The sequence below is a fragment of the Pseudomonas izuensis genome, assembly GCF_002356535.2.
Classification (GTDB): domain Bacteria; phylum Pseudomonadota; class Gammaproteobacteria; order Pseudomonadales; family Pseudomonadaceae; genus Aquipseudomonas; species Aquipseudomonas izuensis.
Genome location: NZ_AP017423.2, coordinates 2,232,768 through 2,345,864 on the forward strand (window position 1 = coordinate 2,232,768; position 113,097 = coordinate 2,345,864).

The 113,097-nt window shown below is 60.1% G+C and carries 106 protein-coding genes and 2 pseudogenes (1 of these 108 cut by a window edge); 56 read left to right on the forward strand and 52 right to left on the reverse strand.

What is annotated here, in order from left to right:
* Positions 1-211: 211 nt before the first annotated feature.
* Positions 212-1,285, forward strand: coding sequence for a diguanylate cyclase (locus LAB08_RS10070; protein ID WP_096512357.1), 1,074 nt, complete (start codon positions 212-214; stop codon positions 1,283-1,285).
* A gap of 934 nt (positions 1,286-2,219) precedes the next feature.
* Positions 2,220-2,522 (forward strand): hypothetical protein, encoded by a 303-nt coding sequence (locus tag LAB08_RS10075; RefSeq protein WP_096512355.1) that lies wholly within the window; start codon positions 2,220-2,222, stop codon positions 2,520-2,522.
* A gap of 123 nt (positions 2,523-2,645) precedes the next feature.
* Here the strand turns inward: LAB08_RS10075 and LAB08_RS10080 are convergent, their stop codons facing one another.
* From LAB08_RS10080 to LAB08_RS10095, 4 genes are all read right to left on the reverse strand, one after another.
* Positions 2,646-3,515, reverse strand: a complete 870-nt coding sequence (locus tag LAB08_RS10080) for an isocitrate lyase/PEP mutase family protein (protein WP_096512354.1) — start codon at positions 3,513-3,515, stop codon at positions 2,646-2,648.
* A gap of 127 nt (positions 3,516-3,642) precedes the next feature.
* A complete protein-coding gene (gene astA / locus LAB08_RS10085; RefSeq protein ID WP_096512353.1) occupies positions 3,643-4,677 on the reverse strand; it encodes an arginine N-succinyltransferase in 1,035 nt (344 codons plus the stop codon).
* Positions 4,678-4,738: 61 nt separating this feature from the next.
* Positions 4,739-5,755: an arginine N-succinyltransferase gene (locus tag LAB08_RS10090; protein WP_096512352.1), complete on the reverse strand. Its 1,017-nt coding sequence runs from the start codon at positions 5,753-5,755 to the stop codon at positions 4,739-4,741.
* A gap of 111 nt (positions 5,756-5,866) precedes the next feature.
* The gene (locus LAB08_RS10095) at positions 5,867-6,010 is read right to left on the reverse strand and encodes a hypothetical protein (RefSeq protein WP_157755726.1); all 144 of its coding nucleotides are present in this window, start codon (positions 6,008-6,010) and stop codon (positions 5,867-5,869) included.
* A 330-nt stretch (positions 6,011-6,340) separates the two neighbouring features.
* On the opposite strand from LAB08_RS10095, the gene LAB08_RS10100 reads away from it, so the two are divergent.
* A complete protein-coding gene (locus tag LAB08_RS10100) occupies positions 6,341-6,913 on the forward strand; it encodes a histidine phosphatase family protein (RefSeq protein WP_096512351.1) in 573 nt (190 codons plus the stop codon).
* The gene (gene cobF, locus LAB08_RS10105) at positions 6,913-7,668 is read left to right on the forward strand and encodes a precorrin-6A synthase (deacetylating) (protein ID WP_096512350.1); all 756 of its coding nucleotides are present in this window, start codon (positions 6,913-6,915) and stop codon (positions 7,666-7,668) included. The genes LAB08_RS10100 and cobF overlap by 1 nt, the downstream gene beginning before the upstream one ends.
* Before the next feature lie 108 nt (positions 7,669-7,776).
* On the opposite strand, the gene ftrA is transcribed toward cobF, so the two are convergent.
* A complete protein-coding gene (ftrA, locus tag LAB08_RS10110; RefSeq protein ID WP_096512349.1) occupies positions 7,777-8,751 on the reverse strand; it encodes a transcriptional regulator FtrA in 975 nt (324 codons plus the stop codon).
* A 101-nt stretch (positions 8,752-8,852) separates the two neighbouring features.
* On the opposite strand from ftrA, the gene LAB08_RS10115 reads away from it, so the two are divergent.
* Positions 8,853-9,287, forward strand: a complete 435-nt coding sequence (locus LAB08_RS10115) for a rhodanese-like domain-containing protein (protein WP_096512348.1) — start codon at positions 8,853-8,855, stop codon at positions 9,285-9,287.
* Between the two features lie 99 nt (positions 9,288-9,386).
* On the opposite strand, the gene LAB08_RS10120 is transcribed toward LAB08_RS10115, so the two are convergent.
* Positions 9,387-10,019, reverse strand: coding sequence for a type 1 glutamine amidotransferase (locus LAB08_RS10120; protein ID WP_096512347.1), 633 nt, complete (start codon positions 10,017-10,019; stop codon positions 9,387-9,389).
* A gap of 227 nt (positions 10,020-10,246) precedes the next feature.
* Here LAB08_RS10120 and LAB08_RS10125 point away from each other — a divergent pair, with 227 nt between their 5' ends.
* The 3 genes from LAB08_RS10125 (at position 10,247) to LAB08_RS10135 (ending at position 13,205) form a co-directional block, all read left to right on the forward strand.
* Positions 10,247-11,026: an ABC transporter substrate-binding protein gene (locus tag LAB08_RS10125; protein WP_096512346.1), complete on the forward strand. Its 780-nt coding sequence runs from the start codon at positions 10,247-10,249 to the stop codon at positions 11,024-11,026.
* 202 nt (positions 11,027-11,228) lie between these two features.
* Positions 11,229-12,341 carry a succinylglutamate desuccinylase/aspartoacylase family protein gene (locus LAB08_RS10130; protein ID WP_096512345.1) on the forward strand — a complete coding sequence of 371 codons (1,113 nt, stop codon included), beginning with the start codon at positions 11,229-11,231 and terminating at the stop codon, positions 12,339-12,341.
* 147 nt (positions 12,342-12,488) lie between these two features.
* Positions 12,489-13,205, forward strand: a complete 717-nt coding sequence (locus tag LAB08_RS10135; RefSeq protein ID WP_096512344.1) for an alpha/beta hydrolase — start codon at positions 12,489-12,491, stop codon at positions 13,203-13,205.
* Between the two features lie 3 nt (positions 13,206-13,208).
* Here the strand turns inward: LAB08_RS10135 and LAB08_RS10140 are convergent, their stop codons facing one another.
* The 5 genes from LAB08_RS10140 to LAB08_RS10160 form a co-directional block, all read right to left on the reverse strand.
* Complete coding sequence (locus tag LAB08_RS10140; protein ID WP_096512343.1) at positions 13,209-13,787, reverse strand: DcrB/PsbP domain-containing protein; 579 nt, start codon at positions 13,785-13,787, stop codon at positions 13,209-13,211.
* A gap of 119 nt (positions 13,788-13,906) precedes the next feature.
* The gene (locus LAB08_RS10145; RefSeq protein ID WP_096512342.1) at positions 13,907-14,233 is read right to left on the reverse strand and encodes a putative quinol monooxygenase; all 327 of its coding nucleotides are present in this window, start codon (positions 14,231-14,233) and stop codon (positions 13,907-13,909) included.
* Positions 14,234-14,261: 28 nt separating this feature from the next.
* A complete protein-coding gene (locus tag LAB08_RS10150) occupies positions 14,262-14,936 on the reverse strand; it encodes a glutathione S-transferase family protein (protein WP_096512341.1) in 675 nt (224 codons plus the stop codon).
* Between the two features lie 83 nt (positions 14,937-15,019).
* Positions 15,020-15,937, reverse strand: coding sequence for an aromatic amino acid exporter YddG (gene yddG, locus LAB08_RS10155; RefSeq protein ID WP_096512340.1), 918 nt, complete (start codon positions 15,935-15,937; stop codon positions 15,020-15,022).
* 57 nt (positions 15,938-15,994) lie between these two features.
* Entirely contained in the window at positions 15,995-16,792 is a 798-nt protein-coding gene (locus LAB08_RS10160) for a hypothetical protein (protein ID WP_096512339.1), read from the reverse strand.
* Between the two features lie 266 nt (positions 16,793-17,058).
* Between LAB08_RS10160 and LAB08_RS10165 the strand changes: the two genes are divergently transcribed.
* Positions 17,059-18,378 carry an Nramp family divalent metal transporter gene (locus tag LAB08_RS10165; protein WP_096512338.1) on the forward strand — a complete coding sequence of 440 codons (1,320 nt, stop codon included), beginning with the start codon at positions 17,059-17,061 and terminating at the stop codon, positions 18,376-18,378.
* A 203-nt stretch (positions 18,379-18,581) separates the two neighbouring features.
* On the opposite strand, the gene LAB08_RS10170 is transcribed toward LAB08_RS10165, so the two are convergent.
* Genes LAB08_RS10170 through LAB08_RS10180 form a run of 3 tightly spaced genes read right to left on the reverse strand, consistent with a single transcriptional unit; the run spans position 18,582 to position 21,175 of the window.
* The gene (locus LAB08_RS10170; RefSeq protein WP_096512337.1) at positions 18,582-19,763 is read right to left on the reverse strand and encodes an acetyl-CoA C-acetyltransferase; all 1,182 of its coding nucleotides are present in this window, start codon (positions 19,761-19,763) and stop codon (positions 18,582-18,584) included.
* Between the two features lie 11 nt (positions 19,764-19,774).
* On the reverse strand, positions 19,775-20,440 hold the full coding sequence (locus tag LAB08_RS10175; protein WP_096512336.1) for a CoA transferase subunit B: 666 nt from the start codon (positions 20,438-20,440) through the stop codon (positions 19,775-19,777).
* Positions 20,441-20,476: 36 nt separating this feature from the next.
* Entirely contained in the window at positions 20,477-21,175 is a 699-nt protein-coding gene (locus LAB08_RS10180; protein ID WP_007975747.1) for a CoA transferase subunit A, read from the reverse strand.
* A gap of 175 nt (positions 21,176-21,350) precedes the next feature.
* Between LAB08_RS10180 and LAB08_RS10185 the strand changes: the two genes are divergently transcribed.
* Entirely contained in the window at positions 21,351-22,253 is a 903-nt protein-coding gene (locus LAB08_RS10185; protein WP_096512335.1) for a LysR family transcriptional regulator, read from the forward strand.
* A 105-nt stretch (positions 22,254-22,358) separates the two neighbouring features.
* Here LAB08_RS10185 and LAB08_RS10190 read toward each other — a convergent pair whose 3' ends face one another.
* A complete protein-coding gene (locus LAB08_RS10190) occupies positions 22,359-23,210 on the reverse strand; it encodes an NAD-dependent protein deacetylase (RefSeq protein WP_096512334.1) in 852 nt (283 codons plus the stop codon).
* A 124-nt stretch (positions 23,211-23,334) separates the two neighbouring features.
* The gene (locus LAB08_RS10195; protein WP_096512333.1) at positions 23,335-24,381 is read right to left on the reverse strand and encodes a class I SAM-dependent methyltransferase; all 1,047 of its coding nucleotides are present in this window, start codon (positions 24,379-24,381) and stop codon (positions 23,335-23,337) included.
* 410 nt (positions 24,382-24,791) lie between these two features.
* On the opposite strand from LAB08_RS10195, the gene LAB08_RS10200 reads away from it, so the two are divergent.
* The 3 genes from LAB08_RS10200 (at position 24,792) to LAB08_RS10210 (ending at position 27,861) form a co-directional block, all read left to right on the forward strand.
* Entirely contained in the window at positions 24,792-26,126 is a 1,335-nt protein-coding gene (locus tag LAB08_RS10200; RefSeq protein WP_096512332.1) for an acetamidase/formamidase family protein, read from the forward strand.
* Positions 26,127-26,270: 144 nt separating this feature from the next.
* Positions 26,271-27,125 (forward strand): HvfB family MNIO-type RiPP peptide maturase, encoded by an 855-nt coding sequence (locus LAB08_RS10205; protein ID WP_096512331.1) that lies wholly within the window; start codon positions 26,271-26,273, stop codon positions 27,123-27,125.
* Entirely contained in the window at positions 27,103-27,861 is a 759-nt protein-coding gene (locus LAB08_RS10210; RefSeq protein ID WP_096512330.1) for an HvfC family RiPP maturation protein, read from the forward strand. Before LAB08_RS10205 ends, LAB08_RS10210 begins: the two co-directional genes overlap by 23 nt.
* Before the next feature lie 121 nt (positions 27,862-27,982).
* On the opposite strand, the gene LAB08_RS10215 is transcribed toward LAB08_RS10210, so the two are convergent.
* From LAB08_RS10215 to LAB08_RS10225, 3 genes are read right to left on the reverse strand one after another with little or no spacing between them, the layout of a single operon-like run.
* Positions 27,983-28,927 (reverse strand): phosphatidate cytidylyltransferase, encoded by a 945-nt coding sequence (locus tag LAB08_RS10215; RefSeq protein WP_096512329.1) that lies wholly within the window; start codon positions 28,925-28,927, stop codon positions 27,983-27,985.
* Positions 28,924-29,523, reverse strand: a complete 600-nt coding sequence (locus LAB08_RS10220) for a lysophospholipid acyltransferase family protein (protein WP_096512328.1) — start codon at positions 29,521-29,523, stop codon at positions 28,924-28,926. Before LAB08_RS10220 ends, LAB08_RS10215 begins: the two co-directional genes overlap by 4 nt.
* Positions 29,510-30,142 (reverse strand): CDP-alcohol phosphatidyltransferase family protein, encoded by a 633-nt coding sequence (locus LAB08_RS10225; RefSeq protein WP_096512327.1) that lies wholly within the window; start codon positions 30,140-30,142, stop codon positions 29,510-29,512. The genes LAB08_RS10220 and LAB08_RS10225 overlap by 14 nt, the downstream gene beginning before the upstream one ends.
* Positions 30,143-30,521: 379 nt before the next feature.
* Between LAB08_RS10225 and LAB08_RS10230 the strand changes: the two genes are divergently transcribed.
* Positions 30,522-32,147 (forward strand): methyl-accepting chemotaxis protein, encoded by a 1,626-nt coding sequence (locus tag LAB08_RS10230; protein WP_096512326.1) that lies wholly within the window; start codon positions 30,522-30,524, stop codon positions 32,145-32,147.
* Between the two features lie 127 nt (positions 32,148-32,274).
* On the opposite strand, the gene LAB08_RS10235 is transcribed toward LAB08_RS10230, so the two are convergent.
* Both LAB08_RS10235 and LAB08_RS10240 read right to left on the reverse strand, forming a co-directional pair.
* A complete protein-coding gene (locus LAB08_RS10235; RefSeq protein WP_096512325.1) occupies positions 32,275-33,585 on the reverse strand; it encodes an ATP-binding protein in 1,311 nt (436 codons plus the stop codon).
* Positions 33,582-34,322, reverse strand: coding sequence for a response regulator (locus tag LAB08_RS10240; protein ID WP_096512324.1), 741 nt, complete (start codon positions 34,320-34,322; stop codon positions 33,582-33,584). The genes LAB08_RS10235 and LAB08_RS10240 overlap by 4 nt, the downstream gene beginning before the upstream one ends.
* Positions 34,323-34,617: 295 nt before the next feature.
* Between LAB08_RS10240 and LAB08_RS10245 the strand changes: the two genes are divergently transcribed.
* From LAB08_RS10245 to LAB08_RS10255, 3 genes are all read left to right on the forward strand, one after another.
* Positions 34,618-34,881 (forward strand): DUF2790 domain-containing protein, encoded by a 264-nt coding sequence (locus LAB08_RS10245; protein WP_096512323.1) that lies wholly within the window; start codon positions 34,618-34,620, stop codon positions 34,879-34,881.
* 49 nt (positions 34,882-34,930) lie between these two features.
* The gene (locus LAB08_RS10250) at positions 34,931-35,143 is read left to right on the forward strand and encodes a hypothetical protein (protein ID WP_096512322.1); all 213 of its coding nucleotides are present in this window, start codon (positions 34,931-34,933) and stop codon (positions 35,141-35,143) included.
* A gap of 170 nt (positions 35,144-35,313) precedes the next feature.
* Positions 35,314-36,528, forward strand: coding sequence for a cytochrome c biogenesis protein DipZ (locus LAB08_RS10255; protein WP_096512321.1), 1,215 nt, complete (start codon positions 35,314-35,316; stop codon positions 36,526-36,528).
* 123 nt (positions 36,529-36,651) lie between these two features.
* Here the strand turns inward: LAB08_RS10255 and LAB08_RS10260 are convergent, their stop codons facing one another.
* A complete protein-coding gene (locus LAB08_RS10260) occupies positions 36,652-37,617 on the reverse strand; it encodes an AraC family transcriptional regulator (protein ID WP_096512320.1) in 966 nt (321 codons plus the stop codon).
* Between the two features lie 190 nt (positions 37,618-37,807).
* On the opposite strand from LAB08_RS10260, the gene LAB08_RS10265 reads away from it, so the two are divergent.
* Both LAB08_RS10265 and LAB08_RS10270 read left to right on the forward strand, forming a co-directional pair.
* Entirely contained in the window at positions 37,808-38,077 is a 270-nt protein-coding gene (locus tag LAB08_RS10265; protein ID WP_096512319.1) for a DUF4242 domain-containing protein, read from the forward strand.
* Between the two features lie 37 nt (positions 38,078-38,114).
* Positions 38,115-38,927 carry a class I SAM-dependent methyltransferase gene (locus LAB08_RS10270; protein ID WP_096512318.1) on the forward strand — a complete coding sequence of 271 codons (813 nt, stop codon included), beginning with the start codon at positions 38,115-38,117 and terminating at the stop codon, positions 38,925-38,927.
* Positions 38,928-39,061: 134 nt separating this feature from the next.
* Here the strand turns inward: LAB08_RS10270 and LAB08_RS10275 are convergent, their stop codons facing one another.
* The 3 genes from LAB08_RS10275 to pcsA form a co-directional block, all read right to left on the reverse strand.
* The gene (locus LAB08_RS10275) at positions 39,062-39,988 is read right to left on the reverse strand and encodes a universal stress protein (RefSeq protein WP_096512317.1); all 927 of its coding nucleotides are present in this window, start codon (positions 39,986-39,988) and stop codon (positions 39,062-39,064) included.
* A gap of 232 nt (positions 39,989-40,220) precedes the next feature.
* Positions 40,221-40,607, reverse strand: a complete 387-nt coding sequence (locus tag LAB08_RS10280; protein WP_096512315.1) for a DUF488 domain-containing protein — start codon at positions 40,605-40,607, stop codon at positions 40,221-40,223.
* Between the two features lie 4 nt (positions 40,608-40,611).
* Positions 40,612-41,334: a phosphatidylcholine synthase gene (pcsA, locus tag LAB08_RS10285; protein ID WP_096512314.1), complete on the reverse strand. Its 723-nt coding sequence runs from the start codon at positions 41,332-41,334 to the stop codon at positions 40,612-40,614.
* Positions 41,335-41,598: 264 nt separating this feature from the next.
* Between pcsA and LAB08_RS10290 the strand changes: the two genes are divergently transcribed.
* Positions 41,599-42,342, forward strand: a complete 744-nt coding sequence (locus LAB08_RS10290; RefSeq protein WP_096512313.1) for a tellurite resistance TerB family protein — start codon at positions 41,599-41,601, stop codon at positions 42,340-42,342.
* 110 nt (positions 42,343-42,452) lie between these two features.
* Here the strand turns inward: LAB08_RS10290 and LAB08_RS10295 are convergent, their stop codons facing one another.
* A complete protein-coding gene (locus LAB08_RS10295; protein ID WP_096512312.1) occupies positions 42,453-42,893 on the reverse strand; it encodes a cupin domain-containing protein in 441 nt (146 codons plus the stop codon).
* 184 nt (positions 42,894-43,077) lie between these two features.
* Here LAB08_RS10295 and ligD point away from each other — a divergent pair, with 184 nt between their 5' ends.
* Positions 43,078-45,717: a DNA ligase D gene (gene ligD, locus LAB08_RS10300; protein ID WP_096512311.1), complete on the forward strand. Its 2,640-nt coding sequence runs from the start codon at positions 43,078-43,080 to the stop codon at positions 45,715-45,717.
* Between the two features lie 146 nt (positions 45,718-45,863).
* Here the strand turns inward: ligD and LAB08_RS10305 are convergent, their stop codons facing one another.
* From LAB08_RS10305 to potE, 6 genes are all read right to left on the reverse strand, one after another.
* Positions 45,864-46,538, reverse strand: a complete 675-nt coding sequence (locus LAB08_RS10305; protein ID WP_096512310.1) for a DUF3313 domain-containing protein — start codon at positions 46,536-46,538, stop codon at positions 45,864-45,866.
* A 46-nt stretch (positions 46,539-46,584) separates the two neighbouring features.
* On the reverse strand, positions 46,585-47,853 hold the full coding sequence (locus tag LAB08_RS10310; protein ID WP_096512309.1) for an OmpP1/FadL family transporter: 1,269 nt from the start codon (positions 47,851-47,853) through the stop codon (positions 46,585-46,587).
* A gap of 314 nt (positions 47,854-48,167) precedes the next feature.
* Positions 48,168-48,446, reverse strand: coding sequence for a DUF3303 domain-containing protein (locus tag LAB08_RS10315; RefSeq protein ID WP_096512308.1), 279 nt, complete (start codon positions 48,444-48,446; stop codon positions 48,168-48,170).
* 186 nt (positions 48,447-48,632) lie between these two features.
* Positions 48,633-49,034 carry a hypothetical protein gene (locus tag LAB08_RS10320; RefSeq protein WP_096512307.1) on the reverse strand — a complete coding sequence of 134 codons (402 nt, stop codon included), beginning with the start codon at positions 49,032-49,034 and terminating at the stop codon, positions 48,633-48,635.
* Positions 49,035-49,245: 211 nt separating this feature from the next.
* Entirely contained in the window at positions 49,246-51,531 is a 2,286-nt protein-coding gene (locus LAB08_RS10325; RefSeq protein WP_096512306.1) for an Orn/Lys/Arg family decarboxylase, read from the reverse strand.
* Positions 51,532-51,554: 23 nt separating this feature from the next.
* Positions 51,555-52,937, reverse strand: coding sequence for a putrescine-ornithine antiporter (potE, locus tag LAB08_RS10330; protein ID WP_096512305.1), 1,383 nt, complete (start codon positions 52,935-52,937; stop codon positions 51,555-51,557).
* A gap of 185 nt (positions 52,938-53,122) precedes the next feature.
* Between potE and LAB08_RS10335 the strand changes: the two genes are divergently transcribed.
* From LAB08_RS10335 to LAB08_RS10345, 3 genes are all read left to right on the forward strand, one after another.
* Complete coding sequence (locus LAB08_RS10335; RefSeq protein ID WP_096512304.1) at positions 53,123-53,452, forward strand: hypothetical protein; 330 nt, start codon at positions 53,123-53,125, stop codon at positions 53,450-53,452.
* A gap of 257 nt (positions 53,453-53,709) precedes the next feature.
* Positions 53,710-54,126, forward strand: a complete 417-nt coding sequence (locus tag LAB08_RS10340; protein ID WP_096515480.1) for an organic hydroperoxide resistance protein — start codon at positions 53,710-53,712, stop codon at positions 54,124-54,126.
* Positions 54,127-54,857: 731 nt separating this feature from the next.
* Positions 54,858-55,505, forward strand: coding sequence for a hypothetical protein (locus tag LAB08_RS10345; protein ID WP_096512302.1), 648 nt, complete (start codon positions 54,858-54,860; stop codon positions 55,503-55,505).
* Positions 55,506-55,638: 133 nt separating this feature from the next.
* Here LAB08_RS10345 and LAB08_RS10350 read toward each other — a convergent pair whose 3' ends face one another.
* Entirely contained in the window at positions 55,639-56,547 is a 909-nt protein-coding gene (locus LAB08_RS10350; protein WP_096512301.1) for a LysR family transcriptional regulator, read from the reverse strand.
* Between the two features lie 138 nt (positions 56,548-56,685).
* Between LAB08_RS10350 and LAB08_RS10355 the strand changes: the two genes are divergently transcribed.
* From LAB08_RS10355 to LAB08_RS10405, 12 genes and pseudogenes are all read left to right on the forward strand, one after another.
* Positions 56,686-57,741: a tartrate dehydrogenase gene (locus LAB08_RS10355; RefSeq protein WP_096512300.1), complete on the forward strand. Its 1,056-nt coding sequence runs from the start codon at positions 56,686-56,688 to the stop codon at positions 57,739-57,741.
* Between the two features lie 106 nt (positions 57,742-57,847).
* Positions 57,848-59,176: a dicarboxylate/amino acid:cation symporter gene (locus LAB08_RS10360; protein ID WP_096512299.1), complete on the forward strand. Its 1,329-nt coding sequence runs from the start codon at positions 57,848-57,850 to the stop codon at positions 59,174-59,176.
* A gap of 811 nt (positions 59,177-59,987) precedes the next feature.
* Positions 59,988-60,893 carry a LysR substrate-binding domain-containing protein gene (locus LAB08_RS10365; protein WP_096512297.1) on the forward strand — a complete coding sequence of 302 codons (906 nt, stop codon included), beginning with the start codon at positions 59,988-59,990 and terminating at the stop codon, positions 60,891-60,893.
* A gap of 257 nt (positions 60,894-61,150) precedes the next feature.
* A complete protein-coding gene (locus tag LAB08_RS10370; protein WP_172901619.1) occupies positions 61,151-62,338 on the forward strand; it encodes an aromatic ring-hydroxylating oxygenase subunit alpha in 1,188 nt (395 codons plus the stop codon).
* Between the two features lie 11 nt (positions 62,339-62,349).
* Entirely contained in the window at positions 62,350-63,795 is a 1,446-nt protein-coding gene (locus tag LAB08_RS10375; protein ID WP_096512296.1) for an aldehyde dehydrogenase family protein, read from the forward strand.
* A gap of 5 nt (positions 63,796-63,800) precedes the next feature.
* Positions 63,801-63,965 (forward strand): annotated as a pseudogene (locus LAB08_RS30300) (rubredoxin); the annotation flags it as partial.
* Entirely contained in the window at positions 63,954-65,192 is a 1,239-nt protein-coding gene (locus LAB08_RS10380) for an FAD-dependent oxidoreductase (protein WP_254007540.1), read from the forward strand. The pseudogene LAB08_RS30300 and the gene LAB08_RS10380, both read left to right, overlap by 12 nt.
* A 10-nt stretch (positions 65,193-65,202) precedes the next feature.
* Entirely contained in the window at positions 65,203-66,531 is a 1,329-nt protein-coding gene (locus tag LAB08_RS10385; protein ID WP_096512295.1) for an NAD(P)/FAD-dependent oxidoreductase, read from the forward strand.
* Complete coding sequence (locus tag LAB08_RS10390; RefSeq protein WP_096512294.1) at positions 66,528-66,893, forward strand: ethanolamine utilization protein EutQ; 366 nt, start codon at positions 66,528-66,530, stop codon at positions 66,891-66,893. Before LAB08_RS10385 ends, LAB08_RS10390 begins: the two co-directional genes overlap by 4 nt.
* A 60-nt stretch (positions 66,894-66,953) precedes the next feature.
* Entirely contained in the window at positions 66,954-68,180 is a 1,227-nt protein-coding gene (locus LAB08_RS10395) for an MFS transporter (protein ID WP_172901618.1), read from the forward strand.
* A 285-nt stretch (positions 68,181-68,465) separates the two neighbouring features.
* Entirely contained in the window at positions 68,466-70,148 is a 1,683-nt protein-coding gene (locus LAB08_RS10400) for a BCCT family transporter (RefSeq protein ID WP_254007513.1), read from the forward strand.
* Positions 70,149-70,435: 287 nt separating this feature from the next.
* Positions 70,436-70,708 (forward strand): DUF2790 domain-containing protein, encoded by a 273-nt coding sequence (locus LAB08_RS10405; RefSeq protein WP_172901617.1) that lies wholly within the window; start codon positions 70,436-70,438, stop codon positions 70,706-70,708.
* 44 nt (positions 70,709-70,752) lie between these two features.
* Here the strand turns inward: LAB08_RS10405 and LAB08_RS10410 are convergent, their stop codons facing one another.
* The 5 genes from LAB08_RS10410 to LAB08_RS10430 form a co-directional block, all read right to left on the reverse strand.
* Positions 70,753-71,682, reverse strand: a complete 930-nt coding sequence (locus LAB08_RS10410) for a LysR family transcriptional regulator (protein ID WP_096512293.1) — start codon at positions 71,680-71,682, stop codon at positions 70,753-70,755.
* A gap of 109 nt (positions 71,683-71,791) precedes the next feature.
* Positions 71,792-72,742 (reverse strand): aldo/keto reductase, encoded by a 951-nt coding sequence (locus tag LAB08_RS10415; protein WP_096512292.1) that lies wholly within the window; start codon positions 72,740-72,742, stop codon positions 71,792-71,794.
* A 128-nt stretch (positions 72,743-72,870) separates the two neighbouring features.
* A complete protein-coding gene (locus LAB08_RS10420; RefSeq protein ID WP_096512291.1) occupies positions 72,871-74,337 on the reverse strand; it encodes an efflux transporter outer membrane subunit in 1,467 nt (488 codons plus the stop codon).
* A gap of 18 nt (positions 74,338-74,355) precedes the next feature.
* Entirely contained in the window at positions 74,356-75,834 is a 1,479-nt protein-coding gene (locus tag LAB08_RS10425; RefSeq protein ID WP_096512290.1) for a DHA2 family efflux MFS transporter permease subunit, read from the reverse strand.
* A 2-nt stretch (positions 75,835-75,836) separates the two neighbouring features.
* Positions 75,837-76,952: an HlyD family secretion protein gene (locus LAB08_RS10430; RefSeq protein WP_096512289.1), complete on the reverse strand. Its 1,116-nt coding sequence runs from the start codon at positions 76,950-76,952 to the stop codon at positions 75,837-75,839.
* Positions 76,953-77,164: 212 nt separating this feature from the next.
* Here LAB08_RS10430 and LAB08_RS10435 point away from each other — a divergent pair, with 212 nt between their 5' ends.
* Both LAB08_RS10435 and mug read left to right on the forward strand, forming a co-directional pair.
* Positions 77,165-77,791 carry a TetR/AcrR family transcriptional regulator gene (locus LAB08_RS10435; RefSeq protein WP_096512288.1) on the forward strand — a complete coding sequence of 209 codons (627 nt, stop codon included), beginning with the start codon at positions 77,165-77,167 and terminating at the stop codon, positions 77,789-77,791.
* Between the two features lie 7 nt (positions 77,792-77,798).
* Complete coding sequence (gene mug / locus LAB08_RS10440; protein WP_096512287.1) at positions 77,799-78,308, forward strand: G/U mismatch-specific DNA glycosylase; 510 nt, start codon at positions 77,799-77,801, stop codon at positions 78,306-78,308.
* On the opposite strand, the gene LAB08_RS10445 is transcribed toward mug, so the two are convergent.
* From LAB08_RS10445 to LAB08_RS10470, 6 genes are all read right to left on the reverse strand, one after another.
* A complete protein-coding gene (locus LAB08_RS10445) occupies positions 78,302-78,823 on the reverse strand; it encodes a cytochrome C (protein WP_096512286.1) in 522 nt (173 codons plus the stop codon). The two genes, mug and LAB08_RS10445, sit on opposite strands and share 7 nt — an antisense overlap.
* Before the next feature lie 169 nt (positions 78,824-78,992).
* Positions 78,993-79,514, reverse strand: a complete 522-nt coding sequence (locus LAB08_RS10450; RefSeq protein WP_096512285.1) for a methylamine dehydrogenase light chain — start codon at positions 79,512-79,514, stop codon at positions 78,993-78,995.
* An 18-nt stretch (positions 79,515-79,532) separates the two neighbouring features.
* Positions 79,533-80,168, reverse strand: a complete 636-nt coding sequence (gene mauD, locus LAB08_RS10455) for a methylamine dehydrogenase accessory protein MauD (RefSeq protein ID WP_096512284.1) — start codon at positions 80,166-80,168, stop codon at positions 79,533-79,535.
* Between the two features lie 5 nt (positions 80,169-80,173).
* The gene (locus tag LAB08_RS10460; protein ID WP_096512283.1) at positions 80,174-80,713 is read right to left on the reverse strand and encodes a MauE/DoxX family redox-associated membrane protein; all 540 of its coding nucleotides are present in this window, start codon (positions 80,711-80,713) and stop codon (positions 80,174-80,176) included.
* A gap of 13 nt (positions 80,714-80,726) precedes the next feature.
* Complete coding sequence (locus LAB08_RS10465) at positions 80,727-81,875, reverse strand: amine dehydrogenase large subunit (protein ID WP_096512282.1); 1,149 nt, start codon at positions 81,873-81,875, stop codon at positions 80,727-80,729.
* 271 nt (positions 81,876-82,146) lie between these two features.
* Entirely contained in the window at positions 82,147-83,619 is a 1,473-nt protein-coding gene (locus LAB08_RS10470; protein ID WP_096512281.1) for a sensor histidine kinase, read from the reverse strand.
* A gap of 358 nt (positions 83,620-83,977) precedes the next feature.
* Between LAB08_RS10470 and LAB08_RS10475 the strand changes: the two genes are divergently transcribed.
* From LAB08_RS10475 to feaR, 9 genes are all read left to right on the forward strand, one after another.
* Positions 83,978-85,141: an acyl-CoA dehydrogenase family protein gene (locus tag LAB08_RS10475; protein ID WP_096512279.1), complete on the forward strand. Its 1,164-nt coding sequence runs from the start codon at positions 83,978-83,980 to the stop codon at positions 85,139-85,141.
* A 31-nt stretch (positions 85,142-85,172) separates the two neighbouring features.
* The gene (locus LAB08_RS10480) at positions 85,173-85,544 is read left to right on the forward strand and encodes a hypothetical protein (protein ID WP_096512278.1); all 372 of its coding nucleotides are present in this window, start codon (positions 85,173-85,175) and stop codon (positions 85,542-85,544) included.
* Between the two features lie 3 nt (positions 85,545-85,547).
* Positions 85,548-86,033, forward strand: a complete 486-nt coding sequence (locus tag LAB08_RS10485; protein ID WP_096512277.1) for a nuclear transport factor 2 family protein — start codon at positions 85,548-85,550, stop codon at positions 86,031-86,033.
* A complete protein-coding gene (locus LAB08_RS10490; RefSeq protein ID WP_096512276.1) occupies positions 86,030-87,151 on the forward strand; it encodes an amidase in 1,122 nt (373 codons plus the stop codon). The genes LAB08_RS10485 and LAB08_RS10490 overlap by 4 nt, the downstream gene beginning before the upstream one ends.
* Positions 87,152-87,201: 50 nt before the next feature.
* Positions 87,202-88,485, forward strand: a complete 1,284-nt coding sequence (locus LAB08_RS10495; RefSeq protein WP_096512275.1) for an aromatic ring-hydroxylating oxygenase subunit alpha — start codon at positions 87,202-87,204, stop codon at positions 88,483-88,485.
* Positions 88,482-88,982: an aromatic-ring-hydroxylating dioxygenase subunit beta gene (locus LAB08_RS10500; protein WP_096512274.1), complete on the forward strand. Its 501-nt coding sequence runs from the start codon at positions 88,482-88,484 to the stop codon at positions 88,980-88,982. Before LAB08_RS10495 ends, LAB08_RS10500 begins: the two co-directional genes overlap by 4 nt.
* A 10-nt stretch (positions 88,983-88,992) precedes the next feature.
* Positions 88,993-89,733: an SDR family NAD(P)-dependent oxidoreductase gene (locus LAB08_RS10505; RefSeq protein ID WP_096512273.1), complete on the forward strand. Its 741-nt coding sequence runs from the start codon at positions 88,993-88,995 to the stop codon at positions 89,731-89,733.
* Positions 89,734-89,872: 139 nt separating this feature from the next.
* Positions 89,873-90,823: a PDR/VanB family oxidoreductase gene (locus tag LAB08_RS10510; RefSeq protein ID WP_096512272.1), complete on the forward strand. Its 951-nt coding sequence runs from the start codon at positions 89,873-89,875 to the stop codon at positions 90,821-90,823.
* 155 nt (positions 90,824-90,978) lie between these two features.
* Positions 90,979-91,899, forward strand: coding sequence for a transcriptional regulator FeaR (gene feaR, locus LAB08_RS10515; protein WP_096512271.1), 921 nt, complete (start codon positions 90,979-90,981; stop codon positions 91,897-91,899).
* A 147-nt stretch (positions 91,900-92,046) separates the two neighbouring features.
* On the opposite strand, the gene LAB08_RS10520 is transcribed toward feaR, so the two are convergent.
* Positions 92,047-92,676: a response regulator transcription factor gene (locus tag LAB08_RS10520; RefSeq protein WP_096512270.1), complete on the reverse strand. Its 630-nt coding sequence runs from the start codon at positions 92,674-92,676 to the stop codon at positions 92,047-92,049.
* 259 nt (positions 92,677-92,935) lie between these two features.
* Between LAB08_RS10520 and hpaC the strand changes: the two genes are divergently transcribed.
* Positions 92,936-93,448 (forward strand): 4-hydroxyphenylacetate 3-monooxygenase, reductase component, encoded by a 513-nt coding sequence (gene hpaC / locus LAB08_RS10525; protein ID WP_096512269.1) that lies wholly within the window; start codon positions 92,936-92,938, stop codon positions 93,446-93,448.
* Between the two features lie 182 nt (positions 93,449-93,630).
* Here hpaC and LAB08_RS10530 read toward each other — a convergent pair whose 3' ends face one another.
* The 6 genes and pseudogenes from LAB08_RS10530 to LAB08_RS10550 form a co-directional block, all read right to left on the reverse strand.
* Positions 93,631-94,644 (reverse strand): phosphotransferase enzyme family protein, encoded by a 1,014-nt coding sequence (locus LAB08_RS10530; RefSeq protein WP_096512268.1) that lies wholly within the window; start codon positions 94,642-94,644, stop codon positions 93,631-93,633.
* Between the two features lie 9 nt (positions 94,645-94,653).
* Positions 94,654-95,931, reverse strand: coding sequence for an aspartate aminotransferase family protein (locus tag LAB08_RS10535; RefSeq protein ID WP_096512267.1), 1,278 nt, complete (start codon positions 95,929-95,931; stop codon positions 94,654-94,656).
* Positions 95,924-97,237 carry an amino acid permease gene (locus LAB08_RS10540; protein ID WP_096512266.1) on the reverse strand — a complete coding sequence of 438 codons (1,314 nt, stop codon included), beginning with the start codon at positions 97,235-97,237 and terminating at the stop codon, positions 95,924-95,926. The genes LAB08_RS10535 and LAB08_RS10540 overlap by 8 nt, the downstream gene beginning before the upstream one ends.
* Positions 97,238-97,605: 368 nt before the next feature.
* Positions 97,606-98,445, reverse strand: coding sequence for a methyl-accepting chemotaxis protein (locus LAB08_RS30740; RefSeq protein ID WP_436799356.1), 840 nt, complete (start codon positions 98,443-98,445; stop codon positions 97,606-97,608).
* A gap of 15 nt (positions 98,446-98,460) precedes the next feature.
* A pseudogene (locus tag LAB08_RS30745) lies at positions 98,461-99,732 on the reverse strand (methyl-accepting chemotaxis protein); the annotation flags it as partial.
* Between the two features lie 152 nt (positions 99,733-99,884).
* Positions 99,885-101,207, reverse strand: a complete 1,323-nt coding sequence (locus tag LAB08_RS10550; protein ID WP_096512264.1) for an alginate export family protein — start codon at positions 101,205-101,207, stop codon at positions 99,885-99,887.
* Positions 101,208-102,208: 1,001 nt separating this feature from the next.
* Between LAB08_RS10550 and LAB08_RS10555 the strand changes: the two genes are divergently transcribed.
* The 7 genes from LAB08_RS10555 (at position 102,209) to LAB08_RS10585 (ending at position 108,795) form a co-directional block, all read left to right on the forward strand.
* Positions 102,209-103,120, forward strand: a complete 912-nt coding sequence (locus LAB08_RS10555) for an McbB family protein (RefSeq protein WP_157755725.1) — start codon at positions 102,209-102,211, stop codon at positions 103,118-103,120.
* A complete protein-coding gene (locus LAB08_RS10560; protein WP_096512262.1) occupies positions 103,117-103,920 on the forward strand; it encodes a nitroreductase family protein in 804 nt (267 codons plus the stop codon). The genes LAB08_RS10555 and LAB08_RS10560 overlap by 4 nt, the downstream gene beginning before the upstream one ends.
* Positions 103,907-105,106 carry a YcaO-like family protein gene (locus LAB08_RS10565; RefSeq protein ID WP_096512261.1) on the forward strand — a complete coding sequence of 400 codons (1,200 nt, stop codon included), beginning with the start codon at positions 103,907-103,909 and terminating at the stop codon, positions 105,104-105,106. The genes LAB08_RS10560 and LAB08_RS10565 overlap by 14 nt, the downstream gene beginning before the upstream one ends.
* Positions 105,107-105,132: 26 nt before the next feature.
* Positions 105,133-105,861, forward strand: a complete 729-nt coding sequence (locus LAB08_RS10570; protein ID WP_254007514.1) for an ABC transporter permease — start codon at positions 105,133-105,135, stop codon at positions 105,859-105,861.
* A complete protein-coding gene (locus LAB08_RS10575; RefSeq protein ID WP_096512259.1) occupies positions 105,861-106,589 on the forward strand; it encodes an AAA family ATPase in 729 nt (242 codons plus the stop codon). Before LAB08_RS10570 ends, LAB08_RS10575 begins: the two co-directional genes overlap by 1 nt.
* A gap of 176 nt (positions 106,590-106,765) precedes the next feature.
* Positions 106,766-107,155 carry a c-type cytochrome gene (locus LAB08_RS10580; RefSeq protein ID WP_096512258.1) on the forward strand — a complete coding sequence of 130 codons (390 nt, stop codon included), beginning with the start codon at positions 106,766-106,768 and terminating at the stop codon, positions 107,153-107,155.
* A gap of 149 nt (positions 107,156-107,304) precedes the next feature.
* Positions 107,305-108,795 (forward strand): aldehyde dehydrogenase family protein, encoded by a 1,491-nt coding sequence (locus tag LAB08_RS10585; RefSeq protein WP_096512257.1) that lies wholly within the window; start codon positions 107,305-107,307, stop codon positions 108,793-108,795.
* A gap of 789 nt (positions 108,796-109,584) precedes the next feature.
* On the opposite strand, the gene LAB08_RS10590 is transcribed toward LAB08_RS10585, so the two are convergent.
* On the reverse strand, positions 109,585-111,972 hold the full coding sequence (locus LAB08_RS10590; RefSeq protein ID WP_096512256.1) for a DUF3772 domain-containing protein: 2,388 nt from the start codon (positions 111,970-111,972) through the stop codon (positions 109,585-109,587).
* Between the two features lie 297 nt (positions 111,973-112,269).
* Between LAB08_RS10590 and LAB08_RS10595 the strand changes: the two genes are divergently transcribed.
* On the forward strand, positions 112,270-113,097 hold the 5' portion of the coding sequence (locus LAB08_RS10595; RefSeq protein WP_096512255.1) for a Bug family tripartite tricarboxylate transporter substrate binding protein. Its footprint extends 138 nt past the window's final position; only the first 828 of its 966 coding nucleotides appear in the window; it begins with the start codon at positions 112,270-112,272; its stop codon lies off the right edge, out of view.

Below are 113,097 nucleotides of genomic sequence, written 5' to 3' on the forward strand. Positions count from 1 at the left end.
TGGAGGTCAACGATAACGCGCTCTGTCTGAATGACCGCGTTGTCAGGGCGTTTTTCGCGAGCAAGCTCGCTCCTACAGATACCCAGACAGCCAGATATTGCGGAATTCACGCTGCCCGCCGGTGATGGCTATTTAACGTTACCCTGATAGACTTCCAGCACACCTGTTATCCCCGTGAGATCAGGTTCCGTCCTGTGGTGCAGAGGTCCCAATGGGAAATATGGGAGGAAAAGGACTTTCGTTGGCCAGGAGGCTCTACACATCGCGCACCCTCGGTCTGGTCTTGGGCTTGTTGTGCGTGAGCGTGGCGATGTACCCGTTGAACCCGGCGCCCTGGCTCTGGGGCTTGATGCTGTTCAACGGCTTGCTCTGGCCGCACCTGGCCTACCAATGGGCACGCCGGTCCACGACGCCTTACCATGCCGAGCACCGTAATTTGCTGGTAGACGCCTTCATGGGCGGTTTCTGGGTCGTCGCCATGCACTTCAATCCGCTGCCCAGCGCCACCACCCTGTCCATGATGGCAATGAACAACGTGGCCATCGGTGGTTTGCGTTTTCTCCTGGCGGGCACCGTCGCGCAGATTCTCGGCATGCTCGCCGGATGGCTGATTTTCTTCCCGTTCTTCATCCCTGAAACCAGCCAACTTCAGCTATACGCCAGCTTGCCCTTGATGTGTTTTTATCCGTTGGCGCTGGGTTTGATCTGCTTTCGCCAGGCCCATGCCCTCGGCCGGCAGAAGCGTGAATTACTGGCCCTGAGCCGCACCGACAGCCTCACCGGTCTGCTCAATCACGGTGCCTGGAAGGACCAGCTGGAAGTCGAGTTCCAGCGCTGCCAGCGCCAGCAGCAGGGTGGGGCGATTGCCCTGATCGACATCGATCATTTCAAAAGCATCAACGACACCTACGGTCACGTCGCCGGTGACATGGTGTTGCGGCATCTGAGCAAAATGCTCATGCAGAACCTGCGGGCCACCGATGTCGCCGGCCGTTACGGCGGCGACGAGTTTTGCGTGATCCTCCCGGACCTGCCGCTGAGCAGCGCCGCGGCTGTCATGGAAGCCCTGCGTGATCGATTCGCCACCTTGGGTTACGAGCAAACCCCGGCGCTGAATGTCAGCCTGAGTATCGGCCTGGCGGCCTTCAATCCAAGTCACACCGATGCCACCCTGTGGCTGAACGATGCCGATCAGGCGCTGTACGAAGCCAAGACTACCGGGCGTAATCGTGTTATCTGCTGCGGCGATGGTCGATCACATCGCGAACTGCTCGACCCGGTCTGACGGTTACTGCATTCCTTGTGGGAGCGAGCCTGCTCGCGAAGGCGGCCTGACAGCCGACCTGACTCTCGCGGATGCACCCAATCCTTTGTGGGAGCGAGCCTGCTCGCGAAGGCGGCCTGACAGCCGACCTGTCTTTTGCGGATGCACCCAATCCTTTGTGGGAGCGAGCCTGCTCGCGAAGGCGGCCTGACAGCCGACCTGTCTTTTGCGGATGCACCCAATCCTTTGTGGGAGCGAGCCTGCTCGCGAAGGCGGCCTGACAGCCGACCTATCTTTTGCTGACTGAGTACATATCCATTTCTGCGGTAACGGCCGCTTATGGTTTCGCCCTTACGGCGAGGCACTTTTTTCAAACGCCAAAAAAGTACCCAAAAAGGCTCGCCCCGGCGTCCGGCCCCTCGCCAAGGCTCGGGGTTCCTTCGCTCCGGTATCCATCCGGGGACACTGCCCTCCGGTTGGCTTCGCTGCACCTACATGCAGCGTGTTCGACTGCGTCGAACGGCGCTGCGCGCCACTCCCCGGATGAACACCTCCACTCAGCCTCCCGAAGGGGCGGGTGGATCAAGATCAAAAGCCAGAGCCAGAGCCAGAGCCAGAGCCAGAGCCAGAGCCAGAGCGTAGGAATGTTCGATAATCGGCGCACAACTTTTCAAGACGTTTCCTACAACGTACCCTGTTGCCGCGTTTCGGCATCGACTCCTATAGTTCGGGTTCGCGGAAAACACCGCGAACGACCTTGGCCGGTCGGTTTCAGGAACGTCCAGCGTACCGTCACGTTTCAGGTAATTCTTGTCTGAAACGTTGTGTTATGGCGGCTGTGCGTGGGACACCTTCGGGTGTGCCGGAGTCCTGTACCGGTCGGCCAACCCGCGTACGGCTGCCACCATTCGTTTGGCCGCGAATGGTAGTAGCTTTAACTACAGGAGCTACATCTATGTTCGACCAAGTCATGCCCCGTTACCTCCCCATCGACACTTACGACGCCACCCACCCGGTGCTCTTCATCAACACCCACAAAGAACTCAGTGACATGGCCGCTTGCGCCATGCACCGTTTCACGGTGGTTCGTGATCTGGCGGACACGTTGTCCAGCCTCAATCTCAAAGACATTTCCGATTGTGATCTGACGCGGGTGACGCGCGCCGTGCATTTGCTCATGCGCGAAGGCTGCGCGGTGCTGGATGTGATTCAGGCGAGGGCGTTGCAGCGGGAGGAGGGGTTCAGGGCTACGGTTTAGCGGTGTAATGACTGACGCTTTCGCGAGCAGGCTCGCTCCCATGGTAGATCGGTGTACGCCGTACCATTGTGGGAGCGAGCCTGCTCGCGAAGGCGGAGTGTCAGGCGCAATACCTGCTGCCCATCACTCCTTGACGCTCATGAACTCCTCTGCCCAACGGATGTATTCCTCCGGCTGGGTATAGGTATGTGTCAGTTCGGTCGCGCTCAGGTCCGAGGCCTGGGTAAAGATCTGACGCTGTTCGCGCAGGCTGTCGTAGGTCGCCTTGATCGCGGCGAAGTAGGCACCGTGGCCGTCGATAGTGACGCGAACGCCCAGTTCGGCCAGGCGTTTGTCGTCGCGCAGCGCCGGGTTGCCGTAGGTCACCAGCATCAGCGGTACGCTCAGGTGCTCGGCAATCTGTTCCAGATGATCGAAGTCCTTCACGCCCACCATGCAAATGCCGTCTGCGCCAGCGGCCTGGTATTGCCGGGTTCGGCTGATGATTTCCTGGACCGGCAGAATTCCCGCATGGGTACGGGCAATGATTGCCATTTCCCGATCACAGCGGGCTTCCAGTGCCGCGCGAATTTTGCCCACACCTTCGGCGACCGTGATCAGGTCGGTGGACTTTCGGCCGAATTGCGCCGGCAGCAAGGTGTCTTCGATAGTCAGGGCCGCCACGCCGGCCCGTTCGAGTTCGACGATAGTGCGCATGACATTCAGTGCGTTGCCGTAGCCATGGTCGGCGTCGGCTATCACCGGCAACTGGGCGACACGGCCGATGCGGGTAGCCTGCTCGGCGAACTCGCTGAGGGTGATCAAGGCAAAGTCAGGGGCGCCCAGCACCTGCAATGACGCGACCGAACCACCCAGGATGCCCACCTCAAACCCCAGGTCGGCGGCGATCCGTGCCGACATTGGGTCGAAGACCGATGCGGTGTGATAGCAGGTGTTGGAAGCGAGCAGTTGGCGAAAATTGCGGCGCAAATCTTGATGAGACAGCCTGGACATATGAGTTCCACCAATGGAAATGGAAGGGCTTGAGCAAAAGTGTCAACGCCGAAAGTGTTAGAGGCTATCACGGGTGCATGTTAGGAATGATGACGAATTTAACGTGATTGCTGCCTTTTTAACGCGATTACGCCGCCACGGCTCGCGCTTGTTGGTTGAGTAACAATACGCCGCGCACCGAATCACCGGGTTGCAGTTGCAGGCGTTTGGCGGTGAGACGGTCGACCATCAGGCTGTCGCCCACCTGTCGCGCCGGGGCGGTGGTGATGCGGCAGTTTTCCAGGCGCCGGTTGTGGATCAGCCACATCGGTGCCTCGTCGTCCGGGGTGCCGATGGTCAGCGCCAGCAATTGACTGTCGCGCACGGTACGGATGTCGGGCACCGGGGCCTCGATGACTGGCCCGGCGTCGAAAATGTCGATGTAACCCTGGTGGGCAAAACCTTCGGCGGACAGGATTTTCAGCGCCGGCTCGCTGTTCGCGTGAGGCTTGCCGATTACGGCCTGGGCCTGTTCGGTGAGCAGGCAGGTGTAAAGCGGTTGGCGTGGCATCAGCTCGGCGATGAACGACTTGTTGCCCAGCCACGACAAGTGATCGGCATGGCTGAAGTCCATTTTGAAAAAGTGGCGGCCCACGCTGTCCCAGAAAGGTGAACACCCTTGCTCATCGGCACTGCCGCGCAGTTCGGCGATGAGTTTGTCGCTGAACAGGTGCGGGAACTCCGCTACAAACAACAGGCGACCCAGGGAGAGCAGGCGGCCGTGACCGCCCAGGCGTTGATCGGGGCGCAGGAACAATGAGCAGAGTTCCGATTGTCCCGTCATTTCATTGTTCAGGAACAGGGTCGGAATGTGCCGCCGGATGCCCAGGTCCGCTGATGAGTTGACCGTCAGCCCGACCCGGTAGTTGTACCAGGGTTCGCGCAGGCCGACGGCTCCCGTCAGGGCGCTTACGCCTATCACTTGCTGTTCGTCGTCTTCAAGCACGAACAGGTAGTCGGCATCGGCGCGTTCGACCTGTTGCGCAAATGTCCGTTTCGCCCAGCGCAGGCGATGGCTCAGGCGCTCCTCGTTGGCCGGCAGGCTGCTCAATCCGCGGCCCGCCTGCCGGACCAGTGCGAGCAAAACGGGCAGGTCGGTGACCTGCACCGGACGGACAATCATGTTGAAGCTCCTCGTTCACGCCGGTTCGGGCGCTGGCGTTGGATACCGGGGCGGCTTGGATTCACAGTGCTATCAGCCGGACAGGGCTGTGTTCCCTGATCTTCAGCGCTGCGCACACATCGGCGTCCAGGGTCACGGGTTGTCCGGCGATGAAGTCCAGGTCGGCGACGATGGCGCGATAGTTTTCCAACGAGTCATTGCTCACCAGGTAGCGACCGCGGGCGTCGTTGACTGGGCCGGGTCGGACCAAAGCGGTGTGACTGCGGGCAATGGAACGGATACCACCGGTGCGTGCAATCAGCGTCGGGCCGCCATCGAACAGGTCGACATAGCTGTTGGTTTCGAACCCCTCGCGCTCCAGGATATCGAAGGCTTCCTGGCCATCGGGATGGATTCGGCCGATGCAGTCTTGCGCGGCCTGGGGCAGCATCGGTACGTAGATCGGGTACTGCGGCATCAATTCGGCGAGAAACGTCCGGCTTTCCAGGCCGCAAAGCCGTTCTGCCTCGACGTAGGGCAGGTCGAAGAAGTGCTTGCCTACGGCATCCCAGAACGGCGAATGGCCTTCATCATTGCTGTAGCCGACGATCTCGGTAATCACTACGTCGGAAAAGCGCCGGGCGTGGGCGGCAATGAATAGCAGGCGAGCCCGTGACAAGAGTTCCGAGAACGCTGTGCGCTCCAGCGCTGCATCGATATGAAAACCGCGCAGCAAAGTATGGCCGCTGAGGTCATGGCACAGCGACAGCGCCGGTACGCCGTGCTCGATGTTCAGCTCCCGGGAGGCACTATTGAAATCGCGATTGCGCAGGCTGTAGAACGGTTCGCTGAAGCCGGCAGTGGCAAGGATTTCCGAGCAGCCCACCAGACGCCGGGTCGCCAGGTCTTCCAGCACGAAGAAGTAGTTCTCGGGGCCGGCACTTTGCACGTCTTGTTCGAACGAAGTGCAGGAATCGAGAATTCTATCGCGAAGGCGTTCGCTGTCGTCCGGCAGGGACGTGACACCCACCAGGCTTTCGCGGGCAAGTCGCTGCAATTGGGGCAGGTCGGTTAATAGCACTGGACGCAAGACCAGCATGGATGCACTCCTGTATCAAAGGGCCCGGTGACGGGTACCGGGCCTGACTATCACTGTCGGTTTCCACGCGTTGAAACGGCGGTCGCCTTGTCAGGCTCCGCTCTTTTTTTGTCACTCGTTTGGGTACAGGGCCACACGGGGCAACCGGCCCGAACCCTGCAATCGCAAAGGGGGCATCAAGGTGCGTATGGCGTTGTATTCGGACGGCATCTGGTCCAGACCGGGATCGGCGATCGGGTCATTGAATGAGGGCATCCGGGCTCCTGCTGGATGGGGTGTTGGTAATCCGTTGAAAGCAGTATTTAGTTAAGGCGCGCTCCATGTCTAGTTAATTTTCGCGCCGTTCTGAACACCCGATCAGGCTGCGGAGCCGCATCGGCAGAAGGCTACGCAGATGTCGATCGGTCTTGTAGGGCATGGCCTATAGGGATGTCGGAGATGGCTGTTGTTGTGCGATGAAATGCCTGACCGAACCCGTATCATTGGCTGAAACGAAACACACCCGGTTAGCCCGGTTACGGCACAATTGCGCAATATTGCACGGCGAGACGCCGTTTTTCCTTGCCATCGACAGAGAGACTTTTCGTGCAGGCGACCCGTTTGACCCTGATGTGCCACGCTCGAACCGTCGCACAAAAATTGGCGCGTTTTCCTACAAATGAGCCATTGGAAATAGATTGGCAATCGGCAAGGGGGTCGCGCAGTGCCCGATTCAAGGGTTCGCCGAGGCTGATGTGCGCTCCAGAACTGCGGACCCGGCAAACTGCCGGGCTGTTCGGCGATCGCGTGGAAATTGTCGAGGCACTCAGGGACTGCGATTTCGGGCGCTGGAACGGTGTACGCATCAGCGACCTGCAAAAAAACGAGCCCGAAGGGCTCGAGCGCTGGATTGCCGACCCGGACTCGGCGTCCCATGGTGGCGAATCAGTGGCGCAGGTGGTCGAGCGGGTGGCGGCGTGGCTGAAGACGCTGCAGGCGACACCCGGTCATGTCGTCGCCGTGACTCATCCGTTTATCATCCGCGCCGCGCTGACAACCGTGTTGCAAGGTTCGGCGTTCAACCTGATTGATGTCGAGCCGTTGTCAGCCATCGAACTGAGGTTCACCGGGTGCTGGCGGCTGCGCTTGCCGGGCGGTGAGCCCGAAGGAACGCTTTGATGAAAAAACTCCTGGTCATCGGCATCGGCGCCGGCAATCCCGACTACATCACGATGCAGGCGGTGAAGGCGCTGAATCGGGTCGACGTGTTTTTCCTCATGGATAAGGGCCAGAGCAAGGACAAGCTGATCGACCTGCGCCGGGATATCTGCGAACGCTACATTACCGATCGTGATTACCGCTTTGTCGAGGCCAAAAGTCCGGAGCGCGAACGAGGCGATGTGGACTACAGGTCCAGTGTCGATGATCTGAACCTGGCCAAGCAGCGCACCTTTGAGCAACTGATCAACGAGCAAATGTCTGACAACCAGTGTGGCGCTTTCCTGGTGTGGGGCGACCCGGCGTTGTACGACAGCACCCTTCGCATCCTGCAGTCGATCCTGGCCAGCGGCGCCTGTGCGTTCGAGTTCGAGGTGATCCCCGGCATCACCAGCGTCCAGGCGCTGGCGGCGCAGCACAAGGTGCCGCTCAATCAGATTGGCCGCTCGGTCGAGATCACCACGGGGCGGCGACTGGCGGCGGGGCAGGTGAGCGATGCGGACAGCCTGGTGGTGATGCTCGATGCGCAGGACGCCTACCATCAGGTGGCGGATCAGGATACCGAGATTTATTGGGGGGCCTACCTGGGGACGCCGGATGAAATCCTGATCAGCGGCAAGCTCAAGGATGTGGCGGATGAGATCGAGCGGGTGCGCAAGGCGGCGCGGTTGGCCAATGGCTGGATCATGGATACCTATCTGTTGCGCAAGCCCTGAGAGGTAGGTTGTTTGGGCTGAAGTCATCGCGAGCAGGCTCGCTCCCACAGGGAAATGCATTTCAAATGTGGGAGCGAGCCTGCTCGCGATGGGGCCTGACCGGTCACCTCAGGAAATGACTTTGACCCCGCGCCCAAACCGCTCCCGATACACCGACGGCGGCACGCCCACCACGCTGCGAAACGCCACCCGAAAGCTTTCCACGGAACGATAGCCACAACGCTGGGCAATTTGCTCGGTGTTTTGATTCGTGCTTTCCAGCAGTTCACGGGCGCGGCCCAGGCGTTCGTGTTGCAACCATGTCTTGGGCGACTGGCCGCTGGCTTCGGTGAAGCGCCGCAGGAATGTGCGTTCACTCATGGCCGCTTCGCTCGCCAGGTCGCGCACCTCCAGCGGTTCATGCAGCCGCTCGCGTGCCCACTGCATGACGCGGGAGAGATCGCTGCGCGGTGTAGGACTGACCGGCGTGGGAATGAACTGCGCTTGGCCACCGGTGCGTTGCGGCGACATCACCAGTCGCCGCGCCACGGCATTGGCCACCTGCGTGCCGAAGTCCCGTGCCACCAGGTGCAGGCACGCATCGATGCCGGCTGCACTGCCGGCCGAGGTGATCAATTGGCCCGAGTCGACATACAACACGTCCGGGTCCACCACAATGTCCGGAAAGCGCTCGGCCAGCTCCGTGGTGTAGCGCCAATGAGTGGTAGCCCCGTGACCATCGAGCAAGCCGGTGGCGGCCAATACGAACACCCCCGAGCAGATCGACAATAACCGCGCGCCACGGGTATGGGCCTGGCGCAGCGCTGCAAGCAACGCCTCGGGTACTGCAGCGTTGCGGTCGCGCCAGCCGGGAATGATGATGGTGCGGGCATGCCCGAGCAGTTCCAGGCCACCGTCGGCCAATACCTGGATGCCACCCATGGCGCGCATCGGTCCTTGATCGACGGCGACGATTTGATGTTCGTACCAGGGAAAATCGAATTCCGGCCGCGCCAGACCGAAGATTTCCACGGCGATGCCGAACTCGAACGTACAGAGGCCGTCGTAGGCCAGAATGGCGACCAATCCAGGGGCAGGCTGCATTTGGCGGAAAATTCCCGGTGAGTGTCTTGTGCGCCACTGTAGCGGCAAGTGGCAGGCGGATAAAGTCTGCTCACACCCAATGACACCCTGGAGTCCTGCCCATGACCAGCCTGGTCCGCGAAATTCCTGCCGCCCCGTCGGCCATCGCCCTGATGCACTTCAGCAACCGCCTGACATTCGAAACCGATTGTTCCGACGTTCACGGCAGCCAGCAGGCCGGTGAAATCGATTTCGTCCTGGTGGACGTGCGTGGCCCATTGGCGTTCGAGCGTGGGCATGTACCGGGTGCGATCAATATTCCGGGGCGGTTACTCACGGCTGAAGGTCTGGCGGCCTACCCGAAAACCAGCCTGTTCGTGGTCTATTGCGCGGGTCCGCACTGCAACGGCGCAAACAAGGCGGCGGTGAAACTGGCGGCGCTGGGTTACCCGGTCAAGGAGATGATCGGTGGGGTGACCGGGTGGCTGGATGAAGGGTTTGAGTTGAGTGTTGCGGTGCAGAGGCCAGCCAATATCGTTGTCAGTTGCGAATGCTGAAATCACTCATGCAGGAGCCGGCTTGCTGGCGAAGACGGCAGTCCAGTCGACAATGCAGCGTCTGATACGCAGCCATCGCCAGCAAGCCGGCTCCTCCATTTAAACCGCGCGCCACCACGCATCCAGCGTCGCCTGCAACCAGTCAAAAACGGCGGCATGGGCGGCGCTGTCCTGCGGGTCCCGAGGCAACGGCGACTCCTCGGCAAAATGCCGGTTCAGCAGCGCCACCGACTCGGCGTTCCACTCTGGATGAAACTGCAAGCCCATCCGGTTCGGCCCGACGCGGTACATCTGTTGCGCACACTGTTCGCTGCTGGCCAGCAATTGCGCATTCGGCGGCAGGTCAATGGCGTCTTCGTGCCATTCCAGCACGCTCAAACACTGACCGTCGCTGAAGTTAACGGTGGTCCATCCGGTTTCGGTGCGTTCCATGCGCCGCACATTGCCACCCAGGGCCAGGGCCAGCAACTGCGCTCCCAGGCAGATGGCGAACACGGGGGCATCCTGCTTCAGGCTGGCGGCCAGCCATTGGCGTTCGGCTTCGAGCCATGCCGGTCCGGCGTTGGATTCATAGGGGCCGCCCAGCAGAATCGCTGGTGCCGAGCTCACCGCCGGCAACTGATCGAGGTCAGCGCGAAAGACGTTCAGTGTCACCCCTCGGGAGGTGGCCCACTCAGCGATGGCACCCGGGCCCTCGGCGGGGTGGTGCTGGATCAGATTCAACTCGGACATCACGCTTCTCTTGAATGGGCGGTCTGGCGGTCAATGTGCCGTAAAAAAGGGCTCGTCGCTAGCAAGACTCTTCAGTCGGACCGCTGCCGAAATCTTGTGCCACCGCCCAAGCCACTCTAGACTGCCGGCCACTTCGGTCTTGCCCGCCACAAGCGAACGACCGAAAGCTGCCTATCGAAGCTGTCTATATAAGATGCTTATAAAGCCTCCGCACACAGGAGTTATAAATGAAGAAGCTAGTGATGTTCGGTGCCCTGGCACTGTCGATGTTGTCCCTGACCGCCGTGGCCGAAGACGCCAAGCCGATCCGCATCGGTATCGAAGCCGGTTACCCGCCATTCTCGATGAAAACCCCTGATGGCAAACTCACCGGTTTCGACGTCGATATCGGCGACGCGCTGTGCGAGCAGATGAAAGTGAAGTGCACGTGGGTCGAGCAGGAATTCGACGGCCTGATCCCGGCACTGAAGGTCAAGAAAATCGACGCCATCCTGTCGTCCATGACCATCACCGACGACCGCAAGAAGAACGTCGATTTCACCATCAAGTACTACCACACCCCGGCGCGCTTCGTGATGAAGGAAGGCACCGACATCAAGGACCCGCTGACCGAGCTCAAGGGCAAGAAGGTCGGTGTGCTGCGCGCCAGTACTCATGACCGCTTCGCCACCGAAGTGCTGGTACCGGCCGGTATTCAACTGGTGCGTTACGGCTCCCAGCAGGAAGCCAACCTGGACATGGTCTCCGGTCGCGTCGATGCGCTGCTGGCCGACTCGGTCAACCTCGACGACGGTTTCCTGAAGACCGACGCGGGTAAAGGCTTCGCTTTCGTGGGTCCTGAGTACAACGATCCGAAATACTTCGGCGGCGGTGCCGGTATCGCTGTGCGCAAGGGCGATACCGTCCTGGCCGAGCAATTCAACAAGGCCATCACCGAAATTCGTGCCAACGGCAAGTACAAGCAAGTGCAGGACAAGTACTTCAAGTTTGACGTTTACGGCGAGTAATCGAACCGTTTAAAAAATGGCAGCCGTTGACGCGGCTGCCATTTTTTTTATGCTTTCAATTTCAGAAGAGAACCCTGTGGGAGCGAGCCTGCTCGTGAATGCGGTTTGACATTCAGCAATGATGTCACCTGTTATACCGCTTTCGCGAGCAGGCTCGCTCCCACAGGTGATCTCGCCGTTCAAAATTTCAGGAGTTCCCCCCATGCAACGCATCGACCATCCACTGCCCTGGAGCCACCTCGGAACCGAACGCACCCTCAGTGTGTTCCGTTATGGCAATGGCACTCGCAAGGTCTACATCCAGGCCAGCCTGCACGCCGATGAGCTGCCGGGCATGCGCACGGCCTGGGAACTGAAGAAGCGTTTGTCCGAGCTGGAAAGTCAGGGCCAGTTGCAGGGTGTGATCGAACTGGTGCCGGTGGCCAACCCCATCGGTCTCGATCAGCACTTGCAAGGCAGCCACATGGGCCGCTTCGAATTGGGCAGCGGCAAGAACTTCAACCGCGCGTTCGTCGAACTCAGTGCCCCGGTGGCAGCGTTGATCGGTGATCGCCTGGGCAGCGACGCGCAGGCCAATATCGTGCTGATCCGCCAGGCCATGGGCCAGGTGCTCGATGGCTTGCCGGCTCCAGCTTCGCAACTGGAAGCGATGCATCGCTTGTTGTTACGCCATGCCTGTGATGCCGATATCACCCTCGATCTGCATTGCGACTTCGATGCGACCATCCACATTTACGCATTACCGCAGCACTGGCCGCAGTGGCAATCCCTGGCGGCGCGCTTGAAGGCCGGCGTGGCGTTGCTGTGTGAAGATTCCGGCGGCAGCTCCTTCGACGAATCTTGTTCCTCGCCGTGGTTGCGCCTGGCAAGAGCGTTTCCCGACGCGGCGATTCCACCGGCCAACCTGGCGACAACCCTGGAGCTGGGCAGCATGGGCGACACCCGTGTGGACCAGGCCCAAGCCAATTGCGAGGCAATTCTAGGCTTTCTCGCCGAGCAGGGTTTCATCAATGGCACCTGGCCGGCGGCGCCGGGTGATTGCTGTGAAGGCATGCCGTTCGAAGGCACCGAATACCTGTTCGCGCCACATCACGGGGTGGTCAGTTTTCTGCGTGAGGCCGGTGAGTGGGTGGAGAAGGGCGATGCACTGTTCGAAGTGGTCGACCCGCTGAACGACAAAGTCACCACCGTGCGGGCGGGGACCAGTGGTGTGCTGTTTGCCATTGATCGCGGGCGCTATACGCAACCGGGGACCTGGCAGGCGAAGGTGGCGGGACGTGAGCCGATTCGGGTGGGTAAGCTGATCAACGACTGATCCGATTCATCTGTAGGAGCTGGCTTGCCAGCGATGAGGTCCTTGAGGGCGCTATCGCTGGCAAGGCAGCTCCCACAGAAGTGCATGAGATGATGGGAAGAAATGTTAGGCTTTGCCCCGAATCCTGCGCACTGTGAAGGAAGGCTTATGTTGAAGTTTCTCGCTCTGCTCACGCTGCTGGCATCCGCCGCTGTCCACGCTCAAACCCCGCTGCAAACCGACCTGCCGCTCAAGTACCTGGAGCAGGCCAACCTCGATTCCCGCGATCAGCCCCTGGTGATTTTCCTTCACGGCTACGGCAGTAACGAGCAGGATCTGTTCGGCATCAAGGATGAGTTGCCCGCGCAATACACCTACCTGTCGGTCCGCGCGCCGATGGTGATGGAAGAGGGCAGCTACCAGTGGTTTCGCAAAAAGGGCGAAGGTGCCTACAACGGCGAGACCGATGATCTGAAGACCAGCGGCCAGTTGCTGCTGGATTTCGTCGCTCAGGCGGCGAAGAAATATCACACCGAACCGGCCAGGGTGTTTCTGGTGGGATTCAGCCAGGGCGCGATCATGTCCTATGAAGTCGCCCTGCGGCACCCCGAGGCGGTAGGCGGGATCGCCGCATTGAGTGGGCGGATTCTGCCGGTGTTGCGGTCCGAGCTGAAACCGGATGAAAAACGCCAGTCGCTGGCGATATTCATCGGTCATGGCACGGCGGACAAGCGTCTGCCGTACAGCGACGGCACCGAGGCCAACAGCCTGTTGCAGAGCGTGTCACTCGAACCCGAATTTCACGCCTACCAGGGTATCGGCCATAACATCAGTGCCGAAGAAATGCAGGACCTGAGCGCCTGGCTACAGCGACTCAACCCCTGAGGTTTATTTGCCGCTGACGATCTGCTTGATCAGCGTCTCGTGGGCCGCCATGTCGCCGGGGCGGGAAATGACCTGAATCACAGTCATGCGTCCGCCGGACGCCGCCATCAGCGTGGTATTGAGGGTCATGCCACCACCCTGGGTCGCGGTGCTGTCGACCTGACGCACACCCAGCCCGGTAGTTTTCAGGGTCAGGCTTTTTTCGCTGAGCTTGTTGTAGTCCGGCAGGGCCTTGCGTTGCGCCGCGTCGAAGTCGGCGGCGGTGCCATCGAGAAACGCGCCGTCGTTGTCCTTGACCTGGGTGCCTTCCGGCAGGCTGTTTTCAGCCGCGATGATCACGGTCTTGGTGGTTTCGTTGGCGTACATGGTGCCGCTCGCGCCGGTGGGGCTGGTCGGCAGCGGGTTGGCGACGAAGCCCTTGGGCAAGGTGAACGTGAATTTGCCGCCGAGCATCGAGACCTTCTGGGTCGCTGCCGCCTCCTTGGTCGGAGCCGTGGCCTTGGCGGCCTGCGCATTCAAAGCCCCCAAAGTGGCAACCGCCGCCAGCAGCAGGACAACGGCTTTTTTACTAAACAGTGACATCAGTGAATCTCCAGGGATGGTCGCGCGGTGGGGGGCGCGATCATCCCATGGAGGTTGTGGCAGGTTCCAGTGTGGGCTAACGGACGGTCGCCCCGGTAAAGTCAAACAATGCAATACGCTTAGGCTTCGCGCCGCACCGGATAGCGCTTGATCACGTCCAGAAACTCGATCCGCCGCTCGCTGGCCAGCAACTGCGGCAGTAACCGCTCGTATTCCTGGCGATACGGCTTGCTCAAGTGACGAGCGATGAAGTCTTCCTTGCTGCAGTTCCAGGTTTCGTAGAGCACCAGGGTGTTCGGGTCGTCTTGAAGTTGGTGCACCCAGGTGTTGACGAAGTCCGGCTCGGCGGACATCTGGTGGACCACCTCCAGCAGCCGTTCCCTCGTTTCGGCGAAACGTTCCGGTTTGGCCGGCAGGTAAACGATAAACGCGACTTGATCACTCATTTCATCACCTTCGACGGTCGGGAATGGCTTACTGCGCCTGGTTTTGCGGAAACAGGTTGCGGCGGGTTTCTTCGTCGAATTCCGCCTTCAGCACCAGTTTCTCCTTCAGGCCGAGCGCGCGTTGGGCGGCCGGGCGGGCGCTTATTTCATCGAACAGGCGCTTGACGTTCGGGTAGGCCGCCAGCCCGTTTTCACCGAGGATATACGGCGCGTAGTTGGCCCAGCCCCAGAGCGCCATGTCGGCGATGCTGTAGCTGTCGCCGGCCAGGTATTGATGCTCGGCCAGGCGCTGGTCGAGTACGCGATAGTGGCGTTCGACTTCCTTGAAGTAGCGGTTTTTCGCGTAGGGCAGGTCTTCCGGCGCGTGGTGCAGGAAGTGTACGGCCTGGCCTGAGAACGGCGACAGGCCGGTGGCGATGAACATCAGCCACGACAGCAGTTCGGCATTGCCGGCACTGCTGGTCGGCAGGAAGCGTTGATGCTTTTGCGCCAGGTGCAACAGGATAGCCTGGGAGTCGAAGACCGTGGCATCGCCATCGACCAGCGCAGGCACCTTGGCGTTCGGATTGATTGCCAGAAAGGCTGGCAGGTGTTGTTCGCCCTTGAAGGTATCGACGCCGATCAGCTCGTAGGGCGTTTGCAATTCTTCGAGCAACAGGGCGACTTTCATCGGGTTCGGCGAAGGGTGGAAAAAGAATTTCATGGTGTAGGCCTCAGTCAACAGGGGTTAGGAACTGAGGCTGATAGTGGGCGAAACCTGTTCGATTGACGTACGGAGTTGTTGGGCTATTCGTGCGAAACCATCGAAGGTGTTGCAGGCGCTTTCGCCGTTGCCCGTGTGGTGGCAATCACCGCACCGGCAATAATCAGCAGCGCTGGAATCATCAGGACCGGGCTGGCATGGCTGCGCCCGACGACGATCAGCAGCAGGGTGGAAATCAGCGGTGCCAGGTAAGACAGTGCGCCCAGAGTGGCGAGGCTGCCGTGTTTGGTGGCGTGGTCCCAGGCAAAAAACGCCAGCCCCGCCGGGCCCAGCCCGAGCACGACAATCGCGGCCCACTGATTCGCGTCGGGCCATACGGTGGTTTCGAAAGCCAGATGACAGATCAGTCCGCCCACGGCAGACATACCGCAGATGCCCCCGATGATGCTGCTCGGTACTTCCTTGAACCGACGGTTGAACACCGAATATCCGGCCCAGATCAGGGCACAGCCAAACGCTGCGAGGTAGCCGGGGATCGGCATGGCGCCGCCGGTGCCTGAGTCGCGTTGCTGCATGATGAAGGCTGTGCCTGCCAGGCCCAGCAGGGCGCCGAGCACTTGGCGCTTGTGCAGCCTCTCTGCGGCGGCGCAGGTCGAAAGCAGCACCAGCAACAGCGGCCACAGGTAATTGATCAGGCTGGCTTCGGCCGCCGGCGCGGCCTTGAGGGCGAAAAAGTACAGCGCGTGGTAAACGAAGATGCCGACAAACCCCGTCGCCCATACCGCCCAGGGTTGGCGCCAGCTGTTGAATCCGCTGATGCCGTTTCGACCCAGGATGACCAGGCTGGCGACAAACGCCACGCCGAAACTCAGGGTCAGTACTTCAAACGGGGGCAGGCCTTCGGTGAGGGTGGTCAATAACGCCAGGCAGGACCAGAGGAATATGGCGATCACACCAACCGCGGTGGCGGAGTGGGCACTACGGACGCGAGACGTGGCCATGTCTGTTCCTTCAGTCGTGGAACGGGCGACTTCCCTTGCCCGATGACCTGATGCAGCTTAGCGCTTGATCGCGGTTCGTCCAGCGTCCGCCGTCACTGCAGCGACGGGCCGCGCCAGCAGGTGTCTGGTCACGCCCAGCATCGCCACCGATACCGCCACGCCGAGGGCAAACGCGCTCATCCCCATCCCTGGCAACGCCAGCGCTAATACCAGGCAGAACGCCGAGAACGAATACATGCCGGTGGCGGTCGCCCGCAGCAGGGCCGCGGTAAACGCCGGGCCACGGGTTTGATGGGAGAACACCGCCATCACACTGCCCAGCACCGGGAACACCGCGAGCAACCCGCTCCAGCGGTCGCCGACGGTGCTGGCGAGCAAAGTAACGGCCAGGGTCAGCAGGGCGCCGGCCATCATGCGCAGCAGTAGTTTGTCGGACTTCGGCGCCGGGCCTGCAATGGTCGGCTGCACCGACGGGAACAGGTAGGGGGCGGCCAATAGGGCCGTTGCAGCAGCCATCACCGAAAACAGCAGCGACGGCGGGATCAACGACAGCAGCACCGCGACCACGCCCCATACCGACAGCGAAATCGCCAGGGCCAGCGGCCAATTCGCCCGTTGCGCAACCTGGGCGTAGGTCACGCAGAAGGCGATCATCGCAAACATGGCCGATAGCGCCGCCAAGGCCGATTGCGCGGCGAACCGTTCACCCTGTTCGATGGCGAGGAAGAACAGAATCGGCCCGACCACTACCGGCAATCCCGACAACCAACCCGCCACGCTCGGCCCCCAGCCCTTGCCGGCCAGGGAAATCAGCAGCAGGAATCCTGGGATTATCAGCAGTTTGAGCATCAGCACGGGCACATCTCCAATCTGTGTCAAGCGGCAACGTTAGCATCGCGGAGGACGGATTGCTCTACATGTGCACAAATGTTGTATACAAAACACGCATCCTGTAGGCGCTGGCTTGTCCAATCGTCGCACCGCAGCGAAGACGGCGGTCCACCCAACATCGCCCTTGAACGTAAAATGGCTTTCGCTGGCAAGCCAGCTCCTACACAGGGTGTTGCGCATGGGCTGAACCGTCTAATCTGGGCGCCTCCCACCTGTTGACGGACCATCGCGTGAAATTCAGTTTGCCCAAAGTCGGCACCGCGCCGTTTTGCCCGCCGGAAGTGGCGGGTACCGTTGCCGTTGATCCCGGCGCGTCGTTTTTCAAACGTGTTTTGCGCTTTGCCGGCCCCGGTTTGCTGGTGTCCATCGGCTACATGGACCCGGGCAACTGGGCGACCGCGATCGAGGCAGGGTCGCGGTTTGGCTACAGCCTGCTGTTCGTGGTGCTGCTGGCGAGCCTGGCGGGGATGGTGGTGCAGTGCCTGTGTTCGCGGCTCGGCATCGCCACCGGGCGTGACCTGGCGCAGCTGTGCCGAGAGCGCTACGGCACACGAACAGCGCACACTCAGTGGGCGCTGGCGGAAATCTCGATCATCGCCACGGACCTTGCCGAAGTGCTCGGATGCGCCTTGGCGTTTCATTTGTTGCTGGGTTGTTCGCTGACGTTCGGCATCGGCCTCACGGCGTTCGACACGTTGCTGGTGCTGGCCCTGCAGAACCGTGGCTTCCGCCGCCTGGAAGCCATCATGCTGGTGCTGGTGGGCACCATTGGCGTGTGTTTTTTTGTCGAGCTGCTGTTGATCAAGCCTTATTGGCCGGACGTTGCCCAAGGCTTCAAACCCTCACTCTCCGCTCTTGCCGACGCCGCGCCACTGTACCTGGCCATCGGCATTCTTGGCGCTACGGTGATGCCGCATAACCTGTACCTGCACACTTCGATCGTGCAAACACGGCTGATCGGCAAGGACGTTGCCAGCAAACAGGACGCGGTCAAGCTGGCGCGCATCGACACCATCGGCTCCCTGGCCCTGGCGCTGCTGGTCAACGCGGCGATCCTGATCCTCGCTGCCGCGGCGTTTCACCAGAGCGGGCATACCGACGTGGTCGACATTCAGGACGCCTATCACTTGCTCGACCCACTGGTAGGCGGGGCATTGGCCAGTGTGCTGTTCGGCGTCGCGCTGCTGGCGTCGGGGCAGAGTTCGACCTTCACCGGCACCATCGCCGGCCAGGTGATCATGGAGGGTTTCCTCAACCTGCGGATTCCTTGCTGGCAACGGCGTCTGATCACCCGTGGGCTGGCATTGATCCCGGCGTTCATTGGCGTGTGGCTGATGGGAGACGAGGCGGTGGGCAAGCTGTTGGTGCTGAGTCAGGTGGTGCTGAGCCTGCAGTTGCCGTTTGCGCTGTATCCGCTGATCCGCATGACCAATGATCAGACACTGATGGGACCGTTTGTGAATCGGTTGCCGACGTGGGTATTGGCCTGGGGGGTGTTTGGGGTGATCAGTGGGGCGAATGGTTGGTTGATCCTGCAGCTTTTCGGGTGAATGGGCCGGCCTCTTCGCGAGCAGGCTCGCTCCCACAGTTTGAAACGCATACTCCTGTGGGAGCGAGCCTGCTCGCGAAGAACGATAACGCGGTCTACCTGAAAGTGCAGAAAAAAAAGAACCCGGTGCAACGCAAGTCGCACCGGGTGTTTTTTCAGACTGCGACGGATCTTCGTGGGTCCCCGCGCAGTCTGTTGAACGCTTTACGCCCGCTCGATCGCCAAAGCCACGCCCTGGCCACCGCCGATGCACAGGGTGGCGAGGCCTTTCTTGGCGTCACGCTTGATCATTTCATGCAGCAGGGTTACCAGCACACGGCAGCCTGAGGCACCGATCGGGTGGCCGAGGGCGATGGCGCCGCCGTTGACGTTGACCTTGTCCAGGTCCCATTCCAGGTCCTTGGCCACGGCCAGGGATTGGGCGGCGAACGCTTCGTTGGCCTCAACCAGCTCAAGCTGATCGATGGACCAGCCGGCCTTGTCCAGGCAGCGGCGGGTGGCCGATACCGGGCCGATGCCCATGATCGCCGGGTCCACGCCGGCGTTCGCGTAAGCGGCGATCCTGGCCAGTACTGGCAGGCCCAGGGCCTTGGCTTTTTCCGCGCTCATCAGGATCACGGCGGCGGCACCGTCGTTCAGCGACGAAGCATTACCGGCGGTCACCGAACCGTCCTTCTTGAAGGCAGGTTTGAGCTTGCCCAGGGATTCGGCGGTGGTGCCGGCCCGTGGCTGCTCGTCGGTGGCGAAGGACAGCGGATCGCCCTTGCGCTGCGGGATCAGGATCGGCGTGATCTCATCGACAAAACGCCCGGCTTCAATAGCGGCCGTGGCTTTCTGCTGCGAGGCGGCGGCGAAGGCGTCCTGCTGTTCACGGCTGATGCCGTACTTCTCCGCCAGGTTCTCGGCGGTGATGCCCATGTGGTAATCGTTGAATGCGTCCCACAGGCCGTCGCTGATCATGGTGTCAACGATTTGCGAGTGACCCATGCGCAGGCCGGTGCGGGCACCGGGGATCACGTAGTTGGCCAGGCTCATGCTTTCCTGGCCACCGGCGATAATCACGTCGGCATCGCCACAGCGAATCGCCTGGGTAGCCAGGTGCAGGGCTTTCAAGCCCGAGCCGCAGACTTTGTTCAAGGTCATGGCAGGGACCGCGAAGGGCAGGCCGGCCTTGATGGAAGCCTGGCGCGCAGGGTTTTGCCCGGCGCCGGCGGTCAACACCTGGCCCATGATCACTTCATCGACTTGCGCGGGATCCAGGCCGGTTTGCGCCAGCAGCTGACGGATCACCGCCGCGCCCAGGTCAACAGCAGAAACATTGGCCAGGCCACCCTGGAAACTGCCGATCGCGGTGCGCGTGGCGGCAACAATGACGACTTCTTGCATGGAATGATTCCTCACTGGGCAGTGAACTGCATTTCCGGAACGTGGTCCGGGACGATCAGTTTACCGGCGGTTTTGGCGACGATCTCTTCGACGCTGACACCCGGTGCGCGTTCTTTGAGAATGAACGCGCCGTTTTCGATTTCCAGGTAGGCCAGGTCGGTCAGTACGCGCTTGATGCACCCGGCGCCGGTCAGCGGCAGGCTGCATTGGGACAGGAGCTTGGACTCACCGTCCTTGGACGCGTGGGTCATGATCACGATGATGTTGTCTGCGCCGGCCACCAGGTCCATGGCACCGCCCATGCCCTTGACCAGCTTGCCGGGGATCATCCACGAGGCGATGTTGCCTTGCACGTCGACTTCGAAGGCACCCAGTACGGTCAGGTCGACATGACCACCGCGGATCATCGCGAAGGACTCGGCCGAGGAGAAGATCGACGCGCCGATACGCGCGGTCACGGTTTGCTTGCCGGCGTTGATCATGTCGGCATCGATGGTTTCTTCAGTAGGAAAAGGACCCATGCCGAGCAGGCCGTTTTCCGACTGCAGCATGACTTCCATGCCTTCGGGGATGTAGTTGGCGACCAGGGTCGGAATGCCGATGCCCAGGTTCACGTAGTAGCCGTCCTGCATTTCGCGGGCGACGCGTTGAGCCATTTGTTCGCGGGAAAGTGCCATTGTTGTTATTCCTTCATTCGGTCCGGGGGCAGGGGATCACTTACGCACGGTGCGCTGTTCGATGCGCTTCTCGAACGTGCCGCAGATGATCCGGTCGACGTAGATGCCAGGGGTGTGGATCTGCGCCGGGTCCAGCTCGCCGGGTTCGACGATTTCTTCGACTTCGACCACGGTGATCTTGCCGGCAGTGGCGGCCAGCGGGTTGAAGTTCTGGGCGGTGTGACGGTAGATGACGTTACCGAAATGGTCGGCTTTCCAGCCTTTGACGATGGCGAAGTCGCCGGTGATGGATTCTTCCATCAGGTACTTGCGGCCATGGAATTCGCGTACTTCCTTGCCTTCGGCGACTGGAGTACCGACACCGGTGGCAGTGAAGAAGGCCGGGATACCGGCGCCGCCGGCGCGCATTTTTTCGGCGAGGGTGCCTTGGGGGGTCAGGATGACTTCGATTTCGCCCTTGAGCAGTTGCTCTTCGAACAGCTTGTTCTCGCCGACGTAGGAGGCCACCACCTTGCTGATCTGGCGGTCTGTCAGCAGCACGCCCAGGCCGAAACCGTCGACGCCGCAGTTGTTGGAAACCACGGTGAGGTCACGGGTACCTTTGCGCTTGATCTCGGCGATCAGGTTTTCCGGGATGCCGCACAGGCCGAAGCCGCCAGCGATCACGGTCATGCCGTCTTCAAGACCTGCAAGAGCTTCCTCGTAGGAACTCACGCGCTTGTCGAAACCTGCCATATGCACCTCTTTTATTCTTTGTGGGCGGCTGGCTAGCCGTATGGATGGAGTGTCGCGCCGGAGTATTCATTTGTTAAGTTGATTTTTAATGTCGATTAATTCATAAAACTCAACAAATCACTGCTTTTCAACTTGCAGCTTAAAGCTTGTAGCTTATATCTGGAGCGAAGCGACCATGACCATCAAGCAGATCCGCGCCTTCCTGGCCGTGGCCCAGAGCCTGAGTTTCGCCGTGGCCTGCGAGCGCCTGCACCTGTCGCAATCGGCCTTGAGCCTGACCATCAAGGCGCTGGAAGAAGGCCTGGGTGGACGGTTGTTCACCCGCAACACCCGCAACGTGGCGCTGACCGCCGAGGGCGAATCCCTGGTGCCCCTGGCGCGCCGCCTGATCGCCGACTGGGACAATGCCGAGGATGAGCTACGCCAGCGTTTCACCCTCCAGCGCGGTCGTGTGACCCTGGCGGCCATGCCATCGTTTGCCGGCAACCTGCTGCCGCCGATGCTCAAGACCTTCCGCGCCCGCTATCCGAAAGTCAACGTCACGGTCAACGATGTGATCAACGAACAGGTGCTGGAAATGGTCCGTGACCGCCAGGTGGAACTGGGGGTGGCGTTTGAGCCGACCCAGAGCTCCTCGTTGCAGTTCACCCCGTTGTACATGGACCGGTTCGTGGCGGTGGTGCCCCATGGCTCGCCACTGGTCGAGCTGGATCAAATCGACTGGCAGACCTTGCTCAAGGAACCGTTCATCACCTTGCAACGACCGTCGACGGTACGGGTGATGCTGGAAGAGCATTTGCAGGCCAGAGGCATGAAGTTACCGGTAGAGTTTGAAAGCCATCAATTGGCGACCGTCGGGCGCATGGTCGCCAGCGGTTTGGGCGTCAGCGCCGTGCCCGCCTTGTGCGCCGGACAAATGCGCGAACTGGGCGCGCATTGCATCACCTTGAGCGACCCGGTGGTGGAGCGGGCTGTCGGTGTGCTGACCCTGCCCGGGGGAGAGCTGTCGGCGGCGGCTCAGGCATTGTTTGATGTGTTGAAAGAGGAAAACCTGGGGCAACGAGTTGCCATGAGCTGATCACATTACCTGTGGGAGCGGGCTTGCCCGCGATGGCGGTGGTTCAGTCCACAAATATGCTGGATTTACCGGCATCATCGCGGGCAAGCCCGCTCCCACAGGGTTTTAGGTTGAACCGAGTGAAAGGCGGTGCGCCAATAGAGGCAACAGCTGCTCACACGACCCCTCTATCTTCAAATCCAGCATCTCATCGGCCCGGGTCTTGCCCAGGTTGATCGCCAGCAACGGCTTGCCCTGATCCACCACCGCCCGGCACAGTCGAAAGGCCGAGTACGCCATCAGCGACGACCCCACCACCAGCAACCCCGCTGCCTTTTCCACCGCCGCCATGGCTTTGGCCGCAGTTTCACGGGCGACGTTTTCGCCGAAAAACACCACGTCCGGCTTCATCCGCGCACCCGCGCAATGGGGACAATGCGGCACCTGGAAGCGCGCTTCGAAAGCGGCGTCCAGCAGGGTGTCGCCGTCCGGGGCCTGCACCGCGTCCACACCGGCCAGATAGGGGTTTTGCGCTTCCATCAGGTGCTGGATCGAATCGCGCCCGCTGCGCTGTCCGCAATCCAGGCACAACACCCGGTGCAGGCTGCCGTGGAGTTCGATCACGTCATGGCTGCCGGCCTGGTCGTGCAAGGTGTCGACGTTCTGCGTGATCAAGCCGCTGATTCGCCGGGTGCTCTGCAGGCGGGCCAGGGTGTCGTGGGCCACGTTCGGCTGCGCCTGGCGCACTCGCGGCCAGCCGAGCATCGCCCGCGCCCAATAGCGCCGACGGGATTCGGGCGCCGAAAGAAACTCCTGATACATCATCGGCTGCCGCCCACGCCGCACGCCCTGGTTGTCGCGATAGTCCGGAATGCCCGACGGGGTGCTGATACCGGCACCGGTCAGGACCACGAACGGCTCGTCGGCCATGAGTTGCTGGAGGCGATCGAGCTGGTTGTGGAGCAGGTTGTCGAGCATCTTCAACACTCCGGTAGACGCTTTTGTAGGAGCTGGCTTGCCAGCGAAGGCAATCGTCCAGTCGATCCATTATCGACAGATGCTCCGCCTTCGCTGGCAAGCCAGCTCCTACAGGGGGCCCTATTTATTTGCGGGCTTCGAGAATCAGGTTGAACGGAGTTTCGGTGGCCCGACGGAAACTCGAGAACCCGGCCTCGGTGAACACTTTGCGCAACCGTGCCTCGCCCGCCTGGGCGCCGAGGCCGAGGCCCACCTCCTGGGACAGCGAGTTTGGCGTGCAAATGAAGGTTGATGCAGCGTAGAACAACCGGCCGACCGGGGTGATGTTTTCGTCCAGCGAGTCATGGGCGAACGGTTCCACCAGCAACACCGTGCCGTCCGGCTTCAACGACTCGTAGGCATGTTTGGCCGCGCCTACCGGGTCGCCCATGTCGTGCAGGCAGTCGAAGTAGCAGACCAGGTCATAGTCGTTGCCGGGGTAGCTCTTTGCCGTGCCCTGGAAGAACCGTGCCCGGCCAGACACGCCGCCTTCTTCGGCGCGTTGGGTGGCGACGGTGACCGATGGCGCGTGGTAGTCGAAACCGACGAACCGCGAATCCGGATAGGCCTGGGCCATGATCACCGTCGAAGCGCCATGGCCGCAGCCGATGTCTGCCACTTTGGCCCCGGCCTCCAGTTTGGCCACCACACCGTCGAGAGCCGGCAGCCATTCGGCGATCAGGTGCGCCTTGTAGCCGGGCCGGAAGAATCGCTCCGTGCCGCTGAACATGCACGGATGGTGATCACCCCAGGGCAGGGCGCCGTTGCCGCGCATGGCTTTGACCAGTTTGTCCTTGTCATGGAAAAACGACGCGACCACCCCGATACCCCCTGCGATATAGACCGGTGAGTCTTCGATGGCCAGGGCCAGGGCTTGTTCTTCGGGCAGACGGAACTGGCCGTCGGTGTGCTCCATGTAGCCGGAGGCCGCGTGGGCGCTGAGCCATTCGCGCACCAGGCGGGGATTGCAGCCGGTCTTGTCGGCGAGTGTTTCCGGGCTGATCGGCTGGCTGTCGGCCATGGCCCGGTACAGGCCGAGCTCCTCGCCGAGAATGACGTTGGCGAGCATTGCCGCGCCCCCCATGTCATTCACCAGTTTGCCCATGAAATCGTTGAGTCTGGCCTCGTCCATCACGTGTGCTCCTTCAAGAGGATCAGGGTCCAGAGGCATTGTTTGTCGAGGCATTCGCCCCTGGGCGGTGGTCGCGGGAATGGGCAGGACGTTTGCGCGTCCTGGGTGCATTAAGTTTAGTTCGCAAGGTGTGCACTGTTAACCGAGGCGACGAGAGTCTCTGTGGGAGCAAGGCTTGCCCGCGATGGCGGTGTGTCAGACAACATCTTTCCAACTGATACACCGCCATCGCGGGCAAGCCTTGCTCCCACAGGGTTCGGCGGCAGGAGCCCATGTATCCCAGTGTGTCTAACCGGCCTCCCGATACAGTCCCCCTCAATTCCCGACCACCGCCGAACACAGACCAGATACAAACCTGCGATGAACTGTGAAGGCCGTCTGGCACCCTCCACACCGTCAAGGGGATAACAATGACCATGCTCCAGCCTGAAATCGACAATAAATCCGAACCTGTCAATCGCCTTCGGGTCGATCACTACACCAACGGCATCATCGGCCCCAGCCAGCCGATGCTCGGCCCATTGGCCGACGGCGGTACCCTGATCACCGGGACGCCGCCGGGCTGTTGGGGGCCGATGATCACCCCGGCCTTCGAAGGCGGCCATGAAGTGACGCAACCGGTGGCCATCGCCGGTGCGGAAATTGGCGATGCCGTCGCGATCAAGATCAAGAGCATGCGCGTCACCTCCCTGGCCACCTCGTCCGGCGTTATGAGCTTCGTCGAGGGGCGCTACAACGGCGACCCGTTCGTTTCCAAGTTTTGCTCCAAGTGTGGCACCGAGCATCCGGCAAGCCACGTCGAAGGCATCGGCGCAGAAGCGATTCGCTGCAACCACTGTGGCGCCGAGGTCAGCGCGTTCCGCTTCAGCCACGGCTATGTGATCGTGTTCGATGCGCAGAATCAGGTCAGCTTGACGGTCAACCAGGACATCGCCAACCGACTGGCCGGCAAGGCGTCCGAGATGTCGGCGCTGCCGGAATTCGCCGCGCAGCATTCGATCCTGTCCCTGGCCCGCGCCGATATCCCCGGTGTCGCCGCGCACATGCGGCCGTTCCTCGGCAACATCGGCACGATGCCTTCCCGCGACTTGCCCGACTCGCACAACTGTGCCGATTTCGGCCAGTACCTGATCAACGCCCCGCACCGTTTCGGCATGACCCGCGAAGAGTTGCACGCGGCCAAGACCGACGGGCACATGGACACCAACTCGATCCGCGAAGGCTGCGTGCTGATCTGCCCGGTGAAAGTGCCGGGAGCGGGTGTGTACATGGGCGACATGCACGCCCAGCAGGGCAACGGCGAGATCGCCGGGCATGCCACCGATTGTTCCGGGGAAACCGAAGTGGTGGTGCAGGTGGTGAAAAACCTGACCCTGGAAGGGCCGATCCTCCTGCAAAACCTCGACGATCTGCCGCCGATGGCGCGCCCCATGAACGCCGAACAACGGGCCAATGTCCGCGCACTGGGCGAGCGTTGGGGTCAGCACGAAATCGAGCAAAGTGGCCCGATCACCTTCATCGGCAGCGGGGAAAACCTCAACCTGGCGGTGGAGAACGGCTTGACCCGCGCCGCCGATGTCACCGGCCTGCCGTATGACGAAGTGCTCAACCGCGCCACCATCACCGGTTCCATCGATATCAGCCGCCTGCCGGGCACCGTGCGGGTGACCTTCCTGTGCCCGATGCCGGTGCTGGATCGCATGGGCATCGGTCATCTGGTGCGTGAGAAGTACGACCTGGCGTAACGCCGGATAACGGGTTTGTACCTCAATGTGTACAGACCCGTTGGCGATACAAGTCCTGCGGTTTTCTGTCGACGCGCAACACAGAGCCGATACACCACTTCGGTTAACTGTGAACACGTTCTGACAACCCTTGAGATCGACACCATGCAGACTCCCACCCCATACCCCAAGGCCAGCGCCGGGCTCGGCTTGCGTCGCGGTTTGATGAAGGACCTCCAGGCCGCCCCGGCTGGCCATTTCGATTTTCTGGAAGTCGCGCCGGAGAACTGGATCGGCATCGGTGGCGCCCATGGCGCGGCGCTGCGGGCCCTGGCCGAGCGCTATCCGTTGTCCTGCCACGGCTTGTCCCTGTCCCTGGGCGGACCCTCGCCGCTGGACGTCGGGTTTCTGCAAGAGGTGCGGGTGTTCCTCGATCACTACAACGTGCCGCTGTACAGCGAGCACCTGAGCTATTGCAGCGATGACGGTCACCTCTACGACCTGTTGCCGCTGCCTTTTACCGAAGAAGCGGTGCACCACGTCGCCGCGCGCATCCGTCAGTCCCAGGACATTCTCGGTCGGCGCCTGGCGGTGGAAAACGTTTCCTACTACGCCGCGCCACAGCAGGACATGGACGAGGTGACCTTCACCAATGCCGTCCTGCGCGAAGCCGATTGCGACCTGTTGCTGGACGTCAACAACGTGTACGTCAACTCGATCAACCACGGTTTTGATCCGCGTACTTTCCTGGCCGGCATCGATGCGGACCGTGTGGTGGCCATGCACATCGCCGGGCACTTCGATGAGTCCGACACCCTGAAAATCGACACCCATGGCGCCTCGGTCAAACCGGCGGTGTGGTCGTTGCTGGCGCAGGCCTACGCCCGGTTCGGCGCGCAGCCGACCTTGCTGGAGCGGGATTTCAACTTTCCGGCGTTCTCCGAACTGGTCGCCGAATTACAGACCATTCGCCGGTTGCAGACTGAGGAGGTGAACCGTGGCCAAGCGCTCGCTGTTTGATCAACAGAGCAACATGGGCCTGTACCTGCGCGACCCCGACCACTGCGCGCCACCACCCGAAATGGACCCGGCACGGGCGCGGGTTTACCGCGAACTGGTGTTCAACAACCTGTCGTCGCTGATAAGCGGCACCTTTCCGGTGCTGGTGAAAATTCTTGGTGAAGAGCGCTGGCGGACGCTGGTGCGGATCTTCCTGCGCGACTACCGCGCCCATACCCCGAAATTTGGTGAAATCGCCGAGGAGTTCGTCGAGTTTCTCGCCTCTGAACCGATGGCGTTGGCCGATGGTTCGTGGCCACCCTTCATGGTGGAGCTGGCGCACTATGAATGGGTGGAAATGGCCTTGCAGCAATCCGAAGCCGAGCTGTTGGCAACCGGCGATGTGGATTCGCTGCTGGATCGCCCGTTGCAGGTTTCGCCATTGGCCTGGCCGTTGGCCTATACCTGGCCGGTGCAGTTGGTCGGACCGGATTACCAGCCGGACACTGCACCGGAGCATCCGACATTGCTGCTGGTGCGTCGGGCCGAAGACTGGAGTGTGAAGTTTTCCGTGCTGAGTCCATTGGCATGGCGGTTGTTGCAACGCCTTGAAGAGTTTCCCGGGTTGAGCGGGCGTGCGCAGCTGCAAGGGTTGGCGGTGGAGGCGGGGAAGAGCGGGTCGCAGGAATTCTTTGATAACGGGTTGGCGTTGCTGCAGCAGATGCAGGGGGAAGGGGTGGTGGGTACGATTTTCTGAGTGAACGCATTTCCTGTGGGAGCGAGTCTGCTCGCGAAGACGTCGGCACATTCAACATCAATGCGTCTGTCAAATTGCTTTCGCGAGCAGGCTCGCTCCCACAGGGGGATTTGCCGTCAATTCAAGTGGAGAAAAAATACCGCGTCAGGTGAAAGAAAATTGGCGCGGCAAAACAAATCGAGTCCATTCGGTCGAGCATGCCGCCGTGCCCCTTGATCATCGTGCCCCAGTCCTTGGCGCTCAGGCTGCGCTTGATCGCCGACATGACCAGGCCCCCGAGAAAGCCCATCACCACGATCACCAAAGACATCACCAATGACTGCCAGAAACTGAACGGCGTCATCCAGAACATGCAGCCACCGATCAACGTGGCGGACAGCCCGCCCCCCACCAGGCCTTCCACGGTTTTCGACGGGCTCACCAAGGGCGCGACCTTGTGCTTGCCGAACAGCTTGCCGAAGACGTACTGCAACACATCACTCATCTGCACGACGAACACCAGGTAGAACAGCAGCAACGCGTTCTGCCCGGTGAAGCCGCGCAGATCCAGCAGCAGCAGGGCGGGCGCGTGGCTGATGCAGTAGATGCAGATCATCACGCCCCACTGGATCTTCGAGGTTCTTTCCAGAAAGGCATCGGTGTCCTGGCTCAACACCGCAATCGCCGGCAGCAGCAGGAAGGCATACACCGGTATCAATAAGGTGAACATCGAGTACCAATGGGTACCGATCAGCAGATACTGCAGGGGTATCAGGATGAAGAACGCCGAAAACAGCGCGTTGTGATCGCCCAGCGTGGTGGGCGTCAAGGTGATGAATTCCCTGAGGGCGAACAGGGAAATGAAACCGAACAGCACCACCGTCGCATTCGGTCCCAGCCACCAGGACACGAAAAAGATGATGACCATTCCCCACCAGGCGTTCACCCGCTGGTTGAGGTTTTCGATGGTGGCGATCGAGCTTTCGGTCGTGGCCCGTTTGGCCAGCACCCGACCGACCATTGACGCTACTGCCAACAGGCAGGCGATGGCGGCAAAGAACCACAGGAATTTTTGCTCAAGACTCATTTCGACAGCCTCACGATGGCGTCACGCGCCCGCTCCAGGAACACCTGTTTGTCCTCGCCCTCAATCCTTTGCAGCGGATTGCCGATGCGGATCGTGCAGAGAATCGGCAGCGGGACGTGCTTGCCCTTGGGCATGGAACGATGGAGGTTTTCCAGGTAGATGGGCACCAGGTCGACATCGGGAAAGGACTCGCCCAGGCGATACAGTCCGGATTTGAATGCCCCTGGCAGGGCCTGGGTCGAGCGCGTGCCTTCGGGGAAAATGATGATCGAATAACCGGCCCGCACCACATCGAAAATCGGCTCCAGTACATTGGTCCCCGGCGCCGGATTGCGCTCGATCAGGACCGCGTTGAGCCCTTGTTGGGAGATGTACGAGAGAAACCGGTTCTTGCCCCAGTAGTCGGCGGCGGCGACCGGCTTCACATTGACCCGGGCTTCAGGGGGCAGGGCTGCGATGATTGCCAGGGTGTCCATGTGGCTGGTGTGGTTGGCGTAGTAAATGCGTTGCCGGCTCAGGTCCGGCGGGCCTTCCCAGCGGGCGGTGACGCCGATCAGCAATCGAAGCACCGCGATCAGGGCATTACTGATCCACATGGCCGGACTCCTTCAGTTGCCGGGCGATCGCCAGGGTTCGGGTGACGCAGGTTGCAGCGGCGCCGATGGCGATGACGATCAGTGTCAACAACAGCAGATAGTGCGTGCCGTACACGTGGGCCTCGATGGCGTTCAGTAACAGCCCCGCGGTCATCAACGCCATCCGGTGCTGCTTGGCCATCGGCCCCATGAAGCTCTGTTTCAGGCCGATCGAACCACCGAACACCCGGACATACGCCGTCAATGCAGCGGCAAGGGCGGCAAACCAGCCAAGGCCCGGCTGCGCGACGGCATAGCCGAGCCCCACGATCAGCAGGCTGTCGGCGATACGGTCGGGGAATTCGTTATAGAGGCTGCCGATGTCCGATTGCTTGCCGCCCTCGATGGCCACCATGCCGTCGAAGAGATTGCACAGCAGGCGCAATTGAATACCGACGGCGCAGCAGATCGAGCCGATCACACCGTTGTCGATACTCAGCGCAATCGCGCCCGCCAGCGCAAAGAACACGCTGGCGACGGAGATCTGGTTGGGTGAAATGTCGCGTTTGACCAGCAGGTCTGTGATGCGTTTGGCCCAGCCCGCAGAGCGCGCCTTGATCGGCCTTCTGTTGTCATCCATTTATCGGTATTCCATTGCCGGGTTTCAGTAAGCGTATATGCAAAAAGCGGCTTATCAGGTTTTAAATCCGCCGGGTGCAATGCTAGCAATGGAAAAAACAGATTGATGCCAGACGCTTCCTACAAGGCACTGGCGCGTGATGTTCCGGCAGACGAATCTGTACGCTCGTCCCATCTGTTGCATCCATGAAACGCCTGTAAGTCGTTGAAATTTATTTACTCGATCCCCGCAAAAAAATTCAAGACTGGCCGATACAACTCACAGGCGCGCACAAACCAATTACAACAGTGGCGCCAGACTGAAAAACTGTGTGCCCACGCCAGCCTTTCAGTGATCTCGGCAAGGATGCTCGTCGCCTCAACCATCCGAGAATCATCCTATGTCTCTGCGTAACCTGAACATCGCGCCTAGAGCTTTTCTGGGGTTTGCCTTTATTGCCCTGTTGGTCATCGTGCTGGGGGTGTTTGCCGTCAATCGCATGTCGATCATCCGCCAGGCATCAATCGATATGGGCTCGACGCAACTGCCCAGTGTCGGCTTTCTTGGCAACATGACGGAAAACGTCCTGCGCATGCGCATTCTTTCGTTCCGCATCCTGGTCAACCGTGAGCCGGCCGCATTGCAGGAGGCGCAGGCTCGTATCACCGTCCTGAACAATAATCTGCGCAATGCCCAGGCAAGCTACGCCGCTTTGCCCGCCCAGCCGGAAGAAGCCGCGCTGTACAAGACATTCACCGCCACCCTCGACAACTACATGCAGGCCCAGAGCCAGATGATGGAGCTGTCGAGCCAGAACAAGCTCGATGAAATGCGCAGCCTGATCAACTCGCGAATCAAGGACGGTACCGATCAGATGGGTGAGCAACTCAATAAACTGGTTGCGCTCAATACCGCTTATTCAAAGGCTGCGCTGACAGAGTCGGGCGAGCAATACAACACCGCTGTCACCGGCATCATCGTCGTGGCGGTGATGGCCGCGGTGATGACCGTATTGTTGGCCTTGTTGCTGACTCGCAGCATTGTTACACCGCTGAACCGGGCGTTGCTGGCGGCACAAACCATCGCCGATGGTAATTTGAGCAAAGTCATCGAGGTCGATGGCCAGGACGAGCCGGCGCGGTTGCTCGGTGCTTTGTCGAACATGCAGGCCAGCCTTCGCAAAACCATCGAACAGATCGCCGGTTCCGCCTCGCAACTGGGTGCCGCCGCCGAAGAACTCAGCGCGGTGACCCAGGACGCCTCCCGGGGTCTGCAACAACAGAACAACGAGATTGAACAGGCTGCCACTGCCGTCAACGAAATGACTGCCGCCGTCGAAGAAGTGGCGCGCAATGCGGTATCGACGTCCGAAGCGTCGAACCAGTCGACCCAGGCCGCCCGCGAAGGCCGTGATCGTGTGGTGGAAACCGTCGACGCGATCCAGACCATGACCCACGACGTGCACAATACCTCGCTGATGATCGAAGGCCTGGCAGCCCAGGGGCGCGACATTGGCAAGGTGTTGGACGTGATCCGCGCCATCGCCGAGCAAACCAACCTGCTGGCGTTGAACGCTGCGATCGAAGCCGCCCGTGCCGGTGAAGCCGGACGCGGTTTTGCCGTGGTCGCCGATGAGGTGAGGGCGCTGGCCCACCGTACGGCACAATCGACCCAGGAAATCGAGAAGATGGTCGCCGGCATTCAGAACGGTACCGGTGAAGCTGTCGCGTCGATGCAGCAAAGCAATCAACGCACCCAGAGCACCCTGGAATTGGCCCGCGCCGCCGGCGTGGCCCTGGAGCAGATCACCCAGTCGATCCACCTGATCAACGAGCGTAACCTGGTGATCGCCAGTGCATCGGAGGAACAGGCCCAGGTGTCCCGTGAAGTCGACCGCAACCTGGTGAACATTCGCGACCTCGCCAGTCAATCTGCGGCCGGTGCCAACCAGACCAGCGTTGCCAGCCATGAATTGTCGGGGCTGGCGGTGAATCTGAATGGGTTGGTGGCACGGTTCGTTATTTAGTGGCGGGACTTGCTTAACCGCCACCGTCCCCAGTGGAGCGAGCCTGCTTGCGAAGGCGCAGTGTCAGACAGCAAAAATGTTGACTGTGCTGGCCTCTTCGCGAGCAGGCTCGCTCCCACCGTTTCCTTTATCCGTGCAATTTGAGCTCGGCGCACAACCCGCCACCCTCGCGATTGCTCAAGGTCAGCGATCCCCCGATCGCCAACGCCAGTTGCTGCGCAATCGCCAGGCCCAGACCGGTGCCGCCGGTACTGCGGTTACGCGAATTCTCCACGCGGTAGAACGGCTCCATGACCAGGGCCAGTTCCTCTTCGGCAATGCCCGGACCACGGTCCATGACTTTCACCGACACGCTGCCATCGGCCTTTTTCTCTACGAGCAACTCCGCCGCACCGGCGAATTTCAGCGCATTATCCGTCAGGTTCACCAGCACCCGCCGCAACGCATGGGGGCGGGTGTCGATAACGGTGGTGCTTTTGCCGCTCAGCTGAACTTCCTTGCCCATGTCCTGATAATCGAACACCAGGCTGTCGAGGAACGAGTCCAGGTCGGTACGGCGACTTTCTTCGGTGGCGCCATGGACGCTGCGGGCATAGGCCACGCCTTCGCGCACCAGGTGTTCCATCTCGCCCAGGTCGTTCCACAGTTTGTCCTTCTCCACGGAATCATCCATGAATTCGGCGCGCAGTTTCATCCGGGTGATTGGCGTTTGCAGGTCGTGGGAGATTGCCGCCAGCAATTGCATGCGTTCTTTCAGGTAGGCCGCGATGCGTGCCTGCATGGCATTGAAGGCCTTGGCCGCGTGGGCCACTTCGGTCGGGCCTTTTTCGTCCAGCAACACCGGGTGGGTGTTGGGGTCGAGGGTGTCCACGGCTTCGGCGAGGCGGGTGAGGGGGCGGATGGCGATGCGCACGGCCAGCCAGGTGCAGGCGATCATCAAAGCCAGTTGCCCGAGCAACACAAAGGGCAGCCAGGGCGACAGCGGCTGCATCGAAGGTCGCACATCGATGGTCACCGGGCTGCCGTCCGACAGTTTCAGGTGGACCTGAAAGCGTTTTTGCGGACCGGGAATGTCGGTCACGGTCATCGGGTAATCCATGCCGATGGCGTCCTTGATAGAGCTCACCGCAATAGGCGCTTCGGGCATGTCCATGTCCATGGAGGTGCCCGGCGAGCCGTCATCCAGCAGATAGCGATAATTGCGCCGGTCCAGTTGTTTGAGCCAACCGGCACGTTCCTCGACAGGCAAGCGGTCAAGAATGGCGATGGACGTCGAGACGTCGGTTTCCAGGTTCCCGAGCATGGTGTTCTTCGCGCTTTCGTAACGCTCGTAGTACTGCGCACCAAAGGACAGTGCCTGGGCCAGGATCAGGCCGATCAGGAAGATCAGTGACAACCGCGAAGCCAGGGTGCGGGGCCAGTGCATCGAGAGGCTCATGCTGGCGCCCCCACGATTTCCACTGGCAGGGAGAACACGTAGCCCTCGCTGCGCACGGTCTTGATGTAGGCCGGTTCGCGGGCATCGTCCAGCAGGCGCTGGCGCAGGCGGCTCACCAGCAGGTCGATGGAGCGATCGAACAGGTCGGCGTCGCGGCCCTGGGTCAGGTTGAGCAACTGATCGCGATTGAGCACCCGCTGCGGATGATCGAGGAACACCCGCAGCAAACGGTATTCGGCACCGCTGAGGGCGACCATGGTGCCGTCGCCGTCGAGCAGGTGCCGGGCGGATGTGTCCAGCTGCCAGCGTCCGAAGGCCAGCAGCCGACTGCTCTCGGTCACCACCAGGTTCGGTGGCAGCATCCGCGTGCGACGCAGGACGGCATTGATGCGGGCCAGCAGTTCACGGGCGGCGAATGGCTTGACCAGGTAATCGTCAGCGCCCATTTCCAGGCCGATGATGCGGTCGGTTTCATCGTTGCGCGCGGTGAGCATCAGCACCGGAGTGGCCTTGTGTTTGCCGGCGCGCAGTTCGCGGCAGAGCATCAGGCCATCGTCGCCCGGCATCATGATGTCCAGCACGATCAGGTCCACCGGGGTGGACTCGAGGAAGGTGCGCATTTGCCGGCCATCCGCCACGACCGTGGTGCGCAAGCCGTTCTTCTTAAGGTAGTTGCCCACCAGTTCCCGGATCTCGCGGTCATCGTCAACGATGAGAATGTGATCGACGTGTTCCATGGGGACTTGCCTCTATCAACGGGGGATGTCGCACAGTCTATCGAGCCTTGGCTCGCTCGCCCGCAGGCGTTTGTATTGCAGTGTATCTGGCTTCCCGGGGGATACACACAGACGCAAAAACGCGTTTTTTCAGGGGGTTTGTATCTCTCTGTATCCCGGCCCGGTTCTGATACGTACCGATTTACACGCGCCAGTTCCCGACACATACGGGATACCTCACGCGCTTTTAATAGGTTCCATCGAGGCAAACCCAAATCGCCTCGGCCCAACTTGTTAAAACCTTGAGGAAACCGCCATGAACACCAAAGCCATCTACGCCGCCTGCCTGTTTGCCGCTCTGAACATCTGCACCTTGTCGGCCCGTGCCGAAGCCGATGTCAGCGCCAAAACCTACACCTACGGCACGCAACTGGACATCAAGAAAGTGGTGTCGCTGAAACAGGACGCTTCGCCTTCCTGCGGTGTGGTCGATGCGCAGCTGACCTACCTGGACTCCCACAACAAAACCCAGGTCCTGGACTACCGCAAGATTTCTGACAGCTGCAACGCGGACAACTGAGTCCAGCGATCACCCATTGCCCATCCCATTTGAAGCGAGGAACAACACCATGAACAACGTCAGCCGATTCTTGACCGCCATTGCTTTCTCCGTCGCCGGTGCGGCAGCCCATGCCAATGCCGCTGTCGAACAAAGCGCTTGCGGCAGCAGCACCTGTTTCCAACTGGCGCCGGTGGCGAAGCAGAGCGCCGATGCCCTCCTGGCGGAGAACGGGTCCAGCCGTACGTCCCAAGGCAAATGGCTGGATGAACAAAGCGCCTGAGTTCCGAACACGGTTCTATCGACACCCACAATCCACTGTGGGAGCGAGCCTGCTCGCGAAGGCTGAGTGTCAGTCGACATCGATGTGACAGTCAGACCGCTTTCGCGAGCAGGCTCGCTCCCACAGGGGTTGTCTGGTGAATGCCTCCCAACAGTTTCAAAGGTGATCCCATGTTTCTCATCGCTTTCCTGGGCGGCATATTGACCGTCCTCAGCCCCTGCATCCTCCCGGTCGTGCCGTTCCTGTTCGCCGGTGCCGACCGCAAGCGCTCATCGATCCTGCTCACCCTCGGCGGCATGGTCCTGACGTTTGCCCTGGTCTCCAGCCTGGCCGTGGTCAGCAGCGAGTGGGTGATAAAAGCCAGCAACGCCGGCCGGCATGTGGCCCTGATCGTGATGGTGCTGTTTGCCCTGTCGCTGATTTCCGCCCGGGTCGGCGACTGGCTGGCACATCCTTTCGTCCGGCTGGGCAATCGCCTCGACCCGAACAGCCGCAAGGTCTCTGGTCCGCTGGGTTCGCTGATGATCGGCGTCGCCACCGGCCTGCTCTGGGCGCCGTGTGCCGGACCGATCCTCGGGGTGATCCTCACCAGTGCCATGCTGCAAGGCGCAAACGCCGGCACCAGTCTGTTGCTGGTGGCCTACGGTCTGGGCAGTGCGCTGTCCCTGGGCATCCTGATCTTCGCTGGCCGCGGCCTGGTCAATCGCTTGAAACCGTCGATTCCGGTGACGGGCTGGCTGCGTCGTGGCGCCGGTGTCGCGGTGCTGGCCGGTGCGGCCGTGATTGCCACCGGTGCCGACAACGTGCTGCTGGCCAACACGTCCTCGGAAGGTGTCGGCAAGGTCGAGAAAGGCGTGCTGGAAACCGTGCCGAAAGTGGTCGATTACTTCGTCAGCAAGGTCAAGGCCGAGTCCATGGACAACGCCCAGGGCGCCATGCCGTCGCTGTCCGGCGCCGTGGAATGGCTCAACTCGCCGGCACTGACCAATCAATCGCTCAAAGGCAAAGTGGTGCTGGTGGACTTCTGGACCTTCGACTGCATCAACTGCAAGCACACCCTGCCTTACGTGAAGGACTGGGCAAAGAAATACGAGAAGGATGGCCTGGTGGTGATCGGCGTGCACACCCCTGAATACGGGTTTGAACGCATCATCGACAACGTCAGGGACAAGGTGAAGGAATACGGCATCACCTACCCGGTGGCGATCGATAACAACTACGCCATCTGGCGCAACTTCGACAACCAGTACTGGCCCGCACACTACATCATCGACGCCAAGGGCCAGGTGCGTTACACCCACTTCGGCGAAGGGAGTTATGACACTCAGGAGCAGGTGATCCAGCAGTTGCTGGAGGAGGCGAAGGCTGGCGCTCCAGCCGCGTAAACCCGCAACACGACACGCTATGTAGGAGCTGGCTTGCCAGCGAAAGCGGAGTGCCAGCCAATATTGATGTGACTGACACTGCGTCTTCGCTGGCAAGCCAGCTCCTACAGGTCGAGGTGAGGCTTAATGCGTGGACGCCGCCTGGGTACGCCGCCACGCCGCCGGCGGTGTTCCATACTCGCGCCGAAAGGCCCGACTGAACGCCGTGTCGGTCTGATAGCCCACTTCTTCGGCAATGCGGATCAGGGAACTGTTGCTGCTGCGTAACAGATTGGCCGCCAGCAGCATCCGCCATTGCGTCAGGTACTGCATCGGCGAAACCCCCACCAATTGTTGAAAGCGCTCGGCCAACACGGACCTGGAAGTGCCGGCAGTGCGCGCCAGTTCATCCAGCGTCCAGCTGTGGCAGGGCTTTTTGTGCAAGGCATTGAGGGCGGCGCCGACGATCCGGTCGCTCACACCCGCCAGCCAGCCGGTGCGGCCCTTGCCGTGCTCGTGCATGTACAGGCGCAGCACCTCGATGAACAACACCTCGGCCAGTTTCGCCAGCACACCTTCGCCGCCAGGCCTGGGCGAGCGAGCTTCGGCAAGGGCGTAATGCACGGAAGATTCCAGCCAGATACCCGCGGCCGAGCCACGCACGTTGACCCGTACCACCGCTGGCAATCCCGTCAGCAACATACCCGCCAAACGTGTATCGCAGGCCAGGTAGCCACACACCAGACGGGTCACTGCGCCGCCACCGCCATAGCTCAACTGTCGTGGCCGCCGCGCCAGGACTTTGTCCAGCCGCGCCCCGCTGGCCGGGGTCAAGCCGGGGCAGGAGCTCATGCGATGGGCATCGCCCTGGGGAAACACCACGACATCGCCGGCGGTCAGCAGCAGCGGTGGGTCGTCCCCCAGTTCAACGTAACACTCGCCCTCGGTGATCAAGTGAAAGATCACCACCCGTTCGGCGTTCGGTTCCAGAAACGGTGCGGCAGTGTCGGCACTCGGTGATTGGTAACACCAGGGCGCGGTGAACCTGGCGTTGATGAAAATGGCGCCGACCAGACGGACGACGCGAAGGGTCTGAGACAGGGCGTCCATAGCGTTTTCCCGTGAAGGGACTGAGGGTGGTGAGCCTGATTGTGCCCCCCTGGCAGCGAAGCATGAAACCTCCGGACGATCGGACAGGGTTGGCCGACGATCGGGCAGGACGCCGCCGCGCGCCAGAGCGATAGTTTGCTTGCAGGGTCACTGCCGGCCCTGTCTTCCAGAACAAGAATGAGAGGTTGCCATGCCCAAGTTCGTTATTGAACGTGAGATACCCGGTGCTGGAACACTGTCAGAAAGGGATTTGAAGGCCGCTTCGCAAAAGTCCTGCAGGACCTTGCGCGAGTTGCCGGAGGTGCAGTGGCTGCAGAGTTATGTCACCGGTGACAAGCTGTACTGCGTGTACATCGCGCCGAGCGAAGAGCAGATCAAGGAGCACGCCAGGCAGAGCGGTTTCCCGGCCAATCGCATTTCCCAAGTCACGGCGATCATCGATCCGACCACGGCAGAATAAGCCGAGCTGTGTTCCAACCCGAATCGGAGCGGAATTCATGAGTACACCCATTGATCTTGTTGCCCTGAAAAACCGTCAAATGGCCGCCTGGGCCAGTGGCGATTACGCCGTGATCGGCACCACCCTGCAGATCGTCGGCGAACAACTGGCCGAGGCCTGCGACCTGCTGTGCGATGAGCAGGTGCTGGATGTCGCTGCCGGCAATGGTAACGCGACACTGGCCGCTGCACGCCGGGGCTGCCTTGTCACCTCGACCGACTATGTGGCGGCGCTGCTCGAACGCGGTGAAGACCGCGCGAGGGCTGAACGCCTGAACGTCATATTTCAAGTGGCCGATGCCGAAGCGCTGCCCTTTGAGGATGCCAGTTTTGATGCCGTGCTTTCGACTTTCGGCGTGATGTTTACGCCGGACCAGCCCAAGGCGGCCGCGGAGCTGGCGCGGGTCTGTCGGCCGGGAGGGCGGATCGGCCTGGCCAACTGGACCCCGGAAGGTTTCGTCGGCCAGATGTTCAAGACCCTGGGCAAGCACATGCCGCCACCTCCCGGTGCGCAACCGCCGTCACAGTGGGGCACCGAAGCCTGGTTGCACACCCACTTCGACGAGCGCAACTTCCTGGTCCAGGTGGCGCGCAAGACCTTCACCTTCCGCTATCGCAACGCCGGGCATTTCATCGACACGTTCCGCAGTTGGTACGGGCCGCTGCACAAGGCGTTCGCGGCGCTGCCGGCGGACGGCGCCAAGGCCCTGGAAAATGACCTGACCGAACTGCTCAACCGCTCGAACCGGGCGGGGGATCGGTCGCTGGTGGTGCCCAGTGAATACCTGGAGGTGGTGATCACACGGCGCTAACCTGACAACACAGAGTCCCCTTGTGGGAGCGAGCCTGCTCGCGAAGACGGTCTATCAGTCAGAGATGATGTGACTGACACGCTGCCTTCGCGAGCAGGCTCGCTCCCACAGGGGCGGTGTCTGGTCCAGCCTTGTTATTCATCCAGCCGCTCGGTGTACACCACCCAGACACTGCAGGGCATTTTGTACAGCAGGTGCTCCACCGTGCTGCCGATCATCCGCCCCATGCCGCGATGGCCGAGGCGACCCATGACGATCACGTCGATGTCATAGGCATCGGCATAGCGGGTCAGGACCCTGGCCGGGTTGCCCATGATCATGTGTCGCTGTGCCTGGGCGATGCCATTGCGTTCGGCCAGTTCGTTGAAGGCTTCCAGTTGATCGTCATACAGGGTCTTGTGCTTGGTCGAGGAGAAAAATGCCGAGCCGTTGTCGAAACCGAATTCGTCCGAACTGATGGACGAAAGGTCATAGGCGTAGACCACATCGAGCTCGGCATTGCAGGCACTGGCCAGTTTCGAGGCTTCGTGCAGGATGCGGTCATTGAAGCTTTTGTAGTGGTCATCGCGATGGAAGGGGTCGACCGCCGCAACCACCTTGCGGGGCAGGGCATTGATCGCGTGGCTGACGAAGTGTAAAGGCACCGGACACTCGCGCAGCAGATGCACATCCAGCGGGGTGAAGATCAGCCGCGACAGCAGCGATTGGTGCTCCAGCGCCTTGATCAGCACGTCCATCGGCTGTTCCTTGAGATGGATCAGAATCTCCTCCAGCGGGTTGTCCACCCACGCCACCTCGGTGGTGATGTGCACGCCGATTTTGCGCAGGGGCCGGGCCTGGTCCTCGAGCCACTGGCGGTGGCGATCGACGTAGCCCAGGCGCATCTGTTCCAGCGCCGTTTCGTTGACAATGCCGGCGGTGGCCAGACCTTCCAGATAATCGAACGCCACGATGTGCAGCGCCGCGTCTTCAGCCCTGGCCAGCGCCGCCGCCCGGTCGAAGGCGGGGCTGTGTTCCATCAGCGGCGAAGCTACCAGCATGAAGCGTGATTGCTCGGACATGACAAACCTCCCGGGGGGCGTTCGGCCTGGCTTCAACCTCTGAATATTTACCATGATCGGCGCCTGGCGCCTGCGGGGGGCGATCATCGGCACTTATGTCATGTACACAAAGCCCCTGTGGGAGCGAGCCTGCTCGCGAAGAGGCCATCACATTCAATATGTTCTTTGACTGACACACCGCCTTCGCGAGCAGGCTCGCTCCTACAGGGGATATTTGGTGTGTTTGAGTGAGTTAAATAACCTCCGCGCCCCGCGCCTCCAGCAACTCGCGCAATATCGACCGATGACAATGGGCTTCTTCCTCGCAATAGCAGCCCACGGCCAGGGAGGTGTGGTGGGAGAGGGCAGCCAGCAGGTCCAGCATCTGGCTGGCCGCCGGCTGCTTCATTTCCGCCTTGAACTTGCGTACGAACACAGTCCAGGCCTTGGCATCCTGAGCTGCCAGTGCTTCAGCAACCAGCTCCGCGCTGGGCGACAGCAGCGGCTGCCACACATCGTAGAAGTCCCGCGTGGCGAACTCGGCTTTCGGTACGCCACGGGGTGGGCGGCGCACCGTGCCCAGGCGCAAGCCTTCGTGGGGTTGGCGCAGTGAGCCCAGGCGCACGATATGGATAGGCATGGCGTTACTTAAGCCGCGATCCGTCGAACCACTCCAGCGCGGTGCGCCAGAAGCAGATGCCCAGGAAGTAAGCCGACATCAGCAACCACAGCCCCATGACCAGCGGGTTGATCACCGGGTGGTTGATCACCAGCGACAAGCTGCACAGCAACCAGATGGCCGTGACGGCAATGTTGATCGGCATGAAACGGCGCACACGGAACGGGTGCAAAAATTTCATCCGGGTCAGTGTCAGCAGGGCCAGGCCGATCACCGTCAGGAAGGTGATCCACGGCGACGGCGCGATGATGTACAGGCACAGGGCAACCACATTCCACGCGGCGGGAAAGCCCTGGAAGTAGTTGTCCTTGCTTTTCATATTGACGTTGCAGAAGCAGAACAGCGACGACACCAGGATCAGCGACACGGTCAGCAGCAGCGTGTAGTCCGGCAACGGAATATAGCGATAGATGAACAGCGCCGGGATGAATACATACGTCAGGTAGTCGATGACCAGGTCGAGGATCGAGCCGTCGAAGCTCGGCAGCACCGACTGCACATTGACCTTGCGCGCCAACGCGCCGTCCAGTCCGTCCACGATCAAGGCCACGCCCAGCCACAGCAGGCAATGGGTCGGTTGGTTATCGAGCAGGGCGAGGGTTGCAAGGAAAGCGGTGACCACACCGGTAGCGGTAAAACCATGGGCTCCCCACGCTTTGAGCCTGGCGATGTGTAGAGTCGAAATCACGGGGGCGTTCTCCAGAAAGTGAAGCAAGCCAGTCATCGTCCTCAGCATCGAGGGCGGCGGCAAACCGGGTCGGGTTGCAGGTATCGACCGGGTATCCGGGAATAAGGTTCACCACCTATGAATCTTAGCTGCGCCGCCAAAAAATACCCCGCAAATATCCACAACACTGTGCCGGGGGGCACGTCGGCCAAACGGTGGTAGCACATTTACCGGCGAGGACTATTGTTGTCTGTCTGGATCACTTCCCTCGATGAGGATGCCGTCATGAACACCAGCGATCTGCTTGAACAGTTACTGCGGGGCGGCCAGGGTGCCATGCCGCGACAGGACGGCGGTGGCGCGTCGGGTGGGCTCGGCGACCTGGGTGGACTGCTCGGCGGCCTGATGGGCGGCGGCGGAGGGGGGGGCAGTGCCGGCGGCGGTGGATTGGGCGGCCTGGGCGGATTGCTCGGTGGTCTGCTGGGCGGTGGCTCGCCGATGGGCGGTTCGCCGCAAGCGCGTTTGGGTAGTGGCACCAATTATGCCGCGCTCGCTTCACTGGGAATGATGGCGTTCCAGGCGTATCAGGCCTGGCAGCGCAGCCAGGCCGCGCAGCCGCAGCAGGCGCCGCAACAGGCGCCACGTACGGTGGATCTGTTGGCCGGACCGGAAGTCGAGGAGCACAGCCATGCAATCCTGCGGGCACTGATCGCGGCGGCCAAGGCCGATGGCCGTATCGACCCGGCCGAGAAGCAGATGATCAGCACCGAAATCGGCCGTCATACCGACGATCCGCAATTGCAGCAGTGGCTCGACGATGAAGTCGCCAAGCCGCTCGACCCTGCCGAGGTGGCGCAATCGGCCACCGATCCCGGCATGGCCGCCGAGATGTACCTGGCCAGCGTGATGCTGGTGGACGATCAGCAGGATGCCGAGCGCAACTATCTGGATGAGCTGGCAGCGGCGCTGAATATTGATCCGGATTTGCAGGTGCATCTGGAGCAGCAGGCGAGGGGCGGGACTGCCTGAAGTTTAAGTCGGCTGTCAGTCCGCTATCGCGGGCAAGCCCGCTCCCACAGGTACCCATGGCGCCACAGATCCTGTGGGAGCGGGCTTGCCCGCGATGAACGATAACGCGGTCAACCTGCTGGTTTCGGCACCAGGAAGGTAACTCCATATCGCTCGGCCACCTCGAATATCTTCGGCAAGTCCTCAGGCACCTTGAACCGGTCCATGGCCGCAAAGAACTGCCCGCCGCGTGGATCGGAGACCACGCCGATCATCTTCGCAGTGCTACTGATGTTCTTGTAGGCATGAATCGTTCCGGCAGGAATATGCACGTAACCTCCCGCCGGGACGGTGGTGGATTTGCCTTCGACAGTCACTTCGACCTCGCCTTCCACCACGTAAAACGCCTCGTCCCACGGATGGAAGTGCGGTGGCGGGCCGCCACCTTGCACGCCCACCTGAATGTGCATTTCAAAGGGTTTGCTCAGATCCCCGCCGGCCAGGACCGTGATCGCTTCGCCAACGACGTTGTAGGGTGGCGGGGGGGCTTCGATGACGTGAGTGGTGCGCATGACTGCTCTCCGGGGATGAAGCGGCACCCGCTGATTGTAGGCCCTTGAGCAGCCGCCGGACGCCACGCCACCGGGCCGTCTGTCCGGGCACATTCACCGTCGATGGAATTTTTACGCGCACGGCTCGCTCTGCTGAGGGAGAGACGCGCTGAATCCGCGTCCTGCAGCGATCAGCAGGTGAGCGATGAACAAGGACCTCGACGACTACAACCGCAAGCGCGATTTTTCGGCGACATCAGAACCGGCCGCCATCAAGCGAACCGGCAAAAAGAACGCCAGGGATCATGCCTTGCAGTTTTGCATCCAGAAGCACGACGCTTCGCGCCTGCACTACGACTTTCGCCTGGAGCTCGACGGCGCGCTCAAGAGCTGGGCAGTGCCCAAGGGACCGTCACTGGACCCCAGGGTCAAGCGCCTGGCGGTGCACGTCGAGGACCATCCGATCGACTACGCCACGTTCGAGGGCAGTATCCCCGAAGGGCATTACGGCGCCGGCGATGTGATTGTCTGGGACCGTGGTGTATGGATCCCCCAGGACGACCCGGCCAAGGCCTACGCCAAGGGCCGGCTCAAGTTCGAACTGCAAGGCGAGAAGCTCGCCGGTTTGTGGAACCTGGTGCGCACGCACATGCCGGGCAAGCAGGAGCAGTGGTTCCTGATCAAGCATCAGGACGGGGCGGCCAGAGCCGAAGACGATTACGACGTGGTCGCCGCCGAGCCGAACAGCGTGCTCAGTGATCGCAGCATCGTGGCCAGGACACCGAAGGCTGCCCGGCCCGCCAATGTTCCCAAACCCGCCAAGGCCATCAAAAAACCGGCCACCGCGGTTCGCCGGGAAACGTCCGCGCCACTCACCGGCGCGCACAAAGCCAGGTTGCCGGACCAGATCAAGCCGGAACTGGCGACACTGGTGGAAAAGGCCCCGGACGGCGAGTGGGCTTATGAAGTCAAATTTGACGGCTACCGGATCATGGCGCGCATCGACCACGAAGAGGTCAGGCTCTTCACTCGCAACGGTCACGACTGGACCCACAAGCTGCCCGGTCAGGCCAAGGCGCTGGAAGGCCTGGGGCTGGAATCGGCCTGGCTCGACGGTGAAATGGTGGTGGTTGACGAACAGGGACTGCCGGACTTCCAGGCGCTGCAAAATGCTTTCGATGCCGGACGCAGTGGCAACATCCTCTACTACCTGTTCGACTTGCCCTATCTCAACGGCGTGGACCTGCGCGAAGTGCCGGTCGAAGAACGCCGGGCGGCGTTGGCGACCGTGCTCAAAACCAGCACAGACCCGTTGCTGCGCTTTTCCGACAGCTTCAGCGAAGACCCTGAGGCCCTGCTCAACAGCGCCTGCCAGATGCGCATGGAAGGCCTGATCGGCAAGCGCCTGGGCTCGGCCTACGTGTCCCGGCGCAGCAGCGACTGGATCAAACTCAAGTGCAAACATCGGCAGGAGTTTGTCATCGTCGGTTTCACCGATCCCAAGGGGGCACGCAGTGCCTTCGGTGCATTGTTGTTGGGTTTGCATGATCGCGACAGTGGCGAGTTGCGCTACGCCGGCAAGGTTGGCACCGGCTTCACCGAGGCCACCCTGGGCAGCATTCATGAGCAACTCAAACCCTTGCAGACGAAAAAACCGGCAGTGGTCAATCCACCCGGCGGTGCCGAATTCAGGGGCGTGCATTGGCTCAAGCCCAGCCTGCTGGCGGAAGTGGCCTTTGCTGAAATGACCAAGGAGGGCTCGGTGCGACATGCAGTGTTCCATGGCCTGCGTGACGACAAGCCTGCCAAAGACATTACCGAGGAGCGTCCGACTGCCGTGAAAGCGACTTCTGCGAAACCTGCCCCTGCAAAAAAAGCGGCCCCGGCGAAAAAAACCGCCGTCGCCAAGTCACCCGCCGCGCAAAAGAAAGCCGAGCCTGCACCGTCACAACAAGGCCTGGCCGAGGGCAAGGTCCGCATCACTCACCCGGACCGCGTCATCGATGCCAGCAGCGGCACCACCAAAATGCAACTGGCGCACTATTACGCCAGCGTCGCCGAGTGGATTTTGCCGCAGCTCAAGGATCGCCCGGTGGCGCTGGTGCGTGCGCCAGACGGCATTGCCGGCGAGTTGTTTTTCCAGAAAAACGCCGAGCGCCTGTCCATCCCCGGTATCACCACCCTCGACCAGCAGCTCACCGGGCAGCCGATGATGGTGATCAACAATGCCGAAGCGCTGGTCGGCGCGGTTCAGATGAGCACCGTGGAATTGCACACCTGGAACGCTACTTCGGACAACCTCGACAAACCCGACCGCTTCGTCCTCGACCTCGACCCGGACCCGGCGCTGCCGTGGAAACGCATGGTCGAAGCGACGCAGTTGACCCTGACTGTGCTCGATGAACTGGGGCTCAAGGCGTTTCTCAAGACCAGCGGCGGCAAGGGCATTCACCTGGTGGTGCCGCTGACCCGCAAGCTCGGCTGGGATGAGGTCAAGGATTTCAGTCACGGGATTGTCAGCCACATGGCGAAGCTGCTGCCGGAGCGATTTTCCGCAGTGTCGGGGCCGAAGAACCGGGTAGGGCGGATCTTCATCGATTACCTGCGCAACGGTCTGGGCGCGACCACCATCTGTGCCTACGCCGTGCGCACCCGGGAAGGGTTGCCGGTCTCGGTGCCGATTTTTCGCGAGGAGGTGGGGGAACTCAAGGGGGGTAACCAGTGGAACGTGCACAACGTGCATGAACGCCTGGCCGAAGTGGGCGATGAACCCTGGGCGGAGATGAAGAAAACCCGGCAGACGATCACGGCGGAGATGCGGCGTCGGGTCGGAATGAAAAAATAACCCTCACTGCAATCCGCAGTCCCTGTAGGAGCGAGCTCTGCTCGCGATGGTCGTGAACGTTGACGCGTAAAACCAGATGCCCAACGGCGCCCTCGGGTTTTTCGCGAGTAAGCTCGCTCCTACAGAAAAGCAGATAACCAATCCCGTTACTTTATGAACGCCCGAAGGTCGCTATCCAACTTGTCGATCGCCGCTTTGAAATCCTGGGCGGTGACTTTCTGGCTTTCGTTGGACAACTGCTTGCCAAACACCTTGCGCACCACCCTGGCCACGGTCTGGTTGCTTTTCGCGTCGATGAATTCGGCCTCGATAAACAATTCAGTGTCCTGGTCCCGGTGACCGGTGGCGGCCTGAGTCGCGCCAACGACGGCAGCGATGGGGACCACTTCATACCATTTCATACCTTCGTTCGAGGCGCTGACCCCGGTGATGGCCGAGCGCATGATCAAGGTTTTCGAGCCGGCCGGTGCTGCGCTTGCGCTGTTGACGACCCGGTACTTCTGTCCCAGCGTAGCTTTGGCCTTATTGGACATGTAATTCTGAATGTCAGTAAGCGTCTGCTGGTTGACCCGCTCATTGGGCTTGGGGGCCGGATAGAGTTCCAGTTTGTTGAACGCCACGGTGTTGTACGCATTGGGGTTCCACGACGGGCTCACCCAGCGCATCGCGGTACCGCCGCTTGGCGTGGAGACTTCTTGCAGGTTGTTGTAGTTGGACAGGAAGCCGGAGTACTGCTCCCGTTCGGTGACTTTGGAGGTGCAGCCACCGAGCAGGAGCCCGGTCAGTGCGGTGCCGATGAGCAATTTTCGGGTCAGGTTCATAGTGCTGTGTGCTCCTTGGATCAGGTCGTTTTTCATTAGCGGAAAATCAGAAACGCCAAGTCATGTTGCCGGTCACGGCTTGAATCCAGGCATCGTCGAATTGACCGGAAATCCGATTGCCTGACACAGTCTTGGTCTGGTCCACCGGCATGTCGCCCAACCAGATCATGGCCAAACTGACATTGATGTCGGTGTCCCTGTTCAGAGCATAGGTGGCTCCTGTCGCAATGCGCCAGGACTCACCCATTGGCACGATCGCCGAACGCCTGTTGTCCGAAACGGCACTGCTGTCGTAGGCCACGCCGAAATTCCACAGCAGTTGTTGGGTGGCCTGGTATTGCGCGCCGAGCGACAGGTGCCAGGTGTCCTTGAAGCCCGCATCGATGGTGGTCGAGCGGGCATCATTGGCCGTGGTGTCGACCTGCACGCCGATATCGCCGAATTCCGACCAGTCCTGCCAGTTGACCGAGGCGAGCAAGGCCCACTGCCTGTCCAGTTGCTGGAACAGGCTCAGGGTGACGGTTTGCGGCACGGTTATATCAAGTTGGGTGTTGGTGCCATCGAGACGCTGCAACAACGGGCCGTCGCCCTTGATGTCCAGGCCGTCCTCGAACTCCAGATCGACTTTGCTGGTGTAGGTCAGGCCAATGCGGGTTCCGGGTTGCGGGGCGTAGATCACCCCCACATTGGCGCCGAAACCCCAATCCTTGTCCTTGTATTTGAACTGGCCGTCACCGCGGTCGGTGAAGCCGAACGGTGAGCGATCGATGGCGGTCTGCGCTTGCAGCATGCCGTACATGGCCTTGATGCCGACACCCACCGACCATTGTTCGTTGAAGCGGTACGCCACGCTCGGCACCAATGACAAACCGAGCAGGCTGGAGTTCTGCGTGAAGTAGCGCCCGGACCAGTCATTGTCGTAATTGACCGCCAGGCCGAAGTCACCGTATTGGCCGAAGCCGACGCTCCAATGGTCATCCAGTGCATGGCTGATGAAAAAACTGCCACCGGGTATCGGGTCCAGGGCGTTGCCACTGCCGCTGCCCGCCACGTTGGTGCCTTCGTCGCGATCGAATTTCAGATCGCCGTAGAGCACCTGCAAGCCAGCGGTGATCTGCGTACCCGGCAGGTAACTCATACCTGCCGGGTTGCTGGCAATGGTCGATGGGCCCTGGGCCCGGGCCGCAGCACCGGCGTTGGCCAGGCCGACGTTGTCGGTGCCGACTTCGTAGAGCAAGATACCGCCCGCCCAGGTTTGCTGACAGCAGAGGGCGAGCAGGGTGACGACGGGCAGAGCAGTTATCTTTGGCTGCATGGCGTCAGTACTCCAGAGCCGTTTCCCACAGCTCCGCAAATGTGGTGTCCCGCGAAAAGAGAGTAGGTTCTAATCGTTAAAAAGCCAGTGAATGCCGTGCATCCTTGTGATCTGATTCACCAGGCTTACAGGGATTTCAGTGATTAAAGTCGATTGTTGAGGCCTTGCGGCGCGGCGCGTTTCGACGCCGAATGGCGATGCTCCAGAGGCTGATCAACGCGGATTTGAAGGGAGCGAGGGGCAGGACGGGCTATACAGTCTGTCTTGAACAAAAGTGACGAGGCGGCGAGCGGCACTCGCCGCCTCGATGGCGATTATTTGCCGACAATGCCTGCCAGTAGCGGCGCCATCTGCTCGTCGGTCAATGCGACCTGGACGTCCATGGTCATGAGGTCGCTCCAGTCCAGCACCCATTTCTGAATCAATGCCGGATCACTGGCTTCCGCCACGCCAAAACCCGCCGCGCCACCCACGGCGTACCAGCGCCCGATCAATTTGACGCCTGCGGGGGGCGCGCCACCGGTCTTGAGGAAACGCTCGATCGCACTGTTGCGATTTGCCGAACTGAGCGTCCAGTTGACGATGAATAACATCGGCCACCTCCTGTTGCGGATTGGCACCTGATTTCCTTGGCGTACCTGGTTGGCGCCGGGGCCAGGGTCGCACTCGGTTTCCAGTTCCGTCCTGGCTGGTGTGCAGCAAAAACTCCCATGAGAAGGCATAGCAGCGCGCTGCGCTGTGCGTACGACCGCTGATCTTCTTGTGGGACACAGGGGGTCTCATGCATCGCGCAACAGGTCGTTGGCGTTGAGCACTTCGTAGGCGATTTCCGGACGCTTTTCCATGGCGCGGCGGATCGCGGCCGGGATCGATGCGCGGGTTTTGCGGCACAATCCCGGCAGGTCGCCGACGTAAATGCCGATCCCGCGCATGGTCCGCACTTCGTTTGCACTCGGGACGATGTCGACGCGGATGCCCAGTTGCTCGAACATTCGCCGTTGCAGGTGTTCTAGATCCTGGAAACTCGACAGGTTTTCCAGGCGCTCGATCAGGCGCTTTTCTTCGGTGCGGGTCAGAAACAGGATGCGCACGTCCGCCCCCGGTGTTTCCAGCAACGGGTCACGCCCGCAATCGCAGGCACCGGGCGGGCAGGGTTGGCGGATCGGAGCAGAGGTTGTCATGGGGTTCAATCATAGAGCGCTGTGATCGAGTTTGCCCATAGGGTTTTGGATTGATGGCGAGACAATGTGTAAGGGAGATCCAAAGTGAAAGGAGATCCCTTGTGGGAGCGAGCCTGCTCGCGAAAGCGGAGTGTCAGGCAACCTATACAGTGACTGACACTCCGCCTTCGCGAGCAGGCTCGCTCCCACATTTTGGTTTTGCGTGGGCCTGTTATTTCAGTACCAACATCCGATAAACCCCGTTCTCGACTTCGATCCCGTGGGTGTCATGGGTGAAGCCGGGGAAGGATCTGTCGAACGCTTCCAGCGCCTTGAGATAGGCCAGCAACGCTCCGTCCGCAGGCCCGGCATTCTCGCCCGGCATCAGCAATGGAATGCCCGGTGGATACGGCACGATACCGGTGGCGGCAAGGCGGCCGGCGGCCTGTTCCAGGGTCACCAGCTCGATGTCGTTGCGCACCAGTTTCTCGTAGGCCTCCACCGGGCTGAATTCGGCTTTGGGCAGGGTGCCGAACGCCTGGGCCATGTTGGCGGTGGTCTTGTGTTTCTTCATGGCGGCGAAGATTTCGTCGGCCAGGTCCTTCAGGCCCATGCCGGCATAGCGTTGCTGGTGGGCGTTGTACAGGTCGGGCAGGCAGAGTTCGAGCTCGGCGTTGTCGTCGTAATCACGCTTGAAGTCGAGCAAGGCGTTGAGCAACGTACCCCACTTGCCTTTGGTGATGCCGATGGAGAACAGGAACAGGATGGTGAAGTCGGTGGTTTTCTCGACCACGATCCCCTGACGGCCCAGGTACGCCGTGACCACGCAAGCGGGGATGCCTGAAGCCAGCAGGTTGCCGTCGTCGCCCATGCCGGGGCTGAGCACCGAGACCTTGATCGGGTCGAGCATGCAGTAGCCATCTTCGATGTCACCGAAACCGTGCCATACCGCATTGGGGTGCAGGACCCAGCAGTTCGGATCGGTTTTCAGTTGTGCCGGATCGACCTCATGGAACGGCACGGTGGCCGCGCCAACCTGTACGGTCGGTGGCTGCCAGCAGGTGAAGAACCAGTCGTCCTTGCTCAGCATCTCGTTGTGCATGCGCGAAAGGACCTGGCGGAAGCTGATGGCTTCTTCGATCGATTCGCTGGTGAGGATCTGCCCGCTCGGTGCTTCCATCATTGCCGAGCTGACGTCGCAGGACGCCATGATCGCGTAGTTGGGCGACGTCGAGGCGTGCATCATGAACGATTCGTTGAAGCGCGCGTGCTCGATCGGGTTGCGGCCGTCGCGCACGTGGATCATCGAGGCCTGGGACAGGGCGGCCAGCAACTTGTGCGTCGAATGGGTGGCGAACACGGTCGGCTTGGACTTGTCATGGTCCTCCGGGTTGCCGTGCATGGCATGGCGCCCACTGTACAGCGGGTTGAAACGCGCGTAAGCGTACCACGCTTCGTCGAAGTGCAGACGGTCAACGCTTTCGCCCAGCAGCTCTTCGACGCGGGTGACGTTGTAGGTCAGTCCGTCATAGGTGGAGTTGGTGACGATCGCATGCACCGGCGTCGCGTCGATGCCTTTCTTGACCAGCGGGTTGTTGGCAATGGCGGCTTTAACGCCTTCGGCGCTGAGGGTTTGCGGCAGGATCGGGCCGATGATGCCGTAGCGGTTGCGGGTCGGTACCAGGTAAGTCGGAATGGCGCCGGACAGGGTCATCGCATGTTCGGCGGACTTGTGGCAATTGCGGTCGCACAGGGCGATCTGGTTGCGTGTGACACTCGCCATCAGAATGACGCGGTTGGACATCGACGAACCGTTGGTCACGTAGTACGTGCGGTGCGCACCGAAGACCTTGGCGGCATAACGCTCGCCCTGGCCGATAGGGCCGCTGTGGTCGAGCAGCGAACCGAGTTCGCCGACCGAGATCGACAGGTCGGAACGCAACAGGTTTTCCCCGAAAAATTCGTAGAAGGCCCGTCCTGCCGTGCTTTTCAGGAACGCCGTGCCGCCGGCGTGGCCGGGGGTGTGCCATGAGTATTCATAGGTGCGGGCAAACTTCACCAGCGCGCCGAACATCGGTGGCAAGGCGGCCTGACGATAGCGTTCGATGGCCGCGAGAATGCGCCCGCTGAGGAAGCGAGAGGTGTCTTCGGGCAGCCAGATGAAGTCGTCGGCGTGCTGCATGACCAACAACGGAATGCTCGACGCAGTGGTACGGTCGCTGATCAGGAACACCGGCACTCGCGTGTTGCGCTCGCGCAGCTTGACCAGCAATTTGATGCAGTCGGCGTGGCCTTCGCTGGTGTCCATTTCCCAACTGATCAGCACGCATTGAACGGCAGGGTCCGAACGCAGGATCGACGCGGCGTCGCTGAGGCTTTGCGAAGCCAGTACGGCGACGCCTCGTCCCTCTACGTCATGGACCAACTGATCCAGGGCGCGGCCAAACACCGTGCGCTTGTCCGCGGGGCTGCTGACCAGTAGCGCCAGCATGCCCAGGGAATGTTTATAGTCCGTCATCACTTAACCTCCAGAGTATTTGATTACAAGCTGTTCACCGGCACGGGTTCGCCAGTGATGTGCTGCGCACTGACGGTCTGCGTCGGTACACTGTTGTTGAGCGCTTCGAGGCGGATCAGGCGGTTGTTGACGAAGCCGAACAGCGTGTAGCCGAAGATGGTCGCCACGCCGCCGAGCATCAGCGCCTGCTCGCCCGAGCTGTACAGCGCCAGATAGCTGTAGGCCGCTGCAATCACGGCAATGAAGTTGGTGACCATCGCCTTGCTTTCCGGCACGTTGGAAATCTTTTGCATGGTCATCAAAGCGGCCATCGAGAGGATGTAGGGCACGAGGTTGGTGACCACCGCGAGGTTGACCAGGGTATTGAACTGCTTGCTCAGGTCGGGGCTGATGGTCAGCAGGGCCAGAGCGGTTTGCGCCGCCAGCAGCACCAGCATGCCGATGATCGGCGTGCCGGCCTTGTTGCCCTTGGCGAAGATTGGCAGGAAGTAACCGGTGTTCGCCGAGCTGGCGTATACCTGGGCAATAGTGAACTGCCAGCCGAGCAGCGAGCCGATGCAGGCGAGTACCATCGCCGCCATCACGATGTCACCGACGAACGGGGTGAACATCTTGGCGAACACCAGGCCGAAAGGTGCGGTGGAGGCGACCAGTTCTTCGTTGCCGACGATACCGAAGATAACGTTGGTGGAGACGATGTAGATCACCGCCGCCCCCAGGGTGCCGCCCAGCACGGCAATCGGTACGTTGCGCTCGGGGTTTTCCACTGCCTCGGTGTTGGCGCAAGCCGATTCCAGGCCGAGGAAGGCCCATAGGGTGATTGCCACCGAGGCGCCCGCCGCTTCGAACCAGCTCTTGTCGTGAGGGTTCCAGCCTGCCGCATAAACGCTGCTGTCGAACCAGAACCAGCCAACCGTGGAGACCAGCACCACCGGTGCAATCACACCCCAGACCGTCACCGCGCCGATCCGGCCGGTAATGCGGGCGCCGCCAAAGTTGGCGAACGTGGTGATCCATAACAAGGCGATGGTCGCCAGACCTACTTGCAGGGAGTCAAGTTTTATCCCGAATAAAACCTGGATATAACCCACCGCAGTAATACTAATCGCCACGTTGGCAATCAACAGCGAGAGTCCGTAGGTGTAGTTGGTGATGTAGTTACCTGCTTTACCGAACGTGTATTCGGCATAACCACCCATGCCGCCGGTCTTGCGGCTGAGCATCCCGCATCGCGCAAAGGCGTAGGCCAGAGCGAGGGAGCCGGTGGCCGTCACCAGCCAGGAAAGAATCGAAATTGCACCAACTTCCGCGAGTTTCGTCGGTAGTAGCACAATGCCTGAGCCCAACATGTTGACGGCAGTCAACATTGTCAGTTGCCCTACACTCATTTTCTTCGCGACTGACATTCCGTGGCCTCATTAGTTGGCAGAAGAGATTGTTAGCTATAGCAAAGGATGGAAATGTCGCAAGAAAATGACTCTTGTTTAATGATCGGGATCAGGGTTTTACCGATAAGGCACTATGCTGGCCCCCGGATTGCTCGCTTATCGCCAGAATCGCTTCAATTTCAGGTGGTTAGGGTGGGAAGCTAATGCGCAATGTATGGGTCGTACTGATCTCGGTCGGTGTCGCGGGTTTTGCAGTGTCTGCCCAGGCCAGGGAGCTGATGCCCAATGAGCGTTATATGTGCAGTTGGGGCGCGGGGACGGCTGCCAGGGCGCAGGAACTCAAGTTAGCCGGGGTTTCTCTTTATGCCGCGCGGCAGAAAATCCATTCTTACAAGTTTGCCAAGTCGTGGATGCGGATGATGGCCATGGGCATTACCGAGCAGACTTATGACAGCCCGACCAGGATCAAGCCAGAGGCGGTTCGGGAGAGTTTTTATGACGATTGTGTGAAGTACAAGTTGGCGCGCAAATGAGGTTTTTAAAAGCCTGTAGGAGCTGGCTTGCCAGCGAAGAGGGCGCCAACATCGACATCAATGTTGACTGATAATCCGCTTTCGCTGGCAAGCCAGCTCCTACAGGGCTTCCCCGGCGGATGTGGAAGGTGACCTTTGTCGGATCAAGCTCCCGGTTGTGCAGCGACGTCTATATTGAGTGTCCGGCATCAACCCTGAAGGCCGTTTTTCTGATTTACCTGAACGTGCATAAACCCCATTTCAATCAGGAGATCATCATGACCCAGCTCGACAAAGTACTGTACACCGCCAAAACCCACACCACGGGTGGCCGCGATGGCGCATCCAGAAGCTCGGATGGGATTCTGGATATCAAACTCTCGTCCCCGGGCACCAATGGTGGTGGTACCAATCCGGAGCAACTGTTCGCCGCCGGTTGGTCAGCCTGTTTCATCGGCGCGATGGGCGTCGCTGCCAAAGAGCTGAAAGTTGCGCTGCCCAAGGATGTGGCCGTCGACACCGAAGTCGACCTGGGCACCAATGAAGGTGGCTACCTGCTGCAGGCGCGACTCAACGTCAGCCTGCCGGGACTGGATCGCGAAACCGCACAGAAACTCGTCGACACCGGACACAAGTACTGCCCGTACTCCAAAGCCACGCGCAACAACATCAACGTCGTGGTCAGGCTCGCCTGAGCTGAAATAAAAAAGGTCCTGGCGACCCGTCTGCAAAGCAGTGTCGCCAAGACCTGGACACATTCAAGAGTCAGGGAGTGAACATTTCTGGACGTGTTCTGATTTAAGTTATTTGCAGGACTCATAATGATGAAGTCTATTTGTCGTGCGAAATGTTGTCTGTACTTGTATACAAGCTAGTTCCATTTGGTGTCCGGCACGCTAAAAATAGTATGACTGTTTTAGTTCTTGGGGTGTAAATGACAATGGTTCGCTGGTTTCCGTGTTTATTTATCTTCGAGGCAACTAGTGGATCCAATTGGCGATGACAAGGATCATGTAAGCCAACCAGCTCAGTTGGAATGGGCCTCGACGGGAAAGTTGCCCGGTTAACGCCGCAGTCATTGGCCCTCCAGCCAGTGACCGCTTGTCGGTGATGTGCTGGAGAAATGAACATTTCGGGCCTGCAGCCCTCAGATTCTGCAGCAGGTCACCCATTGGCTTGCTCTTGACGTGCAAAAAGAAGTGGAACCAGAACCTCAAATGCAGTGAGTGCAGATGGGGATTTTTTTACCTGAAATTTGAGGGGTGCTAACTAAGCTGTCATCCATTCATTTGCCGGATCAATAGGATTTCGATAATTAACCTATTGTTTGGTTTTCTTGTATGAGCAAGGTCGTGCAGGGTTGTTTACAACAAGTGCTCTGTTGATTGGCCGATCTGTACTATCGAATAAGGTGGAGAAAATACCCGTGGCGATAAATACAATTATGAGCCTGATCGAAAATAAAGAATTCATGGAGTTTTTGCGGCTTGGCGTTGTTTACGTTCATTTGGTCGCCTGTTGTGTGGCAATTGGTTTAGTACTAACCAGTGATATTGCAATGGTCAGGGATCTGTTGAAACGCAAGGCATTCACTGAACATGATCATGCACACATGGAAAGTCTTCAGCGGTCTGTCGTGGTGGCTTTGATCGGTCTATGGGTGACAGGTGCCGCCATTATCGGCATCGATTACCTGGGCAAGGGCACGGAATACTTCATGAATCCGAAGCTTCACGCGAAGGTGATCATTGTCACGTTGCTGACCTACAACGGCATTCTGCTGCACCGCCTGGTGTTGCCGGCCATGCAAAAGGCAGGCTCCTTGCTCGAACTCGGATTCAGCGCGCGGATGCTGGCGCTGTTTTGTGGCTCGTTGTCGGCGGTGTCCTGGATGTATGCCGCCATGCTCGGTGTCGGACGCCCGCTGGCCTGGAAATATTCGCTCTCCGAACTGTTGATGGCGTATCCGGTGCTGATTGTGTTGGGCTTCCTGGCGATGGTGGCGTTGACTCAGCGAGCCAAGCGCCAGAACACCCTCGATGTGCCGCAGTGGACAAATGCAGCCGCGCACTAGGCCGGTAGCCCTGTAGGAGCTGGCTTGCCAGCGAAAGCAATGTGTCAGCCAATACCTATGTCGATTGACACTTTGCCTTCGCTGCGGTGCGGCGATCCGACAAGCCAGCTCCTATAGGGAAATGGCCAGCGCTTCAGCTGTCCTCAACGTTATCGATATGCTTGAAGCGTTCGATCAGAAAGTCGATCAGGCTGCGTACCCGCGCCGATAAATGCAATTGTTGCGGGTACACCGCATACACGTCGGCGCGGGTCGGCGTCTGGTCTTCCAGCACCAGGCGCAGGCGACCGCTGCGCACATAGCGGGCGATGTCCCATTCGGCCCGCAGCAGAATCCCGAATCCCTCCAATGCCCAGTTCAGGGCCACTTCACCATCGTTGCAGCCCAGGGCGCCATGCACCTTGATGTTGTCCGTGTGCCCGCCGTTGGTGAAGCTCCAGACACCATAGGGTGACTCGTTCTGGCGGATGAAAATGCAATTGTGGTTTTGCAGGTCGCTCAGTTTCTGCGGGGTGCCGTACTTGTCCAGATACAGTGGCGAGGCGCACAACAAGCGACGGTTGGAGGCGATCTTGCGTGCGTGAAAAGCGGCGTCCGGCAGGGTACCGAAACGGATGCCCAGGTCGAAACCGTGGGTGGCCAGGTCCAGTGGGTGGTCACTGATTTCCAACTGAATTTCCACCTCGGGGTACTGCGCGTAAAACGCAGCCAGGGCAGGACCGATGTGGCGGCGGCCGAAGCCGAGCGAAGCATTGACCCGAATCAGGCCCTTGGGCGTCGCGCGGCTGCTGCTGACCAACTGCTCAAGCTCATTGATCTGCGTGAGGATGCGCGCGGCCTGGGAGAAATACAGCTCGCCTTCGGATGTCAGGCTCATCGAGCGTGTGGTGCGGTTAACCAGGCGAATGCCCAGCCGGGCTTCCAGCGCCGTCAGGCGCTTGCTCACCGCCGGTGGCGTGATGCCCAGCTCCCGGGCCGTCGCCGCGAGGCTGCCTTTATTCGCCAGCAGGTAGAAAAACGACAAATCCAGGGTCTGGCTCATTCGTAACTCAAAGTTATTTATGTAGTGATTTGGAGTAACTCACACCTATTTGCTCACTACATATACTCCGCTCACACCCCGCCTGAACAGTCCGGTTCAACGGGAACAACAAGAAATCGATGAGAGTGGAGCCAACCAATGAGCGCATACAAAATCGCAGCAGTGCCAGGTGACGGTATCGGCGTGGAAGTGATCGCCGCAGGCGTCGAGGTGCTGCAGGCCCTGTCGAACAAATCCGGCTTCAAACTGGATTTCAAACACTTCGACTGGAACTCCGACAACTACCTGAAAAACGGCTACTACATTCCCGAGGGTGGCCTGGAAGAACTGAAAACCTTCGACGCGATCTTCTTCGGCGCTGTCGGTGCGCTCAATGTGCCGGACCACATTTCACTGTGGGGCCTGCGCCTGCCGATCTGCCAGGGCTTCGACCAGTACGCCAACGTGCGTCCGGCCCGGGTGTTGCCAGGCGTGAAAAGTCCGCTGCACAACGGTGACCAGATCGATTGGGTGGTGGTGCGGGAAAACTCCGAAGGCGAATACTCCGGTAATGGTGGCCGCGTGCACCGAGGCCTGCCGGAAGAAGTCGCCACTGAAGTCTCGGTGTTCACCCGGGCCGGGGTCGAACGCATTCACCGCTTTGCCTTTGAGCTGGCGCAGAGCCGCCCGCGCAAACACCTGACCATGGTCACCAAGTCCAACGCCCAGCGTCACGGCATGGTGCTGTGGGACGAAATTTTCTACGAAGTGGCCAAGGACTTCCCGGACGTGAAGATCGACAAGGAACTGGTGGACGCCGTGACCACGCGCATGGTGCTCAAACCGTCGACCCTGGACGTGATCGTCGCCACCAACCTGCACGCCGACATCCTCTCGGACCTGGCCGCTGCGCTGTCCGGGAGCCTGGGCATCGCGCCGACCGCCAACCTCAACCCTTCGCGAAAATTCCCCTCGATGTTCGAACCGATCCACGGCTCGGCTTTCGACATCACCGGCAAAGGTGTAGCCAACCCGATCGCAACCTTCTGGACCGCCGCCATGATGCTTGAACACCTGGGTGAAGCTGCGGCCGCGAAACACCTGATGTCGGCCATCGAAGCGGTGACCGAAAGCGGTTTGCACACTCCGGATCTGGGCGGTAACGCCACCACGCGACAGATTACTGATGCGGTGATTGCGCTGATCAACCGCTGATTTTTTTCACTGATTCAAAGTAGTACTGCGGCACAACGCCCGGGGCAGATCAACCGTACCGACCCCCGGGCATTTCCTGACAACAATAAAAAATCAGGGCCCTGTCATGAAAAGAATATTTGGCAAACTCTACGTACAAGTGCTCCTCGCCGTGTTCCTCGGCGCCATCGTCGGGGTCTTCGTTCCCGAAACCGGCGCTGCGCTCAAACCCTTGGGCGATGCGTTCATCAAACTGATCAAAATGCTCCTCGCGCCGGTGATCTTCCTGACCGTGGTCACGGGCATCGCGCGCATGGAAAACATGAAGGAACTGGGCCGGGTCGGCTTTCGCGCGCTGCTGTATTTCGAAGTGGTGTCGACCCTGGCGCTGGTGGTCGGCCTGGTGGTGGTCGATGTGTTCAAGCCCGGCGCCGGCATGAACATCGATGTCGCCACGCTGGATACTTCCAGCCTGGCCACCTACACCTCGGCGGTGAAGCATGCCTCGTTCATGGACTTCATCATGAACATCATCCCCGACACCATTGTCGATGCCTTCGCCAAAGGCAATGTCCTGCAGATCCTGTTGTTCTCCATACTGCTGGGCATTGCCCTGGCCCACGTCGGCCCACGCGGCAAAGCCTTCGTGGATACCCTGGACAGCCTGATGCAGGGCATGTTCCGCATCGTCAACATGGTCATGCGCCTGGCGCCGATCGGCGCATTCGGCGCCATTGCGTTCACCATCGGCAAATACGGCTTCGGCTCGCTGTTCTCCCTGGGCAAGCTGATGGCCTGTGTGTACCTGACCTGCGCGGTGTTCGTGATCTTCGTGCTTGGCCCGATCTGCCGTTACAGCGGTTTCAGCCTGTGGAAATTCCTCAAGTTCATCAAGGAAGAACTGTTCACCGTGCTGGGCACCAGCTCATCGGAATCGGTACTGCCGCAGATGATTTCCAAGATGGAAAAGGCCGGCGTGTCCAAACCCGTCGCCGGAATGATCATTCCCTCCGGCCTGACCTTCAACCCGGACGGGCAAGCGATCTACTACACCATCGCCGCGATCTTCATTGCCCAGGCGACCAACACGCCACTGACCCTGACCGACCAGTTGATCGTGCTGGCGGTGTTGATGTTCACCTCCAAGGGCTCGGCGGGTGTCACTGGTTCCGGGTTCATCATTCTGGCGGCTACCTTGTCGTCCCTGGGGACGATTCCGGTGGCGGGGATGGTGTTGTTGCTGGGTGTCGACCGGTTCATGTCGGAGGCGCGGGCGATTACCAATACCATCGGCAATGGCGTGGGCACCATGGCGATTGCCAAGTGGGTGGGGGCGCTGGATACGGAGAAGATGCATAAGGCGTTGAATGGGGTGGTTGTGGAGGAGAAGCCTGAGGTGGCGCCGGTGGTGGCTAGTCCGTTAATGGCGAAACTAAAAGAGGCGTCTCGGGCATAGCATGGGATGGTGTACATATCCGTTTCTTTGGTAACGGCCACTGGCGGTTTCGCCCTTACGGCGAGTTACTTGGAAATCGGAACGCCGCCCGGCCCCAAGTAACCAAGCGCTCTTGCCCCTTTCGTTCGGTGCCTCGCCTAGGCTCGGCATTCCCTCGCTCCGGTCCTGCTCCGTGGGCCCGCCGCGATGGGCCATCCTTGGCCCAGCGCGGCTAAACCGGCATCCATGCCGGTTTGCCCACTGCGCAGAACCTCCACTCGGCCTCTCGATGGGGCAAGAAAATCAAAAGCAAAAGCAAAAGCAAAAGCAAAAGCAAAAGCTCGGCGGCCTGACAGCCGACCTGATTTCGGACCTGTTTCCGATCCCATTGTGGGAGCGAGCCTGCTCGCGAAAAACGTCCAGACAACGCGGTCATTCAGATAGGGCGCGTTATCGTTGACGTCCATCGCGAGCAGGCTCGCTCCCACAGGGGATCACAGGCAGGTCAAAAATCAGGTCGGCTGTCAGGCCGCCTCGCTTTGGCTTTTGATTTGGGCGCCCCGTTAAACCACGCTGGCCGGAGAGAGGGCATGCCGAGCCTGAGCGAGGCACCGAGTGGTGGGGCAAAAGCCTTTTGGTTACTTTTGGCTGGGCCGGCATTCCGGCTCTTTCAAAAGTGACCCGCCGTGAGGGCGGAACCATAAGTCGCCATCACTCAAATAATGGATATACACCCAATCCCTGAGCGGGTCTGAAGTAGGCGCTGTCCACCCCCCACGCCAAGGACTAAACTCCCGCGATAAAACCAAAACAACGACGTGACCTTGCCTGCATGAAAATTCACCCTTTGCCACCGCTCAACAGTCTGGTCGCGTTCGAAGCCGCAGCGCGCCACTTGAGTTTCACCCTGGCCGCACAAGAGCTGAACGTGACCCAGGGTGCAATCAGCCGCCAGGTACGCCTGCTCGAAGACTACCTGGGTAAGGTTTTATTCGAGCGCACGACCCGCACGATTCACCTGAGTCCGGCGGCCAGTCAATATTACGAAACGGTCCGCACCGCCTTGCTGCAAGTGGCCCAGGCGACGGGTGAGATTCGTCATTGGCAGGGGGCCGAGCAAGTGACGGTGGCCACTAGCACGGCGATGGCGTCACTCTGGCTGCTGCCCAAAGTCAGCGAGTTTCAACGTGAAAACGAAGAGATCGACCTGCGCATCATCGCCCATGATCAGGTCAAGGATTTCTCGCGCCTGGATTGCGATCTGGCGTTGTATTACTGCAGTACCCCACCCCGGGAAATGCAGGTCACGCCATTGTTTTCCGAAGAGGTCTATCCGGTGTGCAGCCCGACTTACCTGGCCAAGCATCCTGCCTTGACGACGCCTGCCGACCTGGCGGCCTGCACATGGCTCGTCCTCGACGATCCGCAGCGCGACTGGATTGGCTGGTCCGAATGGCTCCAGAGCCAGGGATTGAAAAACGTCGAGCCGAAACGCCGGATCAACATCAACAGTTATTCGATGCTGATCCAGTCGGCCATCAGCGGGCAGGGCGTTGCGCTGGCCTGGTCCAATCTGGTCGATGACTACCTGCAGAGCGGCGCGCTGGTGCGGCCGCTGGATGCGGTATTGCGCACCGATGCACAGTTTTGTTTGCTGGAGCCCTTGGGCCGTGGCGGTATGCGCCAAAGCGTAAAGCGCTTCCGCAGCTGGCTAATGAAACAACTCCCGCCCCTGTAGGAGCGAGCCTGCTCGCGAAAAACGCTCAGACAACGCGGTCATTCAGACAGCACTCGTTATCGTTTACGACCATCGCGAGCAGGCTCGCTCCTAGAGGTTGGCGGGCCGCAGATGTCCATATTCATGATCAAAAGTCATGAATCCCTCCCGAAATATCGTTTGTCGACACCCCCCCGTTTTCCGAAACTTGCCGCCAGCGGACCTGGCCAGCAAGCCTGCCGAACAATCCACACCGTGCCCAGCAGGGGAAAACAATAATGACCACCCTCCAACAAATTCCAGTGCATCACCTCGAAACCGTGCTCAATCCGATTCATGAAGCCACCGGCCTGAGCAACGAGTTTTACACCGAACAACGTTACTTCGAACTCGAGCGCGATCAGGTCATGGGTAAGACCTGGGCTTGCGTTGGTTTTGCCAGTGATCTGGGCAAGGCCGGCTCGGTCAAGCCAGTCGACTTCATGGGCCTGCCGCTGCTGCTGATGCGCAACCGCGAAGGCGTGGTTCAGGTGTTCCATAACGTGTGCAGCCACCGCGGCATGAAGCTGGTGGAGGAGGCCGGTGAGGTGCAAGGCGTCATTCGCTGCCCTTACCACTCCTGGACTTACGACCTCAACGGCGGGCTGCGTGGTACGCCCCACGTAGGCGGTATCGATCAGCACAAGGACGAGCGTTTCGCCTGTGAGAAACACGGCTTGAAAGCCATTCGCAGTGCGATCTGGATGGACATGGTGTTCATCAATCTGTCCGGCGATGCACAGCCACTCGAAGACATGCTCGCGCCGCTGACTGCGCGCTGGAGCCAGTTCCTGGGCGAAGACGGCATGAGCCTGCTGAGCCGCCGCCCGGGCCATGACGCCACCACCCTGGACATCAAGTGCAACTGGAAGCTGGCAGTAGAGAACTACTGCGAGGCCTATCACCTGCCATGGGTGCACCCGAGCCTGAACTCCTATTCGCGCCTGGAAGACCACTACAACATCATCGTTGGCGAGCACTTCTCGGGTCAGGGCAGCTACGCCTACAACCTGTCGGACGTCGCCGGCACTCACTTGCCGAAATTCCCGAGCTGGCCGCTGGACCGTCTGCGCAATGCCGAATACGTCGCGTTTTTCCCGAATGTCCTGCTCGGCATCCAGGCCGACCACGCCTTCGCCATGCAACTTGAACCCGTGTCGCCGGGACGCACCATCGAGCACCTGCGCCTGTTCTACGTCGGCGATGAAGCGGCGAGCAGCGAAGCGTTCAGCGCCTGCCGCGATGCCATCCTGGAATCCTGGAAAGTAGTGTTCGCCGAAGACATCAGTTCGGTCGAAGGCATGCAGAAAGGTCGCCATTCCCCAGGCTACAAGGGCGGCGCGTTCTCCCCGGAAATGGACATCCCGACGCACTTCTTCCACCAGTGGGCCGCACGTCAGTTGCTCGCCACCACCCAGTCGGCCTGAGGAGAAGTGCCATGTATCCGATAGCCTCTCACTGGCTCAACTACATCGATGGGCAATGGAGCGATAGCGTCCAGCGTCTGACAGTGAACAACCCAGGCTCCGCCGAGCCGTTGGCGACCATCGCCCAGGCCACCGTGGCCGATGCCGAGCACGCCGTGCAGGCGGCCCGTCGCTGCGCCGATAGCGGCGAGTTGACTCGGGTGCGTCCAGCGCAGCGGGTCACCTGGTTGCTGCGCATCGCCGAAGAAATTCGTGCCGTGGCGGATGAAGGTGCCTGGGTGTTGTGCCAGGAAAACGGCAAGCGCCTGAGCGATGCCAAGGACGAGTTCATCGAGGCGGCGCGTTACTTCGAGTATTACGCCGGCATGGCGGACAAGATCGAGGGCACTTCGATCCCGCTGGGCAACGGGTACATGGACTTTACCTTGTACGACCCGATGGGCGTTTCGGCACAGATCGTGCCGTGGAACTTCCCGGTGTCGATCTGTGCCCGCTCGCTGGCGCCAGCCCTGGCGGCGGGCAACGCGGTGGTCATCAAGTCCCCCGAGCTTTCACCGCTGGGCATGTGCGTGCTGATCCGCGCCATCGCCAATGCCGGCTTGCCTCAGGGCGCGGTCAATCTGATCTGCGGTCGGGGTCGCGAAGTCGGTTCGCATCTGGTCAGCCATCGTGATGTCGACCAGATCGTGTTCACCGGCTCCGTGCCAACAGGCCAGTCCATCCTGCGCGATGCCGCCCGGCACGCGATTCCCGGCGTAATGGAATTGGGCGGCAAATCGGCGGCGATTGCCTTCGCCGATGCCGACCGTGAGCAACTGCTGGCCAGCGTCAAGTCGGGCATCTTCTTCAATGCCGGGCAGGTCTGTTCGGCGATGTCGCGGCTGCTGGTGCAGCGCGAGATCTATGAAGAAGTGGTCGAGGCGGTGGTGGCCATGGCCGAAGGGCTCAGCATTGGCACTGGCCAGGAAAACGCCGACCTCACACCGGTGGTCAGCGCCGGGCAACTGGCGGGCATCGAGGCCTTGTGCCGCCGCGCAATCGAAGAGGGCGCGATAGCGGTGACCGGCGGCGAAGCCTTCGCGGATCGAGCCGGGCACTTCATGCGTCCGACCGTGTTCCGCGATGTCACGCCGCAGATGTGCATCGCTCAGGAAGAAGTGTTCGGGCCAGTGTTGGCGATCATGTCGTTCGATACGGAAGAAGAGGCTATCGCCATCGCCAACGGCACCGAATTCGGTCTGGTGGCCGGGGTGTTTACCCAGGACATCAGCCGCGCCATGCGCTGCACGCGTCGCTTGAAAGCCGGCCAGGTGTTCGTCAACGAATGGTACGCCGGTGGCATCGAAACACCGTTTGGCGGCGTCGGGTTGTCAGGTTTCGGCCGGGAAAAGGGCCAGGAAGCCTTGTACAGCTACGTGCGCACCAAAAACGTGGCGATCCGGATCGCTGGGGAGTGAACAGCATGTTCAAGACTTGGCTATGCATTGTCTGCGGCCTGATTTATGACGAGGCGCTGGGCTGGCCCGAGGACGGGATCCTCGCCGGCACGCGCTGGGAAGATGTTCCCGAAGACTGGATCTGTCCGGAATGCCACGTCGGCAAGGCTGATTTCGAGATGCTCGATATCAGTGAGTATGCCGAAGCGGCTGTGGCGGTCAGCACGCCGCCATTGGCGGTGCCTGTTGTCGCTGCATTGCCGCGCGGGCCGATTGTCATTATCGGCAGTGGTTATGCCGGTTATGGTTTGGCCCAGGCACTGCGCAAGGCTGATGCCGAGGTCGAGATCCGCGTGCTGACCCAGGAGTCCGGGCACCTGTATTCCAAGCCCGCGCTTTCAATCGGACTGTCTCAGGGCAAGAGCGCCGAGGCATTGTCCGGCGAATCACCACTGGCTATCGAACAGCGTCTGAACATTCGCGTTTATCCCCACTGCAAAGTGCTGGGCATCGACAGTTCCAAGCGACGCCTGCGCACCCGTTTCGGTGAAATGGAGTACGGCCAACTGGTGCTCGCCAGCGGTGCGCAACCTATTCGCCTGCCCATCGAAGGTGAAACGGCCGCGATGCTCAGCGTCAACAACCTGCAGGATTACCACGGGTTTCGTGAACGGCTGACCGGTGTGCAACGCGTGGCCATTCTCGGCGATGGCCTGATCGGTTGCGAGTTTGCCAATGACCTTGCGCACAACGGTTTCAGCGTGGATGTCATCGGTCTGGGCCGCTGGCCGATGGAGCGCTTGTTGCCCATCGAGGCCGGACAGGTGCTGCAAAACGCGCTGGGTGAGTTGGGTGTGAAGTGGCACCTGCAGAACACCGTGGAGGCCATCGAGTCGAGCGGGCAGGGCTATCAATTGAAACTCGCGGGCGGCCAAACTCTTGCGGCCGACCTGGTGTTGTCGGCAGTCGGGCTGCGCCCGGATTTGAGTTTGGCCGAGAGCGCGGGCCTCGCGGTTGGCCGAGGCATCCAAGTCAATGCTCAGCTGCAAACCTCGGTGTCGGGTATCTACGCACTGGGCGATTGCATTGAGATCGACGGCCAGTTGTTGCCGTATCTGGCGCCGATCAACCAAGGCATCCAGGCACTGAGCAAAACCCTGCTCGGCCAGCCCACCGCCGTCGATTACCCGCTGATGCCGGTCACGGTGAAAACACCGGCCGCGCCGCTGTGCCTGTTGGCGCCGGCGATAGCCAGTGAAGGGCAATGGCGCTGCACGCCGACGCCAGACGGGTTGAGCGCCGGGTTCTATGACGCCGAGGGCAGGCTCAATGGCTTCGTGCTGTTGGGTCGCCACGCACAAACGCAACGCAGCGCATTGCTGCAGTCCTGTCAGAACGCTCAGCAGGCTGTCGCCTGAGGCCGCAATCATGAAAAATTCGATCAATTTGCCGTATGACGATGCGAGCTGCGGCTGGCACGCAGCCCTGCCCGAACAACCGGCGTGCAAGCGCTTGTCCGGCGAGCAGCGGGCCGACTACGCGGTGGTGGGGGCAGGCTTTGCCGGCCTGGCCGCAGCCCGTCGCCTGGCCCAGCATCACCCCGAAGCGCGGATCATTCTGGTGGACGCGCAACGGGTCGCCCATGGCGCCTCGGGGCGCAACTCGGGGTTTGTGATTGACCTGCCGCACAAGTTCGCGCTGGAACATCCGGACCCGGCGCACAAGCAACGCTTGCTGTCGCTCAACCGTGCGGCCATTTCGCAGTTGCAGGGCCTGGTGCAAAGCCATGACATCGATTGCCAGTGGTCACATGCCGGCAAGTACCAAGGGGCGGTCGGCCCGCGCGGCCTGGCTTACCTGGACCACTTCGAACGGCTGATGAGCGATCTGGGCGAGCCCTTTCGCCGGGTTGATCCCAAAGAGCTGGCCGGCGTACTGGGCACGTCACATTACAGCGGCGCGATCTACACCCCGGGTTGCTACCTGATGCAGCCGGCGGCATTGGTCACTGGCCTGGCCCGCACCTTGCCAAGCAACGTCGAGTTGCTGCAAGAGTCGCCGATCCAGCGCCTGGAGCGCGACGGTCGCGGCGGCTGGATTCTGCATGGCAGCAACGGCGTGATCCGCACTCCGCAACTGTTGTTGGGCACCAGCATTTTCACCCAGGAGTTCGGCTACCTGCGCAACCGCCTGCTGCCGGTGATGACCTTCGCCAGCTGGACCCGTCCGCTGACCGATGCCGAGTTGGCCACCTACGGCGGTCAATTGGACTGGGGCCTGACCCCGGCGGACCACGCCGGTACGACGGTGCGCATGACCCAGGACCGTCGGCTGATTATCCGCAACACCTACAAGCACGTGCCCAAGTACGGTCGCAGCACCAGCGACGGCATGCGCTTGAAGGTTCGAGCGTCGCACCGCAAGGCCTTCAAGGCGCGGTTCCCGCAACTGGCCGACGTGCCGTTCAGCCATACCTGGGGCGGGGTGTATGCGATCTCGCGTAACTTCACCAACTTCTTCGGCGAGCTGGAGCCAGGCGTCCATGCGTCCGCCTGCGACAACGGTGTGGGTGCGGCCTGGGGCACGATTTCCGGCACCTTGCTGGCGGATCTTGCGGTGGGCGCGGACTCGGCGCAGTTGAACGACATTCGTGCGGTGACCGGCATGCCGTCGCTCAATCCACCGGAGCCTTTCCTTGGCCTCGGTGTGCGTTCGCGCATTCACCTGGCGGCGTGGAACAGCCGGAGCGAGTTATGAGTGCACCGGAAAAAAAGCGCGTGCTGCGCATCGACCACCAGGATCTGGACTTCAACTTGCGCGGCGGCCCGCCCGGCGCCGCTTATGTGGCCCGGGCCCTGAGCAATGAAATCTCGCCGAACATCGGCGTCGGCTTTGCCCGCTGGGAAGGCGCGCAAGTGGCCTGGACGGTGCTGTATGACGAAGTGATTTTCGTGATCGAAGGCTGCTTTGAATTGCAGGTCGGCGATGAGCTGTACCAGGTCACGCCGGGCCAGTTGCTGTGGATTCCCGAAGGAACCGAGTTGGTGTACGGCGGGCATGCGTTGTTCGGCTATGTGGTGCATCCGGGCAACTGGAAAGCGCTCCACGGTTTGGCCTGAACCTACGACCTGAGGCTGAACGCCTCGGGTTTCGCTTCCTCATTTTTGGGAATCAGCACCGTGTTTGGACTGACGAAGACGTTCGGCGCGCTCTATTTGGCCAGCTTGCTGATGCAGCTGGGATCGACCTTGCTGATGACCTGGCTGGCACTGCGCCTCAATGGATCGGGGGCGGCGGAAACGGCGGGCGGTGCGTTGATGGCCGCCAATGCCCTGGGCATGGTGTTGGGCGGGTGGGTCGGGCGCAGCCTGATCGCGCAGGTCGGGCACATTCGAACCTATGCGGCCTGCGCTGGCGTCATTGCCGCGGCGGTATTGGCCCATGAGTTCAGCATGTCGCTGCCGTTGTGGCTGGTGCTGCGGGCGTTGGTCGGGATGGCGATGATGTGCCAGTTGATGGTGATCGAGAGCTGGCTCAACGACCGGGCCAGGACTGAACAGCGCGGCGGTGTCCTGGCGTTGTACATGGTTGCCAGTTACGTCGGCATGATGCTCGGCCAACTGGCCTTGAGTCTCGATGAAGGGTTGGGCATCCGTGCGCTGCTCGCGGTGGCCATGGTGTTCGCCCTCTGTTCGGTGCCGGTGGCGCTGACCCGAAGCGCGCACCCCACAGCGGTGCCGGCGGCATCCATTGACCTGCGATTGTTTCTGCGGCGGATTCCGCAGTCGCTGGTGACCATTCTGGTGTCCGGGATGATTAATGGAAGCTTCTACGGACTGGCCGCGATCTATGCCAGCAAGCAGGGGCTGGGCACGGCGCAGGTCGGTCAGTTCATGGCATTGACCATCGGTGCCGGGTTGTTGGCGCAGTTGCCGTTGGGCTGGCTCTCGGATCGCTTGCCCCGCGCCAGCCTGATCCGCGCCGTGGCAGTGTTGCTGATCGTCGTCAGCCTGCCGCTGGCGTTCGATCAAGCCCCTTCGTTTGCCACCTTGCTGTGGTTTGGCGCGGGCATCGGCTTCCTGCAGTTCTGCCTTTATCCGTTAGGGGTGGCACTGGCCAATGACAAGATGGAGCCGCCGTTGCGCGTATCGCTCTCCGGCATGCTGTTGATCACCTTCGGCGTCGGCGCCTGTATCGGGCCGTTGATCGCGGGTGCGCTGATGGAATATCTCGGGGCCCCGAGTTTCTACTTTTTCTACGCCGGCAGCGCACTGATGCTTGCGCTGTTCGTGGGTCAGAAAAAAATCTCCGGCAAGCACCTGCAAAAGGATGCGCCGCTTCATCACCCGGTGACACCCAACGGGATGGCCAGCTGTAGGAGCGAGCTTGCTCGCGATGGTCGTTAACGATAACGAGGGCTGTCTGTAGGACCGCGTTGTCTGGGCGTTTTTCGCGAGCAAGTTCGCTCCTACAAGGTTGCAGCTGGTTTTATTAATGCGTTTTTCTCATGAGTCGGTGACTAAAAATGGTTTGAGCGGTGGTCAGGTTTCAATCATCTTGGCGATGCTGCCAAAACCGAGATAGTCCGGAATAACCTGCGGATAAAGCGCTCTGGTGTCATTCGATACCCGGCGGCAAACATCCTGCGGAACAGTAACTACACCCTTAAACAAAAACAAAAGGGGAAAACAATGCGTGCGCAATCCGGCATGTTGAAAGGCTTGAATCCGAATGTGACAGTCGCTTCCATATTGGCGGTGGTCACCTTTGTTCTGTTTTGTGCCTTTAAAGATGAACAGGCATCCAAGGCCTTTGAAATGGCTTCGGTGTTTATCCTGCATAACTTCAAGTGGTATTACATCGCCCTGATCAGCGGCGTGCTTGGTGTACTGCTTTATATCTCCATCAGCCGTTTCGGCAATCTTAAACTGGGCGCCGAACATGACCGGCCCGAGTTCAGTTTCGCCTCATGGATTGCGATGCTGTTCAGTGCCGGGATGGGCATCGGCCTGATTTTCTGGTCGGTGGCCGAACCCATGCTGCATTACGCCGACAACCCGTTCTCCAAGGGTTTGACGGATGAGTCCGCCACCCTGGCCATGCGTATCACGCTGTTCCATTGGGGTCTGCATCCGTGGGCGATCTTCTCCATGATCGGCCTGAGCCTCGCTTATTTTGCCTACCGTAAAGGCTTGCCACTGGCACTGCGCTCGCTGCTGTATCCGTTGATTGGCGACCGTATTTATGGATGGATCGGGCATGTTGTCGACATCATGGGTGTTGTTATTACCGCCTTCGGTGTTTCCCAGTCTTTGGGGCTGGGTGTTGTTCAGATCAACACCGGGTTACATCAAGTATTCGGTATTCCGGTGAGTGTCGGGTTGCAGTTGTCGATTATTCTGTTTGTCAGTGTTGTGGCCTGTATCTCGCTACTTGCCGGACTGTCGAAAGGCATGAAGCGTATCTCCACCCTCAATATGTATTTGTCCTTCATATTGATGTTGGCGGTGCTTGCCATTGGTCCGACTCGCTACATTCTCAATCTGATGTTTGAGTCTACCGGCGACTATGTGCAAAACATCGTCGGCCTGAGTTTCTGGATGGACACGCAGAAAGACACCGAATGGCAAAACTGGTGGACCGCGTTCTACTGGCCGTGGTGGATGACCTGGGGGCCTTTCGTGGGGTTGTTCATTGCGCGCATCTCCAAGGGCCGCACCATCCGCGAACTGGTGATCGGGGCGCTGGTAGTGCCGACCCTGGTGACCATTCTGTGGATGTCCGTATTCGGTGGCGCGGCGCTGAAGAATGAACAACTTGACCGACAGGCTTACCAGGCGTCCGTCGCGACTCAAGGCGTGACTCAAGAGCAGCCGAAGTTCGAAGGCGGCACGGTACTGCTGGCCACCAAGAAAGAAACCACCGCTGCCATGTTCACGTTGCTGCAATCGCTCGATGGCAAAGCCATTGGCGCCGCACTCTCGATTCTGGTCTGCGTCCTGCTCGGTGTGCACTTTGTCACCACGGCGGACGCCGGAACCCAGGTGTTGTGCACCTTGTGTGCATTGGGCAGCACCAATCCGCCGAACTGGATCAGGTTGCTGTGGTGCATTCTGGAGGGGGCCATTGCGGCGGGGCTGTTGTTGGCCGGCGGGTTGAAAGCCATTCAGATGGCGAGCATTGCGGCGGGGTTGCCGATTGCCATGTTGCTGCTGGTGATGTCGTACACACTGATTCATAGCTTGCGCAAGGAAATGCCGAGCGTGCCGGCGTGGACGCCTGCGCTGGATGGATTGGCGGGGCAGGGTGAGCGTCGCGGGAGTGAATCGGTTGTGGTCAAGGCGGGTTCGCTTACTGCGGCACAGGCTTATTGATCGAAAGCTGTAATGGTGCCTTTTGTGGGAGCGAGCCTGCTCGCGAATGCGGTGTGTCATTCAGCATCAATGTTGACTGGCATGCCCTTTTCGCGAGCAGGCTCGCTCCCACATCTGTACTGGGCGCATCTGCACGATCGGAAGCTTGCATTCCTCCTTGTTTTGGCAACAGTGTTTATCCCGCCCGGCGCTGTTTACCCCCGACCCAAACCCCTAGCATCGTCTCTACCGAATGAACCTGCGCAAGCGGTTCACAAGGCCCAAACTCCAACGAGACGGTGAATACCATGAACATTTCAAAAATTGCGATTGTTCTCGCGCTCAGTTGTATCGGCGCACAAGCCTTTGCCGAAGAAAGCCAGGCCAAGGCACCCGCCAACAAAACACCGATCGAGACCTACACCTACGGCTCGAACCTGGACATCAAGAAGGTCATTACCGTCAGCGATGTACCAAACGAATGCGGGCCGGTCCCGGCGCAAATGACTTATGAAGACTCTCGGGGTCAACGCCATGTCCTGCAGTATCAGGTGCTGGGCAGCGGATGTTCGAACGGTTGAGTGCTGTGCGGACGGTGGAGGGTCGACACTCCATCCCGAACGGTTTATGACGAACGAGCGATTTTTTCATCGGCAGCCAGCAACCCGGGAATGTAGTCCTTGAGAAACTCCACCCAGGTTTTTATTTTTGCATCGACGAATTTTCGTGACGGATAGATCGCAAACAAATTCAGCTCTTCAAAATGATACTCGGGCAGTACCCGCACTAACGTTCCCGCCTTGAGGCCGGCAACGGCAGAGGCGAGTGGCTGAATCCCGACCCCCATGCCACGGGTGATGGCGGTGGTCATGGCATCGGCGGTGTTGACGTGAAATGGCGATGCCGGGGTGCTGACAGTCTCCATGCCTTCGGGCCCTTCGAACACCCAGTGTTCAGCCGGCATGACGGTGTTCACCAGTCTCAGGCAATCATGTGCACCCAACGAGCCCGGCGTGTCGGGTATTCCGCGTTTCTCAAGATACGTCGGCGAAGCACAGAGAATGCTATAGGTGATGCCGAGCCGCTGGGCGACGAATCCAGAGTCGGGCAGGTCTCGCGCCAATACGATCGACACGTCATAGCCTTCTTCTAGCAGGTCGGGCAGCCGATTGGTCAGGGTCAAATCGAACAAGACCGAGGGATGCGTCTCTCGGTAACTGGCGATGGCATCGATCACGTAATGATTGCCGATGGCCGACATTGCGTGAATCTTCAAGCGGCCAACAGGGTTGACCTGCGCCGTACCCGCTTCCTCTTCCGCTTCGCGCACCTCCTCCAGAATTTTCTCGCAACGCTGCAAATAGCGTACACCCGCCTCGGTCAAGGCCAGGCGCCGGGTCGTGCGGTTGATCAGGCGTGTCTGCAGCCTGCTCTCCAGGCTCGACACGGCTTTGGACACGTTGGTCGTGGAGGTGTCCAGCAGATCGGCTGCGGCCGTGAAGCTGCCGCTCTGGGCGACCGCCATGAAAAAACGCATGGTCTGGAAAACATCCATCGGTGTCACCTCAGTGGGTCAGTCAAAAATTATAAGGGGTTGGCCGGCACAATGATTCGCCAGGCCAAAAAAAGAGCGGCTGTGTAAAGAGCCGCTCCGGTTTCAGGTATCACTTTTGCTGGGGAATGAATACGGGGACACCGGTTTCAACCACCGAGTTGAAGCGCACCCGGGTGCTGATGTCCTGGCGGATCTCCTGCATGGCGCGGTGGGGCAAGGTCGAAATGTCCCGGTTTTCCTGAATGTGGCTCAGGGTGGCCGAGGTGGTCAGGAACGCCACGCCGCGTTGCACCGACCAGGCCAGGGCGACTTGTGCCGGGGTCTTTTGCAAGCGTCGGGCGATGCCGGTGATCACCGGTTCTTCCAGCACGTTCGGTGCCATGCCATGCCCGAGGGGGGCAAAGGCCACGACGATGATTCCGTGCTGCCGGCAAAATTCGAGCAGTTCCCATTCCGGCAGGTAAGGGTGGGATTCGATTTGCACCACGGCAGGTTTGATCCGCGCCACGGCCACGATGTCTTTCAGCGCCTCAAGAGTGATGTCGGACAAGCCGATGGACCGGCAGCGGCCTTCATCCACCAGGCCTTCGAGTGCACGCCAGGTTTCGATCAACGTCACGCCCGAGTCATAGAGGACATGGCCGAACACGTCCCGGGGGTACAGATCGTCTCCGGGTTGAAAGGCGAACGGAGTGTGGATCAGGTAGCAATCGATGTAATCCACCTGGAGGCGTCGGCAACTGGCTTCGAAGGCTGGCAACACCCGCTCCGGACGATGGTTCGTGTTCCACAGTTTGGTGGTGATGAACACCTCTTCGCGCCGTGCCTTGCCCGCTTCGATAAACGCGTGCAGGGCAATGCCAACCTGTTCTTCATTGCGGAAACGCTCGGCACAATCGAAATGACGGTAGCCGTTTTGCAATGCGTGGGTGACCACCTCGGTGGTCACAGCAGGATTCTCGAACAACGTGCCGAAGCCAACGGCGGGCAAATTCCCCGAGCCGTTGTTCAGCGTAAATCGGGTGTCGGCAAGTTCATCGAAGATCGGTTCGTAGGACATGTCTGGATTCCACTCAGGTTCTGAAAAGCCTCTGTAGCAGCGAGCTCTGCTCGCGATGGTCGTCAACGATGACGCCGGTTCTCTGAAAGAACGCGGCGCTCGTGAGTCCATCGCGAGCAGGCTCGCTCCTACAATGGGTTGCGTGTTTCGCGACTGGCCACTTGTTGATCGAACACCCCGACCGAATTCCCGCCCAGCGCCACGAACAACTGCACCGTGTCGAGATACCGTGAGGTCTTCACCCGGATGTAGCCCAGCAACGCCTGCTGATAAGCCCGTTCAGCCTCCAGCACCTGAAGGATGCTGTTTTCACCCTGGGCATAGGCCTGCTGGTTCAGGCGCGAACTGGTCTCGGCAGCGCGCAATGCGTCTTCCTGAGCCCGGAATTCCTCGGCGTCATGGTTGATGGCCTGCAATGTGTCGGCGACCTGGCCGAACGAGCTGATGACGGTCTGCTGGTAGCCGGCCAGCGTTGCGTTGTAACCCTCGACGGCAGCCTGACGTTCGGCCTTGAGCGTGCCGCCGTTGAAGATTGGCCCGGTGATCCCCGCCGCGAAGCCCCAGAGCGCCGCGCCGCCATTGCCGGAAGCGGCCTGGAGCAGCGACGCCGACAGCGTCACCTTCGGATAGAGATTGGCGGTTGCCACGCCCACGGCGGCGCTGGCGATATGCAGCTCGGCCTCGGCTTGCTGCACGTCCGGCCGGGAGTGGGCCATCTCCGAGGGCAGGCTAACAGGCACATTGGCCGGCAAGGTGAAGTCGGCCAAGTCGAACGGCGGGGGGATCCAGTCCGCCGGACCTTTGCCGGTCAGGATCGACAGCGCATGGCTCGCTGCATCACGCTGCTGGGCCAGTGGCGGCAACAGGGTGCGGTCCTGGGCCAGTCGCGTTTCGGCCAGCGACACGTCGATCTGCGTGGTGGTGCCATTGATATGCGCGGCACGCACCAGCTCGAGGTTCTTGCTGTCGTTGGCCAGCAGTTTGTCCACGGCCTGTATCTGCGCATTGGCCGAAGCCACCAGCAATGCCTGGCTGGCCACATCGCTGGTCAGCTTCAGGTACGCCGCGTCATAACGGCGTTTTTGCAGATCGGTAAAGGCTTGCTGTTCTTCGACCTGGCGTTTGTTGCCGCCGAACACATCCAGGTCGAAACCGACCCGTGGCCCGATTGCATAGAAGTTGTTGATCGCAGGATCCTTGGCGTTATGCGTTCGCTGACGACCGGCGGCGGCGCCGAAATCGACCTGCGGATACAGCGCGCCTTCGGCTGCGGCCACGGAGGAGGACGCCTGGCGGATGGTGGCGTCGGCGGCGACCAGTTCGAGGTTGCCGTCGATGGCACGGCGCACGACCTGATCGAGCTTGGGCGAACGAAACGCCGACCACCACTGGCCGGTGATGTGCTTGCCGAACTGGATGTGCTGCTCGCCGCTTTGGCCAAGGCGTTGCTCGGCCTGTTGGTCATAGTGCTGTGACGTGCTGTCGTCAGGGCTTTTGAAGTCCGGGCCGACGGTACAGGCAGCGAGGAACACAAACACCGACAGGGCACTGAGCTTGGCGGGGAATGGCGTTTGGAACAGATGACTGGATTTCATTTGGCACACTCCACGAAGCTAGTTAGTCGCAGCGGGTTTGCGAAGAAAGAGAACCAGCGGGCTCACGACGAGCATCGCCACCATCAGAATCTTGAACTGGTCGATCACCGCGATGAACGCGGCCTGGTGGGTGACCAAATGGTTGATCCCCTCCAGGGCCGGCAAGGACATCGACGCCGCGCCGCGATAGGGCGTGATATTGGCGCCCAGTGCCTGATGCATCGCCTGGGTGTTGTTGAAGAAGTAGATCTGCACAATCGCCACGCCCAGGGTGCTGCCATAGGCACGCAACAGGTTATAAAGGCCGGTGGCTTCCGGGCGCAGGGCGGGGGCCAGGGTGCTGAACGCGACCTTGGCCAGCGCCGCCATCGACATGCCGATACCGAACCCCTGGAGCGCGCCGGCAATCGCCACCGGCGGCCAGTCCATCAACGGTGAGTAACCGAGCATCAGCCAGTTGGCATAGATCACCAGGGCGACGCCAATGGCCACGAACAACCGGCGGTCGAAACGCTCCGGCAGACGCATCGTCAGCAGGAACGCGCCCACCATGCCCGCGCCACGCGGCAGGGTCAGGGCGCCGGTGGTGTCAGGTGGGTAGCCGAGGATTTCATCGAGCATCGGCGAGGTCAGGGCCATGGTCGACAGCAGCACGAAACCGATGGCGAAGAAGATCAGCGTCGACAGCACGTAGTTGCGATCGCGCAGCAGGCTCTTGTTGAAGAAATGCACGTTTCGCGTCATTACGTGGACGAAGAACAGATACAGCCCCAGTCCACAGGCCAGCGCTTCGATCCAGATTTCCGGCGAGTCGAACCAGTTCATGCGTTCGCCACGGTCGAGCAACATTTGCAGGCTGATCATCGCCACTGTGAAACTGGTGAAGCCAAAGAAGTCGTAGGTCGGCGCCTTGTCGGCTTTCTTCTCGGCCAGCAACAGCGCAATCACCATGAAGATGTAGGCCGACAGCGGCAAGCTGATGTAGAAGATCGGTCGCCAGTCGAAATGCTCGGCGATCCAGCCACCGATGGCCGGGCCGGTGGCAATGCCCAGCAGCACCGCCGCTGTCAGGGTGACGCCGAATTTCATGCGTTTTTCCGGTGCCAGCGTCTCCAGGGCAATCCCCATCGACAGCGGCCCCAACACACCGGCGGCCAGGCCTTGAATGATGCGGGCACCGATGAACTCCAGCGGCGTCGTGGACACCGTGGCCAGCACCAGGCCCAGCATGAACAAGGCCAATGCGGCTTGATACACCCGCTTCAAGCCAAAACGCGCGGCAAGCCACTGGGCAATCGGCAGGGTGATGGCGCTGGCCGCCAGGTACGCGGTGAAGATCCACCCGGCCTGGTCGTCGGTCATCGACAGCGAGCCTTGAATCAACCGCAGTACCGCGTTCGGCAGCGGCAGGTTGGCCGACTGCATCCAGGTCGCCAACAGAACGGCGAACCTGAGCGAGCCTGCGGCACCTGTATCTGTAGTTGTGTTGGCGTTCATCACTAGTTACCTGCGGTCAACAGCGATTTGAGCGGACTCCACCACGGCGTGCGGTGGCCTGTGTCGACTTTCACGGTGGCGCTGGTGCCTGAGAACAGCGGCAGGGAAGGGTCCATGTCATCCAGTTCGAGACGCACCGGTACCCGCTGGACCACTTTCACCCAGTTGCCGGTGGCGTTTTCCGGCGGCAGCAGGGAGAAGTCCGAGCCGGCGCCGGGGCTCATGCTGGTGATGTGGGCCTTGAACACGCGATCCGGGTAGGTGTCGATGCTGATGGTCGCTTCCTGGCCCGCACGCATGTGTGTGACCTGGGTTTCGCGGAAGTTGGCCTCGACCCAGATTTCGTGATCGGAAATCAGCGCAAAGGCGGGTGCGCCGTTATTGAGGTAGTTGCCCACCTGCAAATCGTCGACCTTGGCGACGGTGCCGTCGGCCGGTGCATAAACCGTGGCATACGAGAGGTACAACTGCGCCTCGTCCAGCTGCGCCTTGGCCTCGCGCACTGTCGGGTGGCTGTCGGCTTCGATGTTCGGGTTGCCGTTCAAGGCCACTACGGTGCTGGCGATCTGTTGTTCGATCGAGGCGATGCGCTGCCGGGAAATCTTCATGTCGGTTTCCGAGCGCTCATAAATGGCACGGGACACGAACTCGGTCGCCACCAGCGCTTTCTTGCGGCCGAATTCCTTTTGATCGAAGTCGGCGGACTCTTTGGCCGATTGCAATTCCGCCTGTTGCTGGCGGTAGCTGGCCTTGAGGCCATCGATGCGCAACCGCGCGACGCTGAGCTGGGCCTGGGCACGGTCAATGGCGATCTGCAACGGCTTGGGGTCGATGCGAAACAGCACATCGCCCTTGTGCACCTTTTGATTGTCCTCGACCGCAATGTCCACGACCTGCCCGGAAATCCTGGCGTTGATCGAGGCCTTGGCCACCCGGGCGTAGGCGTTGTCGGTGGTGACGAAGGGTTCACCCGCCACGTATTTGGTGTAGCCGATAACGGCGGCGAGGGCAGGCACGCCGAACATCAGCCATGGGCGCAGTTTTTCCTTGAACGGCTTCTTGATCCGCTCAGGGTGCTCGAAAGTCTGCGAAGCCGGGATGTCGAACTGTTTGGTCATGACGAATACACCTCAAAACGAATAATTGCTGTGAGAAAGCAAACCCGTGCGCGGTGAGGAGGGTTGCTCCGCCTCGCTTGTTTCGTCGCCGCAATACCCGGTTCGAGCTTCGCTTCAACAAACGTGAAATTCAGGAACTTCTGGTTCCTTAATTTTGTGCGATGGTGTAAGAATATCCCCGTACCCACCCTTCCACAAGGATTTTGTACGACATGGCACAAAATAAAGCTACAGAGGGCAAAGGCCGCGGCCGGCCCCGCGCCTACGACCCGCAAACCGCGCTGCTGCAAGCGCTCGATGTGTTCTGGAGCACCGGCTATTCCGGCGCGTCCCTGGACAGCATCGCCACCGCTGCGGGCATGAATCGCCCCAGCCTTTACGCCGCTTTCGGCGACAAACATGCGCTGTACATCAAGGCGCTCGAGCAGTACTGGGAGATCGCCGCCGCCGATATGCAGGCCGCGCTGATGGATAACGACCTGCCATTGCGCGAAGCATTGATACGTTTGTATGAGGGGCAGTTGTCGATCTACTTCTCTGGCGAAGGCCAGCCGCGTGGCTGCTTCGCCATCGGCACGGCGACCACCGAGGCGGTCGAGGACCCTGAGATACGCGAGGTGCTGTCAGACCGGCTCAGCCGGCTCGACGCCGATCTGGAAGTGCGCCTGCGAACGGCCAGCGAATCCGGTGAGTTGAAAGGCGATGTCGACGTTGGCGCGCTGGCCGTACTCGCCTCATCGCTGCTGCACAGCATTTCGATCCGTGCGCGGGCGGGCAAACCGCGTGAAGAACTGAGCGAGCTCGCGCGTAATGCGGTCAATGTGATCTGCGGCGGCTGAGGTCGATGTGAGCGAAGGACTCGAAGACATTCTGGCCGAACAGCTGGCGGTGATTTTTTGTGGCATCAATCCTGGGGTGATGGCTGCCGCTCAGGGCCATCATTTTGCCGGGCGTGGCAATCGCTTCTGGCGCACCCTGCATCTGGCCGGGTTTACGCCCATCGAGCTGTGTCCGGAAAATGACCGGACAATTCTGCAATATCAATGTGGCTTGACTGCCGTGGTCGAGCGACCGACGGCGCGGGCCGATCAGCTATCACAGCATGAATTCATCGCGGTGGCGGGGGATTTCGAACGCAAGATCACCCGTTATGCGCCACGCTGCGTCGCGTTTCTCGGCAAGGCGGCGTACTCGGCGCTCTCGGGGCAGCGAGAGGTGGCGTGGGGGTTACAGGCAAAAACCTTCGGCAATGCCGTCGTATGGGTCCTGCCCAACCCGAGCGGACGAAATCGCGCCTTCAGCCTTGAACAACTGGTGCACGCGTATCGCCAACTCAGGCTGATGGCCGTTCAGTAGTTCATGCCGTCGTCGATGGCGATGCCTTGCGCGCGCATTTCCTTGATCAACCCGGCACGGGTGCCGGGCAGGTTGAGCATGGTGGTGGCACGCAATGCCGTGATCTCTTCGGCGGTGTAAGGCTGGTAATGCTCGGGCATGCTCGCGCCCGCCATGCCGTCTTCGCGCATCAGCCAGTTGAGCAAGTCCGCCAGTTGCGCGTTATTCAGCGCCGACTGCGACATGCCTGGCACGCGCACGAGGAATTCGCGACCGCCGGGGACTTTCAGGAAGTTGCCGACAAAGCCCTTCATCCGTGGTGTGTCATTGGCGGCCGAACCCGTGCCGTCGCCCAAATGGCAGCCGGCGCATTGCAACTGGTAGTTCACCCCAACGCTGTAATTGGCCTGTGCGATGGGTGTTTGCGGCGATTCGTTTCCCGGTGCGTGGTGCTGGTTGGGATTGGGGATGGCCCGGGCGTGGACGAGCGGGGTGGCCAAAACGCAGATGAGGCCGAGGAAGAGCAACCGACGCATATAAACCTCTGCTGGCGATCCTTTGTAGGAGCGAGCTCTGCTCGCGATGGTCGTCAACGATAACGCGCCCCGTCTGAATGAGCGCGGCGCCCTTGCGTCCATCGCGAGCAGAGCTCGCTCCTACAGAAAAGAAAAAATGCCGGTTACCGAAGCAACCGGCAGTAACGCGTTAAACCGCCACGCCACGAATGATCGAAACGGTGCAGTGGTAGATGTGCGATTTGGCGGCCAGGCACCAGTTCACATCGTTGTTGTTGAACGGGCGGTAGGCCGGTTCTTCACTGTCGTTACGGGTGCAGGCGCACTGGGCGCAGCTTTGCTTACCGCAGCAGTCGTTGTACGAAATGATGTAGTCCTTGCCGTCGGCCGGGTTGCGGCAGGTGCCGATCCAGGTCACTTGCGAGGCCTCGGTGCCCGGTGGGCAGGAGGTCACCGAACCGCCACAGCAGCTGCACAGAAAGCCGTCGATGGAGCAGTAGCGCCAGTAGTCGCAGGTGTTCGGATCGCCTGGGTCGCCGGCTTTCGGGTCAGTGGCGGCCAGCGCCTTGCTGGTACGGTCCAGCGGCAGCAGCACGGGAAGAGCGGCACCGGCAACGATCAGCGAGCCCATGCGTGCCAGCAGTTTGCGGCGCGAAGTCGTATCGGCAACACGGCGCGAGGAGCGCTCGAACAACAGATCCAGCAGTTTCATGAAGGTCTCCCTGCCTTATCAGTGGCTATGGCCGTGGCTGTGGTCATGGTTGTGAGGGTTATGCTCTTGCGGCTGAGCGTTGAGGTACTGCTGCAAAGTGGCGTGCTTGAGGTGTTCCACTTCAAACAGGCTGTCCAGGTGCTCGCGGGAGTTCACCAGGCCTTTGGCGCGCAGGGTGCCGGACTTGTCGATCAGGGCGGCGTACGGCAGCTTGCCGATCTGGTAGGTCATGCCCACTTCCGGACCGACCACGTAGGTGGCGTCTTCCAGTTTGTGTTCGCGGATCAGCGCTTGCTGGGCGTCCATGTCGCCGTCGCTGACAAACACCACGTCGAGGGTGCCGGCCTGTTCCTTGGCGATGGATTTGATCGCCGGCAGCAGCGATTTGCAGATCGGGCAGGTCGGCGAGAGGAAGAACAGCAGTTGCGATTTTTCACCGGCATAGCCGAAGTTCACCGGGCGGCCATTACGATCGGCAGCGGTCACTTGCGGTGCGGCTTCGTTGACAGCCACGCCTTTGTCCATCATCAGCGCGCCGGCCGGGGCGAGGCGACCATGAAGCACGCCGATCTGACGCACCAGGCCCATGACGACGAACGCCACGGCCACCAGCAATACCCAGAGCAGAACATTGGAAACTATCAAGCCTTCCATTTTGATTACCTACCAATCAATTTGAGCAGAAGAGGGGAGTTCGCCAGCAGGCCATCGGCCGCGGCGTAGATGAGCAATGTGACGGCGGCGGAGGCCAGGGTCACGAAGGCATCGAACGCACTCATGTCGCGGGCAGCCGGTGCCACGCTGGCCACCAACGCCAGTGCCACCAGCGTGCTGTTGCGCAGCAGCAGGACCGGGCGCAGCGGTTGCGCCTGGTCGGGACCTGCACAGCCACAGTCGATGTCGCGACGACCGCGCCACAGGTTGATGCCGATGGCGGCGCCATACAGCGCCAACAGGCTGGCGGCGCTCAACGCCGCCCAGTGCCGGCTGACCGGCACCAGCAACGCGAAGGCAATGGCCAGTTCCAGCAGCGGAATCAGTCGGGCGACCGGGCGCACCAGCGCATCGGGCAGCAACTGATAGTCGCCAAGTTGTTTGCGAAAGCGCGCCGGCGCCCGCACCTTGTGAGTCGCGGCACTGGCCAGCAGCACCGCGATGGCGATGGCGCTGGCAATGATGAAGATCGGATCTGATTGCATGGCCGAATCTCGTTTAGTAGCTCATGACTTGAGTCGCGGTTTTCGCGACCTTGGCCATGGCGCCGGTGTGTTGGTTGGTCTTGAGATCGAAGATCTGCAAACCGCCCTCGACATCGGCGCCCAGCAACAGGGGTTTGTCGTCGCCGGTGGCCTGCATGCTCCAGATCGGGGCCGGGGCTTCCAGGGTGGCGATTTTCTTGCCGGTCTTCAGGTCGAAGGCCCAGATCAAAGTGCTTGGGTCTTCCCACTTCATCGGTTCGTGAGCGTCATGCATCAGCACGTACAAGCGGTTCAGCTTCGGCGCAACGGCCATCAGCTGCCAGCCGCCCGGTGCCCAACCGGCCTTCTTCTCTTCGTCGGTCACCAGCGACCAGCTCGGCAGGATTTTCGGCGCATCGGCGCTGAAGTCCACGGCGCGCACGGTGCCGGTGGTGGTGGTGAAGTAGTAGGTGTCGCCGACGTTGACCGCGCGCTCCACCAGTTTTTCCGCGTTCGGGTCGAAGAACGGCGTACGGCTGCGCGCGGTTTCCTTGCCTTCGTCGTTGAGGGTCACCACTTGCAGGCTGCCGTCGCCGCACAGCGAGGCGAACTTGCGCTTGCCGATCGGGTAGTTGAGCACGCAACCCGGAATCGCGATTTCCGTGGCAACGGCCTTGGTCTGGGTATCGACCACGGTCACCGAAGTCGACGGGGTGAAGTTGTAGACGTAGACAAAACGGTCATCGCCGCTGGTCTTCAGGCCGTAGCGCTGGGTCAGGGACTCGGCGCGCTTGTTCGGGATCAGCACTTCCCAGGCCGGCGACAGGGTCGAGCTGTCCCACGCGGTGAGCACGTCGGTGCGAGTACCGCGGGTGCCACGGGAGTACCAGATGTCGGCGGCGTAGATGGTCTTCTTGTCATGGCTCAGGGCCGAAGGCGCGGCAAAACCGGTCGGCACCATACCCAGCACGCGTTTCTGGTCAGGGTCGACCACGGTGATGCGACCGGCGACGAAACTGTCGAACTCGACATCGACGACGAATGCCCGGTGCGGTTCAGCGGGGAATGCCAAGGTGGTCTGGCCGATAGTGTCGGCGGGCAGGTCCGCACGGGCACTGTTCAAGCCAAGTACAAGCAGGCTCAGGCCTAGCACTGACTGTACGGAGATCCTGTTTGTTCGCATAAGGGGAACTTCCTGAATTGTTGGTAACGCGGATCGCGGGTGAGTGGGCAGATTCTGACCAGTGAATAGTGCCTCGCCCGTCCAACTCGGGAATTGCCCTGCCTGCCAAGTGTTTGTGTATCTGTGCCAGTGTCATGCCGCAGCAAAATGGCGAGGGAAAACTGTAGGAGCGAGCTTGCTCGCGATGAACCTGAGATCGCCACGGGGTGCCAGGCTTCCAGCGTCATCGTTGGCGACCATCGCGAGCAAGCTCGCTCCTACAGGGGGGGTGTCAGGAGAGGGGAAGGGAGAAGGTGAATACAGCGCCGCTCGGATCCAGGTTCTGCGCCCAGATGTCACCCCGATGCCGACCAATGATGTTCTTGCACAACGCCAGGCCAATGCCATTGCCGCTGACCTTGGACGAGAAGAAACCATCGAACAGCTTCTCCTGCGCTTCGGCCTGGATCCCACGCCCACGGTCCTCGATACGCACCAGCGCCACGCCGTTTTCAGCGCTGGCCTGGATGCGCAGCACGCGGCGTTCGAGGGGCAGGTCAGCCATTTCTTCGATCGCATTGAAGGCCAGGTTGAGGATCACCTGGCCGATCAACACCTTCTCACAGCTCACCCGCAGCGGCTCGGGTGACGGAACGATTTCGACCCGTATCAGGCTCGGATCGGCCCGCAGGCTGATGAAATATCGGGTTTCGCGCAGCAATTCATTGAGGTCGATCAACTCTTCGCTCTGCTCCAGCTTGACCACGTAATCGCGCACGCTCTTGATGATCACCGAGGCGTGCTCAATCTGTCGGACCGCGTTCTGCAAGCCCCAGGCGACGCCTTGATCGGAGTCGGCCGCGTTACCCAAACGAATCAACGCGCCTTCGATGAAATTGCGGGTAGCGGCCAACGGCTGACTGAGTTCGTGAGCAATGGCCACGGCCATTTCGCCCATGGCGTTGTAGCGTGCCAGGTATTCGATTTTTTGTTCGCTGACCCGCCGTGCCTCTTCGGCTTGCACCTGCTCGGTGACGTCGCGAAACAGTAACAAGTGGCCAATCAGGTCATCTTCGATTTCGATGAATCGGCAGGTCGCGTCATGCCAGCGCCACTCGCCATCACGCCGCTGCACTTTGTAGTGCACGCTGAACGGCAGGTGCTCGGGCGTCTCGTGGGACAGTTGCGCAAGCAGGCGCTGGTGTGAAGCGTCGTCGCACCAGTCGAGAAAATTCTTGCCGATCAGCTTGTGCACATCGCTGTTGAGCAGATGCGCGCCGGAGTCGCTGATAAACCGAATTTCACCCTCGGGACCCAATACCGCCACACCTTCGGCCAGATCCTGCATGAACGCCTTGAGCCGGCTTTCGAAGCGCTTGAGGTCGCGCTTGACCTTGTCCTCCCTGGAGATGTCGCGGAACTGCACCATCAACACATCGCGACCTTCCAGGTGCACCAGCGTCGCGACCGCCTCGGAAAGAATTTCCACCCCTTGCTTGGAGCGGTAGCACCACTCGATGGCACGCTGGCCCGTGCGCGCGGCACCCTCCAGCCAGCGCAAACCCACTGAACGCCGGTACTTGGGCGCATCGCGGGTCATGTCCGGGGCTTTGAGTGGCGTCAGTTCTTCGAGGGTAAACCCCAGTGCCGACAGCGCGGCGGCGTTGGCCCAGAGAATCTCCTTGCTATGGGCATCGTGAAGAATGATGCACAGCGGCATGGCTTCGATCAGGGTGAAAAAGTCGTTCTGTTTAGGCAAGTACATCGCGCAGCCCTTGGCGGCAGGGGGGAGTGAGCGGTGAAACCGCAAGTATGGCGTTTTATACCGGCTCGCGCCCGGGGATGCGCTCAGAGGTAACCGGGGGCGGCCTAGGGGTTTTCTTTAGCCGGGGGGCTGCACGCACCAATAGTTGCGACGGGGTGCGGTTTTTACACTGGGCCGCAATGCAAGGGTAGCCACGCCGACCCCCTGTAGGAGCGAGCCTGCTCGCGATGAACCTGAGATCGCCACGGGGTGTCAGGTTTCCCCCGTCATCGTTGACGACCATCGCGAGCAGGCTCGCTCCTACAGAGACAGCGGTGCAGTGTCACCCCACTAACAATAAGCAAAACGGAGAAAGCCCATGCTGCGTTCAGCGGTTGCGCAACAAGACGCCCTGATCGGCGTTGACGAGCCTGTCGTCGACAGCCAGGCATTCCAGCACGTGCTGGATGAAGTGCGCCAACGTCGCGATGAGTTCGACAGCGTCTCCCACGTGCCACGGGACATGATCGAGCGCTTCAAGCAGGTGGGCATCTACCGCGCCGCCACGCCGAAATGCTACGGCGGCGACGCCTTGGCGCCTGCGAAATTCCTGCAGATGATCGAGCGCATCTCCGAAGCCGACGGTTCCGCCGGCTGGGTCGCCAGCTTCGGCAGCGCCGGTGTCTATCTCGCCGCTTTGCCGCCAGAAACCCTGGCTGAAATCTACGCCGACAGCCCCGATCTGGTATTCGCCGGTGGCCTGTTCCCGTTGCAACCGGCCGAAGCCGTCGACGGTGGTTGGCAGGTCAATGGCACCTGGAAATTTGCCAGCGGCTGCAAAGGCGCTGACCTGCTCGGTGTCGGCATTGGTGCGGCGGGTGGCAAGCCTCGCACTGCGGTGTTCCGCCCGGATCAGGTGGAGATTGTCGAGAACTGGGACGTGGTCGGCCTCAAGGGCACCGGCAGCCATGACCTGCGCGTGACCGACAAACACATCGATGAGCGCTGGACCTTCATCCGTGGCGGGGCCGCGACCATCGACGAGCCACTGTTCCGTTACCCATCGATTGCCTACGCCGCGCAAGTGCTGGCCGTGGTCAACCTCGGCCTGGCCCGCGCCGCCCTCGACGAAGTCAGCCGCATGGCCAACGGCGGGGGCATCACCGGTGCGCCAAAGTTGTCCGACCGCGCCTACGTCCGCATCGAGATCGCCAAGGCTGAAGCCAAACTCAGCGCCGCCCGTGGCTTCTTCTACAACACCACCGAACAGGTGTGGAACTCGATCCTGGCGGGCAACCCGGTCACACCGGAGCAAACCAGTCTGCTGCGCCTGTCGGCGATCCATGTGTCCCAGGCCGGTGCCGCCGTGGTGCAGAGCGCCTACAGCCTGGCCGGGACCACCGCCATCTACCTGCGTCATCCGCTGCAACGCTACCTGCGCGACTCGATGGTAGTGACCCAGCACGCCTTCCTCAGCGAAGGGCTGTACGACGGCGCCGGCTCGGTGTTCCTCGGCGTGCCGCCGTTCCCTGGCTACATCTGAACTCCCGTCACTTTTGCAAGGTATCAACTCCATGTCGCAAGCCACTCAAGAACCACTGCGCGTCGTCTTCTGCATCGGCATCACCCAGAATTTTTTCGACCTGCCCACCGGCGAAGGCCTGAGCGTGTGGAAAGGCTTCAGCAAAATGATGGGCGACCTCGGTGCAATGCCCGGTATCACCGTGCTCGGCGCGATGGATGACGACCGCCTGATGGTCGGCCCGTCCACCACCTCGCCCTGGACCGTGTACATCATGGCCGACGTCGACTGCCACCAGTCGGTGATCGACGCCTGCAACCTGTTCCGCACTACGCCGGTGAACGAATACAGCCTGTGGCGCTACGCCAAGGTCGAAGCGCGGATCGGCCGCCCGCTGACCATTCCAGACGCGGCCAAGGTGTAAGCCATGAACGAGGCCTTGCTTCAGCGTCTGGCGACGCTCGAAGGGGAAAGTGCAGTACGCCGCCTGATGGCGCGCTACATGGACCTCTGCGACGTACCAAGAGCGCCGACTCACGTCAGCGAACTGGCCGAGTTGTTCTGCGTCGATGCGATCTGGGAAGGCGTGGGTCGCGAGACCGCGCAGACCTTCGGTCAGCATCGTGGACGCGAGGCCGTGGCCGCTTTCGTCGGCGGTTATCTGCCGCCGTCGGATCACTTCCAGCTGAACCTGCATTACCTCACCAGCGAGTCGATCCTGGTCGACGGCGAGACAGCGCAGGGGCAGTGGATCATGCAGCAGATTTCCACCTACGCGGATCAACGCAGCGAACTGTTCGGCACCCGTCTGAACATCGATTTTCGTTGTGTCGATGGCGTGTGGCTGATCGCGCATTTCCGCACGCAACGCTTGTTCAATACGGAACTCTCCACCTTGGAGGCACGCGCATGAGTACTTTCATCAGCGAATTTCTTCTCGGTGGTAGCGGCAAACGCGTCGCCATCAAGGATTCCATCGACATCGCCGGTCACGCCACCCAATCCGGCAGCCGGGCGTTTGCCCGTGCTTTACCAGCCCTGCGCAACGCTGAGGTGGTCGATGCGATCCTCGCAGCGGGTTGGCAAATCGTCGGCAAGACCAACATGCACGAACTGGCGTTTGGCGTCACCGGTATCAACGACTGGACCGGCACTCCGATCAACCCGCAGGCACCGGATCGGGTGCCTGGCGGTTCGTCCAGCGGTTCGGCCGCCGCCGTCGCGGCGGGGCTGGCGGACATCGCCATCGGTTCTGACACGGGTGGTTCTGTTCGGGTGCCAGCCGCCTGCTGCGGCATTGCCGGGTTGAAGCCGACCTATGGTCGCGTCAGCCGAGTAGGTGCACATCCGGCCGAATCCAGCCTCGATTGCGTGGGGCCATTTGCGGCCGACATGAATGACCTGATCGCTGCGATGCAAGTGATCTGTCCCGGTTTCCAGGCTCAGGGCTTGCCGTCGAACAACGCTTCGGTCGGCTTTCTCGACGTTGCCTGCGACGCGCATTTGCAAGCGTGCCTCGGCGCTGCCGCCGATCGTGCCGGCTGGCGCCGCACTGGTGTGCAGTTGAGTGAATTCGAAGCGGCGTTCGTCGCTGGCCTGACGGTGATCAACTTTGAAAACTGGGCCGCGTTCGGCCACCTCACCGGCCAGGGCCTGATCGGTGCGGACGTCGAGCTGCGCCTGTTGGCAGCCAGCCGTACCAGCGCTGCCGAATTGGCACAAGCCGAACAGGTCCGCACGCGCTTCAGCCAACAGGTGGATGCCGCGCTGGAGCAGTTTGAAGTGCTGCTGCTGCCGACGATGCCGAGCCTGCCACCGACGCTGGTGGAGGCCCGCAGTTCAAGCAAGGCCGTGGCTGGCATGACTCCGCTGGTACGGCCCTTCAACTTGAGCGGCCACCCGGCGCTGACGGTGCCGGTGGAAATCGATTGCGGCGGGCTGAAAGTCGGCCTGCAAATCGTCGGCCGTAAAGGTCAGGACGAAGTGGTCTGCGCCTTTGGTGCGCAACTGCAACAGAGCATGGTCGGCTGACGCCCAGGCTCTACAACGAAATCATAAAAAGAAGCCATGAGGAGAACCGCATGAGCACTCATGAATATCAGCTGATCGCAACGTCGAAAAGCCCCGAAGACCTGGTCCAGCACGACCGCGTCGACGTCTCGCTGTACAACGACCCGGCGCTGTTCGAAGCCGAGCTGGACAAGATTTTCTACCGCACCTGGGTGTGGGTTGCCCACGAAAGCGAAGTGCGTAACAGCGGCGACTTCAAGACCGCCACCATCGGTCGTCGCCCGGTGATTGTCGTGCGCGACAAGAAGAACAACATCAACGTCCTGGAAAACCGTTGCCGCCACCGTGGCGCGACCGTGTGCGAAAAGCACAAGGGCAACGCCACCGGTTTCACTTGCCCGTACCACAGTTGGTCCTACGGCCTGGACGGCAAGTTGCGCGCGCTGCCGTACCCGGACGGCTATGAAGGCATCCTGGAAAAATCCGAGCTGCCACTGACCAGCCTGCGCGTCGAAAGCTACGCCGGCATGATCTTCGCCAGCTACAACGACGACATCGAACCGCTGGAAGACTTCCTCGGCGGCGCCAAGCACTGGATGGACCTGTTCATGAAGCAGGGCGCCGGTTACCCGATCAAGACCCAGGGCGAACACAAGTTCAGCTTCAAGGGCAATTGGAAGATCCAGCTGGAAAACACCACCGACGGTTATCACTTCCCGATCGTGCACAAGTCGTTCATGTCGTCGGTGGATGAAGAAACCTCGGAAATGCTTTCGTTCATGACCGACGAGCAAGCCGTGACCCACTCCCTGGGCAACGGCCACAGCGTGATGGTGATGGTGCCTGAGCACGTCGACCTCGATCACGACGACGGCACCGAACAACTGCAAGAGCGTTTCGCTCACGTCACCGAAGAACTGGCGAAAACCATGCCAGCGGATCAAGTGCGCCGCATCGTGCGTTCGCTGCATGGCGCCGGGTTCAACCTGAACCTGTTCCCCAACGTGGCCATGTCGATGTCGTTCTTCCGCGTGCTGCGTCCGGTTTCGGTCACCGAGACGGAAATCCGTCACGTAGCCCTCGGCATGGACGGCGGCCCGGAAATCGCCAACCGCGAGCGCATGCGCATTCACGAACACTTCCAGGGCCCGTTCGGTTTCGGCAGCCCGGACGATGCCGAGGCTTGGGACCGCGTGCAGCGCGGCTCGTACGCCGGCGTCGACGCGCCAATCCTGGTTAACCGCGGCTTGAACCGCGAAATCACCGCCGAGAACGGCGACAAGGTGAGCCATGCCACCGACGAAGGCGGTATGCGCGGTGCCTACGACATGTGGAAAAGGATGATGAGCCAATGAGCAATCACGACACCCTGAACGGTTTTTCCGGCCCGCTGGCCCAGGCCATCGAATTCATCTGGCGCGAAGCCGAGCTGCTGGACCACAAGAACTACGCCGAGTGGGCGACCCTGTGGAGCGAAAGCGGCAAGTACATCGTGCCGATCGACCCGGACACCGAAGACTTCGAGGCCACTCTCAACTACGCCTACGACGACGCGCGCATGCGTGACCTGCGCATCGAACGCCTGACCGCCGGCTACTCGCCGTCGGCGGTGGACGCGGCGAAAACCATCCGCAGCGTCTCGCGTTTCCGCCTGGTGGAAGCGGCTGGCGACATCGTCGAAGTCAACTCGGCGCAGTTGCTGTACGCCTACAAGCGCGGCGTGCATACGCCGTTCGTGGCCGACCTGAACCACCGCATCCGGTTCACCGATGGTGTGCCATCGCTGGAGCGCAAAGTGGTGCGCCTGATCAACTCCACCGACAGCCTGAGCGCGCTCGGCTTCCTTTTGTGAGGGCAACATCATGAGTCGAGTAGCCCTTGTAACGGGTGCCTCTCGGGGACTGGGCGAGTGCATCGCCCGTCGTCTGCACGCGGCGGGTTATCGCGTCGGGCTGGCCGATGTGCGCCTCGAAGGCGTACGGCAACTGGCCGCCGAGCTGGATGGCAGCGGCGCCACTGCGGTCGCCATTGAGCTGGATGTGCGCAGCAAGGCCGACTTCCAGCGAGCCCGCGACCTGCTCGCCGCACACTGGGGCGGCACCGACATTCTGGTGAACAACGCCGGCGTGTCGAAAGTCGCGGCGCTGATGGACATCACGCCGGAAGAGTTCGACGAGTCGATGGCCATCAACCTGCGCGGCACCTTCGTGGCCTGCCAGGTGTTCGGCGCGCACTTCGCGGAGCGTGGCTTCGGGCGCATCGTCAACATCGCCTCGCTGGCCGGACAGAACGGCGGCACCGCCACCGGCGCGCATTACGCGGCGGCCAAGGGCGGCGTGGCGACCCTGACCAAGGTCTTCGCCCGTGAACTGGCGTCGCAAGGCGTGACGGTCAACAGCATCTCCCCGGGGCCGCTGGACTTGCCGGTGGTACGCGAAACCGTGGCCCCGGAGCGGCTGGAACAGATCCTGAAAATGATCCCGGCCGGCACCTTGGGCGATCCGGCGTTCATCGCCGACAGCGTCTTGCTGCTGATCGCCGAAAACGCCACCTCCGTCACGGGCGCGTGCCTGGACATCAATGGCGGCCTGTTCATGCGCTGAAAGCAGCCGACGCAACACCTGTAGGAGCCGGCTTGCCGGCGAAGGCGTCCGGATGGGCGAAGCAAGGCTGGAGGCCGTCTTCGCTGGCAAGCCAGCTCCTACAGAGGTGACCCAAATACAACAGAATTCAGGTGATGCAATGATGAAGGTGAAGATCGAAAGGATCGTCGACGAAGCGCTGGATATCCGCTCCTTTCGCCTCGTGCGCAGTGACGGCCAGCCGCTCGACACCTATGAGCCGGGTGCCCACGTCGACCTCACGGGCCCGACCGGTGTGACCCGCCAATATTCCCTGTGCAGCCCGCCACAGGATCGTCGTGCCTATTTGGTGGCGGTGAAAAAGGAAGCGCAATCGCGCGGCGGCTCGCTAGCGCTGCATGAGCAGGTGGAAGAGGGCATGGAGCTGGAGATGGGCGCGCCGCGCAACCTGTTCCGCCTCGATGACACGGCCACCGAACACGTGCTGTTCGCCGCCGGCATTGGCGTAACGCCGTTGCTGAGCATGGCCTATCGACTGGCGGAAAGCGGCCAGCCCTATCGCCTGCACTACTTCGCCCGTTCGGCCGAGTACGCCGCATTCACCGAACTGCTGGCAACGAATTTTGCCGACCACGTGGCGTTCCACTACGGCGTGGAGCCTGCCGACCTGGATGCCGCGCTGAGCGAGTGCCTGGACCGTGCCGGCAGCGCCGCCCACGTCTATACCTGTGGCCCGGCGCCATTCATGAACAAGGTGGTGGAAGTGGCCGCGCGCAGCCGCTCGGACGACGCCATTCACCTCGAGCATTTCGCGGCGGATCCTGCGGCCAATAGTGCGCCGGCCGGCAGTTTCGAAGTGGAACTGGCCAGCTCCGGGGTGGTGCTCCACGTTCCGGCCGATTCCAGTCTGGTTGACGTGCTGCAGGCACACGGTTGCGACATCGACACCGAGTGCCGCGAAGGCATTTGCGGCACCTGCATCGTCGAGGTGCTGGACGGCGTGCCGGAGCACCGCGACAACTGCTTGTCGAACAAGGAAAAGGCGTCCAACAAGCAGATCTGCGCCTGCGTTTCACGGGCACTTTCCGCTCGTCTGGTATTGGACATCTAAGCGTTTATACGGCTGGAAAGCCGACGCCGGAGCCTGTTGAATGGGCGCCCGGCGGCCATCGAGGGAGGTGATGGCTGGAGTAAGAATGATTTTTAGCGAGCCGCTCGACGAAGCGGCCGGAAAATAACAACAAAAACACGTGAGGCTTTGCGGACATGATTACAGCATCGACGGTGCGCAATGAGGCGTTCGAAAGTTGGTTGAGCCAGGTTAACCAGGCCTGCGGGCGTTTCGATGCCCGTGCACTGGACACCGATTTTTATGGCGAGCTGGCGGAATTTCGCAGCGGCGCGATCAAACTCAGTGTGGTCGACATGGCGCACGTGCACCTGTATCGCTCCAGCAAGGACGTCAGCATCAGCAGCGATGGCCACTACTACGCGGTGTTCCAGATGCGCGGCAGTTCGCAGCTGGAGCAGGGCGACAACCGTGCGCAACTGGGTTGTGGCGACATCGCCCTGATCGACGCCAGCCGCCCCAGCGACATGACCTACAACCACGATTCCCGTCAGCTGTCGCTGATCCTTCCGCGTCAGGTGGTGGAACGTGGTTCGCACTTCACGGCGGTCAATTGCGCCACGCGCATCGGCGCCAGTAACCCGTTGGCGGCGATGGCCAACCGACTGGTACTTGAGACTCGCCAACAGGAAGGTCTGGACATGCAGGAAAGCGAGGCGGTACTCGACGCCCTGGCCAGCCTGCTGTTGCCCGGAGTCAGCGCCCGCGACAGCAACGGCGATGTCCACGAGCGGCAGTTTCGCAAGATCATAGCGTTCATCGACGCGCACCTCAGCGACGAAGACCTGTGTCCCGAGCTGATTGCCCGGGAAGTGGGGGTTTCCGTGCGCGGCCTGTACCGGATGTTCTCCAAGCGCGGCCTGGTGGTGGCGCAGTACATCAAGCATCGGCGCCTGGACTTCTGCGCGGAAAACCTGCGCCGCTCGGACGTCGAGCAGAAGCTGTCGGCGCTGTGCTACGCCTGGGGCTTTTCCGATTCCAGCTACTTTTCCTCGGCGTTCAAATCGCGCTTTGGCGTGTCGCCGGGTGCCTATCGCAAGCGTTATAGCCAGAATTGATGTTGATCATGCTGGCCTCATCGCGGGCAAGCCCGCTCCCACAGTGATCGGTTTCGTACACAGAGTTTGTGAACACCATCAATACCTGTGGGAGCGGGCTTGCCCGCGATGGCGGCCTCAAAATCCCTGAAGATGTAAGCTCCTATCTCAATGCCGCACCGGCTCCTCACCCGACAAGTGCAGCACCTCTCGCACCAGCATCGCAATGCTGCTCACACCCATCTTTTCCTTGATCTTGGTCCGGTGCACATCAACGGTTTTCACGCTGATGTTCAGCTCCCGGGCAATCACCTTACTGGCCTTGCCATCGATCACCAGCATCAGCACCTCGCGCTCGCGGCTGGTCAGCAGGGCGAGCTTGCCTTGCAGGTTCTGGCGCTGCTCCTGATCGGCCTGGGCGTGCACGGCGGCCTTCAGCGCGGCCTGGATGCGGTCGATCATCTGCTGCGGGTTGTAGGGCTTCTCGACGAAGTCCAGCGCGCCGTTCTTCATCGCCGTCACCGACATTGGAATATCGCCATGGGCCGAGACGAAAATGGTCGGCAAGGTGCTGCCACGCTGGTTGAGGATCTCCTGCAACTGGAAACCGCTGGTTTCCGGCATGCGCACGTCCAGCACCAGGCAGGCCGGTTGCTTGGGGTCGTACTGGCTGAGGAACTCTTCGGCGCCGGCAAAGCACTGCGCCTGCACGCTGACAGACTCCAGCAGCCAGGCCAGCGAAGTACGCAGGTCTTTGTCGTCGTCAACGATGTAAACAATCGGTTTGCGGGTTTGCATCAGGGGCTGCCACGAGAATTTCTAATTATTGTTATCGCGCGCGAACGCGCGGCACGCATCGGCTCATCTTTTTGGAGCCAGATAGCAGGATACCCACTGTCATCGGCCCTTGCGATAAAGAAACCACCTAGTCGACTAGCGGAAAGCCTAGCTCGTTGTGGTGATCGTCAGAATGGTTGGGCCGAGTGCCCGGCCGTACTCTTGTTCCATCACCTACGGACCGCAAACAGACGGTCCTCCTGAAGGAAGGGGCATCGACATGGCCGACCTGAGCCAGCAGCAAATCGACTTTCGCAACGCCATGGCGCAACTGCCGGCCGCGGTGAATATCATCACCACCAACGGCCCTGGCGGTCGCTGCGGCATCACCGCCAGCGCTGTGTGCTCGGTGACCGATTCTCCGCCCACCGTGCTGGTGTGCGTTAACCGCAACAGCGCCACCCACGACGTGTTCCGCACCAACGGCCGGCTGTGCGTCAACGTACTGTGCGGCGAACAGGAAGAACTGGCCCGCCACTTCGCGGGCATGACCAAGGTGCCGATGGACGAACGCTTCGCCTGGGACCTGTGGGACGACGGCGCCGCCGACGTGCCGGTGCTGCGCGACGCCCTGGTGCAGCTGGAAGGGCGGATCAGCGAGTGCAAGGAAGTGGGGTCGCATTCGGTGATGTTCGTAGAGCTGGAAAAGGTCGGCGTGCGCGAACCGCGTGACAGCCTGGTGTACTTCAACCGGTTGTTCCATCGCCTGGAACATGCAGGCGCGCACTGCTGATAGACCGCGTTATCGTTCATCGCGAGCAGGCTCGCTCCTACAGTGGATGGGTGTCGCACACAAATTTTGTGCTCACTGAAGAACCCTTGTAGGAGCGAGCCTGCTCGCGATGGCGGTGTATCAGCCGCCATAGATGTTGAATATTCTGGCCTCATCGCGGGCTTGCCCGCGATAGCTTTCTATCAGACCTGCAGATAGTCCCGAGCCAAACCACAAGCCCGCTCAATCAACATCGGCGCCATCTCAATCGCTGTCTGCGTGCCCTGGCGGGTATGAATCCAGCCCAGGTAGGTAGTGCCACGCAACAGCAGAAACAGCGCCAGCGTCTGCCGATCCGCCTCGGTCAACGGCTTCACTGCATGATACCCCTCGATCAGCGCCGTCTTGATCTGCTCGTAGCGCGGATCATCCAGGCAGAAGTACAGCGCCGTGGCCAGCTCGAACATGTGCCAGCCGAAACCGGCGTCGTCAAAGTCGATCAGACGCAGGCACGGGCCTTCGATCAGCAGGTTTTCCGGCACCAGGTCGGCGTGGATCATGCCAAAGTTGCCCAGGTGACGGCCGTATTGACGCAAGTCCTGCCGTGCCTGACGTCGAGCCTGTTGCAGCAGGTCCCGTTGCTCGTCGCTCAACTGCTCCAGCTCCCAGAAACGCCCCCAGAACGGATTGGCACCGATCAGGCCTTCCTCATCCCAGGCATGCCGGACAAACTCGTCCGGCTGCTGCCAGTGGGCCGAATGCAGGTGAATGCGCGCGGCAATCGCCCCGGCTTCGGCAAACAGGAAATCGATTTCAGTGTCGGCCTGCACGCCCGCCTCGGAGGTGCCTGCGGTGGCGCCCGGCAGCCAGGCGAGCATGTCGACATGGCGTTCGCCGATGTCGGCATGGCTCACTTCGATCAGGTGGCGCTGGTCCTGGGCGCGGATGATCTGCGGCACGGTAATGCCGGCGCTTTCCAGCGCCTCCATCCATAGCAGCTCGGAGCGCAATGCCGCCTCGCAGTGATAGCCATTGCGGTGAATGCGCAGGGCTACACGCTGGCCGTCGTGGCGCCAGGCGGAGAACACCGCGTTCTCGCGGAACTTGACCAGTTCGATGTCGGCAAAATCGCCGTCCCAGTGTTGCAGGGCGTGGCGCGCCAGATCGTGCAGATGGGCGACCTGCTGGTCATGGTTCAACGTATTGAATTCAGTCATGGCGGATCCTCAAATGGCGCTCAGCGCCTGGTCCAGTGTGTCGACGAAAAGGTCGGCATGTTCAAGGCCGAACACCAGCGGCGGGCGCAGCTTGAGAATGTTGTCGCCGGCGCCGATCTTGCTGATCAGCACGCCGTTCTCGCGCATGTCGTTGACCACCTTGCGTGCTTCCAGCCCGGCGGGTTCCTTGCTGGCGTGATCGCGCACCAGTTCCATGGCGAAGAACAGGCCCTTGCCGCGCACATCGCCGATGATCGAGTGTTTGCCGGCCAGCACTTGTAGTCGCTGCTGCACATAGGCGCCGACGCTTTGCGCGTTCTGCAACAACTGCTTTTGTTCAATCTCGTCCAGCACCGCCATGCCCACCGCAGCCGCCACCGGCGAGCCGCCGAACGTGTTGAAGTACATGGCGTTGCGGCCGAAGGATTCGACCAGCGCCTTGTGGGTGATCAGCCCGGCCAATGGATAGCCGTTACCCATGGGTTTGCCAAGCGTGACGATGTCCGGCGTCACGCCGTGGGCCTGATGCCCCCACAGGTGATCGCCGGTACGGCCGAAACCGGACTGCACTTCATCGGCGATGAACAAGCCGCCCGCCGCGCGAATCAGCTCCGCGGCCTTGGCGACGAAACTGGCCGGCACCCGTGGCAGGCCTTCGTTGGCGAACAGGGTATCGATCAGCAGCGCTGCGGGGCGAATGCCCTGGGCCTGCATCGATGCAATCGCGGCAGCAATATTGGCTACGTATTCCTCGGCCAGTTGCGCTTCAGTGGTGCCGGCAGGTGCGCGGTACAGGCACGGAATCGGCACAGCGCGGGCGTGGGCGGCAAAGGGCTCCGGCGAGGGCAGGGCGGTGGTGACCTCGGCCAGGGACGCCGAGTTGCCGTGATAGTTGTAGTCGCTGACGATGATCCCGGTGCCGCCGCTGGCGAAACGCGCCAGGCGCAGCGCCAGTTCATTGGCCTCGGTGCCGGTGCAGGTGAACATCGCGGTGTCCAGCGGCTGGGCGAAGGTCGCGGTCAGGCGCTCGGCGTAGCGCACCACCTGCTCGTCCAGGTAGCGGGTGTGGATGTTCAGGGTGGTGGCCTGGCGATGCATCGCCTCCACTACGCGCGGGTTGCAGTGACCGACGCAGGGCACGTTGTTGTAGACGTCCAGATAGCGGCGACCGTCGACGTCGAACAGCCATACGCCGTCACCGCGCACCAGGTGCAGGGGCTTGTCGTAGAACAGCGGCGAGGCGCTGCCGAGTACACGATGGCGGCGTTGCAGGAGAGTGTCAGGCATGGTCTGGAACCTCGATGACAGGGGCGCGGCGAGTGCGCAGCAGGAAGTTGAAAATGCACAGGGTGAAGGTCACGCCGAGAGCGATCAGCATGGTCAGATCAAGCTGGAAGCAGGCAGCGACCACTACCAGCGTCAGGGCCAGGCCCAGCCAGGCGACCAGCTTGCCGCCGATCAGACGGAATGGACGGTGCAGGTCGGGCTGACTGCTTTTGATGCGCAGGTACGCGCCGAAGATGAACAGGTAGCAAACGTTGAGCAGCAGTACGACCGCGAGCATCACCGTGGCCGGGTCGATGGTGGACAATGGCAGGCCGATGGCGCCGATCAGCAATAGCGCCGGGTAGGGTGTGCCACGCTTGCCGGTCTTGCCCAGCCATTGCGGGAACAGACCGTCGCGGGCCATGGCGAACAATTGACGGGAGGCGGCGTAGACCAGGGAGAAGAAGGTGGCGATCAGGCCAAACACACCGCCGCAACCAATCACCTTGGCCAGCCACGAGCCTTCACCGAAGGCACTTTTGCTGGACATCGCCGCGTAAAGCGGGTCGCCTGCGCTGCCCACCAGGTCGACACCACCGGCGCCCGGTGCGCACACCATCACGACCAGTGCGGTGACCAACAAGGTGCCGATGGCCGCGAGAATGCCGCGTGGCATGGTGCGGCCAGGGTTGTCCGCTTCTTCCGCCGCCGAGCCGGTTTGCTCGACGGTGATGAACAGCCAGATGGCGAACGGCACGCAGGCGAAGATGCCACCGAGGCTGACAGGCGTGGCGACATTGGCCGGCAACACCATCAAGTTGGCCAGCTCGACATGCGGCGCCATGGCCACGCCGAAGGTCAGCAGGGCGACCACGGCAATCACCCCGGCAATGAACGTCAGGCCCATGGCCTCACCGACACCGCGCAGGTGAATGCCGATGATCACCGCAAACAGGGCGATCTTCACCGGCCAGCCGCCGAGGCCGAAAATCGACTCGGTGTAGGCACAAATGAAGGTCGCCGCGGCGCCGGTACCGATGGTCAAGGCCAGCGCACAAGCCACCCCGACCAGATAACCCACAAACGGCCCGAAGGCACTTTGCGCATAGACAAACACGCCGCCCGCACTGGGCAACGCCGTGGACAATTCCGCCACGCACAAGGCCAGGCCACCGCACAGCAGCGCCATCAACAACGTGGCGATCAGCATGTTCATCCAGCCACCAGCGGCCAGCCCGAAGTTCCAGCCGGAAAACTGCCCGGCCACCACCAACGCAATTCCAAGGCCGGCAATCTTTGGCCAGCCCAGCGCACTTTTCTTGAGCACAGAAGTCTCCCGCGACCCGAAGGCCGATTTATTGTTTTAGTGAGAAATGGAGAGGGTTGAGCGTTGCTTGCGCCCACTGAAGGGGGCTGGTCTCGATACTACGCGCGGGGTGCGGCGGGGCATGTTTGCGTGCATGCCATGTGGTTGGTTGTGGGTGCCAGATTCAGTGGGTTCAGCAAGGCCCTTGTGAGAGTGGGCTATCAGTCACCATTGATGTTGAATGTGATGGCCTCATCGCGGGCAAGCCTTGCTCCCACAGAGGATCTTTGGTGAACACAGGATTTGTGTACGACGCAGATCAACTGTGGGAGCAAGGCTTGTCGGATCGCCGCACCGCCGCGATGGCGGCAGCTCAGGCGACATCCATCTTAAATGCGAAAACTCCCCACCAACTGATTCAACCGCGCCGCCTGTTGTTCCAGCTCGGTACAGGCACGCAAGGTCGATTGCAGGTTTTCCACGCCTTGCTGATTGAGGGTGTTGATTTGGGTGATGTCGACGTTCAGGGCTTCGACCACGGCGGTCTGTTCCTCGGTGGCGGCGGCGACGGACTGGTTGACGTTGTCGATCTCGCCGATGCGCTGGGTCACGCTGCCCAGGCGGCTGCCGGCGAGGTTGGCGATGGTGACGCTTTCCTCGCTGTGCTGTTGGCTCTCGGTCATGGTGGTGACCGAATCCCGGGCGCCGACTTGCAGCTCCTCGATCATCTGCTGGATCTCCAGCGCCGAGGTCTGGGTGCGTCCAGCGAGGCTGCGCACCTCGTCGGCCACCACCGCAAATCCGCGTCCGGCTTCACCGGCGCGAGCCGCTTCGATGGCGGCGTTGAGCGCCAGCAGGTTGGTCTGCTGGGAGATGCCCTTGATCACCTCGAGGATTTGCCCGATGTTCACGGTCTTGCCGTTGAGCACTTCGATGTTGGCGCACGATGTACGGATCTTCCCCGACAGTTCGTTCATCACTTCGATCGTGCGCTGCACCACCTGACGACCGTCTTCGGCCTGTTGTCGTGCGGCGGAGGCCTGGTGCGAGGCATCGGAGGCGTTATGGGCGATTTCCTGGGCGGCGGCGCCTAACTGGTTGATCGCGGCGGCCACGCTGTTGGTGCGGGTGGATTGATCGTCGAAATTGCTCAGCGACGAATTGGACGCGTCCAGCACGCGCCGAGCGCCCTGATTGACGCCCAGCGCCGCCGACGACACCTCGCGCATCGACTGATGGATACGCTCGACAAAGCGGTTGAACGCCGTGGCCAACTGACCGATTTCATCCCGGGACTGCACTTGCAGGCGCCGCGTCAGATCGCCTTCGCCGAGGGAGATGTCTTCCATGACCCGCGTCAGCACTTGCAGCGGCCGGGTGATGCGCTGGGCTGTGTACCAGATCAGCAGCAGGCCGAGCAGGGCCGAGCCGCCACCGAGCAGCAGTTCCAGCGCAGTGCTTTGCACGCCTTGGGCATCGAGTTGTTTTTGCAGGGTGGTGACCGGTGCCAGCAGCACCTCCTGCGGCACGCCCACCAGCACACCCCAGGGCGCGGCGCCGGCAATCGGTGCCAGGGGTTCGAGGACCTTGATCTGCTGCGGGTCGACAAAGACTTTCGGTTGGCCCTGACGCAAGGCATCCATGACGTCTGCGCTGTTCATCGGCTGACCGAGGCGGCTGACGTCCTGACTGTCGGCCGAGATCACGCCATGGGGGCTGACGATGCTGATCTGGCCGTGGCCATCGAACAGTTTCAGGGCACTGGTTTCGCTGTTCTTTTGCAATGCGGCGAGGTTGATGTCGAGGCCGACCACGGCGATGACCTTGCCGTTTTCCAGCAGCGGGAAGGCAACGCTGGTCACCAGTTTACGACTGCCGGACGCCTCGTCGAAGTAGGGTTCCAGCACGCAGGCCTGACGGGTGTCGCGGGCGCAGGTGTAGAACGAATTGTAGGGTGCGCCACTCGGCCCCGGCTCGGTATTGGCCAGCAGACCCTCGTCGCCGATCACCGCTTGCAGTTCACCGGGTTTGCTCTGCACCCAGTACAGCGAGAAGCGTCCCTTTTCGTTGCTGCCCAGATCGGCCTTGTCAGCGAAACCCGCGTCGGCACCGTCCAGCGCGTCAGGTTCAAAAATGACGTAAAGCCCGAGCAGGTCGGGCTTGTCGTTCAGGGCCTGATGAAGCTGGGTACTCAGCTCCTGGCGCAGTTGTTGGCGGGTCAGCGTCCCCTGGTGCTGGAGTTGCCGCAGATACAGTAAGTATCGCGATAACCCCTGGCCGAATTCGTGGGTCTGCATGAAGGTGCGTTGCACCTGCATCGCCTGCACCTTGCCCAGCGCCTGCATGTGTTCCCTGGCTGCATCGGCGAGCATTTCACTGCTGGCCTGGGCCACTTGCCGACTGCTTTGATGGGTCTGGTAGAGCGACAGCCCCATCAGCAGGCCCACCACCAACAACAGGCAGAGGCCGGCGAGCAGGGCGATCTTGCTCTGGATCGTCAGAAATTTTTTCTGCATGGGAAATGCCTTTTTCCTGGGAAACGAACCCGACCCCTGTAGGAGCGAGCCTGCTCGCGATGGACGTCAACGATAACGCGGGCTGTCTGGATGCCCGCGTTGCCTGGACGTTTTTCGCGAGCAGGCTCGCTCCTACAGGGAATGTGTGGGGCTTAGAACGTCGTGGCGAAAATCACCTGGCTGTAGAGGTTCTTGTCGTTGTTGCCCAACTGCGTGCCACCCTCGTCGGCGCTCTTGTCCGGCTGGAACAGGCCGATCAGCGGCATGATGCTCAGGTGGTCGTTGACGTGCCATTCGGCGTACAGGTCCGTTTCGTGGCCGTCGGCATTGCCCAGGTTGCGGTCGATGGTGTCGAAGTTGAAGTACATCGCACCGACGGTCAGATTCTCCAGCGGCGTGACGGTGAACTTGACTTGCTGGATGCGCGCGTTGCTGTTGAACGGACCGGCATAGTTGCCGGCCACTTCACCTTGGAACCAGGTGCCGAAACCACGGCTGAAACCGTAGAACAGGGTGTCGTAGTTTTCCGAGAAACGGCTGTAGCGGTAGCTGGCATACGGTGCCCAAGCCACGTCGGAGAAGGTCCAGCCGGCTTCCAGATACCAGGCGTCTTCGTCAGAAGTGTGGGGTTTGTCCTGCTTGGCGTATTCGCCGGAGAGGAACAGGTCCTTCACCCCGGCATTGCCGGTGGCGCGCAGGCTGTAGGTCTTCATGCCGTCGCGTTCAAGCTGGATCGGCGAGGCGAATTGCTCATCGACGTCAGTGGTGTCGATGTAGGTCAGGCCGACCGTGCCGATGTCCGACACGTGCTCCAGCGTACCGACGTACATCTCGGTCTTGGCCTGGGCGCGGTTGTCGGATTTCAGCCACATCAGGTCGCCACGCCAGCCTTGCTTGCCGCCAATGTGCAACACGGCGGTCTCGTCGAACGCCTTGCGCGCGGCCAGCCAGTAGGCGCCGCCACGGTTGAATTCGCCGTCGGCCAGGCCCTTGCCGATGTTCAGCGCGTCGCCATCGATCAGGAAACCGTCACCGACCACGATGTTCTGGCGGCCGAACGAGAAGTCGATGCCGTCGCTGCCCAGCACGGGGAACAGGTCGGCCGAACGCCAGCCGAGGTAGGCATCTTCGAACTTGGTGGTGCGTTCCGTGCCGTCGCTGAAACCGGCGGCATCGCCATCGCCCCAGGTGCCGGAGCTCAGCAGATTCGCCGCGCCATAGGCGGTGCCGACACCGGCCAGGCCCTTGTCGAAGGCCAGACCGTACTTGATGTAACCCTCGCGCCACGACGACGAACCTTCATCGAGACGACCCGACAACGCGTAGTTTTCCTGGCTATGGAAAATGCCGAAAACCGCTTCCAGGGTGGCGTTCAGGTGAGTGTCGCTGTCTGAGTACAGTTCATAAGCTCCGGCCTGCCCGGCACTGATCATCAGCGCGAGCGTGGAAAGTCGAAGCAAGGGAGACTTGAGCATGGCATGACATCCGTTCTTGTTCTTAGGCGCAGGGTTGCGGTCTTTTTAGATACTAAGGGCCGCGGATTTTTCGGCCTTTTTCCTGTTTGCCAATAAGTTGGTTGTGCATGCCAGATTGAGTGGCGAGGTGATGGCATGGAGGGTTTTACTGCTTTTATTGAGTAGCGCCTTTGCATCGGCGAATCGCGTTCTCTGTAGAAGCTGCCGAAGGCCGCGATTTTTTGGCGTCCTGGCGGTCATGAAGATCAAGGTCAAAAGTTCGCAGCCTTTGGCAGCTCCTACGAGAGCGGTCCTTCTGAAGCAGAGACACGACATCCCTTGTCCTAGGTCGCTAACGCAAACTACGCGTTGACCCGATCCTCACCTTTAAAATCCAGCCCACTCTTGGCCCGATCGTGGTACCCATTAACCAAAATATACCGTTCGTCGCTTTATTGAATTAAGTATCGGTTGATTCAAGGAGTGGTTACTTGAAAATGAAAGAATCTTCCTACTCCGTCCTACAGATTATTAGATTTAGCATTATTCAGTTTGTTTAATGGTTGTCTTGATAAAGGTGTAGTTAATATAAGGGGTTGTAAAGGAAGCGTATGTTGCGGTGTTTATTTAAACTATAGGTGAATGACCGCGTAATCCTGGATTTTCGTAGGAACTATCCTGGGGGGTTGAGTGAAGTTTCCTACAAGTGAAAAATCCGTCGCTTGCTGCCAGTTGGAAAAAATTATAAATATAAAGGCGTCACCTGATGTGGGTGGCACTTCCTCTAATAGTGAGTAACTAAATTATGAAAAGCGAAAATCTTGGTGAAGTTCTCTATTTTGGCGATGAGTTTGACTTCGGCTCGTGCCCACATATAGCTGGAGGTTCTGGTAGTGCGGGTGGTTGTGGCGGTAGCGGCGGCTGTGGAGGTGGTGGCGGTTGTAAAGGTGGGAGTGGCGGCAGTGGCGGGTGTGGAGGGAACAATATAACCCCGGTATCGTCCGACAACGACTAATATTTCAATGAATAAGGCTTTTCTGGTCTTGACTAGAAAAGCCTTGGAAGGGAACTCCATGAAGCTAAATATACAAAGCTACGAAATACTAAATTTTACTTCTGAAAACCTGTTGGTGTCCAAGAGAGGGGTGTCGAAAATAAATTCGCTGTCGTTGTTGGCAGCGTTGAGTAAATTGCAAAGCTATAGAAGTATTTCTAAAGCTGAGCTTAGCGATATGTTGTCGGAACATGGCCTAAATCCAGATGCGGCATATGAGTTTCTGGAGAAAACAATTTCAATCAAGGAGGCCACAGATGATCTCTACTTTGAAAAAGCTGTCGTTGCACATGATTGGGGCGAAGATTCAGATCTAGAACGATTGCTAAAGTGTGAAATAACTACCCCTCTTGAGGTTTGCGAAAGCTTGGATTCGCTATCAGATAGCGTATTAGGTAAAAATTTTTATATTGTTATTCTTTGCAAAAATTATGATTACGATCGTATTAAAGAAATATATTTCAATTTGGCTGATGTGGCGCCTGGAAGTGCGATTAGTATTGGTTATCGCACGGGTAGCTCTTATTGTATTAGTCAACCGTATTTGCCGAGGGTTGGGAGTCCGTGTCATTTTTGCAATATAGACAGGTTGATGAATTATGAAGGCTATAAAGCAAGCAAAAATAGTTGGTCGAAGCTCCTGAGATTTTGCAAAAGCAAACATATTGCGGTGCCAGTAAATCCATTGAATGTCCTTCAACGATCATTAGTAGTAGGGGCGCTGATCAAAAAAATAAAGCTTTTAACAAGTCCCGATGCTGAACGTCGCTATCAAGATAATATACTCCAAGAAACTCATGTCGATTTCAATGGTGCTTTTGTGAGAGATGTTTCGACTTCTCACTGGTATATGTGTGACTGTTTGAGGCTGGAAAAATGAAATATATTCCTCATGATTATTATCTAAAATTCATGGATCCAGTTGTTCATGCGGAGACCCTAGATTTCCATGCAAAGGGGAATTACACGATCCATGATGCATTTAAGCATGCTACTCAACTTCATGGGTTCAGTGATCAACAACTTTTACAGCTTACTGGGAATGAGTTGAGGCTTTACCCGGATATGGATTTGACGTTTCCTATCTGTCCGGAAATTTATCCGGATACGACTATCTGCCGTAATGATTCGTGTGAGACTTTCTCAAGTGCAAATATTGATTTTTCTATAATTGAAAAATTAATATCTCCTATTTTGTCCCCAGATATGATGAGCTACAAAAGGGGATATCCGAGCGGCGGCGCGCTGTACCCGGCTGAAATTTTTATTTGCTCGCTTATGGAAAACAATGAAAGCTGGCCTTGTCCAGAGAAAATCTTACATTTGCTACCACAGTCAAGAAGTTTTGAGGTGGTGCAGGGCACTCAAGAAATAGCAGCGCTGAAACAAGCGATATTGTCTGCTCCAGGAAGTATTGGTGCGCCAAGTATTGCAGTGGTTTACGCGGTCTATATACCTAAGACACTTTTTAAGTACAGGTATCGTGGATATCGGCTTGCCTTGATGGAAATTGGATCTATATACATGCTTGTCGAGCTGCCAGCCAAACAGTTGGGGTTGCAGTGCCGATTATGGTCAGCTTACACCGACACAATGCTAAATAAGGCTATAGGCCTTAATCCAGCGCTATTTTTTCCAGTGTGTGTCCACTTCATTGCTGAGAAATATGATTCTTTATAATCCTCCTCACTTCCCAACGTTGCCCGGTGCTCTGATTTGTCAGCCGGCCTGCCTACTGTCTTTTCCGTCTTCCGTTGAAGTTGAAGACTCCTGGCTGAATGGAGGATCTGGAATAGGAAACGGTTCCTCCTCCATAAAATCGGCCTTGGGCGAATATTTCGAAAGACGACATTTTTATATGGAGGTGAAGTCAGATACAGTCGGGGATATCAATTTTTCTTTGAGGGCAGAAGAGGCTGATCAATTTTTGTATGCTTTCTCTCAAACTAATGACAGTAATCTAACCTCGGCACAGCTTTCCAGTCATTTGTTTAATTTAACAAAGGTGTATCGAACATCGGATTTTTCTAGCTGTTACATACCTACTGCATGTATTTCTCTTAATTATCGTGGGATCGAAAGTGAGAATGTAATATACCCACTGCGAGACACGTGTGGTTGCAGTTTTCACTGGAGTTTTGAGAAGGCCGCTTTTGGGGCGATAAAGGAAAGTTTGGAGAGGCAGTTTCTGACAAAATTCTGGATGACAAAAAAATGCTCTGGTCTAATTTCAGATAATGATACCAAAGCGGCCTTGGATGGAAGCCGTGCTAAAGCGTTGTACGATGCACTTAGTAAGTCGGGTGAACTCGCTGTTATCGATATTTCTGATCCAGGGTATCCCGGGGTGTGCTTGTTAACGGTTTATGGTCAAGAGAATAAAAAACGCCATGTTCAATACTGCGCTGGAATGTCATATGCAGGAACACTCAGTGACTCGCTAGAAAAATCAATCTATGAATTGTGGCAAACTTATAGGTTTGTTGATTTGTTTAAGGCGATTGAAAGTGATGAGGATGAGGTTGAGGATCCTTATTTGAGTTACTTTCTGAGTTGTAATACATATGAGACATTTAAAGAGGTGACTTCGATAGAGGTTGGTCAAGGTGCGACACAAAAATCAATACTTGATTTTAGCTTGACCGGTCTTCTGTTGAAGCTCGAAGAGCAGGGGGTTGACGGCTATCTCTATGTGAATACAGTAACCATAAACGATAGTTTGTATTATTTTTGTAAATTTGTGTCTCCTGATCTGTTTTTGCACATGAATAATTCTAAAAACATAAACATCAGTAATAAGTACTCTGAGAGTTTTATTGGTCAGATATTAACTGATCGAAAAAATACTATGGTCCCATTTCCGTAGAAGGGTGATCTATGCCGATACTTACCATGAAAAGATCTCTTGCGCTCACGTGGTTGTTTGTAAAGGAACAGCTAAAGGAACCTGTTTCGCTTTTTTGGATGATAATTTCACCCGCCGCTACTTACTACCTGCTTGTTTACTATAGGGGAGGTTTTTCTCATTCTACAAGCCGCTATCTAGAAAATACTTCCTGGTTTTATGCGTATGTTTCTTCGAGTGTCGCTTTTTTTGGGTTTTCTTTTTATATCATAGGAAGAAGGGAAAGCGGATTTATCAGGTCGTTCATTTATACAATGGATGCAAAATTAGTTTTTATGTTAGCGCAGTACCTGGCGTACTCGCTAATTGCATTGATTTACTGTGCTGTTTTTTTCGGGTTGACATACTTTTCTTTCGGTCCGTTTGAGGTGTTTGAGTTTTTGCATATTCTTGGGCGTTTTTATGTGTGTTACATGCTGTTTAGTGTGTTTGGTATTTTGTTAAGTTTGTTGCCATTGAGCTTTCAAAATGCCAATACCGTTTTTTCAGTAACCTCGTTTGTCATGCTGGTTTTAGGAGTTCTCAGTATTCGAAGCGAGTCCTCTGTAATCGATCTTGTTAATGTGTTGAATCCGTTGTGTCTTGCCAATAGTATTATGGTTGGCGGGGTTGAAAATAACTACTTTATAGTGTCCGGGATTTTTGTGTTGTTTATTGCGATTTTTTTGCTGTCGCTACGCTTTTTGCGTATTAATCCTGTGTGGAGCCGTTATTGATGAGTATTCTGAAGGCTAGGTCTCTTTGTTTCGGGTATTCTGAAAAAATGATATTTAATGGTGCAAACATGAGTGTCGCTCCAGGTGCTATCACCGGCCTATTGGGTCCAAATGGCTCTGGTAAAACTAGTTTTTTTGATATTGTTTGTGGGTTAAAAGTAGCTGGTAAGGGACAGCTTTCCAATAGTTATGATACACAGATTTATCTTTCGCAGACGGTCATGACTCCGCCAGTGTTACGTATGTTTGATATCTTTAAGATGACTACACTGCTTTGTTCTTCTCGACCTGTATCGCAAAAGCAGGCATTGAGGAAGCTTGCTCGCTGGAGTCCGGAAATAATTGAGCGTTATAAGGAAATCTGGACCAAGAAATCGTCTGTTTGTAGTTACGGTGAAAAACGTTGGTTCTTTACTCTGTCGTTGCTGGCCGTAGTTGCGGATCTAGTAATACTTGATGAGCCAACTGCGGGAGTTGATCCTGAGTTCAGGCACTATATTTGGAAATGCCTCCGTGGAGCTGCTAATGAGGGAGCGGCGATTCTGGTTTCATCACATAGCATCGAGGAAGTTGCAGGCAACTGTGACAGTTTCTACATGATCAGCCAGCAACAATTTAAGCCTTTCAAGTCAGGTGAGGAATTCATGAGTCGCTACGACGCAAGCACTCTGGATGAAGCCTTTATCCGCGCAGCGGCTGAGCCCGTCCCCACAGCTTTTTCTACTTAAGAAACGCGAATGAGCGTTTTGGCAGAACCGCCAACACAACTGGCACGCAGCGCAAACCCTGCGCTTGCCCGACCACCGACAATCCTTTCCAACCTGCCGGGGTTCCGTTGCCCCGGCGCTTTCTGTGTTGGCGTTCGTCTGCGTGACGAGCGCGTGGATTTTCAAGGTCATTCCTTATGTTTACCGCCCTGCGTTTGCCCCTCATGGGATTGTTGTCCTTCACCCTGGCCCAGGCCGCTGTCGCTGCCGATTGCGCGCCGGTCCAGAGCCGTGGCGCCGAAGTGTTCGCCAACGAATGTGGGGTCTGCCATTCGGTGTCGAAAAGCGCGGCCGGGATGATGGGGCCCAATCTGGCGGGCGTAGTGGGGCGCAAGTCCGGTTCACTGGAAGGCTTCAACTATTCCCAGGCCATGCGCAGCAAAAACATCGACTGGCAGGCCGAGAACATCGAGCAACTGATCACTCAACCCCAGGCCTATGTGCCCGGTACCTACATGCCCTACATGGGCCTGGCGTCCGCCGACGATCGTCAGGCGGTCGTGTGCTACCTCAAAGAACAACACTAAGCGGCCGAATCTGGCTGATCAAACCCCTGTAGGAGCTGGCTTGTCGAATCGTCGCACCGCAGCGAAAGCGGCATCGAGTCTTGCACCGCCCATAAAGACGCTTTCGCCAGCAAGCCGGCTCCTACATTTGAACGAATGAGAGGTGATTTATGAGCAACGTTGAAATCCTGCCCCAGGTGGCTGCCTTCCTCGAACGCCGTCACGGCTGCTTTATCGATGGTCAGTGGGTGTTTGCCGAAGGCGAGACCATTGCCGTAGTCAACCCGGCCACCGGCCAGACCCTGTGCGAAACCCTCGATGCGCCGTTGGCAATCGTCGAACAAGCGGTGCAGTCCTCGCACAAAGCCTTCAAGTCCGGTGTCTGGTCTTCGCTGCGTCCGGCCGACCGCGAGCGCATCCTGCTCAACTTCACCCGCCTGGTGGAAGAGCACGCCGAAGAGCTGGCGCAGCTGGAAACCCTGAGCCAGGGCAAGTCGATCAACATGGCCCGCGCGCTGGATCTGAACGCCACCGTGGAGTTCATGCGCTACATGTCCGGCTGGGCGACCAAGATCGAAGGCCAGACCTTCGACGTGTCGATCCCGCTGCCGCCGGGCGCCAAATTCACCGCGTTCACCAAGCGTGAGCCGGTCGGCGTGGTGGTCGGCATCGTGCCGTGGAACTTCCCGCTGCTGATCGCTGCCTGGAAGCTGATGCCAGCCCTGGCCACCGGTTGCACGGTGATCATCAAGCCAGCGATGGAAACTCCTTTGACCGCCATGCGCCTGGCGGAACTGGCGCTGGAAGCGGGCATTCCGGCGGGCGTGTTCAACGTGGTCACTGGTGGCGGCGCTTCCGTTGGCGGCGTGCTGACCTCGCACCCGTTGGTGAGCAAAGTGTCCTTCACCGGTTCCACCGCCGTGGGCAAGAGCGTGGGCGTGGCGTGCATGGAAAACATGACGCGCTTCTCCCTGGAGCTGGGCGGCAAGAACCCGATGATCGTGCTCGCCGATGCCGACATCGAAAAAGCCGTGCAAGGGGCGATTCTTGGCGGCCTGCTGAACAACGGTCAGGTGTGTGCCGCGGCGTCGCGTTTCTACGTGCACCGCTCGATCCACGACCAGTTCGTCGAAGCCTTGGCAGCAGCGGTATCGGCCATGCCGATCGGTGCCGGTATGAACTGCGACGCGGCGATCAACCCGCTGGTATCGCGCAAGCAACAACAGAGCGTACTCAAGCACATCGAACTGGCTCGCCGCGAAGGCGCGCGGGTGGTGACCGGTGGTGAGTTGCTGGAAGGCAACGGTTTCTTCGTGCAGCCAACGATCCTCGCCGATATCGACCACAGCATGGCCGTGGCCCGTGAAGAAGTGTTCGGCCCGGTGCTGGGTGTGATGCCGTTCGACGATGAAGACGCGGTGATCGCCCTGGCCAACGACAACCGCTACGGCCTGGCCGCCAGCCTGTGGACCAACGACCTGAGCAAAGCCATGAATCTGGTGCCGCGCATCGAAGCCGGCACCGTGTGGGTCAACGCCCACGTACTGCTCGACCCGGCGATGCCGTTCGGTGGCGTCAAGCAGTCGGGCATGGGCCGTGAGTTCGGGCGTGCGGTGATCGAGGCTTATACCGAGCTGAAGTCGGTGTGCATCGCGCATTGATGCTTTAGGCACCTGGGGCGTGAGTGTGTATCACGCTTTAGGTGTACATATCCGTTTCTTGGGTAACGGCGGCTTATGGTTTCGCCCTTACGGCGGGTTACTTGGAAGAGCGCCAAGTAACCAAGCGCTCTTGCCCCTTTCGTTCGGTGCCTCGCTCCGGTCCTGCTCCGTGGGACCGCCGCGATCGGCCATCCCTGGCCGGGCGCGGCTAAACCGGCATCCATGCCGGTTTGCCCACTGCGCAGAACCTGCACTCGGCCTCTCGAGGTGGCAAGAAGATCAAAGGCCAAAGCAGAGCGAGGCGGCCTGACAGCCGACCTGATTTCGCGGATGAACGCATTCCAATGTAGGAGCGAGCCCTGCTCGCGAAAAACGTCCAGACAACGCGTTCATCCAGACAGCACGCGTTATCGTTCACGTCCATCGCGAGCAGGCTCGCTCCTACAGGGGATCGAGGGCATCTGCCAATGTCAGGTCGGCTGTCAGGCCGCCTCGCATTGGCTTTTGATCTGGGCGCCCCGTTAAACCACGCTGGCCGAACGCAGGCATTGCTCCGTGGGTAAACCGGCAGGACGCCGGTTTAGCCGCGCTGGGCCAGGGATGGCCCATCGCGGCGACCCACGGAGCAATGCCGGAGTGAGGGCATGCCGAGCCTAAGCGAGGCACCGAGTGGTGGGGCAAGAGCGCTTGGTTACTTGGCGCTTTTCCAAGTAACCCGCCGTAAGGGCGGAACCCTAAGTCGCCGTTACCGAAGCAACGGATATGTACACCAACCCAACCCAACACAAATCACGCCGCCGGTGGCGGTTTCGCCAGTTCAATACCAGCAGCCCCCAACCGCTTGAGAATCTCAAACAACAGCTCGCTCTTGATCGCCCCGACGTTACGCGGGCTGTTGACATACCCGGTGATGGTCAAGGTGATGCCTTCGGGTTTCAACTGGCTGAAACGCACGTATGGCGGCGGTTTATCAAGGATGGATTCGTGCTCGATATAAGTGTCGTACAGCAGGTTGCGCACTTGTTCCGGGTCGATGTCCAGCGGGAACATCAGTTCGAGTGTCGCCACCCCTTGGGCGCTGCCGCCGAGGGTGACGTTGCGCAGGTTCTGCGAGATCAGTTGCGAGTTGGGCACGATGACGATGGAGCGGTCGGCCAGTTGTATTTCGGTGGCGCGCACATTGATGCGCCGGATATCCCCTTCGACGCCGCTGATGCTGATCAGGTCGCCGACCTTCACCGGGCGCTCGGTCAGCAGGATCAGGCCGGAGACGAAGTTCTTGACGATCTCCTGCAGGCCGAAACCGATGCCCACGGACAAGGCGCTGACGATCCAGGCCAGGTTGGTCCACTGGACGCCCAGCGATGACAGCGCAAGCAGGATGACCAGCATGTAACCGATATTGGAAAACAGTGTGCTGAGGGAGGCACACATGCCGGGGTCCATTTCGGTTTTTGGCAGGAACTCGTTGTCCAGCCAGCGGCGCAGGGTGCGGATCAGGTAAATGCCGATGATCAGGGAGAGCACGCCATGCAGCAGGTTGCCCGGGACGATGTTGAGTTTTCGCAGGCCTTCGCCGCCGAGAATAGCCAATGTATTGGAGGCCAATTGTCCGAGCGTCGATCCAACCCCGCCTACCACCAGGGTGATAAAACCGATCAGAAACAGTATCGCCCGGCCGACGCCGGACAAGATGGTAGAAATCTGGTCCAGGCGCGCATCGCCAATACCCAACAGCTGCTTCAGGGCCTTGCCGGTGGAGTGCCGGGGTGAGAACAGGTATTCGCAGCCGTCCCTCAATAGCTGGATCAGCAAATAGAAACCGGAAAAAATGATGAACAACCAGACGAGTTCGTAGGTGATGAAGCGCGACAGGGACACGTAGCCAATCAGCAAGGCGAGCAGGGAAATCACCACGGCGATGCTGGCGAAGGCATAGATCACGCCAGCCAGCGTCGTGCCCGCTTCTGGGGCAGCCCCGGTCGCGGCCAGGGCCCGGCGGGTTTTGCTGACGTGCAACAGCAGTCCGCCGATCATGAGGGTAATGACCAGCGCGGCAAACCCCCTGACCGAGATCACGACCTGGGCGCTCATGCCGGTGGCATTGGTCATTTGCGCCGCCGCCACCAGAATCAGCAACGCCCAGGCCAGGCGGATCGGGAAGGGTTTCATTGCCACGGCCACTGGATCGGCGATGGCCGGCAGCCGCCATGAAGGATGTTTCGTCGACAGCAGGGCGCGGCTCAGGCCGGTGATCAGCACGCAGGTATAAACGATCTTTTCGAAATCCTGGGAAAACCCCACCAGTTGTGGCGTCAACGGCAGGTGTCGCGTCAGGGCATAAAACAGCAACTGCAAGGCAAACCACGCTGCCAGCACCGTGGCGAGCACCGAAGCCAGCGCGAGGGCACTGCGTCGCAGCCGACCTTCAGGCATGCGATGAATGCACAGCCAGGTCAGCCCTCGATCGGTCAGCCTGTGGCCGACAAACCACAGGAGCAGGGACAGCGTGAGCAGGATGCTGGTGTAGAAGCGCTGGCCCGGTTGCCAGGCTGCGTCGAGCGTAGCGCCCATCTGTTGGAGGAAGGCACTAAGGCGTTGGCGGTCGTCCTCTGGCGGATTGAACAGCGGTTCCCAGAACCAGGGGTTGAGGATGCTGTGGGTCTGCTGGGTCACTTCGGTTTCCAGCAGGCTGCGGCGGATGACGGCAATCTGGGCCAGCAGTTCGGTGGCGCTGTTTTTGAGGGTATCCAGTGTTTTGAGTTTGTTGTCGACCTGATTTTTCTGTTCGGTGAGGGCAGTCCTTTGACGGGTAATGTCGGACTTCTCCAACGCAGCCTCGCCAAGCGGTGCGGGCCCCAGCACGCTCAGTTGCGACTGCAATTGAGCCTGTTCGGGCAGCAGCAGTGCCGACAACCGGGCAATTTCCTGGATCAGCGCCTGGACCTGATCCTGCGGGGCTTCCAATTGGCCGTAATTGCTGGCTTGGGAAACCTGCTGTTTGAGGCTATTGAGCCGAAGCAGCAGGTCTTGCAGATCGCTGTCGGGAATAGTGACTGATGCGCGGGCAAAACTGATGGCAGGTGCACCCGACATCGGCGCCGCCGACAGCATTGCGTCGCTCGGTCCGAACAGCGCGAGAACCACGACAATCATCCACTTCAATGCATTGCGCATAGGCGTGCCCGACAGGTTGTTAGTCACCCAGCCTATGAGGTTAGGCCATGACACGCATTATCGAGGGTTTATTGGTCGGATGTGCCCGCAACGCTTGAACTGCAGGAGCCGGCGTGCCTGCGATATCGGCGTGTCAGTGCCATGAATGTTGACTGATTCACCGCTATCGCCAGCCAGCCGGCTCCTACAAACGCAGTCATGTCCTACGCTTATGCGCAGGCCGATGTTCGTCGAACAGGATTCGCCACTGTTCGACAGGTAGACGGCACCAATAAAAACAATCCAGGGAGATACACCATGTCCGCTTTGTTCCGCCGCTTCAGTCGCTACCTGGCCGTTGGCATGACCGCTGCCGCACTCACCACCCCCGCGTTTGCACTGGACACCGTCAAGTTCATGGCCCCCGGCTCCGTGGGTGGCGGTTATGACCAGACTGCGCGAGTGTTGGGCAAGGCCCTGATAGAAGCCAACGTGGCCAAATCCGTGACGTTTGAAAACAAAGGGGGCGCGGGTGGAACCCTGGGGCTGGCGCAATTTGCCAACAGCACCAAGGGCGACCCGAATGCACTGCTGGTGGTCGGCGCGATCATGGTCGCGGGGATCGAACAGAACAAACCGCAAATTACCCTGAAGGACGTGACGCCGATTGCCCGGTTGTTCACCGAATACAACGTGATTGCCGTGCGCAAGGAGTCGCCCTACAAAACCCTCGATGACCTGATCAAGGACTTCAAGGCCAATCCGCCCGGCATCACCTGGGGGGGTGGTTCGAAGGGGTCGATCGACCACATCGGCATCGCCGAGCTGGCTGGCAAACTCGATGTCCCGGTCAACAAGGTCAATTACATCGCCACCGGTGGCGGGGGTGAAATTGTCGCGCAGACCCTGGGCGGCCAGATCAAGGTGCTCACCGGGGGCTATGCCGAGCTGGGTCAATACGTCAAGAACGGCCAGATCCGTGTGCTGGCCATCGGTGCGCCCGAGCGTGTCCCGGGGATCGATGCGCCGACCCTCAAGGAAAGTGGCTACGACGTGATCATCGGCAACTGGCGCGGTGTCTACGGCGCAGCGAACCTGACGCCCGAGCAGCGTAAAGAAGTGACCGACGCTGTCGTGGCGGCCAAC

Coding starts and splice junctions, on each gene's coding strand:
- LAB08_RS10070 (WP_096512357.1), top strand. CDS start 212: ATGGGAAATATGGGAGGAAAAGGACTTTCGTTGGCCAGGAGGCTCTAC.
- LAB08_RS10075 (WP_096512355.1), top strand. CDS start 2,220: ATGTTCGACCAAGTCATGCCCCGTTACCTCCCCATCGACACTTACGAC.
- LAB08_RS10080 (WP_096512354.1), bottom strand. CDS start 3,515: ATGTCCAGGCTGTCTCATCAAGATTTGCGCCGCAATTTTCGCCAACTG.
- astA (WP_096512353.1), bottom strand. CDS start 4,677: ATGATTGTCCGTCCGGTGCAGGTCACCGACCTGCCCGTTTTGCTCGCA.
- LAB08_RS10090 (WP_096512352.1), bottom strand. CDS start 5,755: ATGCTGGTCTTGCGTCCAGTGCTATTAACCGACCTGCCCCAATTGCAG.
- LAB08_RS10095 (WP_157755726.1), bottom strand. CDS start 6,010: ATGCCCTCATTCAATGACCCGATCGCCGATCCCGGTCTGGACCAGATG.
- cobF (WP_096512350.1), top strand. CDS start 6,913: ATGAAAAAACTCCTGGTCATCGGCATCGGCGCCGGCAATCCCGACTAC.
- ftrA (WP_096512349.1), bottom strand. CDS start 8,751: ATGCAGCCTGCCCCTGGATTGGTCGCCATTCTGGCCTACGACGGCCTC.
- LAB08_RS10115 (WP_096512348.1), top strand. CDS start 8,853: ATGACCAGCCTGGTCCGCGAAATTCCTGCCGCCCCGTCGGCCATCGCC.
- LAB08_RS10120 (WP_096512347.1), bottom strand. CDS start 10,019: ATGTCCGAGTTGAATCTGATCCAGCACCACCCCGCCGAGGGCCCGGGT.
- LAB08_RS10125 (WP_096512346.1), top strand. CDS start 10,247: ATGAAGAAGCTAGTGATGTTCGGTGCCCTGGCACTGTCGATGTTGTCC.
- LAB08_RS10130 (WP_096512345.1), top strand. CDS start 11,229: ATGCAACGCATCGACCATCCACTGCCCTGGAGCCACCTCGGAACCGAA.
- LAB08_RS10135 (WP_096512344.1), top strand. CDS start 12,489: ATGTTGAAGTTTCTCGCTCTGCTCACGCTGCTGGCATCCGCCGCTGTC.
- LAB08_RS10140 (WP_096512343.1), bottom strand. CDS start 13,787: ATGTCACTGTTTAGTAAAAAAGCCGTTGTCCTGCTGCTGGCGGCGGTT.
- LAB08_RS10145 (WP_096512342.1), bottom strand. CDS start 14,233: ATGAGTGATCAAGTCGCGTTTATCGTTTACCTGCCGGCCAAACCGGAA.
- LAB08_RS10150 (WP_096512341.1), bottom strand. CDS start 14,936: ATGAAATTCTTTTTCCACCCTTCGCCGAACCCGATGAAAGTCGCCCTG.
- yddG (WP_096512340.1), bottom strand. CDS start 15,937: ATGGCCACGTCTCGCGTCCGTAGTGCCCACTCCGCCACCGCGGTTGGT.
- LAB08_RS10170 (WP_096512337.1), bottom strand. CDS start 19,763: ATGCAAGAAGTCGTCATTGTTGCCGCCACGCGCACCGCGATCGGCAGT.
- LAB08_RS10175 (WP_096512336.1), bottom strand. CDS start 20,440: ATGGCACTTTCCCGCGAACAAATGGCTCAACGCGTCGCCCGCGAAATG.
- LAB08_RS10180 (WP_007975747.1), bottom strand. CDS start 21,175: ATGGCAGGTTTCGACAAGCGCGTGAGTTCCTACGAGGAAGCTCTTGCA.
- LAB08_RS10185 (WP_096512335.1), top strand. CDS start 21,351: ATGACCATCAAGCAGATCCGCGCCTTCCTGGCCGTGGCCCAGAGCCTG.
- LAB08_RS10190 (WP_096512334.1), bottom strand. CDS start 23,210: ATGCTCGACAACCTGCTCCACAACCAGCTCGATCGCCTCCAGCAACTC.
- LAB08_RS10195 (WP_096512333.1), bottom strand. CDS start 24,381: ATGGACGAGGCCAGACTCAACGATTTCATGGGCAAACTGGTGAATGAC.
- LAB08_RS10200 (WP_096512332.1), top strand. CDS start 24,792: ATGACCATGCTCCAGCCTGAAATCGACAATAAATCCGAACCTGTCAAT.
- LAB08_RS10205 (WP_096512331.1), top strand. CDS start 26,271: ATGCAGACTCCCACCCCATACCCCAAGGCCAGCGCCGGGCTCGGCTTG.
- LAB08_RS10215 (WP_096512329.1), bottom strand. CDS start 28,927: ATGAGTCTTGAGCAAAAATTCCTGTGGTTCTTTGCCGCCATCGCCTGC.
- LAB08_RS10220 (WP_096512328.1), bottom strand. CDS start 29,523: ATGTGGATCAGTAATGCCCTGATCGCGGTGCTTCGATTGCTGATCGGC.
- LAB08_RS10225 (WP_096512327.1), bottom strand. CDS start 30,142: ATGGATGACAACAGAAGGCCGATCAAGGCGCGCTCTGCGGGCTGGGCC.
- LAB08_RS10230 (WP_096512326.1), top strand. CDS start 30,522: ATGTCTCTGCGTAACCTGAACATCGCGCCTAGAGCTTTTCTGGGGTTT.
- LAB08_RS10235 (WP_096512325.1), bottom strand. CDS start 33,585: ATGAGCCTCTCGATGCACTGGCCCCGCACCCTGGCTTCGCGGTTGTCA.
- LAB08_RS10240 (WP_096512324.1), bottom strand. CDS start 34,322: ATGGAACACGTCGATCACATTCTCATCGTTGACGATGACCGCGAGATC.
- LAB08_RS10245 (WP_096512323.1), top strand. CDS start 34,618: ATGAACACCAAAGCCATCTACGCCGCCTGCCTGTTTGCCGCTCTGAAC.
- LAB08_RS10250 (WP_096512322.1), top strand. CDS start 34,931: ATGAACAACGTCAGCCGATTCTTGACCGCCATTGCTTTCTCCGTCGCC.
- LAB08_RS10255 (WP_096512321.1), top strand. CDS start 35,314: ATGTTTCTCATCGCTTTCCTGGGCGGCATATTGACCGTCCTCAGCCCC.
- LAB08_RS10260 (WP_096512320.1), bottom strand. CDS start 37,617: ATGGACGCCCTGTCTCAGACCCTTCGCGTCGTCCGTCTGGTCGGCGCC.
- LAB08_RS10265 (WP_096512319.1), top strand. CDS start 37,808: ATGCCCAAGTTCGTTATTGAACGTGAGATACCCGGTGCTGGAACACTG.
- LAB08_RS10270 (WP_096512318.1), top strand. CDS start 38,115: ATGAGTACACCCATTGATCTTGTTGCCCTGAAAAACCGTCAAATGGCC.
- LAB08_RS10275 (WP_096512317.1), bottom strand. CDS start 39,988: ATGTCCGAGCAATCACGCTTCATGCTGGTAGCTTCGCCGCTGATGGAA.
- LAB08_RS10280 (WP_096512315.1), bottom strand. CDS start 40,607: ATGCCTATCCATATCGTGCGCCTGGGCTCACTGCGCCAACCCCACGAA.
- LAB08_RS10290 (WP_096512313.1), top strand. CDS start 41,599: ATGAACACCAGCGATCTGCTTGAACAGTTACTGCGGGGCGGCCAGGGT.
- LAB08_RS10295 (WP_096512312.1), bottom strand. CDS start 42,893: ATGCGCACCACTCACGTCATCGAAGCCCCCCCGCCACCCTACAACGTC.
- ligD (WP_096512311.1), top strand. CDS start 43,078: ATGAACAAGGACCTCGACGACTACAACCGCAAGCGCGATTTTTCGGCG.
- LAB08_RS10305 (WP_096512310.1), bottom strand. CDS start 46,538: ATGAACCTGACCCGAAAATTGCTCATCGGCACCGCACTGACCGGGCTC.
- LAB08_RS10310 (WP_096512309.1), bottom strand. CDS start 47,853: ATGCAGCCAAAGATAACTGCTCTGCCCGTCGTCACCCTGCTCGCCCTC.
- LAB08_RS10315 (WP_096512308.1), bottom strand. CDS start 48,446: ATGTTATTCATCGTCAACTGGACGCTCAGTTCGGCAAATCGCAACAGT.
- LAB08_RS10320 (WP_096512307.1), bottom strand. CDS start 49,034: ATGACAACCTCTGCTCCGATCCGCCAACCCTGCCCGCCCGGTGCCTGC.
- LAB08_RS10325 (WP_096512306.1), bottom strand. CDS start 51,531: ATGACGGACTATAAACATTCCCTGGGCATGCTGGCGCTACTGGTCAGC.
- potE (WP_096512305.1), bottom strand. CDS start 52,937: ATGTCAGTCGCGAAGAAAATGAGTGTAGGGCAACTGACAATGTTGACT.
- LAB08_RS10335 (WP_096512304.1), top strand. CDS start 53,123: ATGCGCAATGTATGGGTCGTACTGATCTCGGTCGGTGTCGCGGGTTTT.
- LAB08_RS10340 (WP_096515480.1), top strand. CDS start 53,710: ATGACCCAGCTCGACAAAGTACTGTACACCGCCAAAACCCACACCACG.
- LAB08_RS10350 (WP_096512301.1), bottom strand. CDS start 56,547: ATGAGCCAGACCCTGGATTTGTCGTTTTTCTACCTGCTGGCGAATAAA.
- LAB08_RS10355 (WP_096512300.1), top strand. CDS start 56,686: ATGAGCGCATACAAAATCGCAGCAGTGCCAGGTGACGGTATCGGCGTG.
- LAB08_RS10360 (WP_096512299.1), top strand. CDS start 57,848: ATGAAAAGAATATTTGGCAAACTCTACGTACAAGTGCTCCTCGCCGTG.
- LAB08_RS10365 (WP_096512297.1), top strand. CDS start 59,988: ATGAAAATTCACCCTTTGCCACCGCTCAACAGTCTGGTCGCGTTCGAA.
- LAB08_RS10370 (WP_172901619.1), top strand. CDS start 61,151: ATGACCACCCTCCAACAAATTCCAGTGCATCACCTCGAAACCGTGCTC.
- LAB08_RS10375 (WP_096512296.1), top strand. CDS start 62,350: ATGTATCCGATAGCCTCTCACTGGCTCAACTACATCGATGGGCAATGG.
- LAB08_RS10380 (WP_254007540.1), top strand. CDS start 63,954: ATGCTCGATATCAGTGAGTATGCCGAAGCGGCTGTGGCGGTCAGCACG.
- LAB08_RS10385 (WP_096512295.1), top strand. CDS start 65,203: ATGAAAAATTCGATCAATTTGCCGTATGACGATGCGAGCTGCGGCTGG.
- LAB08_RS10390 (WP_096512294.1), top strand. CDS start 66,528: ATGAGTGCACCGGAAAAAAAGCGCGTGCTGCGCATCGACCACCAGGAT.
- LAB08_RS10400 (WP_254007513.1), top strand. CDS start 68,466: ATGCGTGCGCAATCCGGCATGTTGAAAGGCTTGAATCCGAATGTGACA.
- LAB08_RS10405 (WP_172901617.1), top strand. CDS start 70,436: ATGAACATTTCAAAAATTGCGATTGTTCTCGCGCTCAGTTGTATCGGC.
- LAB08_RS10410 (WP_096512293.1), bottom strand. CDS start 71,682: ATGGATGTTTTCCAGACCATGCGTTTTTTCATGGCGGTCGCCCAGAGC.
- LAB08_RS10415 (WP_096512292.1), bottom strand. CDS start 72,742: ATGTCCTACGAACCGATCTTCGATGAACTTGCCGACACCCGATTTACG.
- LAB08_RS10420 (WP_096512291.1), bottom strand. CDS start 74,337: ATGAAATCCAGTCATCTGTTCCAAACGCCATTCCCCGCCAAGCTCAGT.
- LAB08_RS10425 (WP_096512290.1), bottom strand. CDS start 75,834: ATGAACGCCAACACAACTACAGATACAGGTGCCGCAGGCTCGCTCAGG.
- LAB08_RS10430 (WP_096512289.1), bottom strand. CDS start 76,952: ATGACCAAACAGTTCGACATCCCGGCTTCGCAGACTTTCGAGCACCCT.
- LAB08_RS10435 (WP_096512288.1), top strand. CDS start 77,165: ATGGCACAAAATAAAGCTACAGAGGGCAAAGGCCGCGGCCGGCCCCGC.
- LAB08_RS10445 (WP_096512286.1), bottom strand. CDS start 78,823: ATGCGTCGGTTGCTCTTCCTCGGCCTCATCTGCGTTTTGGCCACCCCG.
- LAB08_RS10450 (WP_096512285.1), bottom strand. CDS start 79,514: ATGAAACTGCTGGATCTGTTGTTCGAGCGCTCCTCGCGCCGTGTTGCC.
- mauD (WP_096512284.1), bottom strand. CDS start 80,168: ATGGAAGGCTTGATAGTTTCCAATGTTCTGCTCTGGGTATTGCTGGTG.
- LAB08_RS10460 (WP_096512283.1), bottom strand. CDS start 80,713: ATGCAATCAGATCCGATCTTCATCATTGCCAGCGCCATCGCCATCGCG.
- LAB08_RS10465 (WP_096512282.1), bottom strand. CDS start 81,875: ATGCGAACAAACAGGATCTCCGTACAGTCAGTGCTAGGCCTGAGCCTG.
- LAB08_RS10470 (WP_096512281.1), bottom strand. CDS start 83,619: ATGTACTTGCCTAAACAGAACGACTTTTTCACCCTGATCGAAGCCATG.
- LAB08_RS10475 (WP_096512279.1), top strand. CDS start 83,978: ATGCTGCGTTCAGCGGTTGCGCAACAAGACGCCCTGATCGGCGTTGAC.
- LAB08_RS10480 (WP_096512278.1), top strand. CDS start 85,173: ATGTCGCAAGCCACTCAAGAACCACTGCGCGTCGTCTTCTGCATCGGC.
- LAB08_RS10485 (WP_096512277.1), top strand. CDS start 85,548: ATGAACGAGGCCTTGCTTCAGCGTCTGGCGACGCTCGAAGGGGAAAGT.
- LAB08_RS10490 (WP_096512276.1), top strand. CDS start 86,030: ATGAGTACTTTCATCAGCGAATTTCTTCTCGGTGGTAGCGGCAAACGC.
- LAB08_RS10495 (WP_096512275.1), top strand. CDS start 87,202: ATGAGCACTCATGAATATCAGCTGATCGCAACGTCGAAAAGCCCCGAA.
- LAB08_RS10500 (WP_096512274.1), top strand. CDS start 88,482: ATGAGCAATCACGACACCCTGAACGGTTTTTCCGGCCCGCTGGCCCAG.
- LAB08_RS10505 (WP_096512273.1), top strand. CDS start 88,993: ATGAGTCGAGTAGCCCTTGTAACGGGTGCCTCTCGGGGACTGGGCGAG.
- LAB08_RS10510 (WP_096512272.1), top strand. CDS start 89,873: ATGATGAAGGTGAAGATCGAAAGGATCGTCGACGAAGCGCTGGATATC.
- feaR (WP_096512271.1), top strand. CDS start 90,979: ATGATTACAGCATCGACGGTGCGCAATGAGGCGTTCGAAAGTTGGTTG.
- LAB08_RS10520 (WP_096512270.1), bottom strand. CDS start 92,676: ATGCAAACCCGCAAACCGATTGTTTACATCGTTGACGACGACAAAGAC.
- hpaC (WP_096512269.1), top strand. CDS start 92,936: ATGGCCGACCTGAGCCAGCAGCAAATCGACTTTCGCAACGCCATGGCG.
- LAB08_RS10530 (WP_096512268.1), bottom strand. CDS start 94,644: ATGACTGAATTCAATACGTTGAACCATGACCAGCAGGTCGCCCATCTG.
- LAB08_RS10535 (WP_096512267.1), bottom strand. CDS start 95,931: ATGCCTGACACTCTCCTGCAACGCCGCCATCGTGTACTCGGCAGCGCC.
- LAB08_RS30740 (WP_436799356.1), bottom strand. CDS start 98,445: ATGCGCGAGGTGTCGTCGGCGGCGCTGGGCGTCAATCAGGGCGCTCGG.
- LAB08_RS10550 (WP_096512264.1), bottom strand. CDS start 101,207: ATGCTCAAGTCTCCCTTGCTTCGACTTTCCACGCTCGCGCTGATGATC.
- LAB08_RS10555 (WP_157755725.1), top strand. CDS start 102,209: ATGAATAAGGCTTTTCTGGTCTTGACTAGAAAAGCCTTGGAAGGGAAC.
- LAB08_RS10560 (WP_096512262.1), top strand. CDS start 103,117: ATGAAATATATTCCTCATGATTATTATCTAAAATTCATGGATCCAGTT.
- LAB08_RS10565 (WP_096512261.1), top strand. CDS start 103,907: ATGATTCTTTATAATCCTCCTCACTTCCCAACGTTGCCCGGTGCTCTG.
- LAB08_RS10570 (WP_254007514.1), top strand. CDS start 105,133: ATGAAAAGATCTCTTGCGCTCACGTGGTTGTTTGTAAAGGAACAGCTA.
- LAB08_RS10575 (WP_096512259.1), top strand. CDS start 105,861: ATGAGTATTCTGAAGGCTAGGTCTCTTTGTTTCGGGTATTCTGAAAAA.
- LAB08_RS10580 (WP_096512258.1), top strand. CDS start 106,766: ATGTTTACCGCCCTGCGTTTGCCCCTCATGGGATTGTTGTCCTTCACC.
- LAB08_RS10585 (WP_096512257.1), top strand. CDS start 107,305: ATGAGCAACGTTGAAATCCTGCCCCAGGTGGCTGCCTTCCTCGAACGC.
- LAB08_RS10590 (WP_096512256.1), bottom strand. CDS start 111,972: ATGCGCAATGCATTGAAGTGGATGATTGTCGTGGTTCTCGCGCTGTTC.